This is a genomic window from Flavobacterium tyrosinilyticum, assembly GCF_023656565.1.
In the GTDB taxonomy this organism is placed as follows: Bacteria; Bacteroidota; Bacteroidia; order Flavobacteriales; family Flavobacteriaceae; genus Flavobacterium; species Flavobacterium tyrosinilyticum.
This window is the reverse complement of the sequence record NZ_JAMOKG010000002.1, coordinates 1,375,506-1,490,848: the sequence shown is the minus strand read 5'-3', so window position 1 is coordinate 1,490,848 and position 115,343 is coordinate 1,375,506. Positions and strand designations below refer to the sequence as shown.

At 32.7% G+C, this 115,343-nt stretch carries 108 protein-coding genes and 2 tRNA genes (2 of these 110 cut by a window edge); 37 read left to right on the top strand and 73 right to left on the bottom strand.

The window, feature by feature from the left end:
* Both NCC77_RS14330 and msrA read right to left on the bottom strand, forming a co-directional pair.
* A protein-coding gene (locus NCC77_RS14330) for a protein adenylyltransferase SelO (protein WP_250836175.1) crosses the window boundary here: on the bottom strand, positions 1-1,273 show its 5' portion. Its footprint begins 296 nt before the window's first position; 1,273 of the gene's 1,569 nt are visible here — the first part of the coding sequence; its start codon is at positions 1,271-1,273; its stop codon lies beyond the left edge, outside the window.
* A 185-nt stretch (positions 1,274-1,458) separates the two neighbouring features.
* Complete coding sequence (gene msrA / locus NCC77_RS14325) at positions 1,459-1,992, bottom strand: peptide-methionine (S)-S-oxide reductase MsrA (protein WP_250836174.1); 534 nt, start codon at positions 1,990-1,992, stop codon at positions 1,459-1,461.
* Between the two features lie 181 nt (positions 1,993-2,173).
* On the opposite strand from msrA, the gene NCC77_RS14320 reads away from it, so the two are divergent.
* Positions 2,174-3,661, top strand: coding sequence for an aminotransferase class V-fold PLP-dependent enzyme (locus NCC77_RS14320; RefSeq protein WP_250836173.1), 1,488 nt, complete (start codon positions 2,174-2,176; stop codon positions 3,659-3,661).
* A 190-nt stretch (positions 3,662-3,851) separates the two neighbouring features.
* Here the strand turns inward: NCC77_RS14320 and NCC77_RS14315 are convergent, their stop codons facing one another.
* The 6 genes from NCC77_RS14315 to NCC77_RS14290 all read right to left on the bottom strand — a co-directional run bounded on the left by NCC77_RS14315 (position 3,852) and on the right by NCC77_RS14290 (position 8,575).
* On the bottom strand, positions 3,852-5,594 hold the full coding sequence (locus tag NCC77_RS14315; RefSeq protein ID WP_250836172.1) for an APC family permease: 1,743 nt from the start codon (positions 5,592-5,594) through the stop codon (positions 3,852-3,854).
* 97 nt (positions 5,595-5,691) lie between these two features.
* Complete coding sequence (locus NCC77_RS14310; RefSeq protein WP_250836171.1) at positions 5,692-6,162, bottom strand: nuclear transport factor 2 family protein; 471 nt, start codon at positions 6,160-6,162, stop codon at positions 5,692-5,694.
* A 46-nt stretch (positions 6,163-6,208) separates the two neighbouring features.
* Positions 6,209-6,733, bottom strand: a complete 525-nt coding sequence (locus NCC77_RS14305; protein ID WP_250836170.1) for a hypothetical protein — start codon at positions 6,731-6,733, stop codon at positions 6,209-6,211.
* Positions 6,734-6,744: 11 nt separating this feature from the next.
* Complete coding sequence (locus NCC77_RS14300) at positions 6,745-7,221, bottom strand: hypothetical protein (protein ID WP_095931193.1); 477 nt, start codon at positions 7,219-7,221, stop codon at positions 6,745-6,747.
* 6 nt (positions 7,222-7,227) lie between these two features.
* Positions 7,228-7,905 (bottom strand): peptidoglycan DD-metalloendopeptidase family protein, encoded by a 678-nt coding sequence (locus tag NCC77_RS14295; RefSeq protein WP_250836169.1) that lies wholly within the window; start codon positions 7,903-7,905, stop codon positions 7,228-7,230.
* Positions 7,906-7,909: 4 nt separating this feature from the next.
* Positions 7,910-8,575, bottom strand: a complete 666-nt coding sequence (locus NCC77_RS14290; protein ID WP_250836168.1) for a spermidine synthase — start codon at positions 8,573-8,575, stop codon at positions 7,910-7,912.
* 64 nt (positions 8,576-8,639) lie between these two features.
* On the opposite strand from NCC77_RS14290, the gene NCC77_RS14285 reads away from it, so the two are divergent.
* Complete coding sequence (locus tag NCC77_RS14285) at positions 8,640-9,191, top strand: 1-acyl-sn-glycerol-3-phosphate acyltransferase (RefSeq protein WP_250836167.1); 552 nt, start codon at positions 8,640-8,642, stop codon at positions 9,189-9,191.
* An 84-nt stretch (positions 9,192-9,275) separates the two neighbouring features.
* Here the strand turns inward: NCC77_RS14285 and NCC77_RS14280 are convergent, their stop codons facing one another.
* Positions 9,276-9,725 (bottom strand): helix-turn-helix domain-containing protein, encoded by a 450-nt coding sequence (locus tag NCC77_RS14280; protein ID WP_250836166.1) that lies wholly within the window; start codon positions 9,723-9,725, stop codon positions 9,276-9,278.
* 311 nt (positions 9,726-10,036) lie between these two features.
* Between NCC77_RS14280 and NCC77_RS14275 the strand changes: the two genes are divergently transcribed.
* The 4 genes from NCC77_RS14275 (at position 10,037) to NCC77_RS14260 (ending at position 14,953) form a co-directional block, all read left to right on the top strand.
* A complete protein-coding gene (locus NCC77_RS14275) occupies positions 10,037-11,191 on the top strand; it encodes a M14 family metallopeptidase (protein ID WP_250836165.1) in 1,155 nt (384 codons plus the stop codon).
* A gap of 77 nt (positions 11,192-11,268) precedes the next feature.
* Positions 11,269-11,748 (top strand): Lrp/AsnC family transcriptional regulator, encoded by a 480-nt coding sequence (locus NCC77_RS14270; protein WP_008468989.1) that lies wholly within the window; start codon positions 11,269-11,271, stop codon positions 11,746-11,748.
* Between the two features lie 92 nt (positions 11,749-11,840).
* Entirely contained in the window at positions 11,841-14,426 is a 2,586-nt protein-coding gene (locus NCC77_RS14265) for a phosphoenolpyruvate carboxylase (RefSeq protein ID WP_250836164.1), read from the top strand.
* A gap of 11 nt (positions 14,427-14,437) precedes the next feature.
* The gene (locus NCC77_RS14260; RefSeq protein ID WP_250836163.1) at positions 14,438-14,953 is read left to right on the top strand and encodes a DinB family protein; all 516 of its coding nucleotides are present in this window, start codon (positions 14,438-14,440) and stop codon (positions 14,951-14,953) included.
* A gap of 136 nt (positions 14,954-15,089) precedes the next feature.
* Here NCC77_RS14260 and recQ read toward each other — a convergent pair whose 3' ends face one another.
* The 6 genes from recQ to NCC77_RS14230 all read right to left on the bottom strand — a co-directional run bounded on the left by recQ (position 15,090) and on the right by NCC77_RS14230 (position 24,450).
* The gene (gene recQ / locus NCC77_RS14255) at positions 15,090-17,204 is read right to left on the bottom strand and encodes a DNA helicase RecQ (RefSeq protein WP_250836162.1); all 2,115 of its coding nucleotides are present in this window, start codon (positions 17,202-17,204) and stop codon (positions 15,090-15,092) included.
* A gap of 145 nt (positions 17,205-17,349) precedes the next feature.
* Complete coding sequence (locus NCC77_RS14250; protein WP_250836161.1) at positions 17,350-17,763, bottom strand: DNA primase; 414 nt, start codon at positions 17,761-17,763, stop codon at positions 17,350-17,352.
* Between the two features lie 8 nt (positions 17,764-17,771).
* Positions 17,772-18,740 carry a deoxyhypusine synthase family protein gene (locus tag NCC77_RS14245; RefSeq protein WP_095931202.1) on the bottom strand — a complete coding sequence of 323 codons (969 nt, stop codon included), beginning with the start codon at positions 18,738-18,740 and terminating at the stop codon, positions 17,772-17,774.
* Positions 18,741-18,844: 104 nt separating this feature from the next.
* The gene (locus tag NCC77_RS14240) at positions 18,845-20,248 is read right to left on the bottom strand and encodes a type III PLP-dependent enzyme domain-containing protein (protein ID WP_095931203.1); all 1,404 of its coding nucleotides are present in this window, start codon (positions 20,246-20,248) and stop codon (positions 18,845-18,847) included.
* A gap of 303 nt (positions 20,249-20,551) precedes the next feature.
* Positions 20,552-21,619 carry a 3-dehydroquinate synthase gene (gene aroB / locus NCC77_RS14235; RefSeq protein ID WP_250836160.1) on the bottom strand — a complete coding sequence of 356 codons (1,068 nt, stop codon included), beginning with the start codon at positions 21,617-21,619 and terminating at the stop codon, positions 20,552-20,554.
* Positions 21,620-21,750: 131 nt separating this feature from the next.
* Positions 21,751-24,450, bottom strand: coding sequence for an O-antigen ligase family protein (locus NCC77_RS14230; RefSeq protein ID WP_250836159.1), 2,700 nt, complete (start codon positions 24,448-24,450; stop codon positions 21,751-21,753).
* A 189-nt stretch (positions 24,451-24,639) separates the two neighbouring features.
* Here NCC77_RS14230 and NCC77_RS14225 point away from each other — a divergent pair, with 189 nt between their 5' ends.
* Positions 24,640-25,809, top strand: coding sequence for a proline dehydrogenase family protein (locus tag NCC77_RS14225; protein WP_250836158.1), 1,170 nt, complete (start codon positions 24,640-24,642; stop codon positions 25,807-25,809).
* Positions 25,810-25,924: 115 nt separating this feature from the next.
* Here NCC77_RS14225 and NCC77_RS14220 read toward each other — a convergent pair whose 3' ends face one another.
* Positions 25,925-27,715 (bottom strand): ABC transporter ATP-binding protein, encoded by a 1,791-nt coding sequence (locus NCC77_RS14220; protein WP_250836157.1) that lies wholly within the window; start codon positions 27,713-27,715, stop codon positions 25,925-25,927.
* Between the two features lie 263 nt (positions 27,716-27,978).
* Here NCC77_RS14220 and NCC77_RS14215 point away from each other — a divergent pair.
* The 4 genes from NCC77_RS14215 (at position 27,979) to lepB (ending at position 30,869) form a co-directional block, all read left to right on the top strand.
* Positions 27,979-28,053 (top strand) — tRNA-Val (locus tag NCC77_RS14215).
* A gap of 78 nt (positions 28,054-28,131) precedes the next feature.
* A tRNA-Tyr gene (locus NCC77_RS14210) sits at positions 28,132-28,212 on the top strand.
* 284 nt (positions 28,213-28,496) lie between these two features.
* Positions 28,497-29,078, top strand: a complete 582-nt coding sequence (locus NCC77_RS14205) for an RNA polymerase sigma factor (RefSeq protein WP_250836156.1) — start codon at positions 28,497-28,499, stop codon at positions 29,076-29,078.
* A 186-nt stretch (positions 29,079-29,264) separates the two neighbouring features.
* Positions 29,265-30,869: a signal peptidase I gene (lepB, locus tag NCC77_RS14200; RefSeq protein WP_250836155.1), complete on the top strand. Its 1,605-nt coding sequence runs from the start codon at positions 29,265-29,267 to the stop codon at positions 30,867-30,869.
* 64 nt (positions 30,870-30,933) lie between these two features.
* On the opposite strand, the gene NCC77_RS14195 is transcribed toward lepB, so the two are convergent.
* Positions 30,934-31,464, bottom strand: coding sequence for a hypothetical protein (locus NCC77_RS14195; RefSeq protein WP_250836154.1), 531 nt, complete (start codon positions 31,462-31,464; stop codon positions 30,934-30,936).
* A gap of 151 nt (positions 31,465-31,615) precedes the next feature.
* Here NCC77_RS14195 and NCC77_RS14190 point away from each other — a divergent pair, with 151 nt between their 5' ends.
* Both NCC77_RS14190 and NCC77_RS14185 read left to right on the top strand, forming a co-directional pair.
* Positions 31,616-32,173 (top strand): hypothetical protein, encoded by a 558-nt coding sequence (locus NCC77_RS14190; protein WP_250836153.1) that lies wholly within the window; start codon positions 31,616-31,618, stop codon positions 32,171-32,173.
* Between the two features lie 82 nt (positions 32,174-32,255).
* A complete protein-coding gene (locus tag NCC77_RS14185; RefSeq protein ID WP_250836152.1) occupies positions 32,256-32,837 on the top strand; it encodes an HD domain-containing protein in 582 nt (193 codons plus the stop codon).
* Positions 32,838-32,873: 36 nt separating this feature from the next.
* Here NCC77_RS14185 and NCC77_RS14180 read toward each other — a convergent pair whose 3' ends face one another.
* Positions 32,874-33,374: an endonuclease V gene (locus NCC77_RS14180; RefSeq protein WP_250836151.1), complete on the bottom strand. Its 501-nt coding sequence runs from the start codon at positions 33,372-33,374 to the stop codon at positions 32,874-32,876.
* A gap of 268 nt (positions 33,375-33,642) precedes the next feature.
* Here NCC77_RS14180 and NCC77_RS14175 point away from each other — a divergent pair, with 268 nt between their 5' ends.
* The 8 genes from NCC77_RS14175 to map all read left to right on the top strand — a co-directional run bounded on the left by NCC77_RS14175 (position 33,643) and on the right by map (position 38,348).
* Positions 33,643-34,485 (top strand): chromate resistance protein ChrB domain-containing protein, encoded by an 843-nt coding sequence (locus NCC77_RS14175; RefSeq protein WP_250836150.1) that lies wholly within the window; start codon positions 33,643-33,645, stop codon positions 34,483-34,485.
* Positions 34,486-34,568: 83 nt separating this feature from the next.
* Complete coding sequence (locus NCC77_RS14170) at positions 34,569-35,066, top strand: hypothetical protein (RefSeq protein ID WP_250836149.1); 498 nt, start codon at positions 34,569-34,571, stop codon at positions 35,064-35,066.
* Positions 35,067-35,141: 75 nt separating this feature from the next.
* Entirely contained in the window at positions 35,142-35,537 is a 396-nt protein-coding gene (locus NCC77_RS14165; RefSeq protein WP_250836148.1) for a VOC family protein, read from the top strand.
* 32 nt (positions 35,538-35,569) lie between these two features.
* On the top strand, positions 35,570-35,803 hold the full coding sequence (locus NCC77_RS14160) for a hypothetical protein (protein WP_250836147.1): 234 nt from the start codon (positions 35,570-35,572) through the stop codon (positions 35,801-35,803).
* A complete protein-coding gene (locus NCC77_RS14155) occupies positions 35,722-36,027 on the top strand; it encodes a GNAT family N-acetyltransferase (protein WP_349306053.1) in 306 nt (101 codons plus the stop codon). The genes NCC77_RS14160 and NCC77_RS14155 overlap by 82 nt, the downstream gene beginning before the upstream one ends.
* A 54-nt stretch (positions 36,028-36,081) precedes the next feature.
* On the top strand, positions 36,082-36,651 hold the full coding sequence (locus tag NCC77_RS14150; RefSeq protein WP_250836146.1) for a Crp/Fnr family transcriptional regulator: 570 nt from the start codon (positions 36,082-36,084) through the stop codon (positions 36,649-36,651).
* Between the two features lie 79 nt (positions 36,652-36,730).
* On the top strand, positions 36,731-37,468 hold the full coding sequence (locus tag NCC77_RS14145; protein WP_250836145.1) for an SDR family oxidoreductase: 738 nt from the start codon (positions 36,731-36,733) through the stop codon (positions 37,466-37,468).
* A 115-nt stretch (positions 37,469-37,583) separates the two neighbouring features.
* Positions 37,584-38,348 carry a type I methionyl aminopeptidase gene (map, locus tag NCC77_RS14140; RefSeq protein ID WP_250836144.1) on the top strand — a complete coding sequence of 255 codons (765 nt, stop codon included), beginning with the start codon at positions 37,584-37,586 and terminating at the stop codon, positions 38,346-38,348.
* Between the two features lie 51 nt (positions 38,349-38,399).
* Here the strand turns inward: map and NCC77_RS22975 are convergent, their stop codons facing one another.
* Complete coding sequence (locus NCC77_RS22975; protein WP_284705090.1) at positions 38,400-38,819, bottom strand: serine O-acetyltransferase; 420 nt, start codon at positions 38,817-38,819, stop codon at positions 38,400-38,402.
* A gap of 168 nt (positions 38,820-38,987) precedes the next feature.
* Positions 38,988-39,386 (bottom strand): VOC family protein, encoded by a 399-nt coding sequence (locus NCC77_RS14130; RefSeq protein WP_250836143.1) that lies wholly within the window; start codon positions 39,384-39,386, stop codon positions 38,988-38,990.
* A 134-nt stretch (positions 39,387-39,520) separates the two neighbouring features.
* Between NCC77_RS14130 and NCC77_RS14125 the strand changes: the two genes are divergently transcribed.
* Positions 39,521-39,871 carry a DUF2200 domain-containing protein gene (locus tag NCC77_RS14125; protein ID WP_250836142.1) on the top strand — a complete coding sequence of 117 codons (351 nt, stop codon included), beginning with the start codon at positions 39,521-39,523 and terminating at the stop codon, positions 39,869-39,871.
* A gap of 39 nt (positions 39,872-39,910) precedes the next feature.
* Here the strand turns inward: NCC77_RS14125 and NCC77_RS14120 are convergent, their stop codons facing one another.
* The 15 genes from NCC77_RS14120 to NCC77_RS14050 form a co-directional block, all read right to left on the bottom strand.
* Positions 39,911-40,468, bottom strand: coding sequence for a DUF4256 domain-containing protein (locus NCC77_RS14120; protein ID WP_250836141.1), 558 nt, complete (start codon positions 40,466-40,468; stop codon positions 39,911-39,913).
* 14 nt (positions 40,469-40,482) lie between these two features.
* Positions 40,483-40,860, bottom strand: coding sequence for a DoxX family protein (locus NCC77_RS14115; protein WP_250836140.1), 378 nt, complete (start codon positions 40,858-40,860; stop codon positions 40,483-40,485).
* Between the two features lie 2 nt (positions 40,861-40,862).
* The gene (locus NCC77_RS14110) at positions 40,863-41,330 is read right to left on the bottom strand and encodes an SRPBCC domain-containing protein (protein ID WP_250836139.1); all 468 of its coding nucleotides are present in this window, start codon (positions 41,328-41,330) and stop codon (positions 40,863-40,865) included.
* A gap of 4 nt (positions 41,331-41,334) precedes the next feature.
* The gene (locus tag NCC77_RS14105; protein WP_008464153.1) at positions 41,335-41,652 is read right to left on the bottom strand and encodes an ArsR/SmtB family transcription factor; all 318 of its coding nucleotides are present in this window, start codon (positions 41,650-41,652) and stop codon (positions 41,335-41,337) included.
* 128 nt (positions 41,653-41,780) lie between these two features.
* Positions 41,781-42,833, bottom strand: a complete 1,053-nt coding sequence (locus NCC77_RS14100; RefSeq protein ID WP_250836138.1) for a linear amide C-N hydrolase — start codon at positions 42,831-42,833, stop codon at positions 41,781-41,783.
* Between the two features lie 146 nt (positions 42,834-42,979).
* Entirely contained in the window at positions 42,980-44,566 is a 1,587-nt protein-coding gene (gene abc-f / locus NCC77_RS14095) for a ribosomal protection-like ABC-F family protein (protein ID WP_250836137.1), read from the bottom strand.
* A gap of 206 nt (positions 44,567-44,772) precedes the next feature.
* Complete coding sequence (locus NCC77_RS14090; protein ID WP_250836136.1) at positions 44,773-45,144, bottom strand: hypothetical protein; 372 nt, start codon at positions 45,142-45,144, stop codon at positions 44,773-44,775.
* Positions 45,145-45,359: 215 nt separating this feature from the next.
* The gene (locus NCC77_RS14085) at positions 45,360-46,292 is read right to left on the bottom strand and encodes a transglutaminase-like domain-containing protein (RefSeq protein WP_250836135.1); all 933 of its coding nucleotides are present in this window, start codon (positions 46,290-46,292) and stop codon (positions 45,360-45,362) included.
* 19 nt (positions 46,293-46,311) lie between these two features.
* On the bottom strand, positions 46,312-47,163 hold the full coding sequence (locus NCC77_RS14080; RefSeq protein ID WP_250836134.1) for a substrate-binding domain-containing protein: 852 nt from the start codon (positions 47,161-47,163) through the stop codon (positions 46,312-46,314).
* A gap of 173 nt (positions 47,164-47,336) precedes the next feature.
* Complete coding sequence (locus tag NCC77_RS14075; RefSeq protein ID WP_250836133.1) at positions 47,337-47,813, bottom strand: DUF4265 domain-containing protein; 477 nt, start codon at positions 47,811-47,813, stop codon at positions 47,337-47,339.
* Complete coding sequence (locus tag NCC77_RS14070) at positions 47,813-48,205, bottom strand: VOC family protein (protein ID WP_250836132.1); 393 nt, start codon at positions 48,203-48,205, stop codon at positions 47,813-47,815. The genes NCC77_RS14075 and NCC77_RS14070 overlap by 1 nt, the downstream gene beginning before the upstream one ends.
* Positions 48,206-48,210: 5 nt before the next feature.
* Complete coding sequence (locus NCC77_RS14065) at positions 48,211-48,651, bottom strand: DinB family protein (protein WP_250836131.1); 441 nt, start codon at positions 48,649-48,651, stop codon at positions 48,211-48,213.
* Positions 48,652-48,665: 14 nt separating this feature from the next.
* Positions 48,666-49,535, bottom strand: a complete 870-nt coding sequence (locus NCC77_RS14060) for a nucleoside phosphorylase (protein WP_250836130.1) — start codon at positions 49,533-49,535, stop codon at positions 48,666-48,668.
* A 109-nt stretch (positions 49,536-49,644) separates the two neighbouring features.
* Complete coding sequence (locus NCC77_RS14055; protein WP_057117964.1) at positions 49,645-49,977, bottom strand: translation initiation factor; 333 nt, start codon at positions 49,975-49,977, stop codon at positions 49,645-49,647.
* 110 nt (positions 49,978-50,087) lie between these two features.
* Positions 50,088-51,038, bottom strand: a complete 951-nt coding sequence (locus NCC77_RS14050; RefSeq protein ID WP_250836129.1) for an isopenicillin N synthase family dioxygenase — start codon at positions 51,036-51,038, stop codon at positions 50,088-50,090.
* A 190-nt stretch (positions 51,039-51,228) separates the two neighbouring features.
* On the opposite strand from NCC77_RS14050, the gene NCC77_RS14045 reads away from it, so the two are divergent.
* On the top strand, positions 51,229-53,205 hold the full coding sequence (locus tag NCC77_RS14045; RefSeq protein WP_250836128.1) for an alpha-ketoacid dehydrogenase subunit alpha/beta: 1,977 nt from the start codon (positions 51,229-51,231) through the stop codon (positions 53,203-53,205).
* 162 nt (positions 53,206-53,367) lie between these two features.
* Here the strand turns inward: NCC77_RS14045 and NCC77_RS14040 are convergent, their stop codons facing one another.
* The 4 genes from NCC77_RS14040 to NCC77_RS14025 form a co-directional block, all read right to left on the bottom strand.
* The gene (locus NCC77_RS14040) at positions 53,368-54,339 is read right to left on the bottom strand and encodes a quinone oxidoreductase family protein (protein WP_250836127.1); all 972 of its coding nucleotides are present in this window, start codon (positions 54,337-54,339) and stop codon (positions 53,368-53,370) included.
* A 77-nt stretch (positions 54,340-54,416) separates the two neighbouring features.
* Positions 54,417-54,992 carry a Crp/Fnr family transcriptional regulator gene (locus tag NCC77_RS14035; RefSeq protein ID WP_250836126.1) on the bottom strand — a complete coding sequence of 192 codons (576 nt, stop codon included), beginning with the start codon at positions 54,990-54,992 and terminating at the stop codon, positions 54,417-54,419.
* A gap of 29 nt (positions 54,993-55,021) precedes the next feature.
* Positions 55,022-55,489 carry a hypothetical protein gene (locus NCC77_RS14030; RefSeq protein ID WP_250836125.1) on the bottom strand — a complete coding sequence of 156 codons (468 nt, stop codon included), beginning with the start codon at positions 55,487-55,489 and terminating at the stop codon, positions 55,022-55,024.
* A 7-nt stretch (positions 55,490-55,496) separates the two neighbouring features.
* Positions 55,497-55,904, bottom strand: a complete 408-nt coding sequence (locus NCC77_RS14025; protein ID WP_250836124.1) for a glyoxalase — start codon at positions 55,902-55,904, stop codon at positions 55,497-55,499.
* 81 nt (positions 55,905-55,985) lie between these two features.
* Between NCC77_RS14025 and NCC77_RS14020 the strand changes: the two genes are divergently transcribed.
* Positions 55,986-56,405 carry a hypothetical protein gene (locus NCC77_RS14020; protein WP_250836123.1) on the top strand — a complete coding sequence of 140 codons (420 nt, stop codon included), beginning with the start codon at positions 55,986-55,988 and terminating at the stop codon, positions 56,403-56,405.
* 216 nt (positions 56,406-56,621) lie between these two features.
* Here NCC77_RS14020 and NCC77_RS14015 read toward each other — a convergent pair whose 3' ends face one another.
* Positions 56,622-57,869 carry a mechanosensitive ion channel family protein gene (locus NCC77_RS14015; protein ID WP_095929319.1) on the bottom strand — a complete coding sequence of 416 codons (1,248 nt, stop codon included), beginning with the start codon at positions 57,867-57,869 and terminating at the stop codon, positions 56,622-56,624.
* Positions 57,862-58,155 carry a DUF3817 domain-containing protein gene (locus tag NCC77_RS14010; protein ID WP_095929318.1) on the bottom strand — a complete coding sequence of 98 codons (294 nt, stop codon included), beginning with the start codon at positions 58,153-58,155 and terminating at the stop codon, positions 57,862-57,864. Before NCC77_RS14010 ends, NCC77_RS14015 begins: the two co-directional genes overlap by 8 nt.
* A gap of 141 nt (positions 58,156-58,296) precedes the next feature.
* Here NCC77_RS14010 and NCC77_RS14005 point away from each other — a divergent pair, with 141 nt between their 5' ends.
* From NCC77_RS14005 to NCC77_RS13990, 4 genes are all read left to right on the top strand, one after another.
* Complete coding sequence (locus tag NCC77_RS14005) at positions 58,297-58,830, top strand: DUF6155 family protein (protein ID WP_250836122.1); 534 nt, start codon at positions 58,297-58,299, stop codon at positions 58,828-58,830.
* A 109-nt stretch (positions 58,831-58,939) separates the two neighbouring features.
* Positions 58,940-60,478: a DEAD/DEAH box helicase gene (locus tag NCC77_RS14000; RefSeq protein WP_095929316.1), complete on the top strand. Its 1,539-nt coding sequence runs from the start codon at positions 58,940-58,942 to the stop codon at positions 60,476-60,478.
* A 179-nt stretch (positions 60,479-60,657) separates the two neighbouring features.
* A complete protein-coding gene (locus NCC77_RS13995; RefSeq protein WP_250836121.1) occupies positions 60,658-61,992 on the top strand; it encodes a DEAD/DEAH box helicase in 1,335 nt (444 codons plus the stop codon).
* A gap of 80 nt (positions 61,993-62,072) precedes the next feature.
* Positions 62,073-63,338, top strand: a complete 1,266-nt coding sequence (locus tag NCC77_RS13990) for an NAD(P)/FAD-dependent oxidoreductase (protein ID WP_250836120.1) — start codon at positions 62,073-62,075, stop codon at positions 63,336-63,338.
* 149 nt (positions 63,339-63,487) lie between these two features.
* Here NCC77_RS13990 and NCC77_RS13985 read toward each other — a convergent pair whose 3' ends face one another.
* On the bottom strand, positions 63,488-64,717 hold the full coding sequence (locus NCC77_RS13985; protein ID WP_250836119.1) for a multidrug effflux MFS transporter: 1,230 nt from the start codon (positions 64,715-64,717) through the stop codon (positions 63,488-63,490).
* A 145-nt stretch (positions 64,718-64,862) separates the two neighbouring features.
* Here NCC77_RS13985 and NCC77_RS13980 point away from each other — a divergent pair, with 145 nt between their 5' ends.
* The 5 genes from NCC77_RS13980 (at position 64,863) to NCC77_RS13960 (ending at position 69,632) form a co-directional block, all read left to right on the top strand.
* On the top strand, positions 64,863-65,279 hold the full coding sequence (locus tag NCC77_RS13980; RefSeq protein WP_250836118.1) for a hypothetical protein: 417 nt from the start codon (positions 64,863-64,865) through the stop codon (positions 65,277-65,279).
* Positions 65,280-65,365: 86 nt separating this feature from the next.
* The gene (locus NCC77_RS13975; protein ID WP_095929341.1) at positions 65,366-65,749 is read left to right on the top strand and encodes a hypothetical protein; all 384 of its coding nucleotides are present in this window, start codon (positions 65,366-65,368) and stop codon (positions 65,747-65,749) included.
* A gap of 866 nt (positions 65,750-66,615) precedes the next feature.
* The gene (locus tag NCC77_RS13970) at positions 66,616-68,532 is read left to right on the top strand and encodes a DUF294 nucleotidyltransferase-like domain-containing protein (protein ID WP_095929312.1); all 1,917 of its coding nucleotides are present in this window, start codon (positions 66,616-66,618) and stop codon (positions 68,530-68,532) included.
* A gap of 3 nt (positions 68,533-68,535) precedes the next feature.
* Positions 68,536-69,132: a 3'-5' exonuclease gene (locus NCC77_RS13965; RefSeq protein ID WP_250836117.1), complete on the top strand. Its 597-nt coding sequence runs from the start codon at positions 68,536-68,538 to the stop codon at positions 69,130-69,132.
* Between the two features lie 107 nt (positions 69,133-69,239).
* Positions 69,240-69,632: a hypothetical protein gene (locus NCC77_RS13960; protein ID WP_250836116.1), complete on the top strand. Its 393-nt coding sequence runs from the start codon at positions 69,240-69,242 to the stop codon at positions 69,630-69,632.
* 92 nt (positions 69,633-69,724) lie between these two features.
* Here NCC77_RS13960 and acs read toward each other — a convergent pair whose 3' ends face one another.
* The 7 genes from acs to NCC77_RS13925 form a co-directional block, all read right to left on the bottom strand.
* A complete protein-coding gene (gene acs, locus NCC77_RS13955) occupies positions 69,725-71,635 on the bottom strand; it encodes an acetate--CoA ligase (protein ID WP_250836115.1) in 1,911 nt (636 codons plus the stop codon).
* A 487-nt stretch (positions 71,636-72,122) separates the two neighbouring features.
* A complete protein-coding gene (gene ilvC, locus NCC77_RS13950; protein ID WP_250836114.1) occupies positions 72,123-73,592 on the bottom strand; it encodes a ketol-acid reductoisomerase in 1,470 nt (489 codons plus the stop codon).
* Between the two features lie 61 nt (positions 73,593-73,653).
* Positions 73,654-74,175: an acetolactate synthase small subunit gene (gene ilvN, locus NCC77_RS13945; RefSeq protein WP_144212769.1), complete on the bottom strand. Its 522-nt coding sequence runs from the start codon at positions 74,173-74,175 to the stop codon at positions 73,654-73,656.
* A gap of 89 nt (positions 74,176-74,264) precedes the next feature.
* Positions 74,265-75,953, bottom strand: coding sequence for a biosynthetic-type acetolactate synthase large subunit (ilvB, locus tag NCC77_RS13940; RefSeq protein WP_250836113.1), 1,689 nt, complete (start codon positions 75,951-75,953; stop codon positions 74,265-74,267).
* 165 nt (positions 75,954-76,118) lie between these two features.
* Positions 76,119-77,792 (bottom strand): dihydroxy-acid dehydratase, encoded by a 1,674-nt coding sequence (gene ilvD / locus NCC77_RS13935; RefSeq protein ID WP_250836112.1) that lies wholly within the window; start codon positions 77,790-77,792, stop codon positions 76,119-76,121.
* 271 nt (positions 77,793-78,063) lie between these two features.
* A complete protein-coding gene (gene leuB, locus NCC77_RS13930; protein ID WP_250836111.1) occupies positions 78,064-79,182 on the bottom strand; it encodes a 3-isopropylmalate dehydrogenase in 1,119 nt (372 codons plus the stop codon).
* Positions 79,183-79,242: 60 nt separating this feature from the next.
* Complete coding sequence (locus tag NCC77_RS13925) at positions 79,243-80,418, bottom strand: 2-isopropylmalate synthase (RefSeq protein ID WP_095929340.1); 1,176 nt, start codon at positions 80,416-80,418, stop codon at positions 79,243-79,245.
* 155 nt (positions 80,419-80,573) lie between these two features.
* Between NCC77_RS13925 and NCC77_RS13920 the strand changes: the two genes are divergently transcribed.
* Positions 80,574-82,118: a hypothetical protein gene (locus NCC77_RS13920; RefSeq protein ID WP_250836110.1), complete on the top strand. Its 1,545-nt coding sequence runs from the start codon at positions 80,574-80,576 to the stop codon at positions 82,116-82,118.
* A 300-nt stretch (positions 82,119-82,418) separates the two neighbouring features.
* On the opposite strand, the gene NCC77_RS13915 is transcribed toward NCC77_RS13920, so the two are convergent.
* Complete coding sequence (locus NCC77_RS13915; protein WP_250836109.1) at positions 82,419-84,074, bottom strand: M1 family metallopeptidase; 1,656 nt, start codon at positions 84,072-84,074, stop codon at positions 82,419-82,421.
* A 166-nt stretch (positions 84,075-84,240) separates the two neighbouring features.
* Here NCC77_RS13915 and NCC77_RS13910 point away from each other — a divergent pair, with 166 nt between their 5' ends.
* Positions 84,241-84,939 carry a carbohydrate-binding family 9-like protein gene (locus tag NCC77_RS13910; RefSeq protein ID WP_250836108.1) on the top strand — a complete coding sequence of 233 codons (699 nt, stop codon included), beginning with the start codon at positions 84,241-84,243 and terminating at the stop codon, positions 84,937-84,939.
* Here the strand turns inward: NCC77_RS13910 and NCC77_RS13905 are convergent, their stop codons facing one another.
* The 11 genes from NCC77_RS13905 to NCC77_RS13855 all read right to left on the bottom strand — a co-directional run bounded on the left by NCC77_RS13905 (position 84,940) and on the right by NCC77_RS13855 (position 95,841).
* Positions 84,940-85,539 (bottom strand): hypothetical protein, encoded by a 600-nt coding sequence (locus tag NCC77_RS13905; RefSeq protein WP_250836107.1) that lies wholly within the window; start codon positions 85,537-85,539, stop codon positions 84,940-84,942. It abuts the gene before it with no gap.
* Between the two features lie 162 nt (positions 85,540-85,701).
* Entirely contained in the window at positions 85,702-86,301 is a 600-nt protein-coding gene (gene hisIE / locus NCC77_RS13900; RefSeq protein ID WP_349306052.1) for a bifunctional phosphoribosyl-AMP cyclohydrolase/phosphoribosyl-ATP diphosphatase HisIE, read from the bottom strand.
* An 81-nt stretch (positions 86,302-86,382) separates the two neighbouring features.
* Positions 86,383-87,138 carry an imidazole glycerol phosphate synthase subunit HisF gene (gene hisF / locus NCC77_RS13895; RefSeq protein ID WP_250836105.1) on the bottom strand — a complete coding sequence of 252 codons (756 nt, stop codon included), beginning with the start codon at positions 87,136-87,138 and terminating at the stop codon, positions 86,383-86,385.
* 104 nt (positions 87,139-87,242) lie between these two features.
* Entirely contained in the window at positions 87,243-87,968 is a 726-nt protein-coding gene (gene hisA, locus NCC77_RS13890) for a 1-(5-phosphoribosyl)-5-[(5-phosphoribosylamino)methylideneamino]imidazole-4-carboxamide isomerase (RefSeq protein ID WP_250836104.1), read from the bottom strand.
* 128 nt (positions 87,969-88,096) lie between these two features.
* Positions 88,097-88,678: an imidazole glycerol phosphate synthase subunit HisH gene (gene hisH, locus NCC77_RS13885; protein WP_250836103.1), complete on the bottom strand. Its 582-nt coding sequence runs from the start codon at positions 88,676-88,678 to the stop codon at positions 88,097-88,099.
* 96 nt (positions 88,679-88,774) lie between these two features.
* Positions 88,775-89,911 carry a bifunctional histidinol-phosphatase/imidazoleglycerol-phosphate dehydratase HisB gene (gene hisB, locus NCC77_RS13880; protein ID WP_250836102.1) on the bottom strand — a complete coding sequence of 379 codons (1,137 nt, stop codon included), beginning with the start codon at positions 89,909-89,911 and terminating at the stop codon, positions 88,775-88,777.
* 151 nt (positions 89,912-90,062) lie between these two features.
* A complete protein-coding gene (gene hisC / locus NCC77_RS13875; protein ID WP_250836101.1) occupies positions 90,063-91,112 on the bottom strand; it encodes a histidinol-phosphate transaminase in 1,050 nt (349 codons plus the stop codon).
* A gap of 84 nt (positions 91,113-91,196) precedes the next feature.
* A complete protein-coding gene (hisD, locus tag NCC77_RS13870; RefSeq protein ID WP_250836100.1) occupies positions 91,197-92,495 on the bottom strand; it encodes a histidinol dehydrogenase in 1,299 nt (432 codons plus the stop codon).
* A 109-nt stretch (positions 92,496-92,604) separates the two neighbouring features.
* Positions 92,605-93,462, bottom strand: coding sequence for an ATP phosphoribosyltransferase (gene hisG, locus NCC77_RS13865; RefSeq protein WP_095929293.1), 858 nt, complete (start codon positions 93,460-93,462; stop codon positions 92,605-92,607).
* Between the two features lie 311 nt (positions 93,463-93,773).
* Positions 93,774-95,174, bottom strand: a complete 1,401-nt coding sequence (locus NCC77_RS13860) for a sensor histidine kinase (RefSeq protein WP_250836099.1) — start codon at positions 95,172-95,174, stop codon at positions 93,774-93,776.
* Positions 95,175-95,178: 4 nt separating this feature from the next.
* A complete protein-coding gene (locus tag NCC77_RS13855; RefSeq protein ID WP_250836098.1) occupies positions 95,179-95,841 on the bottom strand; it encodes a response regulator transcription factor in 663 nt (220 codons plus the stop codon).
* Positions 95,842-96,041: 200 nt separating this feature from the next.
* Here NCC77_RS13855 and NCC77_RS13850 point away from each other — a divergent pair, with 200 nt between their 5' ends.
* Entirely contained in the window at positions 96,042-98,177 is a 2,136-nt protein-coding gene (locus NCC77_RS13850) for an LTA synthase family protein (protein ID WP_250836097.1), read from the top strand.
* A 77-nt stretch (positions 98,178-98,254) separates the two neighbouring features.
* On the opposite strand, the gene NCC77_RS13845 is transcribed toward NCC77_RS13850, so the two are convergent.
* On the bottom strand, positions 98,255-99,253 hold the full coding sequence (locus NCC77_RS13845; RefSeq protein WP_250836096.1) for a zinc dependent phospholipase C family protein: 999 nt from the start codon (positions 99,251-99,253) through the stop codon (positions 98,255-98,257).
* Between the two features lie 325 nt (positions 99,254-99,578).
* Here NCC77_RS13845 and NCC77_RS13840 point away from each other — a divergent pair, with 325 nt between their 5' ends.
* Positions 99,579-100,379: a hypothetical protein gene (locus NCC77_RS13840; protein WP_250836095.1), complete on the top strand. Its 801-nt coding sequence runs from the start codon at positions 99,579-99,581 to the stop codon at positions 100,377-100,379.
* 154 nt (positions 100,380-100,533) lie between these two features.
* Here the strand turns inward: NCC77_RS13840 and NCC77_RS13835 are convergent, their stop codons facing one another.
* The 11 genes from NCC77_RS13835 to NCC77_RS13785 all read right to left on the bottom strand — a co-directional run.
* Positions 100,534-101,499, bottom strand: coding sequence for a YeiH family protein (locus tag NCC77_RS13835; protein ID WP_250836094.1), 966 nt, complete (start codon positions 101,497-101,499; stop codon positions 100,534-100,536).
* Between the two features lie 75 nt (positions 101,500-101,574).
* Positions 101,575-102,471, bottom strand: coding sequence for a LysR family transcriptional regulator (locus NCC77_RS13830; protein WP_250836093.1), 897 nt, complete (start codon positions 102,469-102,471; stop codon positions 101,575-101,577).
* Between the two features lie 2 nt (positions 102,472-102,473).
* A complete protein-coding gene (locus NCC77_RS13825) occupies positions 102,474-103,325 on the bottom strand; it encodes a BRO-N domain-containing protein (protein ID WP_432442323.1) in 852 nt (283 codons plus the stop codon).
* A 101-nt stretch (positions 103,326-103,426) separates the two neighbouring features.
* Positions 103,427-105,454 (bottom strand): hypothetical protein, encoded by a 2,028-nt coding sequence (locus NCC77_RS13820; RefSeq protein WP_250836092.1) that lies wholly within the window; start codon positions 105,452-105,454, stop codon positions 103,427-103,429.
* A gap of 79 nt (positions 105,455-105,533) precedes the next feature.
* Entirely contained in the window at positions 105,534-106,280 is a 747-nt protein-coding gene (fabG, locus tag NCC77_RS13815; RefSeq protein WP_095929284.1) for a 3-oxoacyl-[acyl-carrier-protein] reductase, read from the bottom strand.
* A gap of 245 nt (positions 106,281-106,525) precedes the next feature.
* Positions 106,526-106,714 (bottom strand): hypothetical protein, encoded by a 189-nt coding sequence (locus tag NCC77_RS13810; RefSeq protein WP_250836091.1) that lies wholly within the window; start codon positions 106,712-106,714, stop codon positions 106,526-106,528.
* Between the two features lie 542 nt (positions 106,715-107,256).
* Positions 107,257-108,597 (bottom strand): DUF4302 domain-containing protein, encoded by a 1,341-nt coding sequence (locus NCC77_RS13805; RefSeq protein WP_349306049.1) that lies wholly within the window; start codon positions 108,595-108,597, stop codon positions 107,257-107,259.
* 16 nt (positions 108,598-108,613) lie between these two features.
* Positions 108,614-109,471, bottom strand: a complete 858-nt coding sequence (locus NCC77_RS13800; RefSeq protein WP_250836089.1) for a substrate import-associated zinc metallohydrolase lipoprotein — start codon at positions 109,469-109,471, stop codon at positions 108,614-108,616.
* Positions 109,472-109,488: 17 nt separating this feature from the next.
* Positions 109,489-110,964, bottom strand: a complete 1,476-nt coding sequence (locus tag NCC77_RS13795; RefSeq protein ID WP_250836088.1) for a RagB/SusD family nutrient uptake outer membrane protein — start codon at positions 110,962-110,964, stop codon at positions 109,489-109,491.
* Positions 110,965-110,975: 11 nt separating this feature from the next.
* On the bottom strand, positions 110,976-114,701 hold the full coding sequence (locus NCC77_RS13790) for a SusC/RagA family TonB-linked outer membrane protein (RefSeq protein ID WP_250836087.1): 3,726 nt from the start codon (positions 114,699-114,701) through the stop codon (positions 110,976-110,978).
* Positions 114,702-114,930: 229 nt separating this feature from the next.
* Positions 114,931-115,343 carry the 3' portion of a FecR family protein gene (locus tag NCC77_RS13785; RefSeq protein WP_250836086.1) on the bottom strand. 703 nt of this gene lie beyond the right edge of the window, so 413 of the gene's 1,116 nt are visible here — the last part of the coding sequence; the start codon falls outside the window, past its right edge; its stop codon occupies positions 114,931-114,933.

Below are 115,343 nucleotides of genomic sequence, written 5' to 3'. Positions count from 1 at the left end.
CAAGAATATTTTCTCTTATTTCTTCTGGAGTATAAAATGCATATTCAATTTTTTCGAATGCTTGTTCTACAGAATCCTCTTTTTTAATTTTGCTAAGATTTCTAAAAAAGATAGTCATATCGGTTTCTGACAACTGCAAAATTTCCTCTAAACCTTTAATGATTTTATCATCAGTTTCACTTGAAGTAAATATTCCTAATTTGCTTAAAAACATTATTTTGTAATCATTCTCAAACTGTGTCATAAATGAATCTAAGATCTTTTCTAAAGGCGCAGCTTCATTAACCAAAGGATAAAGCGCATTGGCTAATTGAAACAAATTCCATTGTGCAACCTGAGGCTGATTTCCGAAACGATATCTTCTGTTTTGACTGTCGGTTGTATTTGGCGTCCAATCTGGATCATAATTTTCAAGCCAGCCGTATGGCCCATAATCAATTGTGATTCCATGAATAGACATATTATCTGTATTCATTACACCGTGTACAAATCCGACACGTTGCCAATGCAGAATCATTTCACGAGTTGTATCGGCAACTTTTTGAAAGAACTGTAAATATTGTTCTTTTGGTTCTCCTTTTATTTCAGGAAAATAGTGGTGAATTGTATATTCTACAAACTTTTTCAGATTTTTCAACTCATTTCGAGCCGTTAGCATCTCAAAGCTTCCGAAACGAATAAATGAGGGAGCGACACGACAAACAATTGCACCTTTTTCATAAGCAGGATTTCCGTTATACAAAATATCCCTTAAAACTTGATCTCCAGAAAGAGCAAGAGAAAGCGATCGGGTAGTAGGAACACCCAAATAGTGCATTGCTTCGGCGCATAAATACTCTCTTATAGAAGAACGTAAAACAGCCAATCCATCTGCAGTTCTTGAATAGGGAGTTTTTCCAGCTCCTTTTAATTGCAGAGTATAAAACTGATTGTTGTTTTCTACTTCCATCAAATTGATTGCACGACCATCTCCTAATTGCCCTGCCCAATTTCCAAATTGATGTCCTGCATAGCACATTGCATAAGGACGTGATTCTGGAAGAATTTCTTTTCCAGAAAAAACATTTAAAAATTCTTCTGATTGAATTTCATCTTTAGTAATACCAACCAATTCAGCAACTTCTTGAGAAGCATGAATCAATTTTGGATTGGAAGGTTTTACTGGATTTACGTACGAAAACACCGTGTCTTTAACTTGACGAATTTCATTTGTCAAATCTGGATCTGCTGGCAATTCTGCAGTAAAACGATTTTTTATTTTTAGATTTTTCATTTTGTTGATTTTCTTTTTACCACAGATTATACAGAATAGAAGCATTTTATCCCTGTCTTTGTCAGGCTGAGCGAAGTCGAAGCTCAAGTCCAATTGGAACGCCCTTCGACTTCGCTCAGGGTGACAAATCTAATTCATATATAATTCTAGTCTTTCATCTGTGCAATCTGTGGCTAAAACTAAATTTAGCTGATTAACCTATCAGCGTACATTTTTTTAAGTTTTTGAATTTTAGGATCAATTACAACTTGGCAATATCCAGCCTCTTGATTTTCATTATAATAGTTTTGATGATAATCTTCAGCTTCGTAAAAAACTTCAAAAGGTTTTAATTGCGTTACAATTGGATCTGGATATGCAGGCTGAACTTCTTCAAATACTTTTTCTGCAATTTCTTTTTGTTCGTCATTATGATACAGAACGATAGAACGATATTGCGTTCCGCTATCGCCACCTTGACGATTTAAAGTTGTTGGATCATGACTTGTCATGAATATGAAAATTAAGTCATGATATGAAATTATGTCAGGATTGAAAGTTACTTGAATCACTTCAGCATGTCCTGTTCTACCCGTGCATACTTCGCGATAAGCAGGATTCTTTATAAATCCGTCTGAATAACCTGATTTTATAGATTCTACACCTTTTATACGCTGAATTACAGCCTCAATACACCAAAAACATCCGCCACCAAAGGTAGCAACTGATAAATTTCCCATAAATAATGCTTTCTTTAAATTTAATGCCTATTAATTCGATAGGATATTATGATAATTTATTAAAAAAAAGTTCTTTTAACTAAAAATACCAAACGGTAACGTAGTGTTTGAAGTTTAGTATTGATAAATTCGCAATTTTATAAAAAAACTATATATTTGCAGTCAAACACAGGCACAACTAATGAATAGCAAAAATAGTACCATGACCCTGGAAACGTATTTTCAGGAATTTAGACAAAATATTGTCGGTATAAACCAAGAATTTACGTCACCTTATGGCAGAAAATCAATAATTTACACCGATTGGACTGCCAGCGGAAGATTATATCGCCCCATTGAAGAAAAATTATTGAATCAATTTGGGCCATTTGTTGCCAATACACATACAGAAACGACTGTTTCTGGTACTGCAATGACAAAAGCGTATCATCATGCTAGACATATTATTAAGCGTCATGCTAATGCGAACCATGATGATGTACTGATTACGGATGGAACTGGAATGACGGGAGTTATTAATAAGTTTCAACGTATTTTAGGATTAAAAATTCCTGAAAACTTGAAAGGTTTTACCAATGTTCCTGCTGAGAAAAAGCCAATTGTTTTTATTTCGCATATGGAGCATCATTCTAATCAGACTTCTTGGTTGGAGACTATTGCAGATGTAGAAATTATTCCTTCTTGCGAGAAAGGGCTTTTCAATTTAGAAAATCTTGAAGTTTTATTAGAAAAATATAAAGATAGAACGATAAAAATCGCTTCTATTACAGCTTGTTCAAATGTTACGGGATTAAGAACTCCTTTTCACGAAGCAGCAAAATTGATGCATCAGTACAATGGTGTTTGTTTTGTTGATTTTGCTTGTTCTGGACCTTATGTAGAAATTGATATGCATCCTGCTGATCCAGAAGCCTATTTAGATGCTGTTTTTATGTCTCCACATAAATTCTTAGGAGGGCCAGGAACTTCTGGAGTTTTAATTTTCAATAAGAAATTATATAATAATATGATTCCTGATTGCCCTGGAGGAGGAACGGTAAGTTGGACAAATCCTTGGGGCGAACATAAATATATTGATAATATTGAAGATCGTGAAGATGGTGGAACACCAGGATTTCTGCAGGTTATTAAAATTGCGCTTGCCATTGAATTGAAAGAAGAAATGGGGATTGAAAATATTATGGAGCGTGAGCACGAAATTGTGGATTATGTTTTCTCTCAATTGGATTCTGTTGAGAATATTAAAATTCTTGCAGGGCAACACAAAGAACGTCTTGGTGTCATTTCATTCTTTATTGATGATCTTCATTTTAATTTAGGGGTCAAAATTTTGAATGATCGTTTTGGAATTCAGACTAGAGGAGGATGCAGCTGTGCGGGAACTTACGGTCATTATTTATTACACGTTGATCAAGAAACTTCTAATAAGCTGGTTAATGAAATTACAATTGGTGATTTAATTAAAAAACCGGGATGGATTAGAATGTCGATTCACCCAACGACTACAGATGAAGAAATTGCTTTTGTTTGTAAGAGTATAAAAGAGTTGTCAGCAAATCATAAAACTTGGGCATTGGATTATTCTTACGATAAAATGCGTAATGAGTTTATTCATAAAGACGCAACTTCTTTTGAAGATGAATTGGTTGAGAGCTGGTTTAAATCTTAGATTTATAACTTCAAATAGCTAAAGCTAAAGATTTTTTAGCCACAGATTACACGGATTAACACTGATTTTTTAAATCTTTTCAATTCCTCTAATCTGTGGCTATTTTTTTAAATCAGAGATTGCAAAGATTATTAATGATTTTGTTTGATGCTTTGTGTTTACTAAGGTCGCAAAGAAGAAAACCCAATAACTACATAATCAATCGTACACCACCAAGATCGGCCACACGATAAGAGAATTTGTTTCCTGGAGATCCGATAAACATAAAGTTTTTTGGGATTTTCCATTTTTCAGAAAGCTCATCGATTATTTCAGGACCAAATGTGCCTTCAATTTCTATGTATTCTATATCTAATCCGCCGTAAGCGCGATCTAGAACTTCTAGATCTTTTTTGAGTGCTTCGTTGTCTACAGGATCTTTTTTGACATGAACAATTTTTAGCTTCTTCGTGGTTTCGTTGTCTTCAACGTATTGTAAGACTTTGTTCAAGATTGTAATGTCATCTCCTTTTGTAAAGAAGACAAATTCTTGAGAGTTAATTTCGGAACTTAATTTTTCCAGATATCGATTACTGAGAATAACCATTTTGCGCAATGGCTGATAGAAATATTCTAAAGCTTCTATTAATAGACGAATTAAAATAACACGATTGAGCATAATTCCAATGAAGAGCAAGGCTGGAATCATATATTGCAAAAAGGTGTAAAACGAATTGATATTGAGGAGCATATTTCCAAAAAAAGCCGCAATTACAAAAGCTACGGCAATTACGACCGAAATGCCTCGTGCACGTTCTGGTCTTGGCAGTTTTCTGCGTTTGTATTTTAAAAGCAAATTTCCTATTCCGAAAAGAGCCATAACGGCTAAAAATGAAAAAGTATAAACTCCAGCAAGAGATTCTAAATGTCCACTTGTTGCAAAAAGAACTGAAATGCAAAGAATTAGAAAACTTAAAACAATTCTGTAATGAGAACCTCTTTTGTTTTGTTTTAAAAAATAATTAGGGAGAATTCGGTCTAATGTCATTCGGTTTAAAAGCCCTGAAACCCCCACAAATGAGGTTAAAACGGCTCCACAGAGCACCATAACAGCATCTATAGAGATCAGCCACGCCAACCAAGATCCGCCTGTTGTTTCTCCTAAATGTGCTAATAGGGATTCTTTGTTTTCTCCAACTTCTGTTAGTGGAATTACGCTGATTAACAAAATAGCAATTACGGGATTGAAGAAACTTACAATTCCCCACATGTTTCGGAGCGTTTTAGAAAAAACACCATGTTCTTGTTCTTCAACAAAATTGGCTGAACTCTCAAAACCTGATATCCCTAACATGGCTGCCGAAAAGCCGAGAAAAAGAGCAGTTTGTATGCTTCCTGACGAAATTGGTGTTTGCCAATTGATGTGAAAAGTATCTAATCCGTGAGTTAAGACAAACCAAGCTGATGCTAAAACGAGCAAAGCCAAGGTGCCTATATGGGTCATAAAAATAATGACGGCCACAAATGCCGATTCTCCAATTCCTAAAATAGCTAATCCGGTAAACAGAATTAAAACGACTACTGTTGCAATGGTTACATTTAGACCTTCAAAGATTCCGTGCAAATAATGCATTCCTTCAGAAGCAGAAATAACAGCAGTTGCCATATAAGATAAAACCGTTAAAGTCGCTGCTAAAGAGGCCAGACGTTTGGTTGAAGTGTTTAATAAAACATTGTAAGCGCCACCATTTAATGGAATTGCTCCAACAACTTCGGCGTAAATTTTTCGGAAAAGAAATAATACAACAGCAACAATTAGAAGTGAAATCCAAGCATATTGACCTGCGTATAAAATGGTTAACGCTGAAACATATAAGCAAGAAGAGCTAATGTCGTTTCCGCAAATTGCAGTTGCCTGTAATTCATTTAATTTTTTGTGTACGATTTCTTTCATTAGTATCTAAAATTTACACTTTTAATAAAATTAAGTAACAAAAAAATTAGAATCGAGCGTCAGGCAAATATTGATATATTAATTGTAACGTACTGTTTTATTTGGTCTTCTGAAATTGTTTGAGTGCTGATAAGGCTTGCGATTGAACTTTCTTCTGAAAAAATCCTGTCCAACCTAATAAATAGCCCGTAATGCCAAAAGCTTGTTTTGACCATTTCCACACATCAAAACTATCGGTGTGTTTGATAATTAATCCGTCTTGAAAAACAAAATGGGCAGAGATTTTATTGACAACTTTTCTATTTGTTTTGCTAAAATTATAGGTAGCGGTCCAATTTGCTGAACCAGTCGAATCATCGGCAGTTACGTTTGAAAATTCGATTTTTAAATTGCCTTTACTTTTTAGAAGCAGCATTTCCCACATTTTAGAAACCTGTTCTTCTTTTAATAATCCAAAAGCTGGATCTATAAAATGAACTTTCGGATGATAGCATTCACTCATCGTTTTAGCATCTGCATGTGCGAAAGCAGTATAGAATTTTGCAATTAAAGCCTCATTTGCATTCATAAAATATATTTATGTTAAATATAAGGTTTATTAAATTAAAAAATCATTACAAAACACTAATTTCTTTTGCTGTATCAAATGTTTTTTTAGTTTTATCAAATGCTGTTGAGAAATACTTCACTTTACTGTAAGCGGTAAAATGTCCCGTTAGATTTCCTGAAATATCTGGACCTCCTGCAATTATAAATCTTATCGCATAAATGTCGGTCTTTTTAAGTTTCAGCCATTCAGCAGGCGTAAAATAATAGTATGCAGTAGTTTTTCCGTCTGAAGATTCTTTAACGTTTTTATCTGTACAGGCAATAACATCTGCATTGGTCAAATCGACATAAACACCGCCAGCAATTTTTGCTTTATCGCTTGCCGTTGAAACAGTTAGTTTTAAAATGCCTCCTTTTTCCGTCTTAGCTATTTGAACATTAATTTCGCCAGAGTAAGCATATTTTTCGCAGATAAAAGTGTATTCTTGTGTTGCTGGATAGGGAGCTGAACCTTTTACACTCATTGTTTGCTGTGCTGAAGCAAAAGTAGAAATAAAAAATAATAGGAGTAGTGGCAGTTTAAAATTCATATATATGGTATTTATTGTTCGGCTAATTTAGCATCAAATTTCTCATCCCAATCCATAGATTTTATGGCAGAAATAAGATTATCTTCATTTACAAAAATGCGTAATTCTTTATTGGCCACTTTTTTAGTGTACAAAGCATGATAGCGGTAAATGACTTCTTGTTTGGTTTTGTAAACTCCATCTAATTTTAAATCTATAAAACTTCCGTAATATTGTCTAAATCTTTGGCAGGTCTTAGTCAAACGCTCTTCTGTAGTGTTTTCCATTACCGATTTAGTTACTTCAGTTTCATTAAAAGGTTTAAATTTTGAAGTATTACAAGTTTCTAAAACTCTCTTTCCTAAATCATACGCTTTTCGCTGCTGATTTGCATTTACTTCTTCTCCAGAAACTTTTTTAATTTTTAGATCTTCTGTATCTCTACTTACTGTTTTCGATTTACATCCAATTAACAATAACAAACATATAATCAATCCTGCTTTCTTCATAACTATTTAAGTAATTTTTAATAATAAGTTAGGATCGGGACAATTTTCGATATAAAAGTTTAGGTCATTTGTATTGCAGACGCCTGGATAGTCTCCCCAATAATCGCCAATATTATGGATAATCTGAAAATGTAAATGAGGGGCGTAATCTCCATTTACTGAGGCATTTCCTAAAGTCGCAATCTTGTCGCCTTTCTTAAATTGGTCTCCGATATTTAAATTTTCTATACTTTCTAACGATAAATGTCCGTATAAAGTATAAAATTTCTCATTTTCTACTTCATGTTCTAAAATAATGGTTGGTCCATAATCGCCCAGACCAATATTGTTTTTAAAACTATGAACAATTCCGTCAAGGGCAGCAAGCACGGCTGTTCCAGCTTCGGCCCATAAATCTAATCCGATGTGAATATTACGTTCGGGTTTGGATACATCTAAAAAAATAGGACTTCTTTGATATAAAAATCTTCCTTCTATATAACCGCCAAATGCAACTTTAGCGTTGTTTTCTTTTAAAAATTTTGAAATGTATTTTTCAAAATCTTCTGAGGTATCCAATTTTTGACTTACTAATTCCTCATTCGAAACCGATAAATTTAACGGCGTATATTCTGAAATATTAATTGAGGCATCAATAATTTTAGTAGGTGGCTGGGCATTTAAGATTGAGGTTAGGGGCTTCATAAAACTAGGCAACTTTATTTATAATTATTAATTCATTATGTACTTCGATTCGGGGCAGCATTTTGGTTTGAAAAAATTTCGGATTAACTTCAGTCACATACTTTCTATTTCGAACATTGTGGGCTTCGTCTAATATCATGGTGTTGAATAAAACAAAACCAGCATCTTTTAAAATCGTGCAGATTCTATCTACAAAAAACTTCTCAAACAAAAAGTTAGGCATATGTGTATCTTCAAAAATATCAATTATTATAAGATCGTATTTTTCTTTTGTTTTTAAAACAAATTCAAATGCATCATCAATAACTACTTCCAACTGCTTAATTTGATTAAGGTTAAAATACTGATTTGCAATCTCAATCATATCAGGATCGATTTCTACGCCAGTAATCTTTTCCTTGTATTCGATCTCGTCTACTAATGTTTTAACTACGCTTCCGCCCGCTACACCCAATAATAAGATGTGCTCCATTTCTACAATTTTATCGTAACCAATATTTCGAAGTCCGTATCGTAATATACGCTGCAGGCTTCCGTACGAATAATTTGTGTTTTCAGTGTCCAATACTAACTCCCCATTTGCCCAAGTAACTTCGATCATTTTACTTCGGGTTGATTTTTTCTTAAATATTTTTATAGGAATTAAGTAACTGAAAAATTTTCGAATCATTTTTTATGCTTTTACTCAAATTTACCATTAAATCTTTTATTTTGCACGAAATATTAAATCTTTAATGAAAAAACTATTCTATAAATTCATCTTTTTTAAGCTAATGAGCTGGAAAATAGTAGGAATCGAAAATGCAGAAATTAAAAAATGTATTCTCATGGTAATGCCTCATACGAGTAATCATGATTTTTATATCGGACTTTTTACTCGAGGCATCTCTGGACTACAGATGAATTGGGTGGGAAAGAAAGAATTGTTTCGTTTTCCGTTTGGTTATTATTTTAGAAATGTTGGAGGAGAGCCTTTAGATCGTTCCGGCGGATTAAATAAAGTAGATTCTATTGCTGCAATTTTTGATAGAAAAGAGATCTTTCGTTTGGCTGTTGCTCCAGAAGGAACTAGGAAAAAAGTAAAAGAAATTAAAACAGGATTTTATTTTATCGCGCTTAAAGCGAATGTTCCAATTGTTCCCGTAGCTTTTGATTGGGGTAAAAAAGAAGTGAATCTGGGCAAGCCATTTTATCCAACTGGAAATTATGAAGCCGATTTTGAAATCTTAAAAAAACACTACGAAGGAGTTTTGGGGAAAATTCCTGAAAATGGAGTCAAATTGTAATTTCTGAGAATTTTTTCAAACGCGTGAGAATTGCATATTTGAAAATTTTCTGTACTAGGAATCAAATACGCGCTAATTTTTGCATCACGGAGAATAGGCTTTAAAAGTTCCATTTTTGTAGAATAAGACTATTTTTTCAATTTCATCATCTTCAAAATTAATAGTTGCATTTTTTGAAGGTGATACTTTTTTTATTTCGCTCTTTTCTTGTTCATTTTTTTCAATGGAAGAAAATAAATCTGTACCCATATTTTCATGAGATGAAATTGGAGTAGGAGATTCTTGAATTTCTAAATTTTCGTCATGGTTTTTAGGAAAACTTCCTTTCCCAACTAAAATCCAATATAGATCAACATCAGGGAAAACCTCTAGAATTTTCATTACAAAATCTAAACTTGGCTTGTTTCTGCCAGATAAAAGATGAGACATACTAGAACGTTGCACACCAATTTTATCTGCAAAGCTAGATGCATTTAAACCATAATAATCTAATATGGTTTCGAGTCTTTTTACAAAATCATCTATGTTTACCATTGTGAATTTATGTTTTAAATTATTTTATTTACAAATGTAAACAAAAAAGAAAAGCGTTTCTGTCTTGTTGTTGCATTTTTAATAGGAGTTTAGTTTTATGTTAAATATAAAATTTATATAAAGCTTTATAATTAACTGAAATTAATATATTTATAAAGCTTAAACGAATTAAATAGCTCTATTAAAACAAGTTAAAGCTTAAACAAATAAATAATTTACAAAACTGTTTACAAATCTAAATTAATAAATTTTTCTTTTGTTTACAATTGTAAAAATAAAGATATTTACTTTTGTAAACTAATCAAAATATAATGAATTTAGAACAGCTTTTTACACAATACAAGGAACAGTCGATATCTGGAAGGTATCTTACTTTAGACCATATAAAACCTCTTTTAGATACGTTAAATACAAATGGTCAAGTGGAGATTATTGGTACATCTGTTTTGGGCGAACCTATATATAGTTATCAAATCGGAACAGGAAAGACACGTGTTTATTTATGGTCTCAAATGCATGGTAACGAAAGCACAACAACAAAAGCTTTATTTGATTTCATTAATTTATTAAATGACGATACTGATTTTGCTAAGCAAATGCTAGAGACTTTTACTTTCTACTGTATTCCAATGCTTAATCCTGATGGAGCTAGACTATACACACGAGCAAATGCAAACGAAGTAGATTTAAATCGTGATTCTCAAGACCTGACACAGCCAGAAAGCAAAGTTCTACGTGAAGTATTTGAAAAATTTAAACCTGATTTCTGTTTTAACCTTCACGACCAGCGTACTATATTTGGCGCAGGAACAACTGGAAAACCAGCAACAGTTTCTTTTCTAGCTCCTTCTTATAATGAGGAGAGAGAAGTGAACGATAACAGATTGAAAGCGATAAATATTATTGCAGGAATCAATGAAGAACTTCAAAAATACATTCCTGGACAGGTCGGCCGCTTTGATGATTCGTTCAATATTAATTGTATAGGAGACACTTTTCAATTTTTAGGTGTTCCTACTATCTTGTTTGAGGCTGGCCACTTTCCAGAAGATTACGAGCGAGAAATTACAAGGAAATTCATATTTTTCTCGTTAATTTTAAGCTTCAAACTAATATTCGAAAACGATTTAGTTGACAATAGATTTTCCGAATATTTGAATATTTCACAAAATAACGTGGTTTTTTATGATTTTATGTATAAAAATGTCAAAATAAATTATGATGGTATCGAAATTATTACGAATTTTGTCGCACAATACAAAGAAGAATTAATCGAAAATAAGATTCATTTTAATGCTTACATAGTAGAAGTAGGTGAGCTGGAAAATTATTTTGGTCATTACGAATACGACGCAAAAGGCGCAGAATATTCGGACGATTTCCAAAATTTTCCAAAAACGGGTCAGAAAGCAAATTTTTATTTAAATAAAAATGTTAAATTTGTTAACGGATTAATAAAAAGTTAATTTTTATGTGAATTTGTTGTTTTTTATATATAATTTTATACTTTGTAATAGCAATTAGTAATATTAATTAAACAATTATGAGTAAATTTCGTTTAGATGAAGTAGATCACCAGATTTTAGATATGTTAATAGACAATACGAGAGTTCCGTTTACTGACATTGCAAAAAAACTATTGATATCTGCTGGTACAGTACACGTTAGAGTTAAAAAGATGGAAGATGCCGGTATCATCATGGGGTCTTCATTAGCCTTGGATTACGATAAATTAGGTTATTCATTTATTGCTTATGTAGGGGTTTTTCTTAATAATACATCTCAAACTAAATTTGTATTAGAGAGAATCAATCAAATTCCATTCGTAACTGTAGCTTCTGTAACTACAGGAAAATTTAACATCTTTTGTAAAATTAGAGCAAAAGATACTAAACATGCGAAAGAAGTTATCTTTATGATTGACGATATTGATGGTGTTTACAGAACAGAAACAATGATTTCATTAGAGGAAAGTATAAACGATAAGAAGCGTTTGATGCATACTATTTTCAAAAATATGTAAGAACTTTTCTTGAATGCTATATTAAAATATAACCTCAAGTTTATTCTTGGGGTTTTTTTATGACTAATTAACCAACCAACTATAACACGATTATGTATACGTTGCCAAAAATTGAACGCTTTAATCAAGACGTTCTCTCAAAATATCACATTTATAATAGTGTTTTCATAACATTACCTTTTGACTCTATAGATAATACAGGAGTTTTACTTCCTTTATTTACAGAGACTTGCGAAACGGGCTTTAAAAAACAAGAAACACCAAAAGAGATCGTAGATTTCTTTTCTAATAAATTCTTAAACAATACTTCTGAAGATGAAAAAATCGATCTTATGTTTCGATTTATTCAGTATATAGAACGTCAAATTGTATTGTTTGATGCTATTGAAGATGCTGCTTTTCCAGAAGTTAACAACATGGAAGGGCGTGGATCTCTTCGTGATATTAAGGAGAAATCTGATGCTAAAGAGAAAGATGACGAATTGGTAGAGTTTCTAGAAAACTTTAACGTTCGTACAGTTTTAACAGCGCATCCTACTCAGTTTTATCCTGGACCCGTTTTAGGAATTATAAATGACTTGACGGAAGCTATTCGTCAGAACGATTTACTTCAAATTAAACAATTACTAGCTCAATTAGGAAAAACGCCTTTCATTCAGAAAGAAAAACCAAATCCTTATGATGAAGCAGTAAGCTTGATCTGGTACCTAGAAAATGTATTTTATGCTACAGCAGGAGAAATTGTGCATTATTTGCAGAAGAACATTTTAAATGGAAATCCAATTCATAATCAATTAGTAAAATTGGGTTTCTGGCCAGGAGGTGATCGTGATGGAAATCCTTTTGTTACTACCGATATTACACTTAAAGTTGCAGATCGTTTACGTACCTCAATTTTGAAGTGCTATTATGTAGAAATGAGAAATTTAAAACGTAAGCTAACTTTCTCAGGTGTAGATGATTTAGTAGCAGAACTTGAACATAAACTTTACCGTTCTGTGTTCTATTCTAAAGGAGATATTTTTATTACTTTAGAAGAATTATTGACTCAACTAAACAAAATTAGAGATATAATTATTGAGAAACATCAATCTTTATATTTGGATGAATTAGATGCGCTTTTAGTAAAAATTAATTTGTTCGGATTCCATTTTGCAACTTTAGATATTCGTCAGAATAGTAAAATTCATAATGCCGTTTTCAAAGATGTAGTAGATTACTATTTGAACTCTGGTTCAGATGTTTTCCCAAAGAATTATTTCGAATTGACAGAAGATCAAAAAATTGATGTTTTATCGAAAGTTAAAGGAAATCTAAATCCAGTCGATTTCGAAAATGAAATCACCAGATATACTTTAGAATCTGTTCAAGCTATTAAAACCATTCAGCAGAATAATGGTGAAGAAGGAGCGAACCGTTATATTATCAGTAATAACGAAAGCGCGCTGAATGTGATGGAAACATTTGCGATGATTCGTTTGAATAATTGGGAAAAACCAACAGTTGATATTATTCCGCTTTTTGAATCTGTAGACGATTTACAAAATGCACATGCCATTATGGAGCAATTGTATACCAATCCAGAATATGCTAAGCATTTAAAATCAAGAGGAAATAAGCAAACTATAATGCTTGGATTTTCTGACGGAACTAAAGATGGTGGCTATTTAATGGCAAACTGGAGTATTTATCAAGCTAAAATTTCATTGACTAAAATTTCTAGAGAATACGGAATTAAAGCTATTTTCTTTGACGGACGTGGTGGGCCTCCAGCTCGTGGCGGTGGAAAAACACATAAATTCTATGCTTCTTTAGGTCCAAAAATTGAAAACAACGAGATTCAGATTACAGTTCAAGGTCAGACTATTAGCTCTAATTTTGGAACTTTAGATTCTTGCCGTTACAATATCGAAAACTTATTGAGTGCTGGTGTTACCAATCAAGTATTTAGTAAAGAGAAAAATGAACTGACAGCTGATGAAACTCAAATTTTAACGGATTTGGCTAATTTAGGTTATGAGAAATATTTAAGTTTCAAAAACCATCCAAAGTTTATTCCGTATTTAGAAAAAATGAGTACGCTGAAATATTACTCAAAAACCAACATTGGAAGCCGTCCTTCAAAAAGAAGTAAATCTGAATCTTTAGATTTTGCTGATTTAAGAGCAATTCCGTTCGTAGGTTCATGGAGTCAATTAAAGCAAAACGTTCCAGGATTTTTTGGAGTAGGTTCGGCTTTAAAACATTTTGAAGAATCTGGTCAATGGAATAAAGTAAGCGATTTATATCACAATTCATTGTTTTTCAAAACTTTGCTTGAAAACAGTATGATGTCATTAGCAAAATCATTCTTGCCTTTGACAGCTTACATGAAAAATGATCCTGAGTTTGGCGAATTCTGGCAGATTATTTACGATGAGTTCTCAGAAACAAAACGTCTTTTGTTGAAAATTGCTGATCATAAAACATTGATGGAAAATTATCCTGATGGTATTGCTTCTATTCAAATAAGAGAGCGTATTGTTTTACCTTTATTGACAATTCAGCAATATGCTTTATTGAGAATCAATGAGCTAAACAAAGAACAAACTCCTGATGAAGAATTGATTAAAGTTTATGAGAAAATCGTAACGAGATCACTATTCGGAAATACGAATGCAAGTAGAAACTCAGCTTAAAAAAATAAAAAATGAGAGCATCAGAATTATTGGAAAATGAATATTCAGGTCATTTTGGAACTTACATTAAAGCAGCTGGAGATGGTATTTTAATTGAAGAATTGGAAATTTCTCTTCATGAGTTCATTCGATTTGTTCAAAATATTCCAATGGATAAATTTGATTATCGCTACGCAGAAGGGAAGTGGACAATCAAAGATATTATTCAGCACGTAATAGATACGGAGAGAATTTTTGCTTATCGTGCTTTGCGTTTTTCAAGAAACGACAAAACGCCTTTACCAAGCTTTGAAGAAAATGATTATGCAGATAATACAAATTCAAACAGCAGAAGTATTCAAGATCTGCTTACTGAATTTTCAGCGGTAAGACATTCGACTTTATTGTTTTACAAAAGTTTATCTGAAGAACAGTTGAAGAGAATTGGTACTGCATCTAATAATCCGATTTCTGTTCGTGCTTTAGGTTTTGTCATTATTGGACATCAAAAACACCATCAGAAAGTTTTTGAGGAACGATATTTGTAAAATATACTTTATAACAAAAAAAACTGTACTTTTTTAAGTACAGTTTTTTTGCTTTTAGAAATAGGGCTTCGACTTCGCTCAGCCTGACAATATAATTTATGAATGATCTGTCGGGCTGAGCGAAGTCGAAGCCTTTTTATTCTGTTTGATGCTTTCTCTCCAGGAACGCCAATCCAAATCTAATCTTGTCATAAGACATTTTTTCTTCAAAGTAATCGAAGTAAGGTCTTAATGCATTAGGACTTTCTAATTCAATCTGAGCTTTTTCAATTTGAAGAATTTCCTCTTCCGAAACAAATTGACTTAAATCTATATCATTTCCGTCAACGTATAATTTAGCCAAATGAGAAATAATTGTAGTTTCGCCCAGATTTCGTTGCTCAGCAATTTCCTTAACAGAAAGTCCGCTTTGAAATAATTCTAGCGTTTTTTTATAAGTATTCTCTTTTTTCTCCTTTTTGACAACCGATTTGTTTCGTTGAAATTCGATGATAGCATTTATAAAATCCGCGCCGTATTTTTCTAGCTTGGCTTTACCGACACCTTCAACTGCCAAGAAGTCTTCATCTGACATTGGTCTTAAAACTTCCATTTGCCTCAATGAAGCATCGCTAAAAATAACATAAGCAGGAACTTCTTCTTCTTGAGCAATTTCGTAGCGTAGTTTTCTAAGCATTTCAAAAAGAGAATTTTTAGCTGCTTTTGGTTTTGCTTCCTTAGCTTCGTTTTTGTCAATTACTTTTTTGACAACTGTTGTCAATTTCACTTTTTCTCCTTCAAATAAAACTTTCTTAGCAAAAGGAGTAAGCAAAATTTTATTATGCTGATGAAAAGCAATTTCGCAATATCCTAAATTGATAAGTTGAATAAGATATTGATTCCAATCATACCAAGAAACATCAGCGCCAATTCCGTACGTTTTTAGCTCTTGATAATTTTTTTCGTAGATATATGCGTTTCTCGAGCCTCTCAAAAAATCGACAATTACAGCTAGAGGTTCAGATTCTTTTAATCGTACAATTGCAGATAAGGCTTTTTGCGCTAGAATCGTCCCATCGAAAAAAGTTGGCGGATTTTTGCAAATATCGCAGTTTCCGCAATTTTCAGTTACCAGTTCGCCAAAATAAGACAGCAGAATTTTTCTGCGACAGCTTACAGCATCGGCATATTGCTTCATGCGATCTAATTTTGCAAGCTGAATATCCGAGTTCAATCCTTCAGATGCAAATTTCTGCAATTGAATTACATCGGCGTAGCTTTCAAACAAAACGGTTTCAGCTGGTAAACCGTCACGTCCAGCACGTCCAATTTCTTGGTAATAGCCTTCTATATTTTTTGGAAGATTGTAATGAATAACCCAGCGAACATTCGATTTGTCAATTCCCATTCCGAAAGCAATAGTAGCACAAACTACTTGACAATCGTCATTAATAAATTGATCCTGAGTTTTCGCACGCGTTTCATTATCTAAGCCTGCATGATATGCTTTAGCTTCAATTCCGTTCTTTTTGAGTTTTTCAGCAAGTTCTTCTGTAGTTTTACGACTCAAGCAATAAATTATTCCAGATTCATTGGGTTTGTTTTCGATAAAATCAATGATTTGCTTAACGCGATCCAAAGCAGGACGAACTTCCAGACTCAAATTTGCTCTATCAAAAGAAGCGATAAACGTTTTTGGATTCTTAAGATTTAATTGCTTGGTTATATCTGTTCGTGTTGCTTTGTCAGCAGTCGCAGTTAAGGCTAAAATTGGAGTAGAAGGGAAACGACTTTTCAAATAACCCAAATTAGTATAAGCAGGTCTAAAGTCATGACCCCAAGACGAAATACAATGTGCTTCATCAATTGCTATTAAGCTAATGTTCAACTCATTGAAAGCCATATCCAAATAAGAAAGACTTTCAGGGGCGATATAAACTAACTTAAAATGATTTGTTTTTAAATTATCAATATAATATTGCTGCTCTTGAGAAGATTGGCTGCTATTAATAAAACAAGCAGAAATTCCGTTTGTCTTTAAACTATCAACCTGATCTTTCATTAATGCAATCAAAGGTGATATAACAACTGTTATTCCTGGTAGAATTAAAGCTGGTAGTTGAAAACATATTGATTTTCCACCTCCAGTGGGCATAATTGCCAAGGTATCTTGTCCAGATAATATGGTATTAATTATGGTTTCTTGATTGGGTCTGAATCTTTCGAAACCAAAATTTTCTTTTAGTGTCGTATGTAGAATTTCTGAAGTCATAGGCATATATTTTTTATTCAAGATTTAAATGTAAAAATAATCCTATAAAAATAAAAATATAAATTGGTTTTGTTGATTTCTTGTGTGTCATAAAAAAAAGGAACTCCCAATAGAGTTCCTTTTTTTTTATTAAAAAGAAAATGAATTAATCTTCATCGTCTTCGTCTTCTTCTTCATAATCAGTATCTGCTTTGTCATCATCATCGTCATCATCGTCACCACCGTCAGTATCTGGCTTGTCAAGATTATCATCATCTTCGTCATCGTCATTGCTAATATCATCATCAAGATCAATACCTTTAACTGGCGCAATTGCATCTACATCAACATCTAAATCATCATCTTCATCGTAGTTTTCAATTCTGTCAGCAAGTTTAGTACTAATTTTTACCAAGTAAATTGTATCTTCAGTACGAACCTCTACAGCTTCAACCAATTCGTTTTTAGCATTTCTAAAACGGATAACATCCGAATCATCATAACCGTCAGGAAATTTTTCAACCAAAAGGTTTAAAATTTCGTTGGTAAGTTTGGCGTAGTCTACTATAACTCTTTTCATAAATTATCTTATAAATCTAATAAGTATGCAAAAATTAACGGCGCAACGATTGTAGCATCCGATTCAATAATAAATTTTGGGGTTTTGATGTCTAATTTACCCCAAGTGATTTTTTCATTTGGAACTGCTCCAGAATAAGATCCATAACTAGTTGTTGAATCTGAAATTTGGCAGAAATAACTCCAAAATGGAACATCGTGCATTTCCATATCTTGGTATAGCATTGGCACTACACAGATAGGGAAGTCACCCGCGATACCACCACCGATTTGGAAGAATCCAATTCCGTTTGAACTGTTTTTAGAATACCAATCCGCAAGGAAAGTCATGTATTCAATTCCAGATTTCATAGTAGACGCTTTTAATTCTCCTTTAATTACGTATGAAGCAAAGATGTTCCCCATTGTACTATCTTCCCATCCTGGAACGATAATCGGTAAGTTTTTCTCTGCAGCTGCATACATCCAGCTATCTTTTAGATCAATTTCATAATATTCTTCTAAAACGCCAGACAACAACATTTTATACATAAATTCATGTGGGAAGTAACGCTCACCTTTGTCATCAGCGTCTTTCCAAATTTTGTAAATATGTTTTTGTAAACGACGGAAAGCTTCATGCTCAGGAATACAAGTGTCTGTAACACGGTTTAATCCTCTTTCTAATAAAGCCCACTCATCTTCTGGTGTTAGATCACGATAGTTAGGAACTCTCTCGTAGTGAGAGTGAGCTACTAAATTCATGATGTCTTCTTCTAAGTTTGCTCCAGTACATGAAATAATATGCACTTTGTCTTGTCTGATTACTTCGGCAAAAATTTTACCAATTTCTGCTGTACTCATTGCGCCAGCCATACTTACCAGCATTTTAGCACCATCAGCTAATTGCTGCTCATAAGCTTTTGCAGCATCTACTAATGAAGCAGAGTTAAAATGCAAATAATGTTTTTCAATAAACTGACTGATTGGTCCTTTCATTTTTTTTGTTTTTTTTTTTTGAATTAAAAAGTTTTAACCTTTTTGGATGTTAATGCAAATTAAGAATTTTTTAAGAAAAATTATTACTTAATCTGCCCTTTTTTTTACACCTTTTTTTTGTATCCTAAAATCTTTAAAACGTCGTCTGAAGTTTGTTGTTCTGAGAACACTTCGGTTGCCAGAATTCCATTTTCATCACGATCAATTAAAATATGTTTAGGCTGCGGAATCAAACAGTGGTGCAGACCTCCGTATCCTCCAATTGTTTCTTGATAAGCGCCAGTATTAAAGAATCCAATATACAAAGGTTTCTCTTTGTTGTATTTAGGCAAATAAATGGCGTTCATATTTTGCTCAGAATTGTAATAATCGTCACTATCACAAGTCAGACCTCCTAACAGAACCCGTTCGTAAGTATCATTCCAGCGATTTACTGCCAGCATAATAAAACGTTTGTTTATAGCCCAAGTATCTGGTAAAGTGGTAATAAAAGATGAATCGATCATATTCCATTTTTCTCTATCATTTTGTTGTTTTTGATACAAAATCTGATAGATTGCACCACCGCTTTCACCTACAGTAAACGATCCAAATTCCGTAAAAATATTCGGAACATCAACTTCGGCTTCATCACAAGCAATTTTAATCTGATTGATAATTTCATCAATCATATATTGATAATCATATTCAAAGGCAAGTGAGTTTTTAATTGGAAAACCACCACCAATGTTTAAACCGTCTAGAGTAGGGCACTCTTTTTTAAGAGCAATGTATACTTTAATACATTTTACAAGCTCATTCCAGTAATATGAAGTATCGTTTATACCAGTATTAATGAAAAAGTGAAGCATTTTTAGCTCTAATTTATCATTTTCCTGTATTTGTTTTTTATAGAAAGAAACTATGTTTTTGTAACCAATACCTAATCTAGAAGTATAAAACTCAAATTTAGGTTCTTCTTCGGCAGCAATACGGATTCCGATTTTGAATTTTCCTTTAATTTCTGCCTGAAGCAAATCTAACTCTTCATAATTATCAATAATCGGAATAGTGTTCTTATGTCCGTTGTTGATTAATCTTGCAATGTTAGCAATATATTCATCTCTTTTAAAACCATTGCAAATTACATAAGTACTTTTATTGATTTTTCCATTTTCTAATAAATTCTCCACAATATTCACGTCAAATGCAGATGAAGTCTCGATGTGAATGTTATTCTTGAAAGCTTCATTCATAATGTATTCAAAATGAGAGCTTTTTGTACAATAACAATAGTAATATTTTGCTTCGTATTTATTCTTTTCCATTGATTTTCTGAACCAAGCTTTTGCTTTGTTAATATTTTCAGAAATCTGAGGCAGATAAGTAAACTTTAATGGTGTTCCATATTGTTCAACCAATTTCATCAAATCGATGTTGTGAAACAATAGGTTGTCTTTGTTTAGTTTGAATTCCTCTTGTGGAAAGTAGTATGTTTGATTTATTAGATCAGAATATTTTGTATTCATTTATTTGTCAATGTTTAGAGATTGTAATTTTACTTAATGTTAGGCTTTCTGGGGCTTAATCTTAAATTCAAACTCTAATATTGGCAAATATAATTGGCAGTTTTTCATGCTCAGCTTTAGTACATTGGAAAACATCAAAACAAAACGGGCTTTTACTATTATAGAAACGGTTCAACATTCTTAATAAAGAACTATTGAGTCTGTTTCTGTAAGAGCTAAAGTGCCTTTGCTGATTCTTTGTTTTCATGGGGCAAATGTAAAAAATAATATATACCAAATGCAATGCTTTTGATTAAAAAAAGTTTAAGATTTATAATCCTCAAACGCTTCTAGAATCAATTTATTTTCAACGGATTGGTTAATTTTTATTTTTCCGATTCCTTCAATCAATGCAAATTGAATTAAACCGTATTCATTTTTTTTGTCGTGAATTAGCAATTCTAAGATCGGATCGATATCTTTTTCTTCAAAAATTACATCGTCATAAATGTCTTTAATCACTGCTTTAATCTCTCTATATTCTTCTGCAGAAATTAATCCTTTTTGAAGAGAAATATAACTTTCCAAAATCATTCCAACCGCTATGGCTTCTCCATGTAGTAAAGTTGTTTTTTCTTCACTTTCTAGAAAATATCCTTCAATGGCATGTCCTAAGGTATGTCCGAAGTTTAAAGCTTTACGGATGTTTTTCTCAGTTGGATCCTGAATAACGATTTCATTCTTGATTTCAACAGAACGATAAATCAATTGATCTAATTCATCAAAAACAATCGATTTTAAATCTGAAAATTGTCTCCAGTATGGCGCATCATATATTAACCCGTGTTTTAGCATTTCTGCCAAACCAGAACGCATTTCACTTTGCGGTAGAGTTTCCAAATATTGTGTGTCAATTAAAACCATTTGAGGTACGTTGATAACGCCAATCTGATTTTTAAGATTTCCTAAGTCAACACCAGTTTTTCCCCCAACAGAAGCATCAACCATAGATAATAATGTAGTAGGGATATTAATGAAATTTACACCTCTTTTAAAAGTAGAAGCGACAAAACCTCCTAAATCTGTAACAACACCACCTCCTAAATTAATAACTAGCGATTTTCTATCTGCACCAAGTTCTGTCAATATATTCCAGATTTCAATACAAGTCTCAATATTTTTATTTGCTTCTCCAGCTTCAAATTCAATAATTTCGATCGCTAAATCTGTCTCTAATATAGGAATAAATTTAGGCAAACAATGTTCATTGGTCTGATCATCTACGATTATAAATATATTAGAATATTTATTCTCTCTCAAATGTTTATTTAAAGCTTCGTAAGCATTCTGGTTAAAATGAACGAGATAATTATTGGCTTGAATAGATTCCATAATTCTTTAGTTAATTAAAACCGCAAAATAAGGCATTTTAAAACAAATAATATTCATACTTTAATTCTAATTTGTTTAAAAACGAATCATTCTAAATTAATAAAACATTTTAGATCGCTAGTATTTACATTTTATTTCATGCAGTTTTCATTAATCGCTTGTTGCGACGTAGCATAGTTTTTATTTTTGGCTATATTAAAATATTTGCATGCGTTGGATTTATCGTTTTCATTTAGATAGCAAATTGCTAAAAAATATTCTGTTTTTCCGTCATTTAAGCCTGGATATTTTAATGCATCCAATAAAAAACTTATTCCTTTCTTATATTCTCCTATTTTCAAATAGTGGAAACCAATATTCTGAGCTGCATATATACTTTTTGAATCAATTTTTAGAGCTTTTTTAAATGATAAAAGAGCTTGATCCATTTTTTTTCGTTCTTCAAATTTTTGCCCTTCTGTAATGTAATATGCTATCAAAAGATCATTCTTTCGTTTTTCAAATACAGCCTGTTCATTACCATTTAACGCAATAGAGTTAGATTGTTTGGCTGAAACGTAATTTTTATTTTTTGATAATTGAAAATACTTATCTGCATTTACTTTATCATTTAGGTTTAGGTAACAAATTCCGATATAATATTCTATCCTTCCATTATCTGACCCAGGATATTCTAGTGTTTTTTTGAAAAACTTAATAGCTAAATCATTTTTTCCTGTATTATAATAACAGAAACCTATATTCTGCAGTACATATATATTTTGAGAATCGATTTTTAAAGCTTTTTGATATAATTCAAGTTCTTTATCTCTTTTTCCTTGCTCTCCAAAAACCTGACCTTCAACAATATAATTTGTAACTAAGGAACTGTTTTTTTGTTTTAAAAGAGTACTGTCATTTGGTAGAACTTTTAATCCTTGATCTATAAAATTGATCACTCTTTTATAATTTGCACCTGAATTTTGTAAGCCACGAGCAGAGAGTGCCCAAGCATCAGGCTCATTTCTATACTTAGTATATAGGTTATGCTGTTTTATAATCTCAATAGTATCTCTTTTTAATATTGCGAAGTTCATTGCGGCCTTAAATAAAGCATAATTTCTTGGCCTTAAATAAAAAGCTCTTTTAGAATAAATGTAAGCACTATCTATATTTCCTTTCTGCGAAGAAATTAGTTGTTTATAAAAATCTATCCTTCCTGAATAAGGATTGATTTTACTTGCTTTGGCGAAACATTTAAAAGCTTTTTCGTAATTTTTCTCACGAACATAATAGATTCCTGCGTATTCATAAAATGCTTCAGAGCTACTAAATGTATTTGGATACTTTGGCATTCGATTTATTACTTCGTCTCCAGTAAGAACCCCTTTTTCATTCATGTTAATATTATCAGTAGCAATTAAATACTCCAAATTTGAAGCTTTATATATTAAATATGCCGAATAACTTGTTGCTAATGATACTGAAATTAAAATTGCTGATATAATTTTAACAGTTTTAATTCTTCCTAAATTAGTATTATTACAATTAATCAAAACAGTGAAAGCAAGGAATAAGGCGAAAAATATTGCCATTGTAGGCCTGTACATAGGGAAGTTGAAAATGGAATCGACACCATATACGACAACCAGCATTAAAGTCAAAAGTGCAAATAACTTAATTGTGGAATCCTTTGTTTTTATGACATTATTTAAATTAATTATGAAAAGCAAAACAAATAGGGAAAAATAAATAAGACCGTTTAAAATTCCTGTTTCTGCTAATATTTCTAAGAAATCATTGTGGGCATGAAGCGAAACGTTAGAATCGTTAGAAGTAGTTCTTTCATAAGGAATAGATTCAACTTGATAATTACCTAATCCAATTCCCAAAATAGGGCTTTTTTTACCCATTTTTATGACATTTCCCCAAAAAGTTAACCTAGCTTGTGATGAAGCATCCTTTGTATTAATCTGAGAAACTCTATTTTCCAATGATACATATCGTCCTATATCTTTAGATTTTTCAAAAATTGAATTTGCAAATAGAATGGCTATTAAAACAGGAATTATTAAATATATAATTTTTACAAAACTCAATCTGCTAAATGAATCTTTTAGTAAATAAATGATATAAATAAAATAGATTAAAAAAAGATTGATTAAAGGTGTCCTTGCACCAGTTAGAAAAATTACTGCGGTTACAGAAAATAATGCGGCGAGAAGAAACCATTTTTTATATCCTTTATAATGTGTAATTCCAAGCAGTAAAAATGGAACCTTTATTGTAAGACTTGCCGCAAGGATATTTATATTCCCAGTGTTACCTTTCATTGCATTTAAAAGATCAATTATTGAAGCATGTCTTGGTATTACGATAAAGTGGGCTAGTTGCTCCCAAGCCTGAAAAAAACTACTAATTCCTACAATTAAAATAATCTTATAAAGTAGATCTAATTTATCCTTAAGTAGAATTGTAAGGTTTATAAATAAACAAAAAACAATTACAATTTCAGTAAATTTTGTATAGACCAATGAAGTGTTCTTCGCTGTAAAAATTGATATTCCGCAAAGAACTATAAAAGCTAAATAAAGTTTAAAAATATAGCTTCGTTTTAATATGGGAAAAACTGTAGCAGATGTTATATCTGAGTTAAAGTAAAAATAAAAGCCTAAAATAAGGTTTATAACTGATAAATAAAGAAATTGCGGATTTATGATTTCCAAACTTTTAAAATAAGGGAAAAAATCAATTGCAAGCAGTGAAATTATAACTGCAAGAACTGTGAAATTTGATGTTGTTTCTTTTCTCTTTGTTTCATTAATTATTCGATCAATTGCATTTGCATTCATACCTGTATTTTTTTTGCAAAAATAACAAAAAAACAAAGTATATTCTTACTTTTTTAATTTAGATTTTATTTTAGTTACATTTCAGTTAAAAAAAATCTTATTTTAGGTATTGAGAAAATTGAAAAATATGATACCATTTACTAAATAATATTCAAAACACTCTATATCTTTGCACAAAAACTAAACTTAATGGAAAAAATATTCGATAACACTCAAGTTGCTTTTTCACTTAAAAGTGATACAGAACTTGACAGGGCTTATTTTCTTTTTAAAATGATAGACAGTGAGCCTTTAGTTCGTATTGGAACTGCTGTTACTAATTTCGCAATCAAAGCACATCTTCCAGTTGAAGGATTAATTCGTGCAACTGTTTTTGATCACTTTTGTGGTGGTGTAAACGAAAACGACTGTCTTACTGTTGTAGATAAAATGTTTACAAAAGGCGTTTCGTCTGTTTTGGATTATTCTGTTGAAGGAAAAGAAGAAGAGGAGCAATTCGATGCTGCATTAGAAATGACTTTAAGAACTATTGATTTTGCTAAAGAACGTTTAGCAATTCCGTTTGCAGTTTTTAAACCAACAGGTTTAGGTCGTTTTGAATTGTATGAAAAACTAGGAGAAAAACAAACTCTTAATCCCGCAGAACAAGCAGAATGGGATAGAGTAGTGGCTCGTTTTGATAAAGTTTGCGGTGAAGCTCATAAAAAAGATGTTGCGTTGTTAATTGATGGTGAAGAAAGCTGGATGCAAGATGCTGCTGATGATTTGGTAACCGATATGATGCGTAAATACAATAAAGAAAAAGCGATTGTATTTAATACTTTGCAAATGTACCGTTGGGATCGTTTAGATTATTTGAAAAAACTTCATGAGGTTGCGAAATCCGAAGGTTTTTATATAGGAATGAAACTGGTTCGTGGTGCTTACATGGAAAAGGAAAACAAAAGAGCCGAAGAAAAAGGTTATGTTTCTCCAATCTGCGTTTCTAAAGAAGCTACCGATATCAATTACGATAATGCTGTACAATATATGTTAGAGCATATTGAAAAAATGGCCATTTTTGCAGGAACTCACAACGAATTGAGCTCTTATAAATTAATGGAAATGATGGTTCAAAAAGGAATCGCCAAAAATGATTCTAGAATTTGGTTCGGACAATTATACGGAATGAGTGATAATATTAGCTACAACTTAGCAGAAAATGGCTATAACGTTGCTAAGTACTTACCATTCGGACCTGTAAAAGATGTTATGCCATACTTGATTCGTCGTGCAGAAGAGAATACTTCTGTTGCGGGTCAAACTAGCCGCGAATTATCTATGATTAAAGCAGAACGTAAACGTAGAAAAGGGAAATAAGTTTACTAGTTATTCAGTTCTCAGTTTACAGTATTCAGTTATATAGAAAAAGCTTCAATGAAAATTGAAGCTTTTTTGTTTGGAATTTGGATTTTATAAAATTGGAATTTCCTTTTTAAGAGTTACTAAACTGTAAGTTGCTTAAATTCTTATAAATTCCGTTTTCTAAGTTTATTAATTCCTGATGTGTTCCTTCTTCAGAAATTCTTCCGTTATCTAAAACTAAGATTTTGTCTGCATTTCTAATGGTAGAAAGCCTGTGCGCAATAATAATGCTTGTTCTTCCTTCCATTAAAACTTCTAAAGCTTCTTGAACTAGTTTTTCGCTTTCACTATCTAAAGAAGAAGTGGCTTCGTCTAATATCAAAATGCTTGGATTTTTAAGCAAAGCTCTCGCAATTGCGATACGCTGACGCTGACCTCCAGAAAGTTTAACTCCTCGTTCTCCAACCAAAGTTTCAAATTTCTCAGGGAAGCCATCTACAAAATTAAAAGCATTAGCTTGTTTAGCGGCAGCTATAATTTCTTCTTCTGAAGCGTTTGGATTTCCATAAGCGATATTTTCTCTAATTGTTCCACCAAACAAAATAACATCTTGAGGAACGATACTCATATTGCCGCGAAGATTTTCTAAATCATAATCGTAAATATTTTTTCCATCAACTAAAATTTCTCCCGAAGTAATGTCGTAAAAACGCAATAAAAGCGAAGAAATAGTAGATTTTCCTGCTCCACTTTGTCCAACGATTGCTATTTTCTGGCCGAATTCGGCATTGAAATTCACATCTTTTAAAACCTGAACTTCCTTTCTTGAAGGATAACTAAAAGCAACGTTATTGAAAGCTACATTTCCTTTTATTTTTTCAACTGCCGAAAGTCTTGGCTTAGCATTGATTTCTTCTGGAGTTTCTTCTAATAATTCAAAAACACGCTCTGTTGCGCCAACTGCTTTTTGAATTTGCGCGTACATTTCTGCAATTCCACCAAAAGAAGCACCAATAAATGTAGTATATAATACAAACGAGATTAAATCACCAACACCTTCAACTTCTCCTTTAATCGTTAATGTGATTCCGTACCAAACAACAGCTACGACACATCCGAAAAGGCAAAGAATAATAAATGAAGCAAAATAACCTCTGTATTGACCACCTTTAATAGCGATTTTTACAATTTCTCTAATCTTGTTTTTATAACGCTGAATTTCGTACCATTCGTTAGCAAATGCCTTTACATTGCTAATTCCTTGCAGCGTTTCTTCAACTATAACCTGGCTTTCGGCAACTTTATCTTGTGTCTTTTTTCCGTATTTACGAATAAATCTTCCAAAGATGACAGCAGCAACTGCTACAATAGGCACAATTGCCAGCATCATTAAGGTTAATTTAGGACTAATGCTTCCTAAGATTACAAAACCTCCAATAATTAAAATAAACTGACGCAGAAACTCTGCAATAGTGGTGCTGAAAGTATCTTGCAATTGCGAAATATCGGCACTGATTCTACTATTAAGTTCTCCAACACGTTTTTGAGAATAAAACGACATGGGTAATTTTATCAGATTCTCATATAATGCAAAACGAATATTAGAAAGAGAGTTTTCGGTAAAATTTACAAACAATGAAATTCTGAAAAACGAGAAAATTGCCTGAAGTCCGAGAATTACCATTAAACCAAGAGCAATTTCGTTTGCTTTAGAAAGGTCTTTATTCGTAACGCAATCAACCAGCATTCCCATCAATTTAGGAAAGGCTAGGGCAGTGGCGCTTGTTAAAAATAAGAAAATCAAACCTAGGAAAAATTTCCATTTGTGGTTTTTAGCGTATTTAAAAATTCGGAGAGCTTTTTGAAGGGAGTTAGAGTTTAATTTAGCTTTAGGTAAATCATTTTCTTGAAATCTTGCCATTTGAATATACAATTAAGGTACGCAAAGGTATGACTATAGCAAATGAATACAAAAAGAATATTCTGAATTAGCTTTCGAGCATTGAATTTTTAACTTAAATTTAGAAATTGCAGATTTTTTTGCTTTTTTAATTCGCTGAAAAATAGTTTTCTAGATATTTTTATTGATGTTTTTTTTACTTTTTTCAAAAAAAGGCTTGGAAATATAAAATCTAGCTGTATATTTGCACTCGCAATCACAAACGATAGCAACCTAGTAAAATAGGGCGATTAGCTCAGCTGGTTCAGAGCACCTCGTTTACACCGAGGGGGTCGGGGGTTCGAACCCCTCATCGCCCACAAAAATATCCTTAAGAAATTAAGGATTTTTTTTTGAATTTCCTGAATGCAATAAATTGTAATTAGCAATCAGATTTTGGGGAGATACTCAAGCGGCCAACGAGGGCAGACTGTAAATCTGCTGTGTGAACTTCGCAGGTTCGAATCCTGCTCTCCCCACAAAGAAACGAAAATCCTGTAAGTCTTTTGATTTACAGGATTTTTCTTTTTAGCAGCTTATTTTATTTCTATACTTCCGCACAAAATTTCTTTACCGCTTATTTTATAAAAAAGATTTTGTCCCTTTAAACTAAGTTCTGTCAAATGTTAGATTATATTTTTTGGAGGAAACTGGAATTATATAAAAAAAGACCCTATTTTGATACTTTAAAGTCTTAATAGGCAAAAATATAGATTCAATTCATCTTTAATTTTGCAACTCCAAAAATTAAAAATTTGATGTTATGACTGAATTGACTATACCTGATTCTTTATTGATAAAAAAGTACGTAGCAGGTAACGAAGAAGCGCTCTCAAAATTAATTAATAGACATAAATCTAGAATATATGGTTTTATATACTCTAAGATAAAGGATACAGATATTGCAAATGATATTTTTCAAGATACGTTTGTTAAAGTAATTAAGACACTTAAAAGCAACTCTTACAAGGAAGAAGATAAATTCGTTTCTTGGGTTATGAGAATTTCTCACAATTTGATTATGGATCATTTCCGTAAAATAAAACGAATGCCAATACATAGAGATACTGATGAATTTTCCATTTTTTCTATTTTATCTGATAATTCTCCAAATATTGAAAATAGAATAATTACAAACCAGATTCAAATTGATTTAAAAAAACTCATAGAAGAACTCAATGACGATCAAAAAGAAATAGTTGAAATGCGATTATATCGTAATATGAGTTTTAAAGAAATATCTGAAGAAAAAGAAATTAGCATAAATACAGCGTTGGGAAGAATGCGTTACGCAATAAACAATCTAAGAGCAATTATTAAGAAAAATAAAATTACACTAACATAAAAAACTTATTCTATATTAGGGTAAATGGCATTGCACTAAGATTATCGAATTAACTGAGAAAGGCAATTAAAATCTAAATTTTAATTGTTTGTGTTTTAGTATTTGTAACAAATTATGCAAAATACTACTTATACTAAATCAATATATTTTTAGTATAAAAAGACAACCAATTAAACCCTCAAAAACATGAATTTATCGCAATGGCTTATTTTTATCTTAATCGTTCAAATTATCCATGGATTATCTACTTGGAAACTTTACATAAAAGCTGGCAGAAAACCGATAGAGTCATTTATTCCTTTTTACAATTTAGTTGTAATGATGAAAATTATAAAACGTCCTCTTTGGTGGGTGTTATTACTTTTCATTCCGATAATTAATCTTTTGATGATTCCTGTTGTTTGGATCGAATTTATTAGAAGCTTTGGTAAAAACTCCACAAAGGATACGCTATTGGTTTTGATAACATTTGGCTTCTATATTGCATTTTTAAACTACGATTCAAAAGATGTATCCTATATCGAAAATAGAGATTTACGCCCAAAATCCAAAACGGAAGACACCATAGGATCTCTAGTATTTGCTATTATTGTTGCGACATTGGTTCATACCTATATTATTCAGCCCTTTACAATTCCGTCTTCATCTCTAGAAAAAACATTGTATACGGGTGATTTTTTGTTTGTTAGTAAAATTAATTTTGGCGCACGAGCACCGATGACTTCGGTTGCATTACCTATGGTTCATGATTCGATTCCTGTTTTAGGTTTGAAATCTTATTTATTTAATGATGACTTTACCAAAAAGGAAAACTCAGTATTGAATAAGTTTCAGTTGCCCTATTTTAGATTTCCAGCATTAGAAGAAATCAAACGTAATGAAATTGTCGTTTTTAATCAACCCGCAGATACTTTGCGAAATATGGATAATTTTAATCCAGATCGAAACTATTACAAACCAATTGACAAGAAAACAAATTTAGTTAAACGATGTGTCGGAATAGCTGGTGATACTCTAGAAATTCGTGACGGAGATATTTATATTAATAGCAAAATATCAGTATTGCCAAAAAGCGCAAAACCTCAATATAATTTTCTAATTGATACAAAAGGACAGGCTATAAGTCAGGATGAGCTTAAGTCTTACGGAGCAAGAGAAGGTTTAAGATACGACAATGGCTATTTTGCACTAACCAATACTGGAGCTTATTTTTTGACTCTAACAGATGATGAAGCTAAGCTAATGGCAAGCAATCCTGTTGTAAAAAGCGTTAAAAAACAATTGACGCCCAAAGGCGAAGACGGAAATGTATTTCCTCATATCCGTTCATTGGGTTGGAATATCGATAATTATGGCCCGATTTATATTCCGAAGAAAGGAAAAACCGTAAAATTAAATAAAGAAACGTTGCCTTTTTACAAACGAATAATCAAAGAGTATGAACATAATAGTTTAAAAGTTAAAGGCAACCAAATTGTAATAAACGGAAAACCAAGCGACACTTATACTTTTAAACAAGATTACTATTGGATGATGGGAGATAATCGCCAAAATTCTCTAGATGCAAGATTCTGGGGATTTGTTCCTTTTGATCACGTAATTGGAAAACCCGTATTTATCTGGTTTAGCTGGGAGAAAAATGCCTCTGGTATAAACAAAATAAGATGGAATCGTGTTTTTTCTGTAACAAATGGAAACGATGAACCTAAATCATATTTAATTCATTTTTTAGTCGTTCTTGGTCTTTTTATGATAGGAAACAAATTGATAAAAAGTAGAAAAAAACAATAGGTTTTAAACACATAAAAAACTTCTTAATTTCTTAAGGAGTTTTTTTATGCTATATTTTTAAGCTTTATACTTCTATTTGTTTTGAAAAGAAATTATCCATTGATACTTTATATTTTGGCAAAGCATAATCAATTATTTCTTCTCTCATCTTGTTATATTTTTCAATATGATTTTTCAATATTGCCTCGTCATCATACATTTTTGAATACTTCTGTTTTGCCATTTGAGTAATTTTAGAAATATCGTTTAGCTTTAAATAAATGATTTCAGAAAGTGTATAGTTATTAATCTCTAGGCATTCTTCAAATTCTTTAAATTGATTAACATCTCCTATTCCTGCTGTAAAAACATTCATTTTTCCCTTATAAATCATAGATAACCAAAATGATTGCCATAATGCTGTCGGAATCAATTCTCCGTTATCTATATAGCTATTAATTTTAGTTGCAATAGCATGATCACTCTTTAAGAAATCATTTTTAATTCGGTCTTCTGAAATAATATTTAACTCTTTTTCAGAATGTAGGATTTTGTCAACTGGAGGACATACAACTTCAGATATATTAAAACGAAAAATTATTTTTACTTCAGTCATTTTACTTTTGCTTTCATTTTAGCGAAAATAGGAATTAAAACGTTGATTTTTACAAATCGTCAATTATAGAGTTCCTATATTAGCAACAAAATGATTTACATTTATCTCACTTTTCAACTTAAATCTCAGATATAAATTTTAAACTTAAAAATTGGCGAAAAAATCAAACCGAAATTGGTATTTTATATTTATAGGAATTCTGATGTTGTATTTTGGGTTATCTAATAATGTGACATCCAAAAGAACAGAATTGCAAAAAATTACGGTAGAACTGGAAAACGACATCGCCAGTGCAAAGGGTAGAAGCACTGCCGATTATAAATTTTGGACAAAAACCTTTAAGAATCGATTTAATATTTTGAATGCAAGTGTTTCCAAAGGTAAACAGGATGCTGTGGCAAATTTAAAAAAGGGACAAAAAGTCGATTTATTAATCAAATCATCAGATTTTGAAAATCTTTCTGAAGGCAAGAATGAAATTACGGTAATCGGCCTTAGTTTAAACGGAAATTCTTTAATGACACCAGATGAATTTTACCATAATCGAGAGTGGTATAAAATTCGACAAGGCCTATTTGCGCTCTTTTTAGGCTTTATGCTACTATTAAATGGCTTGGCAAAAATTCCGCAGAAGATTAATTATATTCTTATTGGAATTTTTATTGCAGCCATAGCCATTATGCGATTTTTTGAGATAGGTATATACTAATTTTTAAACTTTAAAACGATTGCAGATCTTTAGAAAAAGCAATACATTACAACAATATAAAAAACTACAATACACAAGACAAATGAAAGAGCACAAAGACTGGTCAATAGATGAAATTCAGAATGTTTGGAAGCTGGTTTCAAAACTTCATAACGGACAAAAGTATGGCGGATTTAATGAGGACGAACAAGTTGAATATCTCAATCATATCGGAGGTGTTGTTTTTGAGATTATAAATGCTGCTCGATTTACTGAAAACATGAATGTTGATCTGGCAATCAAATGCGCTATGCTTCATGATACAATAGAAGATACTGAAATGAAATATGAAAAAGTGGTTGACTTATTTGGCGGTCAGGTAGCATCTGGAGTTCTTGCTTTAACTAAAGATGATAGAATCAAAGATTCTTCAGAAAAAATGATGGATAGCTTAAGAAGAATCAAACAACAACCCATAGAAGTTTGGGCGGTTAAAATGGCCGACAGAATTTCAAATCTATACGAACCACCTTTTTATTGGAATGATGATAAAAAACTAAAATACATTGCCGAAGCCGAAATTTTACACAATGAACTGAAAGACGGAAACGAATATTTGGCAAACCGATTGAAACTTAAAATAAATGAATATCATCGGTTTCTGAGTTCAAATCAATTCGTATAATAAAAAAAACTCCTCAATTTCTTGAGGAGTTTTTTATTATTCCTTAGTCAATCTATCCAATTCTTTCAGCAAAGTTGGAAATCTAAACTCGCCGGCCATGCTCTCCACTTTTTTGTAGGCTTCATCCAAATCAATTCCGATAGAAGTTATGTATAAAGGTTTCTTGCTTTCGCCTCTATATAGTGCTTTTTTATTCTTTTCTATAGAAGCAAAATTCGTTTTGGCAACACCAATAATCGGAATTTGTTTATTCAGTTTCTCGTATAAATAACCGCCTAGACCGTATTTGTTTTCATCGTTTAAATAAACAAAACCATCAACTACTATAACCTCTATAGTCGACAAATGTATTTGTTTTAATAAGCTCAGGATACAAGGCAATTCTCTTTTGTAGAATTCTCCGGGTATATATTCTTCTACGTTATCTATTATTTCTGAATGAACTTTGAAGTTCTTATCTTCATTCCATTCCGCAAATTCAAGGCAGATTGTTTTTGCTTTTTGATCAAAATAATAGGTGTCAAAGGCTAAGATCATATGGGTATTGTATGTTTATTTTGAATTAATTTTCTGCAATTCGGCATACATAATTTTCTTTATTTAAAGACCAATCAGCAGTGTTTTTTTATTGTAATTGATAGAATTCTTTTGAAGCTAATATAGGAAAAATCATTACTTAGGCAGTGAAAAAAATTAATTAACTTAAATAAACGATTTATTAAATTCAAAATCAAGTTTTTGAAAGATCCTAAAATAATGTAGTTTAGCTAAATTTTAGAAAACATTCTTCAAATAGTATTTCAAAATGAAATGGATTACCAGAGAGAGACCTAAAATAGATCGAATTGCCTGTCCATGGCTGATTCGAAAATTTGTCGATTCTGAATCTGAATTTATTTATGTTCCTTTTAATGACGTTATAACCAAGGCAAAGGAACTTGGCGCCATTCCGTTTGATATTCCAGATGTTGAGTTTACTCATTATAATGAAGAAAGCACTTTTGATTATATAGTCAAAAAATATGAAATTAAAGATCCAGCAATTAAGATTATTGCAGGAATTGTACGCGGCGCTGATACTGATAGGCACGAAATTGCTAAAGAATCGGCGGGACTTTGGGCCATTTCTGCTGGATTGGCTTATAATATTACCAATGATTACGAATTATTAGAAAAAGGAATGCTTTTGTATGATGCCTTATACAGTTGGGCAACACATTTATATCAGCAAAATCATTTGCAGAATAGTCCGTTTGAAAAACTATTGCATGAAGTTTATAATAAGTTTTTAAATGACAAAAAAACATCAGGCAAGACGCCGTCTTGGGTAAAGGATTTAAAGAATATAATTCAAGATCAGATTGATACTCAGTTTACTTTTGATTTAAAGAAAATTTCGAGCGAATTAGATTTGAATCCTTCATATTTGTCACGAGAATTTTCAAAACATTTTGAAGATTTGAATTTTGGCGAATACGTTAGAAAACTTCGTATTGAAAAAGCAATTCATCTCATCGAAAATTCCTCGAGTACTTTAACAGAAATTGCTTATATAACGGGCTTTTCAGATCAAAGTCATTTTACGAGAATTTTCAAACTTCATACAGGAAAAAATCCTTCTTCCTATAGAAAAAAAACAAAAAAGTAAACCAGATACAAAAGGTAAATTGGGTTCTATTTTTTGAAAACGAATGCTTATAGCTTTGTTTATCCAATCAAAAATTAGAAACAATGTCATTTAAAAGGATTTTATTTTTTACAGCACTACTTATTGGTTTTACGTCTTTTTCTCAAACTACATATCCTAAAATAGTGGGATATTTTGGTATTATGCATCCAATAGTTACTATTAACAAAGATGAAACTACTGTAAATTTTAGAGATTATTATGCTGTTGGTTTTCCAACCGGAATCAATATCTGGAAGAACGAAAAAATCGGATTCTCATTTGAAGTCGTTCCCAACATAAAAGAGGATCAAGGAACGAGCAAAGTAACCAATTTGTTATTCCATCCAGGTGTTTTGGTCGCTTTAGGAAAAGGTTACACATTTGCCGGAAGAGCCGCTTTTGAAAGTGGTGGCAGATATGGTTTTACTCCAGTTTTTAATAAAACAATTATAAAAAATACAAGCTGCAGTTACTACGTTGCTGTGCCATTGCCCGTTCGTTTTGGAAATGATCATCCTGCTAGTTTTACGGTAGGTTTTCAGTTTGGAATTGCTTTTTAATGTTCTTAAACACAATTAAACCAAGTGTTTGCCAAATTAATTGATTAATTTAGTTATCAATAAAAACTTAAGTTTATGAAAACTAAAATGATATGGGCCAACTTGGTTTCGAGCGATATACAGAAAACAATTCAATTTTATACTGCTCTTGGTTTTAAGCAAAACGGAGAAGAGACAAAGGAATTAGTTAGTTTTGTATTTGGAGAAAATGATTTTGTAATTAATTTTTTCGCGCCAAAAAGACTAGAAAATGCTATAAAAGGAAAACTATCCAACACGGCGGTAGATAACGAAATTATATTTTCTTTGTCTGCAAATAGTGTAGAAGAAGTGGATCTTTGGCACCAGAAAATAAAAGAAATAAACGGCACTATTTTCTCTGAGCCTGAAAATTTTGAGGTCGGTTATACTTTTGGTTTTTCAGATCCAGACGGACATAAATTTAATTTTTTATATTGGCCAGGAATGTAAATTTTAATTAAAGAACATCTTAATTCTAAATAATGCAAATAGTAGAATACACATTTGGAGAATTTCTTATTACAACAGACAAATCTAAACTCGACATTACTGCAATACATGATTTTTTATCTAAAGATTCTGGATGGAGCGATAATATTCCGTTAGAAAAAGTAAAAGTTTCAATTGATAATTCATTGAATTTTGGGCTTTTTCATGGAGAAAACAAATTGGTTTTGCTAGAATTATATCCGATTTTTCTACTATTGCCTATTTAGGAGATGTTTATGTTTTGGATGATTATCGCGGAAAAGGACTTTCTAAAGAAATGATGGACTGCATTATGTCGCATCCTAATTTACAAGGCTTGAGACGATGGATTTTACTGACTTCTACTGCAGAATGGCTTTATAAAAAATATGGTTTCCAGAATGTTCCTAACCCAGAAGTTTACATGGAACTTTACAATCCTAATGTTTATAAGGGCACTCAAAAAGTTTAATTCTTTTTGCCATATGGCAAATTCTCAATAAAAACTTATACTTAACTTTCGTGCATGAAAGAATTAGTTAATTATATATTGCAGTTTGGCAATTTGAATCAGCAGCAGATGGATCTGATTTTAACGAAAGCCAAAGAAAAAGAAATCAAAAAAGAGGAATATTTTTCTGAAGCTGGAAAAATAGCCGCAGAAGTTGGTTTTATCATAGACGGAATAATGCGTGTTTGTTACTACAACAACAAAGGTGAGGAGATTACTAAATATTTCATCGATGAGAATAATCTGGTTGTAGACTTAGAAAGTTTTGACAATAATATTTGCTCGTCTGCTTATGTCCAAGCGGTTACAGACTGTAAAGTTATTGTATTTTCTAAAGCCGATTGGCAGGAATTGCTTGATACAATAGTAGGCTGGGACACGATTGTGCATAAAATCATTTCGAAGGCATTAATTCAAAAAGTGGCTCGAAGAAGTCCGCTGGTTTCAGAAGATGCTACAACTCGTTATTTGTCATTTATGGAAATGTTTCCAAAAGTAATTAATAGAGTTCCGCTTTCGTATCTCGCTTCTTATCTCGGAATAACACAATCTTCCTTGAGCAGGATTAGAAAAAATATCCCTTAAAATCGTTTTTTGCCATATGGCAAATGTTTTTACTTTTTATCCATGCAACTTTGCTTCAGATAATTTTAAAACATAAAAAATGAAAATAGTATTAATTACAGGCGCAAATAGAAGCATTGGTTTAGAAACTGCTAAACAGCTCTCCAAGAAAGGATTATTTGTTTATTTAGGAACGCGTGATCTCGCAAAAGGAGAAGAAGTAGTAAAAGAACTGAATGAAAATGGATTTCAAAACATTAAAGCGATTCAAATTGATGTTACAAATGCAGCAAGTGTTTTAGCAGCAAAAAACGGCATTGAAAAAGAAAAAGGCAAATTGGACATTCTGATAAATAATGCTGGAATTCTAGGCGATATTCCGCAAGATCCTTCTACGACTTCTATCGAAAGTATTCAGAAGGTTTTTGATACGAATTTCTTCGGAGTAATAACCGTTACACAGGCTTTTCTTGAATTATTGAAAAAATCAGACAGTCCGAGAATCAGTAACATAACCTCCGGACTTGGTTCTCTTACTTTGCATAGCGATCCAACTTGGAAATATTATGCAATAAAAGCCATTTCGTACGTTTCTTCCAAAACTGCTTTAAATGCCTTTACCGTTACTTTGGCTCATGAATTAAAAGAACTGCCATTCAAAGTAAACTCAATTGATCCAGGCTACACCGCAACCGATTTTAACCATCATAGCGGACCAGGAAGCGTAGAAAGCGCTGCAAGTTTTATAATAAAACACACTTTACTAGATGAAAATGGACCAACAGGAAAATTCTTCAGTAATGATATTGAAGACGAAAGCGAAGAAAGTCCTTGGTAAAAGAAGAAAACCTTCCAAAGTCATCGATTTTGGAAGGTTTTAGCATTATAATAACGATTCGTTCTAGAGAAAAGTAGTAAATTTAACCCGTTATTAATTTTTAAGAAGCAAAACAATGTCCATTACAACTGAAGCAGAATTAGCAGGAATGAAAAAAATAAGTGAAGCTGTAGCTTTTACTTTAAAAGAAATGAAAAAATTTGCCAGACCTGGAATATCTACAAAAGAATTAGACGATTATGGCGGACAAATTTTAAATGATTTAGGAGCGAAATCTGCGCCTTATCTAACGTATGGATTTCCTGGTTGGACTTGCATTAGTGTTGATAATGAATTTTGCCATGGAATTCCGTCTGAAAAAAGAATTTTACAAGAAGGCGATTTAATCAATATCGATGTTTCTGCAGAATTAGACGGATTTTGGTCAGATAATGGAGGTTCTTTTGTAATTGGTTCAGATGTAAACGAGCATCAAAAGCTTGTCGATGCTTCTAAAGATATTTTACATAAAGCGATTCACAATATAAAAGGCGGTGTTCGTATTTCTGATATTGGTTTTTTAATTGAAACGGAAGCAAAAAAACGCGGTTACAAAGTAATTAAAAACCTAACGGGACATGGGGTAGGCAGAAGTCTTCATGAAGCGCCACATGAAATTGCGAATTATAGAGATCGTTTTAATCAAACAAGATTTAAGAAAAATTCTGTAGTAGCAATTGAAACGTTCATTTCTACTGCTTCTACATATGCTGAAACCCTAAAAGACGGTTGGACAATGGTGGGAAATAAAGGCGGATTTATGGCCCAGCACGAACATACCATTGTTGTAACAGAAGGAAAACCCATTATCTTGACAGAAATGAATGAGATTTGGAATTAAGAAAAAACATAAAATAAAAGCTCCTTTAGAAATAATGGAGCTTTTGTGTTTTTAAACAGATTTATTCTGTTTATTAAATTCGTTAACTAAATTTTTATTCGCTTCAATTATCTTACTTGGATGTATCATATTTGGGTTGAATATAAAATCATAATTCATGTCTTTTGGCTTAAACTTATTTACTCCAAAAGCTACACTATTGGGCGGAATGTCTTTTGTGATAATAGAACCAGCACCAATAATAGAATTTTCTCCAATTACTATTGGGCCCAAAATTTTAGCTCCATCGGCTATTACAACATTTTTGGCAACAATAGGATTTCCAACATTTTCCCATTCTTTACTAATTTTATTATACTTCAAATTGGCTCCGATAGAAACGTTTTGAAAAATTACTACATTTTCGCAAATTTTAGAAGCAACAATTGTACACCCGCGTCCGTGATGCGCAAACAAAACACTTTTGTCCATTTCAGCGCAATTGATTTCACAGCAATATAATTTCTCTAATAAATTGCCAGCAATCAGTTTTAAAAACCTATTTTTTGAATGACAGTTTATTTTAACTAATGTATTAAACATATTATTTTCCAGCTTTGGGAATAACTTCTAACTCATAATTCATAACTCACAACTCAATTAAGGTTCCCAAAGTTCAATTTTATTGCCTTCTGTATCCATTATATGAACAAATTTTCCGTAATCGTACGTTTCAATGTCATCAAGAACAGTAACGCCGTTTGCTTTTAATTGCGTTACAAGTCCTTCGATATTTTGAACACGGTAATTGACCATAAAATCTTTCTTAGATGGAGAAAAATAGGCATCACCTTTCTTAAAAGGGCACCATTGCGTTGATTCGATCTGCTCTGGATTTTCAAGATTTCGAGATTCAAAACTTGCAGAACCCCAATCGTTTATTTCCAATCCTAAATTTTTAGCATACCAATCTTTTGTTTCTTTCGGATTGTCAAGAAAAAAGAAAATTCCGCCAATACCTGTGACTTTTGGCATAATTTCATTTGAATTATTTTCCATATAATTAGTTATTTAAGATTGTTTAAGCAATGTAATTTTTAAGTCTAAGGTATTAAAAATATTCATTGCGTTTTCCTTTTTTATTCTTTTGATTTATCTTTACATCAAAGCTTTTGTATTAAAACATAGCATTTATGAAAACAGAAAGAATTTACAAAATACTATTTTCTAGCGTATATCCTTTATACATTCAAAAAGTCGAAAAAAAGGGGAGAACGAAAGAAGAATTAGATATCGTAATTAAATGGCTTACAGGATATAGTGACGAGCAAATTAAAGCACAAATTGAAAAGAAAGTAGATTTTCAAACCTTCTTTGCTGAAGCTCCAGAAATCAATCCGAATGCATCCAAAATTACTGGAGTCATCTGCGGATATCGAGTAGAGGAGATTGAAGATCCTTTAATCCAAAAGATGCGATATCTGGACAAATTGATTGATGAAATCGCCAAAGGCAAAAAAATGGAAAAGATTTTAAGAGAATAAAAAAAAAGACCTTCAAGTACTTTTGAAGGTCTTTAATTTTTAAACTCTCAACAAACCACGAAAACCTCTCGCGGCATAATAAGAATCGGCTCCATTATGATATACAAAAACAGTATTATATCTGAAATCGGAGAATATTGCTCCTCCCAGTTTTCGTATCTCTGGCGGAGTTAAAATCCAGCTCGAAGTTTTAGCATCAAATTTTCCTAGCTTTTGCAATTCTTTATATTGTTCTTCTGTTAGAATTTCAATTCCCATTTCTTGCGCCATATTAATAGCGCTGTCGGCGGGTTTGTGTTCTTTTCTTTTTTCTAGCGCCTCATGATCGTAACAAATGCTTCTGCGACCTTTAGGACTCTCAGCTGAGCAGTCTACAAAAAGATATTCATCTGTTTTTTCATCATAACCCACAACATCTGGCTCACCTTCAGTCCTTTCCATTTCGTCAAGAGACCACAATTTTAATGGATTTGCTTTTAATTTTGCTTCTATTTTTGCCCAATCCAGATTTTCATGTCGGCTTTTATTCTTCTCAAAACGTTTTTCAAGAATGCTTAAAAGTTCTTCTTGCTCGTTTGCTGTCAATTGTTTTTTCATGATTTGATTTTTTTTTAGTTAGAACTGCATTTTCTGTTTTCTGGTCTGAAATACCAAGAAACTACAGTTAAAACAATTAATAATACAGGTCCAAAAAGGGTTGAAGCCTCATCTTTTATAGCCAAATGCGACACTACAGCTCCAGACATTGCAAAAAAGAAGCCTGCATAGGCCCATTCTTTTAATAAACCAAATTTAGGAATCAAAATTGCGATAACGCCCAGAAGTTTCCAAACTCCTAAAAGTGTTAAAAAGTATAGAGGATAGCCTAAACGCTGTATCATTTCTGCCTCTTCTTTCATTGGTATAAGTTGTACAATACCGGTAGCCGTCATTCCTAAAGCCAGCCAAAGTGTAGCAATCCAATAAATAATTCTATTACGTTTTGTCATGATTACTTTATTTTAGTTACAATTTCTTCTAGTCTATTATGTGCCATGTTCAAACCTTGAGCAAAAGGCAGTTTCAATTGCGTCGTTCTATGTTCGATTGATCTGTAAATAATCTGCATCGTTAATTTACTACTATCATCCGTTAGTTTTTCAAACTCTAAGAATTCCAACTGAGGCGCAAAATCGATGTTTTCCATTTCAAAAGTGCGCACTATTTTTTGATTGGGAACAAAATCATGAATCACACCATTGGCTTTAAAAACTACATTTCCGTTAGCATCGCTTGTCTCAAACTCCCAGCCTCCATATTTTTTATTTTCGAGTCGCAAAACTTTTGTTCCCATCCATTGCGCTACAATTTCAGGATCTTCATAAGCTTTAAATAATAATTCTACTGGCAAATCAAATTCTCTTGTAATGACAAGATCGTGCCTGTCGTCTTCAGCATGAATTTTGGTTTTCTTTTCCATGGTTTTATTTTTTATAGTTTTTCATAATTGATTCTAACTTATTAAAACGATCATCCCACATTTTTCTAAAAGGTTCGATGAATTTGTCAATTTCTTTCATTTTTTCAGGATTTAAATGATAATAAATTTCTCTTCCGTTTTGTGTCTGATGCAATAATTCGCATTCGTTTAGAATTTGAATATGTTTTGAAATCGTCTGTCTTGACGAATTAAAATTCTCGGCAATTGCCCCAGGAGTCATAGCCTGAATGGCAACTAAACTTAAAATAGCTCTTCGAGTAGGATCGGCTATTGCTTGAAAAACGTCTCTTCTTATTTCCATTACGCAGTTATTTGACTGCAAATATAATGAAGTCATTTGACTGCGCAATATTTTTTTAGCATTTTTTTCAAAAAGAAAACCTTCAAACGTTTCAATTTGAAGGTTTTATGTATAGCTTTTTATTAAGATTAATCTAGACCAGCAAACTGAAAAGGTTTTGATTCTTTGAAATTTAAAAGAGAATCGCCTGCATAATTTTCGTTATTAGCAAGACTTAATTTCTTGATTTTCCCTTTTTCGCTAAAATCAATTTTACTGAATTCAACCCAAATCACATTCGGATTTAAAACATTGTCAAAATAATAAACCAAGTTTTTCTGGTCGGCTACCGTTCTCCAACGAGTAGAGGAAATATTAGGCTCCGTTTCTGACGAAATCCCAAGAGGAACAGAACAATTTCGAATTACACCAAAAACACTAGCCAACGCCGTTCTTGTATTATCTGTTTTCGGAATGGCATCAATATAATAGGAAGCTCGTACAAAGCGATCTGCTGCACGATTCGTTCCAGGAAGCATAATTGTACCGGGAATTCCTTTCCAATACGCATTTATTGCCAATTGCTGATCAAAAATCGGAGAATTGGTCATTGTAACATACTTTCTATCATGATGAATAACCAGTTTGCCATTTATAAATTCAAAAATGGCATTGTCTCCAGTAGAATCAGAAATAGATAAATGGACCGTAGCAAAAATATTGGTTCCTGGAATATGTGAAGAGGCAATTACAAAATCTTTTTTTTCTAATGCTGACACCGTTTCTGCAACAGTCGAAAAATTATCCAAAACATATTGAAGCCATAAAGAAACCGCCAGACTTTTTACTTTTCCATTTTTCTCAAATGCGGGATATTGCGATTCTACCAGCCATAAAAGATTGCCTACAAGTCCTTTTTCGTTCATTCCATCAGAAGAAGCAATATCCCAAGAACTCGTAATAACGCTTCCGTATTTGGATTTCCATTTAATAGAACTAGTTCCGGCTTCTCCAGCTCTTTCAATTCCGCGAGGGAAAATCCATAAATTGGCAGGAATTTCTCCACGCCAATCCATTGAACGTGCTGTAATAATTGTTCCGTTCAAACCTTCGTAAACAACTCTTGTACAAGGAAGAACGGTTTCGGTTATTAATAAGGTAAATGCAAGTAGGACGGGAAAAATTCTGTTTTTTGGCTTCATAAAATTTTTAATTTTAATTAAACGTTCAATTTGAATTTCATCAGTTTTTACTGCAATTTACGGAAATTTTAATTTAATATTTTGAATATCAAATTAATACTAAAAGAAAAGCGCCAAGAGAATTCTTAGCGCTAATTATTTTCATTTTAAAGCGAAATACTTTTTCCGACATTAATCTGTTCCAAAAATGAATAATCGTGCGAAATCACAATTAAAGTGCCTTGATATTCATTGATCGCCGCTGTAAGGATTTCGATATTCTGAATATCCAAATTGTTTGTTGGCTCATCTAGAATTATAATTTCTGGCGCTTCGTTACTAATCGTTAGACAACACAGCATTAAACGCATTCTTTCACCACCACTCAGCGCATTACAAGATTTGTCCCAATCATTTCTCGAAAATAAAAAACGATTTAATCTCATTTTTATATCATGTTCTTCTAAACCAGAATCGTTAAAAATCTGAGCTTGCTCATAAATTTTCAAGTTTTGATTTAATAAAGAATAATCCTGATCGATGTAAATTGCTTTTTTGGCTAAAGAAGTAATTTGTCCTTTTGTTGGATTCAACTCGCCCAGAATAATTTTAATTAAAGTAGTTTTTCCCGAACCATTTAATCCCTTTATTACCAAGCGATCACCAGACAGAATTTCAAAACTTAGATTTTCATTCCAAAGATCTTTCTCATCATAACTATAATTGATTTCTGAAGCTTTAAAAAGCGTTTTTCCCTTAAGAAAAGAAGTATTATTAAAACCAAATTTCATTTGATCTATAGCGGGAAGCGACGAACGCAGGTTCCTTAAATCTTCAGAAATACCACTTATTTTTTCAGCATGGACATCCTTGATTTTCGAACTGCTGTTTTCGGCTTTATTTCGGAGCGTATTCATCATAATTCTAGCAACACCCGATTTTTCCTGTTTCTTTTTTCCTCTCGAATCTAATTTGTTTTGGCGTTCGATACTTTCTCGTTCTTTTTCTTTGGCTTTTTTCAATGCCTTTTCTTTGCTCTGAACGTCTTGTTCTAAAGCATTATTTTCTACTTTTTTCTGTTCGCTGTAAAAGTCATAACCGCCACCATAGACCGAAATTTCATTTTTTGTCATTTCTAAAGTCTTATTCAGAATATTAAGCAAAGTTCTGTCATGGCTGACAATTAAAAGCGTGATTGAGGTCGATTTGATAAAATCGTACAATAATGTCCTTCCCGCAAAATCTAAATGATTACTAGGTTCGTCCAATAAAACCAAATCGGGTTCATGAATCATGATTCCGGCTAGAAATACTTTTGTCTTTTGTCCGCCACTTAAAGTTTCCATTTTCTGGTTTAAATCCAGATTATGCAATTGCCAATAGGAGAGAGCTTCATTACAGCGTTCTTCAATTGTCCAATCATCATCCAATAATTGAAGATTTTCTTCGGTTACTACACCTTCAAGTATTTCTTTAAGTGAGGCTATTTTTTCCTTTATTTGCAAAGCTTCAGCAATCGTCAAGTCATTAAACTGACCGAATAATTGCGGAACAAAATAAGGTTTAGAATCCTGAATGATTTGCCCTGAAAAGGGTTGCAATTCGCCAGCAATAATTTTTAATAAGGTTGATTTTCCGACACCATTATTTCCGACCAAAGCGGTTTTGTCGTGATTATTTAGCGTAAAGCCAATGTTTTGAAACAGCATGTCTTTATTCTCATGCTGATAAGAGATATTTTGAAGAATAAGCATAATTCCTTTCTTTTATAGATAAATATTCTAGCCATCACAAAATCGTGATCGCTTACTCAATTTTCCTGAAAGAAATTATTTTTCACATATAGCAATGCTTATTTAAGTAGTGCAAAGATATTTATTTTAGTTTTAAAAATCAAAAAACCATTCTTTACAATTGTAGCGAATGGTTTTTTGTATCAAATTACAATGTAATTTGTATTCTAAATTTTATCAAATGTTAGTTTGGCTTCTTTGGTATCTAAAATTAATTTATCATCTGTGATCGTGCTTTCACAAACATATGGTGTTCCAACTTCGTCTTTAATAACAAGTTTTTTACCTTTTTGGCTTAGCGCGTAAGTTCCGTCTGTGATTTCACGAAGCAAATATCCAGTAACATGCCCATCTTCAGTAAAAGTAAGCATCCCATTGGTTAAAATTGCATTTTTTGTAGAATCAGAAACGGTTTCTTTTGGTTCTACGGCACTAACTTTCCATGAATTCACAAGCTTGTCTCTTTTACGATGACATGAAACAATTAATACAACGACAGCAATGGCAATTACGAGGGTAAATAATTTTGAGTTTTTCATGATTTTGTGATTAAAAGTTAAACAGGAAAAAGTTACAAAAAAAAATAACATTAAAATATTCGTAATCAAATATTTATAAAGATTTTTTTTACTTCTAAAAATGAATTCCTTTTAATACAGAAAGTCTCTGTTTTCGGGACTTTTACTGATAACCAGTCTTTTACAAATTAACTATTAAAATCGTCTTAATTGGACAAACTGACTTCTAGAGACCATCAATTAAGAGTCAAAGCTCCTAAAATTTCTTCATACATAAACGGACCTCCAGGATAAGTTGCGGTATAATCCAGATTCATCCAGACTTGTCCGCGCTCGTCTATATGGTAGTGTAGTTTTTTGCCGTAGCTTTCTTTCACAAAAAGAACATTTTTGATGAGATAATTGACTTTTTCCAGATCGATCATCGAACCAATTAAAATTTCAGGATAAATGTGTCCTTTGGTATGAATAAGGCGAGGAGTTCCGCCAATAGAACGCACAGCAGCCGCCATCAAAATAGAGTGATCATCGCAATCGCCTGAGAAATACTCAAGTGATTCGCTGGCGGTTGCGATATAATCACCGTCTTTGGGATCGTTTACATAATTCCATCTGCCGTTTATTTCTTTAAAAACAGCAAAACACTGAATTATGGTACGATAATCTGAATAGCCTCTAATGCCTTTAAAATGCTTTGAAGTTGCCATAATAGCAAAGTTTCGCACTTTCGGGTTTTGATATTCAATAGCATTTAAAATCTTTGATTTATTAGGAAATGGAAGCAGTTTTGCCACAATAATATCCTGCGGATATGGATTGTCTGACATGGTGTAAATCATAGAATTGTAATCTTCTGAGATTTCGTTAAAACCATAATTTCCAATTACTGATCCGTAAAATAGAATCAACAAATAAACTGCAACACACAGAATAATAATTGTTCTGAGATACATCAGAAGAAAAAACACAGTTGCAAAAACAAAAATAAAGATAAATATACGATCTAGATTGAATGCCCATTCTAAATCGATCAAATTTTGATGCAGTATGATGAAAATCGGTATGGTGATCAAAAGACTCAACAGCGAAATAATAATCCTATCCCACGGCGATTTCACCTGTAGTTTGGATTTTAAATGCGGTAAGTCAATTTTAGGGAATTTCATCATACGAATCAAAAAGCAGTATTTACAAAGCTTTTACTGTTTCTACAAAAATACTTTTTTTATCAATAATTCCCAGATCAAATAATTGATTTTGAATTTTATTAAAAGATTTTTCTGTCAAATTTTTCTGTGACCACTGAGTCAGTTTCAACCATTCTTTAATATCTTCTGCTTTTTGATTAAACAGTTCAGATAATTTTTTGTCAATTTCTGGGATTTCTTTAAAATCAACCGTTGTTTTGTTGATTATTTTAAGAATTGTCTCTACCGTTTTGGCATTCTTTTTTAAGAACTCATCGCGTCCAACAATAATAAATGAAGGCCAAGGAGTAGGGCAGTCATCAATTCTTCTAAAAACGCCTTTATCTACAAGCGGTTTAGTCATAAAACGTTCCCACATAAAATAATCGGCTTTTTTATTGGTCAAAGCGTCGACAGCACCATCTATTGTATTTACAATTTCAAATTCGAGATCATCCATTTCCCAGCCTTGCTCATTTGCATTTACATAAGCCATTAATTGTGATCCCGATCCTAATCTGGAAATAGCTGCTTTTTTGTTTTTAAGATCTTTCAACGTCTGAAAATCAGATTTTGCATCAACGTGAATTCCCCAAATTAAAGGAGATTGTACGTAAACCTGAACAATTTTGCTCGGATTTCCAGCTGCAATATCTTTTAGAATTCCTTCGGTTAAAATAACAGCAAGATCTGTTTCTCCGTCTCGAAGCATTTGACACATTTTCCCGGTTCCCTCGGGTACATTTGTCCATTGTAAATCGATGTTCTCTTCTTCAAATTCGCCGTTTTCGATACATAGATGCCACGGCAAATTGAAGTGTTCCGGAACACCCGCAATTTTGACAGTTTTCATTTGTTTTAAGTTTAAGTTAAGTTGCTTGGTATGCGTATGCGTAATCTTATGGTTAGTATTTTATTCGTCAAAATTGTTTTGAGACATAAAAACACAGCTACTTTATAGTGTTTACTTTTCCTACAAAATTAAAAGGATATAATAAAAAGCAATGTTTTTATGTATTCAAATTTTTAATTTTTTAATAAATCTGCTCGGTGTTTTTCTGAAAGACAAGGCTCTGCATATTCGATAATGTCTTGCGATTCGTATTCGTTCAAAAGGCTTCTTACCAAAGAATAATCAATATCTTTGGTTATTTCTGTCGCAAAAAAAGTTTCATTTAATCCTTCAGACAAACAATTTAGCGCTTTTAATTTCTCCCGAATGATTTCTTTGTCAAAACCTTTTTCTAAAACCGCAACCTGAACAATCGAGTTTCCAGAATTCTGAATCGTTTTTCTATGCATAAAACGTTCTTCTGTTTCGTCATATTCTGCATAAAAAATGTCATCAGTAGCAATTAAAGGTCCGAAGAACGGAATATTATCCAATCTAAAAAGCCCTTTTTCTAGATCTACAATTTCTGCCCACATGGTTTCAGACACTACTTCATCTAGATAATCACTATAATATTTAAATAATATTTTTTTATGAGTTTCCTGTTCCATTATTCAATTTCGCTAATTACAGCTTTTAAAGGTGATATTACAATTCTATAACCATCTGGATCCTGAATCATTTTTCCGTTTTCATTCCAAAACGGATTCAGCGAAGGTATAACTGCAATATTCTGTTGCGTTAATTTATTTACTAATTTATCATAATCTGCAATAGTTTTAGGATATAATACCATTGCGTCATCTTCATCAAAAGTATGTTTGGCTGCGACTTTAGATTGAGTAAACTCAAAATGCCAGTCTAAACCCGGTTTCCCAATAAAGACGCCATCATAATTATTATGATTTTCAAATCCGCCCAATCGTTCAAACCCGAGTATATCAACATAAAAATTCTCTATTTTCTCCAAATCATTTGTATGTCGTGCCACTCGTAAAAACATAAATTCTATGATTTTATTTGATTAATATGATGTTCTAAATGCTCTACATAATCGGTCATCAAAAACCTTAAATCAATTACAGATTCATCGCTTAAAATGATTTTATAATCTAAAGCATTTTCATCGACAGATTTCATGATTCTAACAATCTGTTTGTTTATTGAAAACCACAACTGAGTTAGCTCTTTAATATCTGTTTTCTGATACTGATTTAAATTTACTAAATCGATCTGATTATACGGCCTGTGACGATATGGTTTTTCCGAATAATTAATCTCTGTAAAACGAACCAGATTATGAATTGCAGAATCTATCAAATGGCCTAAAATCTCTTTCTTAGACCATTTACCAGGTTTTTTTGCGTCTAAAATTTCATTCTGTATTGTTGGAATATAATTTACATTCTCATTCAATAACTGCTCAAATTTCAGAAGAACACTTTCCATCAAATTCTAATTAATTAGTTTCCTGCTAATTTATTTAATGTATATGCAATAAGCTCATCTACTGCTTTATACGGATCTTCACTAAAAGTTCCGCTAGCACGATTTGCAATAATAGCATTCAGCGATAAAGCATTATGACCTAACAGAGCTGAAAGCCCGTAGATTGCCGCTGTTTCCATTTCTAAATTAGTGATTTTAGTTCCATTAAAACTAAAATTATCCATTTTGTTATTCAATTCTTCATCTTGAATATTCAAACGTAAAACTCTTCCTTGCGGGCCATAAAATCCTCCAGCAGTTGCCGTAATTCCTTTAAAAATTTTATCTGATTCTATTAGTTTTTCTAACTTTTCAGAACACTGCGTTACGTAAGGCTTTCCTTTTTTGGGATCCCAGTTTGTATGTGCTACAAATTCATCTTCAATTTCTGTAATCGAAACGCCGTCAATTAAGTAGGAGCGAAGCATATTGTCTAATCCCAATCCGAATTTGGACATCACAAAGCTATCAACTGGAATATCTTCCTGCAAAGAACCCGAAGTTCCAATTCTGATAATATTTAAAGAAGTCAATTTCTCTTTTGGCTGACGCGTTTTTAAATCAATATTTACTAAAGCATCCAATTCGTTTAGTACAATATCAATATTATCAGGGCCAATTCCTGTAGAAACCACCGAAATTCTTTTGCCTTTGTAAATACCGGTTTGGGTTTTAAATTCTCTTTTTTGAGCAGAATGTTCGATTGAATCGAAAAATTGAGTAATTTTTTCTACTCTATTTTGGTCACCAACAAAAATAATGTCGTGTGCTATATGTTCAGGACGAAGGTTTAAGTGGTAAACGCTTCCGTCAGGATTTAGTATTAATTCTGATGATTGAATCATGTTTTTTTAGTTTCTAAGTTTCTAAGATTTTGTTTTTTGTTTCATGTTTCACGTTTCAAGTTATTTATAGTAACCTGAAACCTTAAACTTGAAACTTTTAAACAATTAATTATCCTCCTACACGTTTGGTTTTGAATCCTTTTTCTTTTAGGATTGCCATAATTTTATCTCTATAATCGCCTTGAATTATAATCGAATCGTCTTTAAAAGTTCCTCCAACGCTCAGTTTGGTTTTAATTTCTTTGGCTAAGATTTTAAAATCTTCATCAGAGCCTTCATAACCTTCAATTATAGTAGTTGGTTTTCCCTTTCTTTTTTCAAATTTACAAATCATTGGTTCTTTCTGAACATAAAGAACGTGTTCTTGTTCTTCAACTTGCTCAGGTTCATTCGATTCTACGTGATCTGGAAATAAGTTTTTTAATTGATCTTTAAAGTCCATATTTTTTTATTCTAAAAATAAATTTCAAGCATAAAGATATTTAAAAATTAAATTCCAAACCCCAAGAAAAACTTGGAATTTGGAATTTTTAATTTAAAATTTATGTAAGTTTATTTTTTAATTAAACCTAATTCTACTAAACGTTCGTATAAGAACTCTCCAGCAGTAATATCTTCATATTTCTTCGGATTTTCTGCATCAATACAATTTTCAAGACAATCCAAACGCATATCGCTTACTGGATGCATGAAAAATGGAATTGAATAACGTGAAGTTCCCCACAATTCTCTTGGCGGATTTACAACTTGATGAATTGTGGATTTTAATTTGTTGTTGGTGTGTCTAGAAAGCATATCACCAACATTGATCACTAATTCGTCATCTTGAGCAATAGCATCGATCCAATCGCCATTGTGGTTCTGAACTTGTAATCCTTTACCTTGAGCTCCCATTAATAAGGTAATCAAGTTGATATCACCGTGAGCAGCAGCACGAATTGCGTTTTCTGGCTCAGAAGTAATAGGTGGGTAATGGATTGGTCTTAAGATTGAGTTTCCTTCTTTTGCATAATTGTCAAAATAAAACTCATCTAAACCTAAATGTAAAGCCAAAGCTCTTAAAACATAAACCCCAGTTTTTTCTAGTTTCTGGTACGCTTCTTTACCCACTACATTAAAACGTGGTAATTCGGTAACCTCCACATTGTCTGGGTATTCTGAAGCCCATCTTGAATCTTTGTCAACGTATTGACCAAAATGCCAAAACTCTTTTAAATCTCCTTCTTTGCGTCCTTTAGCATGTTCTTTTCCAAAAGAAACATAACCTCTTTGTCCGCCGATTCCAGGAATTTCATATTTATGCTTAGTCTCTATTGGCAAGGCGAAAAAATTTCTAATTTCACCATAAAGTTCGTTTACCAACTGATCATCAAGGAAATGACCTTTTAAGGCAACGAAGCCAATGTTTTCAAATGCACTGCCGATTTCATTTACAAATTTTTGTTTACGTTTCGGGTCGTCCGAAAGGAAATCACGTAAGTCTACACTAGGAATGTTTTGCATACTTTACATTTTTTATTTTAAAAGATAAAAGGTGTCATAAGCACCTTTCGCTAACAAAGGTAGATAATATTTTAGAAAATAATCTTAAGCTCAGGCATTAAAAGCAGATTTCTTATTAAAATTTTACAGCATAATCCAATAAAATTGGCGCAAATTGTTATATTTGAAACACTAAAAAACAAAAATTTTCATGATTTTTTACCGACAAAACCTTACTAACACCGAGTTATTAGATTTATATAAAAAGATATTAAAGCCAAGATTGATCGAGGAGAAGATGCTGATCCTGATACGACAAGGAAAAGTCTCTAAATGGTTTTCTGGAATAGGACAAGAAGCCATTGCGGTTGGAGTAACTGCCGTTTTAGATCAGTCCGAATACATTCTTCCAATGCACCGAAATCTTGGTGTTTTTACAACAAGAGAGATTCCACTTCATCGTTTATTCTCGCAATGGCAAGGAAAAGCAAATGGTTTTACCAAAGGACGAGACAGAAGTTTTCACTTTGGAACGCAAGAATACAATATTATTGGAATGATTTCGCATTTGGGTCCGCAGTTAGGAATTGCTGACGGAATCGCGCTTGCGAACAGACTTCAAGACAATAAAAAAATTACAGCAGTTTTTACTGGAGAAGGCGCTACAAGCGAAGGAGATTTTCACGAGGCTTTAAATATTGCTGCGGTTTGGAAACTTCCTGTAATGTTTATTATTGAAAATAATGGTTATGGACTTTCAACGCCAACCAACGAACAATATGCTTGCGAAAACCTTGCTGATAAGGGAATTGGTTACGGAATTGAAAGCTGGATTATTGACGGAAATAATATTGTTGAAGTTTATAATAAATTGTCTCAGCTAAAAAAGGAAATGCAGGAAAATCCGCGTCCTATTTTATTAGAATTTAAAACATTTAGAATGCGCGGGCACGAAGAGGCGAGTGGCACAAAATACGTTCCTCAGGAATTAATGGATCAATGGGAACTGAGAGATCCTGTTACCAATTACAGAAAATATCTAACGGAAAACGGAATTTTAACTGCAGAACAAGACGAACAATTTCACGCTGAAATAAAAAAAGAAATTGATGAAAATTGGGCGATGGCAAATGCTGAACCTGAAATCGAACCAACTTACAGTGGGGAATTAGATGATGTCTATAAACCATTTCAATATGAAGAATATACACATAATTCTGATTCAACAAATATTCGTTTTATAGATGCCATACGAAACAGTTTGGAGCAATCTATGTGGCGTCATAAAAACTTAGTTATTATGGGGCAGGATATCGCCGAATATGGTGGAGCCTTTAAAATTACAGATGGTTTTGTTGATGCTTTTGGGAAAGATAGAATACGAAATACGCCAATTTGCGAAAGTGCCATTGTTTCGACAGGAATGGGATTATCAATCAACGGATATAAAGCAATTGTAGAAATGCAGTTTGCAGATTTTGTTTCAACTGGATTTAATCCAATTGTAAATTTATTGGCCAAATCTCATTATCGTTGGGGCGAAAATGCCGATGTTGTTGTTCGTATGCCTTGCGGCGGAGGAACTCAGGCAGGACCATTTCATTCGCAGACCAATGAAGCTTGGTTTACCAAAACTCCAGGTTTAAAAGTTGTTTATCCTGCATTTCCTTATGATGCAAAAGGACTTCTAAACACCTCTATTAATGACCCGAATCCCGTTTTATTCTTTGAACATAAATTATTATACAGAAGTATTTATCAAGATGTTCCAACAGACTATTACACTATTCCTTTAGGTAAAGCGGCGTTGGTTAAAGAAGGGAATTCGGTTACCATTATTTCGTTTGGAGCACCTGTTCATTGGGCTTTAGACACTTTAGCAAAACATCCAGAAATTGATGCCGATTTAATTGATTTAAGAACTTTACAGCCTTTAGACACTGAAACCATTTTTGCTTCGGTAAAAAAGACAGGAAAAGCTATAATCTACCAAGAAGACACTATGTTTGGCGGAATCGCAAGTGATATTTCGGCTTTAATTATGGAAAATTGCTTCGAATATCTTGACGCCCCTGTAAAACGTGTAGCAAGTTTAGACTCTCCAATTCCGTTTACAAAAGCACTTGAAGATCAGTTTTTACCAAGAAACAGATTTGAGGAAGCTTTGAAAGAGTTGTTAGAATACTAAACCATAAAAAAATAAACACATAGAAACATAGCCTCTTGGAATCTATAAAAGGCGTTTCACTAATTTAAATACACATAGCTATGCCTCTGTGTTAGAAACTAGTTTCTTTCTGGTTCTCTTTTTAAAAAATAAGAATCCTATGTTTCTATGTGTTCAAAAATATTAAATTACCACAACCAAGCGTTTTCCATCACTAACTTCTGCATTCCACATTTTTTCAATATCCGATAAATGAACGGTTTCAATATTTACTTTTAGTATATTTTTTGAAGCCAAAAGAAACATTTCGGGAAGTATTTCAGAAAACAGCAATTTGACTTCTTCTTTTGTCCAGCTTCCTAATCCGGAACCGGATAACTGAAGATCAACGCTGCGTAAAATCTGTGCAGATAATTGAATAGTATCTCCAGACATTGAGCCTACAGAAACATATCTCGTTTTATGTGTAAAGTTTCCATTTCCTTTTAAAACGGAAAGAATAAGTTCTGCCGAATGTCCCCATAAATAGTCAATTACAATATCAATTGGAGTATTTTTATGGATTTCTTTTAACTGAGAAACAAAAGATTCGTCCTCTTGTTTTAGGGAAACAATTTCATCGGCACCTAATTCTAAAAGGCTTTCAAGCGTTTTTTCATTTCTTCCTGTAACGATTATCCTTTTGGCTCCATAATGTTTTGCAATTTGAACTGCCATTTGTCCTGTAAAACCAGTCGCTCCATTTATCAAAACAGTTTCTCCAGGTTTTATTGCTGCTCTAAAACGAAGTGCCATTGCCGAACCTGCAACTGCATTTGGCATCGCTGCGGCCGTGGCATCATTAATTCCGTCTGGTAAAACCACCATTCGGTTTTTCTCTACTAAAGCTTTTTCGGCGATTGTTCCTGAGATTCCGCGGGCATAAACTCTTGTTCCGTTTTCTAGAACTCCAATTCCGTCACTTCCGACTATAAATCCGTTTTGATTTTCTTTTTCCGAAGAATAATGATCTCCGCTTGCAATGCCTTTATCCAGATTTGTAATGGCTACGGCTTTTATCGAAACCAAAGTTTCATTTTCATTTGATGCAATTGGCTCCAGAAACTCTGCACATTTTGGCAATTCGCCTTTTGTATAAACTACTGCTGCTTTCATAATTATTAAATTTTATGAAGCAAAATTAGAAAGCCGTTTATGGGTAGACGATAACATTTGTTATCAAATGAAAAAGGCTATTTATTTTGAAGCAATTTACTTTTAATTCTACTTAAATGAACCGTACTAATACCTAAATAAGATGCAATATAATGTTGCGGAACTCTTTGAACAATTTGAGGTTTTTCTTGAATTAAACTAAGATAACGCTGAGCAGGAGAATCTTTTATGAAAGAAAAAAAGTGTTTCATATAGTCGAAAGTTCTTTGAAAAAGCATATCAATCAAACGATCTCTCAACTCTGGATTTTCTTTGATTTCTTCAATTATAATATCAAGATTTTCTTTGTGAATCCACCATAAAACAGAAGGTTCAATTGTTTCAACTACAACTGGACTTGGAAACTTCTTCATAAAACTTTCGATCGAAGCCACGCTTTGATTTTCAAAAAAGAACTGTGAAGTCAGATCTTTTCCGTTATTATTAAACCAAACTCTTATACAGCCTTTCTCAATTATAAAAAGCTTTTTTGAGATTTCACCTTCTTCTAAAAGCGTTGTTTTAGCAGAAACTTCAATTCGATTAAAATAACCGACGTATTCGTTCCATTTTTCTTCTGTTAAAGGGAACTTGTTTCGGAATTGGTTGAACATCGTAAATAAATATTTTAATTATAAAGTATTTAATCAACCGAATACCCAGTCTTAATTGATAAAAGATGAAAAATTATTTGATCCAAAAGCTCTAAATTTTCATCATTTACATTTAATAAATATTTGGTTTGAATACTGAATATATTTTGCTTTACCTGAGCAATTATTTTTCCTTCAAAAAAGTAATTAAAATTATGACTTAGAGAGAAAAAATGTGCTGATTTAGTAAGTAAGCGTTTATTGTTATCAAAAATCAAAATTTTGCTATCTATATCTGATATTAACTTTGTCATGAACTTATTCTGATGAAGAATTAAATAAGTTGATTTCTGAAAAAAAGAACCATATTTTAACTCTAAAGCTAATACATCATAAGGATTGTATATTTTTATAATTCTACTAATCCAATTAAATTTTACTGTGGAATAAAACAATAATCCACCTTCTTTATAAACAAATAGGCTTTGATTCTGCTTTTCAATAATTTCTATTTCCATCTAAAAATTACTTCAAATCAGATTCCACTTCAAAAAGTTGCACTTGACTTTTCAATCTTTCAATCAATAAATTCATCATTCGTTTATTTAAATTAGATGAATTTTGAATATAAGTATCATATTCGTCAAGCGTAAAAAGTCCCATTACAATTCCTTTTAGAGAATTTCGGAACTTAATATCTTTCTGAATTGAATTTTCAATAGTTTGTAGTTTCTTCTCAACCGAATAAGAATAAAAATCACGCTTGTTCTTATTTATATAATTAATAAAAACTGCGATAAACAAATCGTTTTGGAGTTTTAAAATCGGCCTGATTGTTTGGTTTTGAAATAACTCATCTGGTGAAGATTGAGCACTAACGGTTCCTAAAGTTTCGCCTCTGAATTCTTTTAAAAAAGTGTCTCTATCTTCCATGGTATTTGCTTAAAGTTTTTCTTAAAGTTAAAGAAATAATCCCATAGTAAAAACCTATTTTTGTTTTTATAAAAATAAATTATGCGATTCTTTCTGTTTCTCTGCTTATTACTAGCTTCTTGCAATTCTAAAGAAGATAAAGAAAAATACAATCATCAATTATATCGTGCTGTAAACAATAAAGACACCGCTATTTTGGATATTCATATAAATGATAAACGTTTTTACGGACGCTATGAAATTAGTCATTATGGAACCGGAAAAGATTCTGGCGATGTACGAGGAGATTTAAGAGGCGATACGCTTCGAGGAGATTATCATTACATTTCGTTTGGCGGTGCCTGGAAAAGAGTCCCATTAGCCCTTTTAAAGAAAGATGAAAAGCTTTATCTAGGAAAAGGGGTAATAGGAACTTATTTTAATCTTCCGTGTTACGTCCCAGAAGTTCCAATTGAGTATCATAATCCTGAGTTTCTGTTTGAAAGGATAGAGGAGAAGTAGTTTTTTTGTTTCAAGTTTCAAGTTTCAGGTTGATATAGCATGTGTATATTTAACCGCAAAGTTCGCAACGGTTTACGCAAGGTTCGCAAAGTTTTAACACAAAGCTTTGCGAACTTCGCGTTTTTATTAAGTCTAATATTAAAAAAAAACTTGCGTGCTTTGCGTTTAAATATACACAATCCACTTCAACCTGAAACTTGAAACTTGAAACAAAAACTAACTTAAAGTAGAAGGCAATTCAAAAATTTCAAGATCAAAATATCTTACCGAAGCCATAACATGATCGAAAATATCAGCCATGATGTATTCGTAATTTGCCCAACGTTTATCGCTAGAAAACACATAAATTTCTAAAGGAACTCCATGTGCTGTTGACTGTAATTGTCGGCACATGATATGCATATTTTTGTTCAATCCTGGATGATCATTTAAATATTGCATGATGTATTTTCTAAACAAACCTAAATTGGTCATATTTCGGCCATTTAGCGAAAGCGTTTTATCAATTCCTCTAAGATCATTGTATTTGTCAATTTCCGCTTGACGGCTATCTATATAAGAGGTTATCAGTTGTACTTTTTTTAGCTGATGCAAATCTTCATCATTCAAAAAACGGATCGTACTGCTTTTTATTAAAACATGTCTTTTGATACGCCTTCCATCAGATTTCTGCATTCCGCGCCAGTTCTGAAACGAATCTGAACTTAATGCATACGTTGGAATTGTGGTGATGGTATTGTCGAAATTTCGAACTTTTACCGTTGTCAAATTGATTTCGATTACGTCTCCGTCGGCACCAAATTTATCCATTGTAATCCAGTCACCAATACGAACCATGTCGTTTATCGCAACCTGAACACTCGAAACAAATCCTAGAATTGTATCTCTAAAAATTAAGATGATAATGGCCGAAAGTGTTCCTAAAATGGTTAATAATTCGCCTTTCTTAATTCCGAATAAAGTCGAAATGATCATGGCAACCCCAAAAATCCAAAGCACAATCATAATAACCTGAACAAAGCTGTCGATTGGTTTATCGCTATATTCAGGTTTTTGTTTTAAGTAATCGCGTAACGAATTAAAAACAGTTCGAACAATCCATAATCCGAGCAATACAATATAGATTCCGACAATTTTTCCGAAAATCGATTCCCAATATTCATATTTATCTAAAATAACAGGAACGGCTTTATAGATAAAGAAAAACGGAATTAAATAAGCGGTATATCTTGTTGTTTTGTTTTGAATTAAATAATCGTCAAACTTGGTTTTGGTACGTTGTGCAAAAACAGCAGTCAAAGTGACCAAAAGAAATTTGGCCGCGTAATAAATTACGTAAGCCAGTGCTATTAAAATAGCGATGTTAAAGATCAGACTGGTATAAGACGCCACATTGCGACTCATTCCCCAATCTCTAAAAACAGGATATAAAAAATTAAATATTTTCTCCAAAAGCTTATGCATTTGCTTTAGTTTCTAAATATTTTTTCTCGATGTAAAAAGTTCCAAACGGAATAAGAGAAGCAACTAGAATGATTGCAAATGTTTTTAAGTCCCAATTCATTGATTTTTTCAATAAAAAGGCTAAAAGAATGTATCCTATAAATAGAACACCGTGTGTCATTCCTAACGGACGTAATAATGTATGGTAAAGTTCAGGATTATTATTTTTGATAATCAACATATTAGCAAATAATACTAAATAAGAGATTCCCTCTAAAATGGCAGTAATTTTGAAAATCTTGAGCATGTATATATTTTTTAAGTTTTATGCCAGCAAAATTAAGGATTCTGGATTGATTTTAGGATTTAAAAAACTCAAAATTTAATAAGTTCAATTGCCTTAAAATTCGAATTTGGAATTTAAGAATTTGGAAATTATCTTTACTGTATGAGTAAAAGAGATTTAAAAAAATATTTAGGCGAATTAACGAAAGAACAACTCGAAGAACAATTGATAGAATTGTACGAGAAATTTGCTCCTGTAAAAGTGTATTATGACTTTGTTTTCAACCCAAAAGAAGACAAATTGCTTCAGGATGCAAAAGTCAAAATCTCGCACGAATATTTCCCTATTAAAAAGCCTGGAGCAAAATGGCGCCCAAAAGCCAAAATGCGAAGATCGGTTGCTCAAAAATTAATTAAGCATTTTATGATGCTTGGAGTAGATTCTTATATTGTTGCAGATATCATGCTTTACAATATCGAAATTGCGCAAACGTTTTCTTCGCAAAACTTGATTAAGCAGGAATTATTTTACAAAAGCATTCTTAATTCTTTTGAGCAAGCAGTAAATTTTATTGTTTCAAACGGAATTTTTAACGATTTTAAATTGCGAATTAATGCAATTCAGCATGAAACTTCCGAGCAAAAATGGAAAAATAAGTACGATTTTGAGGCAATTTTGGAAAAAATCGACTATTAAAACCCTTTCTCATAAAAAATCTTTATTTAAAAAAAACATTTATTTTAAGTTAAAAGAAGATGAATAACTGTTTTTTCGGTGTATTTTTGCAAAAATCCAAAAATAAACAATGTCTCAAAACACTTTAGAAATACAAAGAGAAGAGAAGAAAGAACTGTATGCATACCAAAAAGGCGATATTGATGCCATTTTTGACCGTTTAGACAATGCTCCTCCAAAACACCACTTATTGTATCAGCTTCCAACAGGAGGAGGAAAAACAGTAATATTTTCTGAAATCGTTCGCCGCTATTTATCTCATAATGATAAAAAAGTGGTGGTTTTAACGCACCGTATCGAACTTTGTAAACAAACTTCAAAAATGTTAACTGGTTTTGGTGTAACAAACAAAATAATCAATAGTAAAGTAAAAGAATTGCCTGATCAGAATGATTTTTCTTGTTTCGTGGCAATGGTTGAAACTTTAAAAAACCGTATTAATGATGAAAAACTTCATCTAGACAATATCGGTTTGGTTATTATTGATGAGGCACACTACAACTCATTTAGAAAACTATTAAATTCATTTAAAAACGCTTTTATTCTTGGAGTAACAGCAACTCCTTTGAGTTCAAACATAAAATTGCCAATGCACCAAAGTTATAACGAACTTATTGTTGGTGATACTATTGGTTCTTTGATTGAAAAAGGTTTCTTGGCAAAAGCTACAACTTACAGCTATGATGTTGGTTTGACTTCGTTAAAAGTGGGTATCAATGGAGATTATACTGTAAAATCTTCAGATGATTTATATACCAATACTTTGATGCAGGAAAAACTGCTTCATGCCTATACAGAACGTTCTTTAGGAAAGAAAACATTAATTTTTAATAACGGTATTCATACTTCATTATATGTATATGAAACGTTTAGAGAAGCAGGTTACGATATTCGCCACTTAGACAACACAAGTAGCTCTGAAGAGCGTAAAGACATTCTGCAATGGTTTAAAAAGACTCCAGATGCCATTTTGACTTCTGTCGGAATTTTGACAACTGGTTTTGACGAACCAACTGTAGAAACTATTATTTTGAATAGAGCAACAAAATCATTGACGCTATATTTCCAAATGATTGGTCGTGGTTCTCGTAAATTGCCTGGAAAAGATGAATTTACAGTTATCGATTTAGGAAACAATGCCGCTCGTTTTGGTTTATGGAGCGATCCTGTAAATTGGCAGCATATTTTTAAATCGCCAGAGTTTTACTTAGAAAATCTTCGTGATGATCATGAAATCGAGATGTTCTTTAAATACAGCATGCCACCAGAATTGCGTGCCAAATTTAGCAAAACGGCAGACGTTAGTTTTGATGTTGATGAAGAGCACAAACTAATCATTAAACAAAATCTTCGTTCAAAAGTAGTTTTAGACAAATCTCTAGATCAGCATGCCGGAATGTGTGTAGACAATACAGAAACGCTTCAGGAAGCAAAAATGCTAGCTAAAGAATTAGAAGATGATATCGAAGACCGTATCAAGCGTTATTCGAAATGTTTGAGCCAATGTAGTAAAAACTACCGTGAATGGCTGGTTGACGATTACAAACAAAGATTGACTTTATTGATTGGAAAAAAATATCGTGAGAAAATCATGAACGAACCGGATTGATTTTTGAGTTAAAAAAGTTTAAAGTTTCAGGTTTCATGTTTCAAGTTATTGGAATCTAAAACATTATCATAATTTATAAAGGAGAAATAGCATTTCAAAGCAAATGTGATTTCTCCTTTCAACTTATTAAGTTTTTGGTGTAACTTGAAACCTGAAACTTGAAACAAAATTAAAAAATCATGTCTAAACCATTCTCAACATTAGGAATTTCAGCTCCAATTTTAAAAGCTTTAAGCGAATTAAATATTGTTGAACCAACAGAAATTCAACAAAAAACAATTCCGTTATTTTTGAGCGAAACCCATGATATTGTTGGTTTAGCAAAAACAGGAACCGGAAAAACCGCTGCTTTTGGATTTCCTTTATTACAATTGGTAAATGCAGAATCAACAATAGTTCAGGCTGTAATTTTAGTTCCAACGAGAGAACTGGGACAGCAGATTTTTAGAAACTTAGAAAGTTTTTCAAAATATATCCCTAATATATCTATTGCTTCAATTTGCGGAGGAACTCCAATAAAACCACAAATCGAAAGATTAAAAGAAGGTGCTCAAATCGTTGTGGCAACTCCAGGGCGTTTAATTGATTTGATTCAGCGTAAAGCAATCGATTTAAAACAAACGGAATATCTGGTTTTGGATGAAGCCGATGAAATGGTTGCCATTCTTAAAGAAAGCTTAGACGAAATTGTTGCGGAACTGCCTAAAAAGCACCGTACTTTATTATTTTCTGCCACACTTCCTGGAACCATAAAACAGCTGATTCAGAATTATTTGAACAAAAATGTAATTCAGATAAGCGCCAATATGGAAACTGTTGGAAATGAAGGAATCGACCACGAATATATTGTGGTAGATCCAATTGAAAAACTGGAAGTTTTAATGCATTTCTTGAACTCTAGAGATGGTGAAAGAGGAATTATTTTCTGTAAAACGAAAGCTGCCGTTAATAAATTAGCCAAAAATCTGGCGATCAATAAATTTTCTTCAGGAGCACTTCACGGTAGTTTGACACAGGGAATTCGTGATCGAATTATGGAACAGTTTCGTGAAGGACATATCAATATCTTAGTGGCAACCGATTTGGCTGCGAGAGGAATTGATGTAAAAGAAATCTCGTATGTAATTAATTATCACTTACCTGATACTTACGAAAATTACGTTCACCGAAGCGGAAGGACAGCAAGGGCAGGAGCAAAAGGACTTTCCTTGACGGTTTTACAGCAAGAAGAGGTTTTTGAAATTGCTGATTTTGAAAGAGAATTAGGAATTAAATTCTCTGAATTTAAAAAACCTTCAGCAGCAAGTCTTGAAGAAAACAATATGCTTTTGTGGGCAAAACAAATCTTCAAAACAAAACCCAATCATGAGCTTTCGCAAGATTTGAAAACGAGAGTAAAAACCGTATTCCATCATTTGACAAAAGACGAACTAATCGAGAAATTAATAGCAAGTTATGTCTTACAGAACAAAATCGATGTAGTTGAAAAAACAGTTAAAAAATTCAAAAAGTAATAAATATGACAATTGTCATTGCATATTAAAGTTGTATATTTATAAGGAATTATTTTATAATCCTACTTAATACAACATATATGAGAATAGTCATTATTGGAGGGGGATTTGCAGGAATTAACCTAGCAAAAGAACTTGTAAATCAGCCTCAAATACAAGTAACACTTGTAGACAAGAATAATTATAACTTTTTCCCACCACTTATATATCAAGTTGCTACGGCGTTTTTAGAACCTTCGAGCATTAGTTATCCTTTTAGAAAATTTTTTGCAGGTAAAAAAAATCTAAGTTTTCGTCTTGGCGAATTATTATCTGTTTCTCCTGCCGAAAAGAAAATCACTTTAAGCAACGGAGAACTTGAATATGATTATCTTGTTTTTGCCACTGGTGCAGAAACGAGTTATTTTGGCATGGAAAACGTAATGAAAAATGCCATTCCGATGAAAACCTTAAATGATGCCATCGTAATGCGTAACACATTGCTTAAAAACCTTGAAAAAGCAGCCATTTGTAAGGATATGCGAAAAAGACGTAAATTACTTACAATTGTAGTAGCAGGAGGGGGGCCAACAGGAGTGGAGGTTTCTGGAATGTTTGCTGAAATGAGAAAAAGTATTCTCCTTAAAGAATATCCAGAATTGGATACTTCTGCAAGCAATGTTTATTTGGTTGATGGTGGAGACGCACTTTTGGCGCCAATGAGCAAAGATTCACAAAAAGATACTCTGGAGGCATTGACAAAACTTGGAGTTGTTGTAAAACTGAACACTAAAGTTGTTGATTATGTTGATGATACGGTAGTTTTTGAAAATGGAGAAACCATTAAAACCAAAAACTTAATCTGGGCTGCTGGTGTTTCTGCAAAAATCTTTGAAGGAATTCCGAAAGAAAGTTACGGACGCGGCCGACGCATGGCAACTGACGAATACAATAAAGTAAACGGTGTAGATAATATCTATGCCATTGGTGATACAGCAATTGCAGCAGGAGATAAAAATTTCCCTGATGGACATCCACAAGTTGCTCAGGTTGCAATTCAGCAAGGTTTAAATCTGGCTAAAAATTTCAAAGCCATGGTTCTCAATAAGCCTCTTAAACCATTTGCCTACAAAGACAAAGGATCTATGGCCATCATAGGAAAAGCAAAAGCTGTTGTAGATTTACCTAGTCCAAAATGGCATTTTAAAGGTTTCTTTGCTTGGATTATCTGGCTGTTTATACACTTAATTTCTTTGATCACTTACAGAAACAGATTAAACACATTCTGGAATTGGATGGTTGCTTATTTTGCAAAAGATCAATCGCTTAGAATGATTATTAGACCAGATAAAAAGACACAAAATTAGGTTTTGTAAAATTCCAATAAATTTTAAAAATTCCAATTTTTTGAAATTCCAAAATCCAAAAAATACAAAGCCGAAATCATTAGATTTCGGCTTTATTGTATATAATCCAATTGGAATTTGGATTTAAAAAAAATTGGAATTTAATTCTTTTAATGTCCTATCATAATATCGTCGCTATCTGACAATTCAACTTTTTCTTTTATAAATCGCTTTCCAATATTTAAAATAATAAATGCTGTAATAGTTGTAGTGGTCATAATGGCAACCATAGGTATTACAGAACTTTTTACAAAAACACCAACTGCAAATGAAGCTAAAGCTCCGATTCCTAGCTGAATTGCGCCCATTAATGCCGAAGCACTTCCGGTATTTTTAGCAAAAGGAGCAAGCGTTAACCCGGCAGTATTTGGATTTGAGATTCCTAAACAGGCTAGAAACAAGAACAACATTCCGATCGTTTGGTATAATCCAAGAAGATCATTTAAAGCCAAAATCAAGAATACGATACTAATAACAGATTGTGAAATTAAAGCTCCAAAAATCATTTGTTCGCTAGAAAATCGCTTCAGCAACATAGAATTTAACTGACTAGAACCAATAAAACTAACGGACATTAGCGCAAAAATCCATCCATATGTTTTTGCGTCAACCTTATAAATATCCATAAAAACTAGAGGTGAAGCCGCTACATAAGAAAACAATCCCGAAAATGCGACTGCTCCCGTAAAGGCATAAGTATAAAATTGAGGCTCTTTTAAAACTAACAGAAAATTAGATATAATTGGTTTCGGTTTCAAAGAAATTGAAGTGTCTGGTTTATAAGTATCTGGAAGTCCGAATTGTGAAGCTGCTAAAATCAAAATTCCCATGCACATTAAAATAAAAAATACAGCATGCCAGCCTAAATCTTCTGTAACATAACCGCCAACAGTTGGTGCCAGCATCGGAGAAAGTCCCACAACCAACATTAAAAGCGAAAACACTTTTGGAATATCTTTTACAGGAAATAAATCTCGAACCATTGCTACAGAAGCAACTGTGGCAGCGCAGCTTCCAATAGCCTGAATAAAGCGCAGCAATATAAATGAATCTATATCAGCAACATAAATGCATCCTAAAGAAGCGAGAATATAAACCAAAAGTCCAATAAATAGCGGTTTTTTACGTCCGAAACGATCCAATAAAGGTCCGTAAAGTAATTGTCCAGCCGAAATTCCGATGAAATAACTGGATAAACTCATAGAAACTTTAGCGACAGTAGTATTTAAATCTTTCGCAATTCCTGAGAAACCAGGCAGATACATATCTATTGAAAAAGGACCTAGAGCGGTTAAAGAACCTAATATGAGGATGAGCTGAATATATTTTTTTGTTGTCATTATATTAAAAAAGGGCTTATAATTTTTTGCAAAGGTAAAGATTTCATACCTTGTTATAGAACTTGAAGAAGTTTATAATATTAAATTAAAGTAATCGCGAAAATTATTGAGCGTAACTATCTATTAATCTTTAAATTAAGAAAGTATGAAAAAGTACCTTTTGTTATTAGCAGTTTTATTTACATCAATTTCATTTGCTCAAACTATTACGTCAAAACAAGAAGAAGCCAGCGTTGAGCAGTACGAGCTTCTTAAAAAAGTAAATCAATATTATCCAGACATTACATTAAGTAAATCGGTTACCAATTTTTACGCTGACGGAAAAATTATCGATTCGCAGCAAGATTTCGATTTAAGAGGAACAAAATTTTCTAGTTACAAATTAGGTATTGAACCAGGAAACAAAAAAGTAAAATTTGATTATACTTCTAGTGAAGCGGGTCATGTGTATGGCGACGTTACTATTTTTAACGGAAATGCTTTACGAACAACTTTTAACGAAAAAAACAATCAAATTGATGTTTCGTTAAACGGAAAATCGGTTTATTTGAAAAAATTGTAAATTTTAAAAGATTTAGAAAAAGCATCGCAAATTTGTGATGCTTTTTTGATTTATATTTGGTTCAGATTCTAATAAAACAAATTACAATGAAAAAATTTCTTTTCCTGGCATTTTTAATTTCCTTGCAAGCATTCTCACAGCAAAATAAATTCTCAGGAACTTGGGGAAACCAAAAATGTAAAGACTGCAAGAAAGAGTATATTTTTACAATCACGATTGCACAATCTAATTATAAGATTTTTGGAACCGCCGAAGTTACAAGTGATCATAAAGAATTAAACTCAGGAATTTTGGAAGTTTCCGGACATGTATATCCGCATGGCGATAAAGCTCAAATAAAATTGAAAGATAAAAACGGAGTTACATCTAGCGCAGTTTTATTTGTAAAAGATGAAGTGTTACAGTTTAATAAAAATGGCGGAGGCGATATTGTGCCAAAAGATATGATTTTGAATAAATTATACGAATAAGCTCCTTCTCGGAGTTATTCTATTTTGACCTATAATTTATATTATGTAAAATAGAATATTTTAAAAACTGCCCTACAAATACGCTGTACAACTTTTTAGTTTAAAATGTTTTCATTTAGCGAAAATTTATCATCCTTGCTTCTAGAGTTATATTTTGCTTGAAAGTTTTACTTTTTATTTCTAAAACTAAAATCTCTGAGAATGCGTTATATGATTTTATTTTCCAAAAATTCTCAAATATTGAAAATTTGAATTGCTAGATTATACAGTTTGTATTCTAAATTCAAATCGCTCATAAATACGCTGTATGATTTTTATTTTCAAAAGTTCTCAAATATTGAAATTTTACCGTGCTTGACTATGTACTTAATTTTTTCAATTCAAACATTTTCTTTAAATTCAAATCGCTTATAAATACATTGTACAGTTTTCATTTTAAAAAATTTTCAAATATTAAAAATTTAACCTGATACATTATCCGTTCGTTTTTCAATTCAAATATTTTACTTGAATTAAAATCGCTCATAAATACGCTGTATGATTTTTATTTTCAAAAATTCTTAAATATTAAAAATTTAGCGCGCTGGATTACCAGTGTTCATAAATTCGCTATATGATTTTGGATGTAAAATAATTTCAAATATCGCAGTATTATCAATCCGGTTAATTACTGTTGCTCAGAATAAATCATCTTTTTGCCAATCCTAAATATTCAAAATTTCAAAACATAAAAGTTTTTGCAAGTCTTATTGTCATTATCTTTTAACATTTCTTTAAAATAATTAGTTTCTACTAAAGAACTTTCATTGTAAGAGTTTATTTTACTATTTTTACATTCGATACTTTAAAAATAAATTATCACATATATGAATACAGTTGCTGAACATATTGCAGATTTTTTAAAAGAATACAAACCGTTTGATAATTTAACTTTTCAGGAATTATCAGATATTGCTACGAATATTCGTGTCATTAATTTAGAAAAGCATGCGGTATTATTTCAAAATAACGATCCGCTTCATGAGAACTTTTATGTTGTAGCTTCTGGTGTCATTAATCTTACGACTATTGCTGATGCCGAAGAAACTATCATAAATAAGTGTCATGAAGGCGATATTTTTGGTTTGCGTCCGTTTTTTGCCAAAAATAACTACATGATGACTGCTAAAGCGCGTGAAGAAAGTATTGTATATGCTATTCCAATTGCTGTTTTTAGACCTTTTGTAGCCAATAATTCTGATGTATTAAACTTTCTGCTGGAGAGTTTCGCTGTTAATTCACGCCACACCAAAGACAGCATGAGTTCTAACGGCAAGTTAGTTTCAGATTCTGATTATATAGATCAGCAGACAGAAATGCAATACATTCAGTCGCTTAACTACAATAATTCGCCATTAACGACAAAAGCAGATTCTATAATTAAAGACGTTGCCATTTTAATGACAGATTCTATGTTGGATAACATCATAATCTGTGGCGAAAAAAATCACCCAATTGGTATTGTGACCAATGCCGATTTATCGTCAAAAATTGCAACAGGACGCTTTCCTATTACTGAAACTATCGATAAAATTATGTCGTCGCCAGTTGTTACAGTTTTAGAAAATGTTTCTTTGGCAGAAGCACAATTATTAATGCTGAAGCACAATGTAACGCATTTGTGTGTTACTAAAGATGGCACAAGTAAATCTGTCGTTAAGGGAATTATTTCTGAACACGATCTTATTGTAGCACAAGCTAGTAACCCAGGCGTGTTAATTAAAGAGATTAAACGTTCTCAGCTTCCAAAAGATTTAAAACAAATACGTGATCGTCTATCAGATTTGATTCAGAATTCGATTCAAAAAAATATTCCAATTTCGCACGTTAGCAATATTGCAAGCGAGATTAACCTAGCTATCATTAAGAGAGCAGTCGAATTATCTATTTTAGATTTAGGCTCCCCTCCTGCACGTTTCGCTTGGTTAAGTATTGGTAGTCAGGGGCGTAAGGAGCAATTATTGCTCACAGATCAAGATAGTATCTTAATTTTTGAAGATGTTACGCCAGAAAAATACAGAGAAGTAAAAGATTATTTCTTAAGATTGGCAAAACGCACTACTTCTATATTAGAAAAAGTGGGCTACGATTATTGTCCAAACGGACATATGGGAAGCAACATGCTTTGGTGTAAATCATTGAGCGACTGGACAAAACAATACAATAGCTGGATGAATACTCCAGGAGAAAACAGTAATGATTTGAGTAGTATTTTCTTTGATTATGAAATTGTTTTTGGAGAGCCAAAAATTGAAGAGGCTATTGAAAACGTTATTTTTAAGAATGCCGTTAACAACACTTTATTCTTTGACTTTTTAGGAAATGATGCTTTGAAGAGAAATTCTCCTTTAAGCTTTTTCAAGAAATTCATTGTCGAAGAAGATGGTCCTAACAAAGATAAATTTGATATTAAGACAAGAGCTTTGATGCCATTAATTGATGGAGCACGTTTATTGATATTAAATGCCAATATTAAAGGAATCCAAAATACGTACTTAAGGTTCAAGCAATTGGCAATTACAGATTCTAAAAATGCTGAAATTTATTTAAGCTGTGCAGAAGCTTTCTTAACGCTTTCTAAATTTAGAACTGTTGAAGGATTAAAAAATGACGACTCGGGCCAATATATTAATTTAAGAGAAATGTCAAAAACTGACAAAGAGAAATTAAAAAATGCACTGTCCCCAATGAAAGACCTGGAGGAACTGATTAAGAGTAAATTTCAATTGACACAATTCTCATAAAATATGCTAGACTGGCTAAAAAACATTAACAAAGACTATCCAGACTTCTGGAAAGACTATTTGACTAAATTCGAAACCAAACCTAATAAGTTTGTGGTTTTGTCTACTGAAACTTCTGGCTTAAATCCGGATAAAGATGTTGTTTTGTCTCTTGGAGCCTTCTCAGTTATTGACGACAGCATTGTTATTAAGGAAAGTTTCGAAACAGTCTTATTACAATATAAATATCTTCAGGATAACGGACTTTCTAATGAATTTATCATTGAAAGCAAAATGATGAAAATGCCTGAACCTGATGCTCTTGAAGCTTTTGTAAAATTTATCGGAAATTCAATTTTAGTTGGGCATCATATCAATTTCGATATTGAAATGCTGAATGCAGCCCTAGAACGCTTGAATTGTGGCCGATTAAAAAATGAAGCACTAGACGTCGATGTGATGTACAGAAAATTGACCGATATAAACGACAAACAGTTTTCGCTTGACGATTTATGCGAAATTTATAAAATTCCAAAAAGTGATCGCAATTCTTCTTCTGAAGATGCGTACCGAATTGGACTCCTGTTCTTAAAACTAAAATCTAGATTGGGAATCAAATAAATTTAAAAAAAAACATCAATTACTAAAACTACAAAAAAGCCCCTCGTAACTTTGGTATAAATTATCTCAGCACTACAAACAGAAAATCTACTTTAAATTTAAATTCTATGAAAAAACTATTATTTATTTTACCCATGCTATTTTTTGCAACAACAATTTTTGCACAAAAACAAGATCCCTCATCTAAGCGTATCTTAGGAAGCTGGTATTCTAAAACAAATGTGAATACTAAATGGGTTTTTAATCAAGATGGAAATGTTTACAATTATGACAACAATCAAATGAAAGTGATGTACAAATATACTGTGTCACGCAGCTGTCAGAATTATTCGGATAACAATACTGAATATGTAACTTTACGAGATAAAGATGGTAATGAATTTTGTTTTAAAATAAATGGAGTTAATGAGAAAAAAAATGGAATTTTATCTCTTACTAACTTAAGTAATTCGGAAACTCTTGTTTTTGTAAATGATGTAAACATAAAAATTGCAGAATAATAAAAAAACCTACATTCTTAAATTAACAAATTAGAATCGATTTATAAAAAAAATGCCTCTTAAATTTAAGAGGCATTTTTTTTATATTTTACTTAAGAAATTCTTTCTTTCATAATTTGCTCAACTACTTCAGGGTTTAATAAAGTTGAAGTATCTCCGAAATTAGAAAAATCTCCTTCGGCGATTTTACGTAAAATTCTACGCATAATTTTTCCAGAACGCGTTTTAGGCAAACCAGAAACGAACTGGATTTTATCTAATTTAGCGATCGGCCCAATGTGGTCTGCAATATATTGGTTGATCTCTTTAGAAAGGTTTTCTTTATTTCTAACTTCTCCTGTTTCTTTCAAGATTACATAACCGTATAAAGCATTTCCTTTAATATCATGAGGGAATCCAACAATAGCAGATTCTGCAACAGCTGGGTGCTCGTTGATCGCATCTTCAATTGGCGCAGTTCCTAAATTATGACCAGAAACAATTACTACGTCATCTACTCTACCCGTGATTCTGTAGTATCCAACTTCGTCTCTCAAAGCGCCGTCTCCTGTAAAATATTTTCCAGGGAAAGCAGAGAAATAAGTTTCTTTATAACGATCGTGATCTCCCCAAATAGTTCTAGCAATTCCTGGCCATGGGAATTTAATACATAAACTTCCAACTACTTGATTTCCTTCAATTTCATTACGTTTTTCATCCATTAAAACAGGCTGAATCCCTGGTAATGGCAATGTTGCATAAGTTGGTTTTGTTGGTGTTACAAAAGCAATTGGCGAAAGCATGATTCCTCCAGTTTCTGTCTGCCACCAAGTATCTACAACCGGACATCTCTTATCTCCAACGTGGTCATTAAACCAGTGCCAAGCCTCTTCGTTGATTGGCTCTCCAACAGATCCAATAACTTTAAGAGATTTTAGAGGATATTTTTGAATATAATCTAAACTTTCTTTTGCCAATGAACGAATTGCGGTTGGTGCCGTATAGAATTGTGTAATTTTATGTTTTTCGATAATATCCCAAAAACGGCTAAAATCTGGATAAGAAGGAACTCCTTCAAAAATTACAGTTGTAGCTCCGTTTAATAATGGACCATACAATATATAAGAATGACCAGTAATCCATCCGATATCTGCTGTACACCAGAAAATATCATTGTCTTCGTAATTGAAAACGTTTTTGAAAGTATACGCAGTGTAAACCATATAACCAGCAGTAGTATGAACCATACCTTTTGGTTTTCCTGTTGATCCTGAAGTATATAAAATAAATAACGGATCTTCAGCATCCATAATTTCTGCAACGCTGTTGTCTAAAGCTGCGTCTAATAATGGCTGCAACCAAACATCACGGCCCTCTTTCATTTTCACATCCGTATTAGTTCTTTTTGCAACCAACACTTTTGTAACAGAAGGACAAGTATCTAAAGCTTCATCTACAATTCCTTTTAAGTCAATTGTTTTGTTTCCTCTATAACCTCCGTCTGATGTAATTACCATTTTACACTCACAATCGTTGATTCTAGCAGAAACTGCAGAAGCAGAAAATCCAGCGAAAACAACAGAGTGAATAGCTCCAATTCTAGCACAAGCCAAAACAGAAACTGCCAATTCTGGAATCATTGGCAAATAAATGCAAACTCTATCTCCTTTACGAACACCTTGCTCGCGAAGAACGTTTGCCATTTTTGAAACTCTTTCGTATAATTCATTATACGTTATATGTAAAGCTTCTTCAGAAGGATCGTTCGGTTCAAAAATAATTGCCGTCTTCTCTCCTCTTTTGCTTAAATGTCTATCAATACAGTTTTTGGTAATGTTAACTTTAGCGTCTGTAAACCATTTTACTTCTGCTTCAGCCATATTAAAATCAACAACCTTTTCCCATTGCTGGTACCATGTGAAATTCTCCTCAGCTATTTTTCCCCAAAACTTTCTTGGCTCTCTTATTGATTTATTGTAATGTTTAAAGTATTGTTCTAAATTTTCAATTTTGTAATAGCTCATCGTTTGTTGAATTTTTTTATAAATGTATTAAATCTGAACGTATCCGTGAAATAATTTAATTCATAAATTTTATTAAAAAAAAACATTTCTTTAATAAAATATGATAATTATCTGAAATTATTTTAAATCCTTTATTTTTTATACGTACTTAAGGCAAAAAAGGCATAATAAATAGATATTATGCCTTTTTTAATTTAACAAATTTCAATAACAATTAATTTTTTGCAAACCGCACTGCGAGACTTTTCTCTATTTTGAAAATAGCAGCATCATTATTAATTAAAACAGAAATTTCAACAAGTATATTTTATAAATATACCCCATTATTAGGGATCAGCTTCACTTAACTCTCACTGAAGTTAAGTGAATGCAATATGCATCTATATCTTTTATCTTAATAAGTGCTTACTAATTCAAAATATTACAAATCATTGATACAGTGCAAATCCCGCAAAATCGAATTCTGCGGGAATTCCCTTTTTTTTTATTATCCAATTTTTTTCATTGCTGTCATAGACTCTCTCAACCAAGCACCTACTTCTTCGATAGGGTGTTGACGAATTTCTTTGTTTACAGCGATAAGTACCGCATTATCAACTCCGTTTGAAGTTGAAAATGGTTTACCAATAATATTAGTTTCTACTTTTTTCATGAATTCAGTCAATAATGGCTTACATGCATGATCAAATAAGTAACATCCGTACTCAGCAGTATCAGAAATTACACGGTTCATTTCAAACAATTTCTTTCTTGCTATTGTGTTTGCAATTAATGGCAATTCGTGTAATGACTCGTAGTAAGCAGATTCTTCGATGATTCCAGCCTCAGTCATTGTTTCAAAAGCTAATTCAACACCAGCTTTTACCATCGCAATCATTAATACTCCATTATCAAAATATTCTTGCTCTGAAATTGCAGCCTCTTGTGGAGCTGTTTTTTCGAAGTTAGTTTCTCCTGTTGCAGCTCTCCATTTCAATAAGTTAACATCATCATTAGCCCAGTCAGCCATCATCGTTCTAGAGAATTCTCCAGAAATGATATCGTCTTGGTGTTTTTGGAATAATGGACGCATGATATCTTTTAATTCTTCTGCCAATTCGTAAGCTTCAATTTTAGAAGGATTATTTAAACGATCCATCATATTGGTGATACCACCATGTTTTAAAGCCTCAGTAATAGTTTCCCATCCGTATTGGATTAATTTAGAAGCATAAGCAGCATCGATTCCTTTTTCAACCATTTTGTCGAAACATAAAATAGATCCAGTTTGCAATAAACCGCAAAGAATAGTTTGCTCACCCATTAAATCTGATTTTACTTCAGCTACGAAAGATGATCTTAAAACTCCTGCTCTGTGTCCTCCAGTTGCTACAGCGTAAGCTTTTGCTTGATCTAAACCAAATCCGTTTGGATCGTTTTCTGGGTGAACAGCGATAAGAGTTGGAACTCCAAATCCTCTTTTGTACTCTTCACGTACCTCAGAACCTGGACATTTAGGAGCACACATGATAACAGTGATGTCTTTACGAATCTGCATTCCTTCTTCTACAATGTTGAATCCGTGAGAGTAAGACAAAGTAGATCCCTGTTTCATTAATGGCATAATAGCAGTTACCACAGCAGTGTGCTGTTTGTCTGGTGTAAGGTTACAAACTAAATCTGCAGTTGGAATCAATTCTTCATAAGTTCCTACCGTAAAACCATTTTCAGTTGCATTTTTATAAGAAGCTCTCTTTTCTGCAATTGCATCTGCACGCAATGCATAAGAAATGTCTAAACCAGAATCTCTCATGTTTAAACCTTGATTCAAACCTTGTGCTCCACAACCAACAATTACAACTTTTTTTCCAGCCAATGCTGCAATTCCGTCTGCAAATTCAGATTGCTCCATAAATTCGCAAACTCCTAATTGTTCTAATTGTAATCTAAGTGGTAATGTATTGAAATAATTTGCCATTTTTGTTTTAATATTTAATGAAATGAAATTTTAATATTGATTATATATAACTAAGATTTTATTATTTAAAGGTTTCTAATAAAGCAGAAATCTCCATTTTTTGTTTAGAAACTGATATTCTTCCCGAACGCACAAACTGCATAATTCCGTATGGTTTGAACTTTTCGTATAATTCTTCAATTTCAGAACGTCTTCCTGATTTTGAAATCACGAAGAAATCACGAGAAACCGTTACAATTGTAGACTGGCTTTCTTTGATGATATTCTGAATTTGTTTCTCGTCAAACAACAAACTTGAAGCGATTTTGAACAAAGCATTTTCTAAGAAAATCGTTTCTTCATCTGTATGATAAAATGCTTTTATAACTTCAATTTGTTTTTCAATCTGGCCTACAATATTCTGAACCCATTTTTCTGTCGTATTTACTACGATGATAAATCTTGAAACATTCTCTATTTCTGATTCTGAAACATTTAGGCTTAATATATTAATGTGGCGCTTTAAGAATATTCCAGATATTCTATTTAACAAACCTACATTATTTTCTGAGTATACCGATATGGTAAATGTTTTATCTTCCATGTTGTTTTTTAGTTTTTTTTTGTTTCAGGTTTCAAGTTTCAAGCTCTGTTGAGAACGTGAAACTTGAAACATCAAACTTGAAACTTTTCTTAACTTAATCTAATTTCTGATACACAAGCTCCTGTTGGAATCATTGGGAAAACGTTGTTTTCTTTTTCGACTACAACTTCTAAGAAGTATGAATCTTTTGAAGCCAGCATCTCTGCGACCGCTGCATCTAGATCTTCACGCTGTGTAACTTTTTTAGATTTGATATGATATCCTTCAGCAATTGCAACAAAATTTGGATTAATCATTTTTGTTGAAGCATATCTGTTATCAAAGAATAATTCCTGCCATTGGCGAACCATTCCTAAGAATTCATTATTTAAAATAACAATCTTTACCGGAACTTGAGTTTGGAAAATAGTTCCAAGTTCTTGAATTGTCATTTGGAAGCCTCCATCACCAATAACCGCCACTACTTCACGCTCTGGTTTTCCCATTTTTGCTCCAATTGCAGCAGGTAATGCGAATCCCATAGTTCCTAAACCTCCAGAAGTAATGTTACTTTTAGTTGAATTGAATTTAGCATAACGGCAAGCAAACATTTGGTGCTGACCCACATCTGAAACGATAATGGCATCTCCTTTTGAGTGTTTGTTGATCATTTCGATAGTTTCTCCCATCGAAATTCCTTTACCATTTGTTGGATTTAATTCTTCTTTTATTACTGAATCGTACTCAATTTTATTCAATTCTTTGAATTCATTATGCCATAAATCATGAGACTTTGCATCAAGAAGAGGCAGTAAAGCAGCTAAAGATTCTTTTACATCTCCTAAAACTGCGATTTCTGTTTTCACATTTTTATCAACCTCTGCAGGATCGATTTCGAAGTGAATTACTTTTGCTTGTTTTGCATAAGTGCTTAATTTACCTGTAACACGGTCGTCAAAACGCATTCCGAAAGCAATTAAAACATCACATTCGTTTGTTAATAAATTTGGCGCATAGTTTCCGTGCATTCCTAACATACCAACATTTAAAGGATGATCTGTAGGTAAAGCTGATAATCCTAAAATTGTCCAAGCTGCTGGAATCCCAGCTTTTTCAACCACTGCTTTAAACTCAGCTTCTGCCTGACCCAAAATAATTCCTTGTCCAAAAACAATAAAAGGTTTTTTGGCACTATTGATTAAAGCTGCTGCTTCAGCAACTTTATCTAAATTTAATTTTGGAACTGGAACATAACTTCTAATTCCTGTACATTTTTCATAACTAAATTCGAACTCATCAAACTGAGCGTTTTTAGTAATATCTACCAATACAGGCCCTGGACGACCAGAACGAGCAATGTAAAATGCTTTTGCAATAATTTCAGGAATTTGAGAAGCTTCAGTTACCTGAAAATTCCATTTTGTAACCGGAGTCGAAATTCCGATAATATCTGTTTCCTGAAATGCATCAGATCCTAATAAATGTCTTCCAACCTGACCTGTAATACATACTAATGGAGTGGAATCGATTTGAGCATCTGCAATACCAGTCACTAAATTTGTAGCACCTGGTCCAGAAGTAGCAATTGCCACCCCTACTTTTCCTGTAGCTCTAGCATAACCTTGAGCTGCATGCGTTGCACCTTGTTCGTGGCGTACTAAAACGTGGTGTAACTGATCTTGAAATTTATATAATTCGTCGTAAACTGGCATTATAGCTCCACCTGGATAACCATAAATTAAATCTACTCCTTCTGCTAATAAACATCTTATAACGGCTTCTGCCCCTGATATTTTCATAGTATATTGTTTTTTCAATGTCAATTTCAATATCAAAATTCAATGGCAATGGCAAAAATCAATTTTAATGATAAATTTTAAATTAATCTTTTTATATTTTTTATTGTAATTGCTATTGACTTTTGATATTGTAATTGTTATTGCTTTTTGAAATTGTTATTGTAATTAATTATCGGTTACGCATCCTGTTGATGCACTTGAAACCGATCTAGCGTATTTAAGTAAAACCCCTCTGTCAACTTTTAATTTCGGCTGAACCCAAGCCGCTTTTCTAGCTGCAAATTCTTCGTCAGATATCTTCAGGTCGATTGTATTTTTCACAGCATCGATAGCGATTAAATCTCCATCTTTTACTAGCGCAATACCACCACCATCATATGCTTCTGGTGTAACGTGACCTACCACGAAACCGTGCGAACCGCCCGAGAATCTACCGTCTGTGATTAGAGCACAACTGCTTCCTAATCCAGCTCCAATAATCGCAGATGTAGGTTTCAGCATTTCAGGCATTCCCGGACCACCTTTTGGCCCACAACCTCTGATGACGACTACATTACCTGGTTTAATTTTTCCGGCTTGAAGACCTGGAATTACTTCAAATTCACCTTCAAATACAACAGCTGGTCCTTCAAAATATTCCCCTTCTTTACCACTGATTTTTGCTACAGCACCTTCAGAAGCAAGATTTCCGTACAATACTTGAATGTTTCCTGTTGGTTTTAATGCTTTTTGAATTTCATGAATAACTTCTTGTCCGTCTTGTAAATCTGGAGTCGAAGCTAAGTTCTCAGCAACTGTTTTCCCTGTTACAGTCAAACAATCTCCGTGAATAAGTCCTACTTTCAGTAAGTATTTCATAACTGCAGGAATACCTCCAACTTCGTGAATATCTTCCATCATATACTTACCGCTTGGCTTCATATCTGCCAATACTGGTGTTCTATCATTAATCGCTTGGAAATCATCTAATGTGATTGTAATTCCAACTGAATGAGCCATTGCGATTAAGTGCATAACAGCGTTTGTAGAACCTCCTAAAACGGCTACAATTGTAATAGCATTTTCAAAAGCCTTACGAGTCATAATGTCTCTTGGCTTGATATCTTTTTCTAATAATATTTTGATTGCTTTTCCGGCTTCCAAACATTCATCTCTTTTCTCTTGACTTAAAGCAGGGTTAGAAGAACTGTATGGTAAACTCATTCCTAATGCTTCAATAGCAGAAGACATTGTATTTGCTGTATACATACCACCGCAAGCACCAGCTCCTGGGCAAGCATTTTGAATAACACCTTTAAAATCTTCTGGAGTGATTTCGCCTTTTACTTTTTTTCCTAAAGCTTCAAAAGCAGAAACGATATTTAGAGATTCTCCTTTCCATTTTCCAGAGTGAATAGAACCACCATAAATCATCATAGATGGACGGTTCAATCTTCCCATTGCAATTAATGCTCCAGGCATATTTTTATCGCAACCAGGAATAGCTATAATACTATCATACCATTGCGCTCCGGCAACTGTTTCGATAGAATCTGCGATTACATCACGTGAAACTAGTGAGTAACGCATACCTTCAGTTCCGTTAGAAATACCGTCACTGACACCAATGGTATTAAAAATAAGTCCGACAAGATCTGCATCCCAAACACCTTTTTTAACATCTTTTGCTAAATCGTTCAAGTGCATGTTGCAAGTGTTACCATCGTAACCCATGCTCACAATACCAACTTGTGCTTTCTTTAAATCTTCTTCAGTTAAACCAATTCCGTACAACATAGCTTGTGCCGCAGGCTGTGTTTGATCTTGTGTGATGGTCTTGCTGTACTTATTTAATTCCATTATTGCTTTTTATTAATTTTAATTTTTTATTCAAAAAAAAACCTTCCAGTATTTGGAAGGTTTGTAATATAGTTTTTCAATTATATTTATAACATTCCCGATGCAGATGTGTGAATCACATTGACAACAACGACAGAAGTAATAATAATTGAGATTTGCATCATTTAATTTTTTAGTGTCACAAAAGTAAACAAACTTCCGGAAGTAAAAAAATAAAATCTCAACATTTCAAAGACTTCTTGTTATTATCTTCACATTTTAACAAAAAATATTAAACAATTGTAGATTGTCCAATACTTACATTATCATTATTGAAATACAGCAAATCATCTTTGCTGAAAATAAAATTAGAAACGAACTCTCCTACTTCGTTTGTTCCAAATTTTGAATCTGGTTTCAAATCAACAGTAACCACTTTGTATTCAATTGCTTTTTCTACAGCTTTGTAGATTACATGGGCTTCTTTAGTTAATCCAAAATGTTCTAACAAAAGCGCTGCCGCTAAAATCGAAGCAATAGGATTGGCGATGTTTTTTCCTTTTGCCTGCGGATATGATCCGTGAATTGGCTCAAACAAGGCATTTTTTTCTCCTAGAGATACTGATGGTAATAAACCGATAGATCCTGTAATTACACTAGCTTCATCCGACAAAATATCTCCGAACAAGTTCTCAGTCAAAATCACATCAAATTGTTTCGGATTTAAAATCAGCTGCATCGCTGCATTATCCACAAACAAGAAATCAAGTTTAACATCTGGATAATCTTCGCTCACTTTCTGAACTACTTTTCTCCACAATCTTGAAGTCTCCAAAACATTTGCCTTATCTACCATTGTTAGCTTTTTGCGTCGTTTTTGTGCCGACTTAAAAGCTAAATGTGCAATTCTAGTAATTTCTTCTTCTGAATATTCACATAAATCTGAAGCGTGTGTTCCTTCTTCATTTAGCGTTTTTGTACCAAAATAAGCTCCACCTGTCAATTCTCTAAAAATGGTAAAATCAGCTCCTTCAATAATTTCTCTCTTTAAAGGAGAAGCTTCAATTAAGGCTTTATAAGGTTTTATAGGACGAATATTAGCAAACAATCCTAATTCTTTTCGCAGTTTTAATAATCCTTGCTCCGGACGAACCTTTGCATTTGGGTTGTTATCGTATTTCGGATCTCCAATCGCACCAAGCAAAACTGCATCTGTATTTAAACAGAGATTCAGCGTTTGTTCCGGCAAAGGACTTCCCGTTTTATCAATAGCAACCGCTCCCATCAGCGCTTCCTCAAAAACAAATTCATGATTATACACTTCGCCAATGGCGTACAAAGCTTTCTTAGCTTGTAAAATTACTTCAGGTCCAATTCCATCTCCTGGTAAAACTGCTATTTTTAAATTCATAATCTCTCGCTCTTTATGTCTTTAAATCCTTATTGTTCCTTAAATTCTTATTTTGAAATATTAACTTCTGATTAATTCTCCTTCTATTTTAGAAGCTTCGATAATCTGATGAATATCTGCGTCTACGACTTCTTTTTTAATGTCAGCGAATTTCAAAAATTCGATATAAACGATATCTAATTGTGTTTTTGTCAATTCGTAACCTACTTTTTTAGCACGGTAAGCCAAAGCAGCTCTTCCGCTTCTTGCTGTTAAAATGATTGAAGATTCATTAACACCCACATCTAGCGGATCCATAATCTCGTAAGTTGCTCTATTTTTGATAACACCATCTTGGTGAATTCCAGAACTGTGTGCAAAAGCATTTGCTCCAACAATCGCTTTATTTGGCTGTACAATCATTCCCATACTTTCAGAAACCAAACGACTCATTTCGTTCAATTCTCTTGTATTGATGTTTGTATCTAAATTTAAGTAAGGATGCTGTTTGAAAATCATTACCACTTCTTCAAGTGCCGTATTTCCTGCTCTTTCACCAATACCATTAATAGTACATTCTATTTGTCTCGCTCCATTGATAGCTCCTGCAATTGAGTTTGCAGTTGCCATTCCTAAATCATTATGACAGTGACATGAAAGGATTACGTTTTCGATTCCTTTTACGTTTTCTTTTAAGTATTTAATTTTTGCTCCGTATTCTTCTGGAAGACAGTATCCAGTAGTATCAGGAATATTCAATACAGTTGCTCCGGATTTAATAACTTCTTCACAAACCTTAGCTAAGAACGCATTATCTGTTCTACCTGCATCTTCTGCGTAGAATTCTACATCTTCTACATAAGATTTAGCATGCGCTACAGCAAATTTTGCTCTTGCAATAATATCTTCAGGCGTAGTTTGTAGTTTGTGGAGTATATGAGATTCTGAAGTTCCGATTCCAGTATGGATTCTTGGTTTCTTAGCGTGCTTTAAAGCAGCTGCTGCAACATCAATGTCGTTTTTTACGGCTCTTGTAAGTCCGCAGACGGTTGCATTTTCTACAATTTTACAAATCTCAGAGACCGATAAAAAATCGCCTGGACTTGACACAGGAAAGCCTGCTTCGATAATGTCAACTCCCATTTTGTCTAGTCGTTCTGCGATAACTAATTTTTGCTTAGTATCTAACTTACATCCTGGAACTTGTTCACCATCTCGCAATGTGGTGTCAAAAATTTGAACTTTCTCTCTATTCATATTCATTAATTTAATGTAATTTCACATCTTGATAACAAATATATATTGTACTATTACAGTATGAAATTCATTTTAATGAAATTATACTGTTCATAAAACGTTTTATCTCATACTAAACAACTCATAACCAATAAGTTATATTATTATTTTTTACAATGGCTAACCATCAAAAAGATTTCTTATTTGTTCTAATCAAATCACTTTCGAAATCAGAAAAAAGGCAGTTTAAAATTTTTGCAAGCCGATTAGAAACGAGTTCAAACACAAAATTTATCGAATTATTCAATATTTTAGATAAATCTGAAGTTTACGATGAAAAACTCATTCTTAAAAGTGGTATTATCCAAAAAGTACAGTTATCTAATTTAAAATCATACTTATACAAACAGATTCTAGTCAGTATAAGGTTAAATATTCCTAGCCAGAACATTCGTTATCAGCTTCGAGAGCAAATGGATTTTGCCGTTATTCTATATAATAAAGGATTATACAAGCAGAGTTTAAAAATTCTAGACAAGACCAAACAGCAAGCTTTAGAAAATGACGAAAAATATATGGCGTATGAAATTGTTGAATTCGAAAAACTAATCGAATCGCAATATATTACCCGAAGTATTCAAGGGCGCGCTGACGAATTGGTTGTTCAGGCGAAAGAATTGAACTACCGAAATACGATTTCAAGTAAATTATCCAACTTATCGCTTCAGCTATACGGCATCATGCTAAAAACGGGTTACGTAAAGAGTGATGAGGAATATAAATATATAGACGATTATTTTAACAGACATATAGCAAAACTAGACGAAAGCAAGTTTGGTTTCCGCGAAAAATACTGGTTTTATAATGCTAATCTTTGGCGAAGCTTTCTGGTACAGGATTTCTTGGCGAGTTATAAATTTGCCTATAAATGGGTTCAGCTTTTTTATGATAATCCAAATATGATTTATCTGAATCCTGTGTTTTTCTTAAAAGGAAACCACTATTTTCTGGAATCGCTTTATATGCTGAAATATACCTCGAATTTCAAGAGATATTTGAATCTTTTAGAAGAAACCATTGCAGACCCTAAGTTTCCTTCAAATGATAATCTTGCTTCCTTGTCTTTCTTATATGTATACAACAATAAATTAAATCTGCATATTTTAGAAGGTACTTTCGCGGAAAGCGAATATTTAATTCCTGAGATTTTAAATAAACTGAAAGTACACAGCGAGCATCTTGACGAGCATCACGAAATGTTGTTTTTTTATAAAATTGCTTCTATTTATTTTGGTAACGAAAAATACAATGAATGCATTAATTACTTAGATAAAATCATCAACAACAAAAACTTGACCATGCGCGAAGATTTAATGTGCTTTGCAAGATTATTGTCTCTGATTGCACATTATGAGCTTGGAAAAGATTATTATTTAGAAAATCATTTGAAAAGCACGTATAAGTTCTTATTGAAAATGAACGACTTGCACGAAGTTCAAAAAGAGATTATCAAGTTTTTAAGAAACCTAAACAACTTCTACCCTGCTGATATAAAAAAGGAATTCAAAAAAATGCATACTCGTTTCGTAGAACTTGAAAAGAACACTTACGAAAAAAGAGCTTTCTTATATCTGGATATTATTTCTTGGCTAGAAAGTAAAATCGAAAACAGAAAAATTGCCGATATTATAAAGGAGAAAGCGAAATTGAACAACAGATAAATGTTTTAAATTCCAATAAAGAAATTCCAAATTCCAATCAAAAGGGTTGAAAAACAAAGTTTTTCAACCCTTTTTGTCATCCTGAGAAACGAAGGATCGCACTCGTAAATCAACAAAGATTGGAGAATTACCTTTCGATAGTTTCTAGTGTGATCCTTCGTTCCTCAGGATGACATACTAAATGCTAAAAACAACAAACCCGACAGTTTTTTAAAATCTGTCGGGTTAATAACCATAAAAAAAATCCCAAACTCCGATAATTGGAATTTGGGATTTTATATATTGAAAATTTTAAAAAAACTATTCGACTATATTAGAAGTTGTTACATAGAAATCTTTATCTACTTCTACTTTTCTGTCTTCGCTTGTTGTTTTTACTGATTGCCATTCTGTGGTTGGTTTCAGCCAAGTTTCAACACCGTTTAATTTTACTCTTACTGGCATATCAAATTTAGAAACACAGTTTGTCCAGTGGTAACCGAAAGTTCCGTTTTTAAACATATATTCAAAAACTGGAATTTGAGTTGTAGTTAAATATTGTGCAAAAACCCTGTTGAAGTTAATTCCAGATTGCTCATTAATATAATCCTGAATCTGTTTCCCAGTAACCGTTTGATGATAGAAAGTCTTATTCATACCTCTTAAAATCGATTTCCATTTTGCATCATCATTGATTACCTGACGAATCATATGCAGCATCGAAGCTCCTTTTGGATACATATCGCCAGAACCTTCATTATTTACATCATAATGTCCGATAATTGGAATATCATTTTGAATGTTTTTTCTACAGCCAATTACATATTCTGCTCCAGCTTCTTTTCCGTAATAGTATTCAACAAATAAACTTTCAGAATAGTTTGTAAAACTTTCATGAACCCACATATCAGCGATATCTTTGTAGGTAATATTATTAGCGTACCATTCGTGCCCAGATTCGTGAATAATAATAAAATCAAACTTTAATCCCCATCCTGTTCCACTCAAATCACGACCTAAATAACCATTTTTATATTGATTTCCGTATGTTACAGAACTTTGGTGCTCCATTCCTAAATAAGGAACTTCAACCAATTTGTAGCTGTCTTCGTAGAACGGATATGGTCCGAACCAGCTTTCAAAAGCTTTCAGCATTTTTGGAGCATCTTTAAACTGCTCTTTTGCTAAAGCTAGATTATCTTTTAAAACATAATAATTGCAGTCTAAGTTTCCTTTTTCGCCTTTAAAAACCTCAGAAAAATTAACATAATCACCAATATTGATGTTTACACCATAATTATTAATCGGATTTGCAACATACCAATTAAACGTTTTTGTTCCGTCTTTTTCTTTTTTAACGCTCTGTAACCTTCCGTTTGAAACCTCTGTTAAGTCTCCTGGAACATTTACGCTAATCAACATATTCTCCACTTCATCGTACATATGATCTTTACATGGCCACCAAACGCTCGCGCCTAAACCTTGACAAGATGTCGCAATAAAATCTTTTCCGTTTTTATCTTTTTTCCAAGAGAAACCACCATCCCAAGGAGCTCTAACAGCTTCTTTAGGTTTTCCTTCAAAGAAAACTACGATTTCTTTTACTGCACCAACTTTTTGCTTTTCTATTAAAGTAATAAAGAAAGCATTTCCATTTCTTTCAAATTTTAAATCTTTACCATTCTGAGTCACTTTAGTAATATTCATTGGCTCCTGTAAATCGATCTGCATACGATTGTTCTCTGTTAAAACAGTATAACGAACAGTATTTGAACCCGAAATAAATTTTTCTGAAGGCTTAACCTTTACGTCAAGATGATAATATTTTAAATCCCACCAAGCTCTTTCTTTTGTGATGCTTCCGCGTAAAGTATCCTGATGTGTAAAAACGGTTTCTGACTTATTTAAAAGTCCCTGAGCATTGGCAGTAAAACCAACCAAAAAGGCGATAAAAATGCCACTAAAGTATTTTTTCATTATTTATAAATTTGTACGAAATAAAGGATTTAAATCAGTTTATTTTCAACAAATGTAAACATTCATATCTAGTATTTTAAAATTTTATGATTTCCGGCAGAAAAAAAAATCACTTACTTCAATTAATCTTCTCTATTTTAGTGGTTTTAAAATACTAGAATCATATATGAGATTTGGCACAATACTTTCGTCTTTACTGGCAATAATTGCAACTACTGTTAATTCACAAAATATCCTCATTCATAAAACGAATAAAAAAATAAAAATCGACGGTGATTTAACCGATTGGAAAACGCCTTTTCTTGGCCCTTTTGTAATTCATAATACAGGAGAAAGCGCCACTCAAAAAACCTTCGTCTCACTTTCTTGGAATAATAAAAACCTTTACATCGCTTACAACTGCACTGATTCTAAAATTGTTGGAACGCTACAAGCAAAAGATTCGCAGATTTTTCAAACAGACGATTTAGCTGAAATTTTTCTTGATCCAGACGGAGACAGCCAAAACTATATTGAAATTGGAGTAAACGCATTTTCTACAAAATATGATTTACTTTTAAAATGCATTTCAGATGAATGTGGCGGATGGAATACCTCAATGGATTTTGACATTAAAGGTTTAGAAACTGTCGGTAAAATCGATAAAGAAGGATATACTGTAGAAATAAAAATTCCTTTTTCTAGTCTTAGAAAAATTAAAAATGGCGGTTTCTCAAAACCTAAAGTCGGAACTAAATGGAAAGGAAATGCTTTTAGAATTGATTACGGTAACACAACCGAATATCTTGCTTTACAGGCTTATAATAGTTTAAAGTTTGGATTTCATCAACCGCAAGAATTTGCTGTTTTTGAGTTTGTGAAGTAATTATATAACGGGAAAAAATTGTACTTCTGTTGGCTTAAAATATTCTGCATCCTCAACTAAAAACTTAAAAGCCGTATTAGTTTTTGTCATTTTATAAACTTCAAAAATAGACTTGTTGCGTACAAAATGAGCATTTTGATAAAATCTATCATTAAAATTTCCATAAAATGCATACGTTTCCAAAAACATAGAAATCCCTTTCTTTAGAATTGTAGGATTTACAAAAGCTTTGGGTAAGAATATATCGAGAAAAGCATTATTATCTACATACAGCTCTCCAGTACTTTCATTAATTGGATAAAAATTTCCATATGGAGATCTTTCCAAAAATAAAATCATTCTCTGTCCTTTTTTTAATTCTTTATTTCTTGGATCACATAACCATTCTTTCCAGATTGCTATATTAATTTTTGAGCTCGATTTCCCTTTTATGAACTCACTTATCGTGAACTCATATTCATTTTTAGAAACTTTAGAAATAGTTCCGTCAACAATCAAAACAGCTTTAGAAATAACCAACGAATATGGCATTACATTTTTCTTAAAGCCATAATTTAAACTCGGAACCAAAAGCAAAAACAAGTATAGAACTAATCGCATAAATATATTATTTAATACTAAAATACTATATTTTTTTGTTATAAAAGATAATACAAACATAGCCCGCGGTTTCAACCGCGGGAGGACATACAATATAGCAATACGTTTCCCGCGGTTGAAACCGCGGGCTATATCATATAGATGCTACGGAATTATTTTAAACTATTTTTGACGTTTCTTCAAAACTTCCACAACATCATTCAATTGATATCCTTTTGCTTGAAGCAGAATCAAATAATGAAACAATAAATCAGCGCTTTCGCTAAGGAACAAATCATCATTATCATCTTTAGCTTCAATAACGACTTCTACAGCTTCCTCGCCAACTTTTTGAGCAATTTTATTGATTCCTTTTTCAAATAGAGAAGCGACATAACTTTTCTCAGAATCAGCATTTTCTCTTCTGGTTTTGATTGTGTTTTCTAACTGAGAAATAAAACCGTAATTAGCATCATTTGGCTCTTGCCAACAAGTATCTGCTCCTGTGTGACAAGTAGGTCCAACTGGTTTCGCCTGAATTAAAAGCGTATCGCCATCACAGTCATTTTTAATGCTTACTAAGTTTAAAAAGTTACCACTTTCCTCGCCTTTCGTCCAAAGTCTTTGTTTTGAACGGCTAAAAAAAGTTACTTTTTGTGTTTCTATTGTTTTTTGAAGCGATTCTTCATTCATATAACCTAGCATCAAAACATTTTTTGTTTCTGCATCCTGAATAATCGCCGGAATCAATCCGTGTGCGCTTTTGATATCGATGTCCATAATTATTTTAGATTTTTGATTTCAGATTTTAGATTCTCAAAACTGAAATTGATTTTTTTATTTATTGATTGAAATTTGGATTTTTTATAACCTTACTTCAATACCATTATTCTTAAGTTCTTGTTTCAAAGCTTTGATTTCGATTTCCTTAAAGTGAAAAACGCTTGCCGCTAAAGCTGCATCAGCTTTTCCTTCTTTGAAAGAATCAACAAAATGCTGTATATTTCCAGCACCTCCCGAAGCAATAATCGGAATATTTACTAGTTCTGAAAGTTTAGCCAAAGCTTCATTTGCAAATCCGTTTTTAGTTCCGTCATTATCCATCGATGTGAACAAAATTTCTCCAGCACCACGTTCTGCAACTTCCACAGCCCAATCGAATAAATTTAATTCAGTTGGAACTTTTCCGCCAACCAAATGTACAATCCATTGTCCGTCAATTTGTTTGGCATCGATTGCCACAACAACGCACTGGCTTCCAAATTTCTGAGCCAAATCATTAATCAATTGCGGATTTTTTACCGCCGATGAATTAATTGAAACTTTATCTGCTCCGTTATTCAACAGAATATCAACATCTTCTACAGATGAAATTCCGCCGCCAACTGTAAACGGAATATTGATTTTCTCCGCAACGCTTCGCACCATATACACAAGTGTCTTGCGTCTCTCTTCTGTTGCCGAAATATCTAAGAAGACCAACTCATCTGCTCCTTCTCTTGAATAAATTTCAGCTAATTCAACAGGATCTCCAGCATCGCGCAAATCGACGAAATTAACGCCTTTTACGGTTCTTCCGTTTTTTATATCTAAGCAAGGTATTATTCTTTTTGCAAGCATTTTTTTTTGTTGTTTCACAGAGATTCACAAAGATTTCACAGAGATTCGCAAAGATTTTTTTTGTGAATCTTTGTGTTTTACTTTGTGCATCTTTGCGAAATAATCTATTTATTTAAAATATAATTTTCTAACTGTTTCAAGCTAATTCTCCCTTCGTAAATCGCTTTTCCAATTATGGTTCCTTCGCAGCCTAATTCAGCTAATTTAGGCAATTCGTCAAAAGTTGAAATTCCGCCAGAAGCGATTAGTTTCACTCCTTTAGCTTCTGCTAAAATTTTACTGTATAAATCAAAACTTGGACCTTGAAGCATTCCGTCTTTGGCAATATCGGTACAAATAACATACTGAATTCCTTTTGATTGATAATCTTGAATAAATGGCACTAAATCTTCATTAGATTCTTCTAACCAGCCAGAAACTGCTATTTTTTCATCTTTTGCATCAGCTCCTAAAATAATTTTATCAGAACCGTATTCTGAAATCCATTTTTCGAAAATAGCTCTATTTTTTACCGCGATACTTCCGCCCGTAATTTGATTTGCACCGCTTTCAAAAGCAATTCTTAAATCGTCATCCGATTTTAATCCACCTCCGAAATCAATTTTTAAACTCGTTTGATTGGCAATTTGTTCCAATATCTTATAATTGACAATTTTGCTCGATTTTGCACCGTCAAGATCAACTAAATGCAAATATTCAATTCCGTGTGCTTCAAATGATTTCGCTACTTCAAGCGGATTTTCATTGTAAATTATTTTAGTATCATAATCACCTTTGGATAAACGAACGCATTTTCCTTCAATGATATCTATGGCTGGTATTATTCTCATGTTTTGATATTTTAGATTTTAGAGTTCAGATTTTAGATTCTCTAAAAATTGATATTTTGATTGAAATTGATTTTTGATATTGATTTTCAATTGGAATTTGGAATTTAAGAGATTGGAATTTCAAAATTTTACATTTTTAAAAAATTTCCTAGAATCTTTTCGCCAACATCACCGCTTTTTTCTGGGTGAAATTGAGTTCCGTAAAAATTATCTTTCTGCAAAGCCGATGCATATTCAACGTCGTAATTTGTTGTAGCAATAGCTTCATCACAATTTGGCGCATAAAAACTGTGAACCAAATACATGAATTCATTTTCAGAAATACCTTTAAACAAATCGGTTTTTAAATCATAAATCTGATTCCATCCCATTTGTGGTACTTTTACGTTGTTTGAAAATTTCAAAACATCAACATCAAAAATCCCTAAACCTTCTGTATTTCCTTCTTCTGTTTTGTTGCACATCAATTGCATTCCAAGACAAATTCCTAAAACAGGCTGTTTCAATTCTGGAATCAAACCATCCAAACCACTTTCACGAAGTTTTGCCATCGCTGAACTCGCTTCGCCCACGCCCGGGAAAATCACTTTATCGGCCGATTTAATTTCGTCCGGATCATTACTCAAAACTGCCTTAAATCCCAATCTTTCAATAGCAAACATAATGCTCTGAATATTTCCTGCTCCGTAATTTATAATTACTATTTTCATTTTGTTTTTTTGTTTGTTTTGTTTCAAGTTTAAAGTTTCAGGTTTCACGTTCTGTTGAGCAACTTGAAACTTTAAACCTGAAACTTGAAACAAATTTTAAAGCATTCCTTTCGTTGAAGGCAAAATCATCTTTTCGGTATCTCTTTTTACGGCTACTTTTATTGCTTTCGCGAAAGCTTTAAAGATCGCTTCGATTTTATGATGTTCATTGATTCCTTCTGCTTTGATATTTAAGTTGGCTTTTGCACCGTCTGTAAACGATTTAAAGAAGTGATAGAACATTTCTGTTGGCATTTTACCTACCATTTCGCGTTTAAACTCAGTTTCCCAGATTAACCAATTTCTTCCTCCAAAGTCAATTGCTGCTTGTGCTAGACAATCATCCATAGGAAGACAGAATCCGTAACGCTCAATTCCTAATTTATTTCCTAACGCTTTGGCGAAAACTTCTCCTAATGCAATTGCAGTATCTTCGATAGTATGGTGTTCATCAACTTCTAAATCTCCTTTTACAGTAATTTCTAAGTCCATTTGACCGTGACGTGAGATTTGATCTAACATGTGATCAAAAAAGGCAATTCCAGTATCGATTTTGCTTTTTCCTGTTCCGTCAAGATTCAGATTTATGTAAATATCCGTTTCGTTTGTTTTACGCGTAATAGAAGCAGAACGCGCTTCTAATTTCAGGAATTCATAAATCTTCTTCCAATCCATTGATTGCAAAACGATTGTATCATTTAATTCTTCTCGTTTAGATGAAATTTCATTACTTCCAGCTCCATCTGTATCATTCATGAAAATGGCTTTTGCGCCAAGGTTTTTAGCCAATTCCACATCCGTTAAACGATCTCCTAAAACAAAAGAATTAGCCAAATCATATTCGGGATTGTTCAAATATTTAGTCAGCATTCCAGTTCTTGGTTTGCGGGTTGGCGCGTTCTCTTCTGGAAAAGTTCTGTCTACGAAGATTTCATCAAAAATAACTCCCTCGTTTTCAAAAGCTTTTAGAATAAAATTCTGCGTTGGCCAAAAAGTATCTTCAGGAAAACTATCCGTTCCTAAACCGTCTTGATTGGTTACCATTGCCAATTCGTAATCTAATTCATTAGCAATTTTAGCCAGATATTGAAACGCTTTCGGATAAAACTCTAGTTTATCTAAGCTATCTAATTGTAAATTTTCAGGTTCTAAAACAATCGTTCCATCACGATCGATAAAAAGTACTTTTTTCATAATATTTTTGTTCTGCCACAGATTTTACAGATTAATATGATTTTTTAGTCACGAATTCACGAATTTCTCTAATTTAATTTGTGTAATTCGTAGCTAAAAATCACGCACAGAAAGAAATCATTTTAATCATTATAATCTGTGGCTAATATTTTTATTTCAATAGTTTCAATTCTCTAATTACAACAGCATTTTCTTCTTTCGTTCCAATTGTAAAACGAAGACAATTTTCGCATAAAGGCTGTGTTGTTCTGTTTCTGATAACGATTCCTTTTTCAATTAATTGATCGTACCTTTTGTTAGCATCATCTACTTTTGCTAAAATAAAATTAGCTTCCGTTGGATATACTTTTTCAAAAAAACTTACTTCAAGTAAAACTTTAAGCAATTCTTCTCTTTGTTCAATAATAGAAGCTATTTCTTGTTTTATTTTATCAGAATCTTTCAAACGTTCTTTCGCTCTTTGCTGCGTCAATTCGTTTACATTGTAAGGCGGTTTAATTTTATTTAAAACCGAAATCACAGCTTCAGATGCATAACAGATTCCCAAACGAATTCCAGCCAAACCATACGCTTTTGAAAGCGTTTGTGTAATCACTAAATTTGGATATTCGTCAATTTCCGTTAGCCAGCTTTCTTTGTCTGAGAAGTCAATGTAAGCTTCGTCAATAATAACTAGACCTTTAAAGTTTTGCAACAATTTCACGACACTTTCATCTGAAAATGAATTCCCTGTCGGATTGTTTGGCGAACATAAAAAGATAATTTTGGTATTCTCATCAACCGCTTCTAGAATCTTTTCAACTTGAGGCTGAAAATCTTCCGATAGAAGAACTTCTCTGTTTTCAACAGCATTAATATTCGCTAAAACGCCATACATTCCGTATGTTGGAGGAAGAGATATAATATTGTCTTTACTAGGTTCGCAGAAAGCTCTAAAAAGCAAGTCTAAAACTTCGTCACTACCATTTCCTAATAAAATCTGATTTTGTTTTACTAAATTATTCTTAGCCAAAATAGCTTTAACTGAATTCTGCTGTGGATCCGGATAACGGTTTACGCCATTTTGAAACGGATTTTCATTGGCATCCAAAAAAATCATTTCGGCTGTATCAAAATCTTCAAACTCATCTCTTGCAGACGAATATGGTTTTAAAGATTTTACGTTTTCACGTGTTATTGTATTTATATCGAACGTATTCATTTTCTAAGTTTTGTTCCTGCAAGGTTTCAAAAACCTTGTAGGTATTATTTATTGGTAGTTATAAATTCTAAAATCTATTTAAACCTACGAGGTTTTGGAAACCTCGCAGGACTGCAGACGCAAGGTCACAGCATTTTTATGCGCCTGTAACCCTTCGGCTTCAGCCATAACTTCAATTGCTTTCCCGATATTTAGAATTCCTTCTTTGGTAATTTTCTGAAAAGTCATCGATTTCATAAAACTATCCAGATTTACACCGCTGTAATTCTTTGCATAACCATTGGTTGGCAAAGTATGATTCGTTCCTGAAGCATAGTCTCCGGCACTTTCAGGCGTGTAATTTCCAATAAAAACAGAACCTGCATTTACGATACCGTTACAGTAGAAATCATCATATTCAGAACAGATTATAAAGTGCTCTGGCCCATATTCGTTAATTAAATCTAAAGCGATTTGGTCGTTTTCCACATAAATCAATTTCGAATTTTCGATCGCTTTCTCTGCAATAGTTTTTCTTGGAAGCGCTTCTAACTGAGATTGCACTTCTTTCTCTACTTCTACAATTAGTTTTTTTGAAGTCGAAACTAAAATCACTTGGCTATCCGTTCCGTGCTCTGCTTGAGATAACAAATCTGAAGCTACAAAAGCAGGAACCGCTGTATCATCAGCAACAATCAATAATTCTGAAGGCCCTGCCGGCATGTCAATTGCAACTCCAAATTGCGTTGCCAATTGTTTTGCTACCGTTACAAATTGATTTCCTGGTCCAAAAATTTTGTATACTTTAGGGATTGACTGGGTTCCCAAAGTCATTCCTGCAATCGCCTGAATTCCTCCAACTTTTAGAATTTTAGTTACTCCGCATAAATTCGCTGCATATAAAATTGCTGGATTAATTTTGCCTCTTTTATCTGGTGGAGAACACAATACAATTTCTTTACAACCCGCAATTTCAGCAGGAACCGCCAACATTAAAACAGTAGAAAACAAAGGCGCTGTTCCTCCAGGAATGTATAAACCAATTTTTTGGATTGGTCTTTTCTCTTGCCAGCAATTTACTCCTTCAATTGTTTCAACTTCAACTCTTTCTGTTTTCTGAGCGTTGTGGAATTTATAGATATTTTCTTTTGCTAATTCAATAGCTTCTTTCAATTCATTCGGAATCAAACTAATTGCTTCAGTTATTTCTTCTTCTGAAACTTCATAATTGTCTTGTGAAATTCCATCAAAAATCGAAGTGTATTTTGCTACAGCTTCATCTCCTTTTCTTTGTACTTCTTTGAAGATTTCTTTTACTGTAATTTCAATATCATCAACGGTTTTGGTTGGCCTTTTTAATATTTCTGACCAGATTTCTGGTTTTGGATTATCTATTTTATTCATAATATTTTCAATATTAAATTCCAAATTTCTAAAATCCCAAATTCCAATTCTTTATTTTAAAAATCAACGCTAAGCTTGGAATTTGGAATTTAAAAATTGAAATTTCTTTTTATAGTACCATTTTCTCAATTGGACAAACTAAAATTCCTTCTGCTCCAACTTCTTTTAGCTGGTCGATCACATCCCAGAAAGTGTCTTTATCGATTACAGAGTGAACACTACTCCAACCTTCTTGAGCCAAAGGAAGAACCGTTAAACTTCTCAAAACGGGAAGGATTTTTCCAACCGCTTCGATTTTATCGTTTGGAACGTTCATTAGGATATATTTCGAATTTCTAGCTCTTAAAACCGCTTGAATTCTAAATTTTAAAGTATCAATGTGTTTTTGAATTTCCGGAGAAACTTTTGGAGAAACTGCCAAAACCGCTTCGCTTTTTAAGATTACTTCAACTTCTTTTAAATTGTTTTTAAAAAGTGTGCTTCCGCTTGAAACGATATCTACAATTGCATCTGCAAGTCCAATATTTGGCGCAATTTCCACCGAACCAGAAATTTGGTGAATATCTACCTTTATACCAAATTTACTGAAATATTCGTTAACTGTGTTTGGATAAGAAGTTGCAATACGAAGATTGGCTAAATCTTGAACCGAATTGTATTCGAAAGTTTTAGGCACTGCAACCGAAACTTTGCATTTTGAGAAGCCAAGTTTCTGAACCACTTCGATTCCTTTTCCTTTTTCTACCAAAAGATTGTCGCCAACGATTGCTAAATCTACCACTCCATCAATTAAATACTGTGGAATGTCTGAATTTCTAAGGTATAAAACTTCAAGAGGAAAGTTTGAAGCTTCTGCTTTTAACTGATCGATTCCGTTGTTGATTGAAATACCGCAGTCTTTTAGAATTTGGATACTGTCTTCGTTTAAACGACCCGATTTTTGAATTGCAATTTTTAAAGTACTCATTTTTTTAGTTGTTTGTTGAATTAATAGTTTGAGTACAAAGAGAGTTAGAATTAAAAAACCCGTTTGATGTACTCAAACGGGTTTTAAAATATGAAGATTTACACGCATATCATTAACACATCGCTTGAGAGCAATAATGTAAATGATGATGATGTAATTGAATTGAAATCATGATTGGTTTGTTTTTTACTTCTTTGATTCGGTTGCAAATATACTAGATAAAATAATTAAAAAGCAATTTTTATTTTAACTTAACGCCAGTTTATTGTTAAAAATCGTTTTCTACAGCATTTTGCTTGATGAATTTAAAATTACTTTAACGAATTATCATATTCTTCAAAAACCAATAATACCTTGGTTCCTTTTCCGATTTCGCTTTCAATTTTAAATTTAATCTGAAGCAGATCGGTCATTCGTTTTACAATAAACAAACCAAGCCCTGTTCCTTTTATTTCAGAATGATTTAAGGAATCTGATCTAAAAAATGGATTTAAAATAGATTCTAGATCTTTCTTTGCAATTCCAATTCCTTGATCTGAAATAGTGCACGAAATTTTTTGATTTTCTCTTGATAATGAAATTCTAATTTCACTATTCGGTTTAGAATACTTAACAGCATTTGAAATGATATTTCGAAGAATAGTTACTATTAAATAATTATCAGAATAAATATAAAATTCTTCTTGAGCATCCAAAATCACATTTATTTGTCCGGACTTTATTTTCTCTGTATTTAATGTCAGCACGTCCAAAACTACCGCGTTCAGATAAACATTTTCTTTTAAAATGTTCTGTTTTTGATTCTCAAAACGAGCCATCATAAGCAACTGATCTACAAGAGAATTTAAATGGTCAACCTCATTAATACAATAATTTATTTTTTCTTCATATTCCTTGTTGTCACGAGGTTTACGAATAAGCACTTCAAGTGTTCCTTTAATTACAGTTAAAGGCGTTCTTAATTCATGCGAAGCATCAGATGTGAACTGTTTTTCTCGTTCGATCGCGTCTTCAATTCGGTTCAACAAATTATTAATTGTTTTCGAAAGCGTGAACAATTCATCCCTTGTTTTTGGCAACGGAATTCTTGCTTTCAGATTGTCTTTCGTAATAATCTTTGAAGTTTGAATAATATTATTTATTGGCTTAATACTTCGCCCTGCATAAAATCTTGCTAGAAAAAATAAAATCAAAAGAATGATGGGAAAGGCAATCAATAAAGTATCCATCAGATTATCCAAAACTTTTGAAGAATCAGAAAGTGACATCGCAATAATCAAATAACCCACTTTTTTAGATTGCACATGGAGCGGAACTTGTATCTGGCGAATTTTATTGCCTAATAATTTCGTATCAAAAGGATGAAAAAGCTCTTTCTTAATATGAAAAAAAAGTTTCTCATTTTTTAAATTAGGTGATTTTTCGATAATTTTTTTGTTCAAATCCAAAAACTGAACAAAAATAGGGTTTACATCTACTGAATTATGTTCTCTTTCCTCCCATTCTTCAGTATCCATAAAAATTACAGTCCCTTTTTCTATTCGTAATTCTTTAAAATGGTCCTGAACTTCTATGTTTAAATTCTCGTCGATATGATTGTAAACGGTGAGTCTTACAATAAAATAAATAGCAGAAAAGACTACCAAAACTAGCAATCCTGTTCCTACTATATAATTTAATGCAATTCTATTTCTAAAGGATAATGAAGTCATTTTATTAATCATTGGCGATATATCCAATGCCACGGATAGTTTTTATATAATCTTCTTCAATTTTAAGATTGAGTTTTTTTCTAATTGCATTCATAAAAACATCAATAACACCCGTGTCGTATTCAAAGTTGATTTCCCAAACATCTCTCAAAATCTGATTTCTTGTGCAGACTTTTCCTTTATGCTGAATTAAATAGGCCAATAATTCGAACTCTCGTTGTGTAAGCGATATTTCTTCGTTGCCTTTTAAAACAATATGTCTGGCCAAATCCATCGTAATGTTTCCCAGAGTCAAGGTTTCAGTTTGCTGTTTATTTCTAAAGTGGACTTTAACTCGCTCAACCAATTCTTCGAAGCTAAATGGTTTTTTGATATAATCGTTTGCTCCAGCTTTTAATCCTTCTATAGTTTCCTGAACCGTATCTTTTGCAGTCAAAAAAATAATTGGAGTAGTATGATCTTTAATCCTGATTGCCTTACAAAGATCTAAACCATTGATTTTTGGCAACATCCAATCTAAAAGAATCAAGTCAAATTTTTGTTCCTGAACCAGTTCAAAACCTTTAGAACCATCGGCTGCGGTTGTAATTTGATAACCTTCTTCCTGCAAACCTTGTTTTAGAAATTGGACAATTCCTACTTCGTCTTCAACTATTAAAATATGCATTTACCGTATCTGATTAAAATTTGAATTTCATTTTTTCAATTCAAAGATAGAAAATTTAGCACTGAGAAATAATTGAATATCCCAATAAATGAAGAAAACCAGTATCTTAAGCAAACTTTAAGTTAACGTTAAGTAAGGTAAAAGTGGAACTTAATCTGGCATTAATCAATCGAAAGTAATTTTGTAAAAAAATAAATCTGATGATTTTTTCAAAAAAGCTTTCTCCTTTTTACAATCTTTCTTTACTGTATTTCATTGTAAGTTTTACATTAAGAATTATACTATTATTTCATCCCATCACCCAAAGTTCGTTTACCTTTTCTGAGAGTTTAAAAATCTTCTCATTGGGCTTAGTATCAGACTTTTTCGTCTTTTCTATAGCTCTGGCTTTCTTGTGGTTGTATCTTATTTTTATTTCAAATTCAAAATATAATAAACCGTACGGATATATTATACTAGTCGCTTTTTTGGCACTATTACTATATATCGCTTCCGGAAAAAGTATTTTTGACGAATATGGAGGCGCTTTGCCTAGAATCGTTTTGATTTTCGTTTCGATAAAAACACTTCTTTTTGCGCTTTTTCTTTTCTTGCCAAAACACAGAGATAAGATAAGATTCTGGCTTTTTTCTTTTGTAGTTTTTCTTTATGTTTTGCTTATTCTACAAAACGCAATAAGTGAATTTTTCTTCTGGAATGAGTTTGGTGTAAAATACAATTTCATCGCTGTCAATTACCTGATTTACACCAATGAAGTAATTGGAAACATTATGCAGTCTTATCCTGTAGTTCCTATTTTCTCTGCTTTATTTATTATCACTGGAATTATTACGTTTTTTATCATAAAAAAATCAAGAAACTATATTGACAAGATTCCTAGCTTCAATGAAAAATTAAAAATTACAGCCATTTACGGCATTTTATTTGTTTTTTCTTTATTGGCGATTCCTAGTTTAGCTAAAACAGAAAACTCTAAAAACATATTTGTTAATGAGCTGCAATCGAATGGTATTTATAAGTTCTATTTGGCTTTTCAGAACAATAAATTAGATTATTTTAAATTTTACAAAACGATTCCAAACGAAAAAGCTTTTGCAATTCTAAAGCAAGAAATGCCCACTATTTCAGGGAAAAATACTTTACATGAAATAAAAGAGGATTCGCTCGAACAACGTAAAAATGTAGTTTTAATTACGATTGAAAGTTTAAGTGCCGATTTCATGAAAATGTACGGAAACGAGCAAAATATTACGCCATTTTTGGACAGTCTTGCTCAAAAAAGCCTGCTGTTTACAAATGTGTATGCGGCCGGAAACAGAACTGTACGTGGTTTAGAAGCCGTGACTTTATGTCTTCCTCCAACAGCTGGAGAAAGCGTTGTAAAAAGAGAGGACAATAAAAACAAATTTTCGACTGGATCTGTCTTTCTTCAAAAAGGTTACAATGTGAAATTTATGTACGGCGGAGATGCGTTTTTTGATAATATGCAGGATTTCTATACTGGAAATGGTTATCAAATTATTGACAAATCTAGTTTTGCCGAAAATGAAGTTACTTTTTCTAATGTTTGGGGAGTTTGTGATGAAGATATGTACAACAAAGCGATTAAAGTTATGAATGCTGAAGCGAAGGAGAATAAGCCTTTTTTCAATCATATTATGACAGTAAGCAATCACAGGCCTTTTACTTATCCAAATAATAAAATCGACATTCCTGGAAATATTAAATCGCGTGATGGCGGCGTAAAATATACCGATTATGCTTTAAACCAATTCTTTAAGCAAGCTCAAAAACAGCCTTGGTTTAAAAATACGGTTTTTGTAATTGTTGCCGATCACTGTGCTTCGAGCGCTGGAAAAACAGAACTTCCGTTAGATAAATACAGAATTCCAGCTTTAATATATACCCCAGATATGAAGCCTGAAAAATATACTAAATTGATGTCTCAAATAGATGTTATGCCAACATTATTCGGATTGCTGAATTTTGATTATGAAAGCAAATTCTTTGGATGTGATGTTTTCAAACCAGATTATCAGCCAAGAGCTTTTATTGCTACCTATCAGGATTTAGGATTAATAAAAGACAATGTTTTGACTATTTTATCTCCAAAACAACAGATAAAACAGTTTCAATTAAAACTTAATAGCAAAGCTGGCATTTCTACCGAATTCCAAATTCATTATGATGAAATACCATTAAAAATTGAAAACAAGAATCTGGTCAACGAAACTATTTCTTATTACCAATCAGCTTCTTATGTACTGAAAGAGAAAGAATATCAGTTTAAAGATTTAGCCAATAAGAATAAAAAATTATACGCAAACATTCGTTAATGTAAGCAATCAAAAAAGCCGCAAATTCTATAATTTGCGGCTTTTTTTCTATTTCAATAGGAACTTGAAACAAAAACTTAATCGTTTTGATTTTTCATTCCAAACAAATCTCCTTTTTGGAACATTTTCAAATCATCCTGTAAAAATTGATAGTTTCTTTGAGTCACAGCTGGCGCATCTAAATCGCTCAAATCTGGTTTTCCAGCATTTATCCAAGCCGTATACCAGAAACTTGCAGTTGCTGCAATAGCTTTCTTCATTTGGCTTTCAACCATTCCGTTCAATTGTTCGTGCAGTTTTTTAGCATAGTCATCAGAGAAAACAGCTGTATTGTATTTCGTTTTCAATACATTTCCTTCAGCATCCATTTTAAACACTTTGTCTTGCGGAGTTGCCACTCTTAGTTTTTTATCGATATCCAATAAAGGCTGTGCTAAACTGTGCGTATCGTTAATCAAGTCCCAAATTGCTTTGTGAACATCTGGATAATATTGTGCTTCAGGAACATTTAATTTGTAATTTTTAACAAACAACTCTGGCAATCTGCTTTCCCATAGTGAATGAATTCCTTTTTGGTCTGTCAATTGTCCATCGTGATTTGCAGAAGTATGCAATGGCATGTGTGCATCACCCACATAATGACCTAAATCTGCCGCTAGGAATAAAATTTCAGCTTTGTTTTTTTCTTTAAAAGCTTTAGTCAGTTTTGCCATCATTTCTTCCAAATACCATGGCAAGATTCCGTTATCCGATAAGAATTTAGCATCGTATTTTTGTTTCGCTTCTTCTAATGTTTTTGGATAAGTGTCAGCAGGACCAAAGTTCTCCATATCAAAATAGTGTCTTTGACCTTCTTCTTTATAATTTAAAGCATATTTACGGATATCTGGAACCGAAGCTTCTTGTGTAATAAAATCAATGTGATTGTAGAAAAATATCTGTAATTGTTTTGGTAAAGCCATTACAGCAGCTTTGTTAATACGCTCATGGCCAACATTTCCCCATGACAGCATAATAAAGCCAATAATTAATGCGCCGAAAGCGATTAATTTTGGTCTCATTTGGATTTTTTTCATTTGTTTTTTTTATTAGAGGGAGCAAATTTAGCTTTAATTAAAGAATACGCAAAATATACTATCAATAAGATTCTACAATTTTTATTTTTTGATATTTTAAGCTTTAAAAACAGCATAAGCTTATATTAACACTAATTTTCTTTATACATTTGCTTTACTAACAAAATTCAATTTTATGCGCCATATTACCCTAAATTTATTTCTACTAATATCTACTTTTTGCTTTGCACAAGAAACTGATTTACAGCTAAAAAATGTTAGCGATACCCTATTAAACCCAAAAAGAATCCTTAAAGTTTCCGATCCGCTAAACGGTGAGAAAACAATGCAAAAACTATTTCCTGGCAATTTATATCATCTTTCTGATAAAAATAACTTTATAAGTTGGAAATGTAAATCTTGTACTCCTTCGCCTTTTCTTGATGTAAATGGCGTAGAAGGCGATCAAATGTTTCCTTATACAGAAGGCGTTGCCACAAGACTTATAGCGAATATTGATTATAGCGACTCAAAAGGAAATCAGTTTAAAATTTTAGCTTTTAATCATTCTGTTCATGACGAAGACGGACTTCAAACGGGACGTTTTTCTGGCGGATTGTTAGGCTTGGCTAAGTTTGCAAAGAATGATAATGTTTGGGAAATGAGATCTTTTCAGCCTGCAGTAGCTGCGTTTGGGGCTTTTGCGCGATGTCCGACTCCTAAATTGGTTGAAATTGGAGAAGATCAATATGCTTTCACTTTAATTCATGCAAATGGTGGTGCTGGCGGCGCTTATGAAGGCTATCTTTATCTGATTGCTGGTTTTGGCGGAAAATATCAGCCTATTCTGGAAGTCAATAATTATCAGTTAACTAACTCTTCTTTTATAGCTTGGAGAGGATCTTACAAAGTAGTCAATGACAATTCTAAGAAACATTTTAGAGATATTATCATTACCACAAAAGGAACTTATAATATAAAAGCAAGAAGCGAAGATGAATTTGACGTTACATTTCCCGAAGAAATTGCATCAATGGCCAAAACCAAAAAAGCATTTGATTTTGAGATTGAAAGACGCTATTCATTCAAAGGAAAATTTTACAAAATGATGGACAAACCAATTGTAAAATTCTCCAATGTAAAATAATAGTTTGAAAACAACTTTGAGTATAGTTTTACCGCAAAGAGCGCAAAGTTTATTTACCTAAAATTTTGAATAAAACGCAAAGTTCGCAAAGCTTTGCACAAAAAACTTTGCGAACTTTGCGTAATTCTTTGCGGTCTTTGCGGTTAAAAAAATATTAGTTCAAATAAAGAATTGATACTAAAGCGAAAACAGCAATAAAAATCCAAAGAAAAACCCCTTGAAGCAATGGCTTTACTCCTACTGCTTTTAAAGTGGCAAAGTTTAAAGTCGCTCCAATTAGGAACAAAGTTATGGTTAGACCAATTTTTGCAATGCCTACAAGATGTCCTGTAAAAATGGCTGTAGACGGAACATACGTATTCACTAGCATTGCTATAACAAACAAACCGATAAAATAAGGAATTTTAATTCTTGAATTCTTGCTTTTAAAAAGAAAAGCGGTCAAGATTGAAATTGGAATAATCCATAAAGCTCTGGCTAGTTTTACTGTCGTAGCAACTTGCAATGCTTCTGCGCCATATTTATTGGCAGCACCAACTACAGAACTTGTATCGTGAATGGCAATAGCGCACCAAAGACCGAAATCTTTTTGTGACAAATCTAATTGATGTCCGATAAACGGAAAAACGAATAAAGCAATTGAATTCAGTATAAAAATAACTCCCAAAGCAATTGAAGTCTGATTTTCGTTTGATTTGATAACGGGCGAAATAGCTGCGATTGCACTTCCTCCGCAGATTGCCGTTCCGCAAGAAATCAAGTGAGACGTTTTTTTCTCTGTTTTAAGCCATTTGCCTAACAATAATCCGAAAAGTAAGGTACTGAAGATGGAAAAAACCGTTAGAACAAATCCTTCTTTACCCGCTGAAACTGCACTATTAGCATTCATTCCAAATCCTAAACCCACTACCGAAAACTGCAGCAAAAATGTAATGGCTTTGTGATTAAATTCTACAAATGGATTTCCGAAAAGATTCACAATTAAAACGCCTAATAAAAGAGCCATTGGCGGAGAAATAATCGAAAATAAACATAAAAGAATTACGGCAAGAAAAAGGACTTGCTGTAAGGACTGATTAATTTCAAATAATTGTGCTGTAGTTTGTTCTTTTGTTTTCAAAATAAATGGGTATTGATATTATGTAGCAAAGTTCCGCCGTTTATATTGAAAACACCAATCGTAAATTGCAATTGGCTATAATTTCAAGTTATAGTGAGATGCTAAATTTTGAATAAACAGTTCAGATAATGAATCTGATTTTCCTTGTAAAGTAGCCACATAAAAATATCTTTCTATTGCTAACTTTTCTACATCCAAAACAATCAATTCATTATTTTTCAGCTCTTTGCTCACAGCATGTATAGACATAAAAGCAAAACAATCTGAGTTTAGCAAATATGATTTTATGCTTTCTGTACTTCCAAGCTGCATCTCTATTTGTAAATCTGAAAATTTCAAACCCGCTTTTTTCAATGCAAATTCTATAACTTCAAGTGTTCCAGATCCGCGTTCACGAGTTATAAATTTCATTGATTTTAAATCGTTTACCGAAATTTCATTTTGTTTTACAAAAGGATTATGGCTGTTACAAACCAAAACCAATTCGTCTTTTAAAAACGGAATGTATTTTATCGATTGATTTTTAGATTGTCCTTCTACAATTCCGATTTCGATTTCTTTATTGATTAAGGCATTTTCTATTTGTTCTGTATTTCCATTCAGCAAATTGACTTTTATATCCTTTTGCTTTTGATGAAAACTGGCTAAAACTGGAGAAATAATATATTGTGAAATTGTTGTGCTCGCTCCTAATCGCAATAAACCTTGTCGTTCTTTATTGAAAGAACTCATTTCGAAGTCTATTTCGCGATAGATATCAAAAATACTTTTAGTATATTTTAAAAGGATTTTTCCAGCTGGAGTTAAAGCGATTTTAGATCCGTTTCGCTCAAAAAGTTTGGTTTTATACGTTTCTTCTAATTCCTGAATATGCTTTGAAACCGCTGGCTGTGTAATATATAACTCTGTTGCCGCTTTAGTAAAATTAAGGCGGAGCGCAACGGTATAGAAAACTTTTAGCCTGAAGTCCATTTTTACTTTTTTCTATCTAGATCTTCTTCAATATTCTTTTGTTGTATAACATCTTTTGCATTTAACGATGTAACAACTTTTTTTCCTGTTTTTGATTCTAATTCCTTCAAAGCTACTTTTGCCACGTTACCACCTTGTCCTGCAACTACTATATTGTCTTCAAAACTTTCAGGATTAGTTGCTTTAGAAATATCTGTAGTTGATGCTTCTGCTAACATGTTTAAAATTAACTCTGTATTAGTCATGTTATCACGAAGATTTTCTTTCTTAAGCCCTTTAAGTATTTTATATTCTTTAGTTGTCTTCCCTGACCAAGCTTTAGAAATAACATCAGTTAAAGTAGCAAACTGAATTCCTTCTCTAACACCTCTATTTTTCCATTCGTTAGTCAATTCTTTTCTAACTTCTATACTTTTTAATCGTTGATTAATCCAATTTTCAGAATAACCTAAAATTAGATACTGTTCTAATGCTCTATCAATTGAAAGTTCAGGATCTTGCATTTCATCTAAACGCTCTGATGCAATTTGAGCAAGCCATAATTTAAATGGCTCTGCATTTGCTGATGGAATAGATTGGATTAAACGAAAAAGTTGTTCAGTATCTGCAACATCTGTTATTCGCATTTTTCCATCAGCAGCCTTCATTTTCAAACCGTGACAATTCGTCACAGTTTCATTTCCTTCTGCTTTTAGTCGTTGTTTCAGCTTACGCCAATAGGCAGATGGATCAACACTATCAGTTAATACAGCAACAACATCAATAATTGAAAAATACCATTTTTCTTCTTCTTGATTCCAAACGGTTCTAACTTTTTTCTCCTCAAATAACTGTATTCCTTCCATATGTTTCATACTTTATTTATATAAAACTCATTCTCGATTTATCTTCATTTCGTCTTTAAATGCGATTTCAAAACGACATAATTCTTTGCTGCTTTGAACCTTTGCGACTTTTAAAGCAACCCATTATACTTTCTAACAAACCATTCAATTGTCAGTAAAGTAGCAATCAAAATCAATAACCAAACCCAGTCAATAATTGGAGTTTTACTTGAGATATTTTTCTCGATTGATTTGTATTCTTTGTTTTCTAAAAGTGTGTTAATCAATTGATCGGCTTGATCTTCGAAGAAAGCTTTCCCTCCTGTTTGCTGAGCCAATTGCTGTAATTTAAGTACGTCTGGATTTACGAATTGCTTTTCGATATCAAAATCTAAAATTTCAAAATGACTTGCGTATGAAGTATTCGAGTTTAATTCTTTTACTGTAAAGTTATATTTTCCTGCTGGAAGTCCTTCTAAATTAGCAGAGAAAGAATTGCTCCCTTTCAATAAATCATAATTTTTAGTTTGTTTCGTCGCAGCATTTACAACAGTAATGGTAAGTCTGGCTTTTTCATCAAACTCATAATTTTTATTGAAATATTGCGCGTTAATAATGATTTCTTCGCCAGAATTATAAAAACTTTCGTGAGATACTACTAGCGATTTCTTTGAAGTCGATGATGCTAAATATTGAATAATTTTATCCATAAAAACATCATACTTTTCAAATGACTGATTATCGACATGACTTTGCAAACGCCATTTCCAGCTGTTTTCTCCTAAAAGAAAAGCGGTTCTTTTTCCTTGATTTTCGGCGAAAGCCAATAAAGGTGCATTGGTAGAAACGTTTCTAATTTTTGACGAAAGCAAAACAGACACATTCCCATTAGTGCTAATATTTCCAAACAGATTTTGCAAAGGCGGGAAATTTTCAAAACCAATATTATCAATTGCAAACAGGTTGAAAGCTGATTGGAATTCACATAAAAAATCTTCTCGCTGATTACTCATTTTAAAAACCAGATTGTTCTGCTGCTGATTTAGAAAATTGAAATCGGTATTGTTTCCTGTGATAATAAAGGTATTTATTCCTTTTAATTTATTGTTGTCAAAAATAGCTTTGAAAGCTGTCGTTGGTTGATATAAAACCAAAACAGAAACATCATCTAAATCGCTAATTTGATTTGGTTTAACTAAAATTACCTTACGTTGCGCATTAACTTCAATTGAACGTTTTAAAGCGGCAATATCTGGATGATTTATAGCAGAAACAATCGCAACAGTTGATTTTTGATCTATGATTTCTACTGCAAAATTTTTGACATTATTGTAACTATTTTTTTCTTTTGCAGATGATTGAATAGTCGCTTTATAAATCTGCAATCCTACCTTGTCTGCTGGAAGAAGCAAATTTAGCGAAGCTGTTTTCTTTGATGGCGAGAAAGAAAGTTTTTCTTTTGCTACAACCGTACTTCCTTGCGTAATGGTAAATTCTGCATTTGTGGTTTTATCTCCTGCATATTGCAGAAAAACTTCAACCGGAAATTTATTTTTGTGAAAAGCGTATTTATTTACGTTTAACTGATTGATTTTTAAATCAAAAAAAGTAGTTGTATCTCCCACAACCAAAGGATAAACTTTATTGACAGGGTCAAAACGATATACATAATCGTTTCCTGTAGTTTGATTTCCGTCAGTAATAATGACTGTTGGGAAAATCAGATTTTTGTGGATGCTTTTTAGATTTTTGGCAACTTCGTCTAAATTGGTCTGATTTCCTTTGAAATCAAACTGGTCTGAAGTTTTAAAATCATTATCAAACTGATAGGTTTGAATATCGAATTTTTCTTTTAAAGCTGGATTCGAAACCAGTTTTTGATATAATTCAACCGCTTTCTGGTCTGATTTTAAAACAGCAATAGAACTCGAATTATCTACAACCACTGCCAAAGGTGTTTTGGTAATTTCGAGAGAATTTTTAGAAATAATCGGATTAATCAATAAAACCAACAATCCGAAAATGGCCAGAAAACGTAAAAAAGCCAAAAGTATAATCACATTGGATTTACTTTTGGCTTTGAAAAAATATTGAAAATACGACAACCCACCAGCAATTACTAAAGAAAGCAATAATAAAAGAATCGTGTTTGTAGTCATAATTTATTCAGTAATTGGAAGATTAATAATTCAAAGATTTCAAAACCTTTGAACCTTTGCAACTTAGCACCTCAGTACCTTATGTTAGCATTCCTCCGCAAACATTAAGAACTTGTCCTGTAATGTAAGCACTCATGTCTGAAGCTAAGAAAAGACAAGCATTTGCAACGTCTTCTGTAGTTCCTCCGCGTTTCAACGGAATACCTTCTCTCCATCCTTTTACTACATCTTCGCTTAATTTTGCCGTCATTTCAGTTTCGATAAAACCTGGAGCAATTGCATTGCAACGAATGTTACGAGAACCTAACTCAAGAGCTACAGATTTAGTAAATCCGATTGCACCTGCTTTAGAAGCTGCATAATTTGTTTGACCTGCGTTTCCAGAAACTCCAACAACAGAGCTAATATTGATGATAGATCCTGCTCTTTGTTTCAAGAAAGTTTTCTGAATCGCTTTTGTCATATTAAAAACCGATTTCAAATTCACATCTATTACTTGGTCAAAATCTGCCTCAGACATACGCATTAACAAATTGTCTTTTGTAATTCCAGCGTTGTTGATTAAGATGTCAACAGTTCCAAAATCTGCTAAAACAGCATCAACAAAAGTCTGCGCTTCGTTAAAATCTGCTGCATTAGATTGGTATCCTTTAGCTTTTACTCCTAAAGCATTCAATTCTGCTTCTAAAGCTTCTGCAGATGCTGCAGATGAGCTGTATGTAAAAGCAACATTTGCTCCATGTTTAGCAAAAACTTCAGCAATTCCTTTTCCAATTCCACGGCTTGCACCAGTAATAATTGCAACTTTTCCTTCTAGTAATTTCATATTCAAAATTAATGTTAATATTTCTTTACAGCTTGTGCCATTACTTATTTGCATTTTCTGCTAAAAAAGAAAGTTCCATAAGTTTTACCTACGCTATAAATGACTTGTCAAATATATAATATTTCCCTTTTTAAAAAAAATAGCATTAGTGTAATTTATAAATAAGAGCTTTTCTTTAGCATAAAACAAAAAACCGTTTCAATTTGAAACGGCTTTATTACTTAAAAGTTTACCTGACACTATGATTAAGGCAGATCAAATTCTGGAGCTGGAATAATCTCAACTGGCTGATCAATACATGGATGAATGTATTGCCCCATTACGGCTCCATCTCCTGTTTGACAATCCCAAGTTAAATCACCAGCTTTAATACTTCTTTGCTCTTCGCGGTTCAAAATCTCAACCCCTTGAAAATTTAAAATTGATTTTAACATAATTATTTGTTCTTTGGTTTTTTGGTAAACTCAATCCGTTAATGTCTGTTGAGTTTTCAGACATGAAAAATTAATTTCAGCTTTAAATATAAGAAAAAAAGTATAATATTTTTACATAAAGAAAGATTAAACTTAAAAAACAAAAACAGCTCATAAAATGAGCTGTTTCCCCCAAAATAAAAAAACAAAACTAAAAATCTTCAATGTGATTGTGCAGCATTTTTAAAGATGCAGTTGGTACCACTATTATATTTTTGCAGCCTTAAGACTTATTGGCAATATTTATTCGTCTTTATCTTCATTAATCTTATCCATGACTACACACGCAATTGCAATTATTATGGATAGATATAAATAAGGTCTTAAATATGGATAATAGTACTCATTTACAATAAGCAACCCTATTAGCCAAAAGAATATTGCTATAGTTGCTGGTGTAATTATCTTTTTAATCATAATATCTATAAATTAAGAAGTTATATACTTGATTCAGAAATTATGTTGGATAAAAGCAGCTCAAGAAATGAGCTGCTTTTTTTAAATTAATTAAGTTTCCAAGTTGTCATTCTAAATGGACTTGATGCACTTGTAAATGTATAAACAGGATCTGAGTAGAATAATCTGAAGCTTTCTGCTTTTACATAAATTCCTTGCGGATCCATGAAGTATTTATCTATACTTGCCAAGAAGAATGGTGTCGCTACGGTAGTATTTCCGTTCCATGATTTATGTTTCAGAATCATTTTCTTACCTGCTACGTCTTCTTCAATAGTAACATGATGCTGTAAAGGAGATCTACCAACAAAAGTGTAATAGATAAAAGTTCCGATAGCATGGTTGCTATAAATTTCAATAGATGCGATGCTTTGTCCTGCCGGCAACGATGCGTTTACTTTTGCTAGTTCAGCGTAAAATAACGGTGAGTTTGCAGGAGAATCGATTGTGTAATCGTCTACAAAGAATCCAAACCAAGCTAATGGCTTACCTGGAAGCAATAGTTTATAATCATCTGTAAGAACTAGCGGTTTGTCAGTATACTTTATAACTGCAGACACACCACCCGTTCCAGTAGCAGTAAAGCTTCCATCGGTATCGTTATAAACAAAGTTTGATAGTTTTTGCCCGCCTACTTCAACTGCTGGACTTACAACAATTCCTGTTGGAGAATATCCTATTCCCATGTCGTAGCTTACAGAATAACCGTTTTCAATCGAATTTGAGTTTGCAAAACGCGTTACTGCTGTAAATGAAAAATCAAATTTATGCGTAGTCGTGCCATCATTTGTTTCTAATAGTCTAAAAAGTGGTCTTTCTTCTCCTCCAATAACATTTTTTTCCATCAGAAGATTTTTAGGCAATTCTGTCCAATCTTCTGCAGTTGCTTTTACAAAACGTAATTCTTGATTACTTCTGTTGGTTCTAAAAATGATTTCTCCATTTTCTTGTCCATAGTACAAAAATTGAAAATCTCCTAAATAACCTTTTGCTCGCAATGCTGGAATGGGATAATTGTCTGAATCTGACAAAAGATGAATTCTATTTTTTGTCGTAAAAGTTAAACTCACCGTGCTTCCTACTTGGATCGCGTATTCACTTTTATAAGTAGCTGTATCAGCATCAAAATCTGATGCCATTTGCACAGTTCCATCGTCAGCAAATCTAAATAAATGAGTATATCCTCCTAAAACGGTATTATCTGTAAAATAAACCGCTTTCCACCCGTATTGAGATGAAAGCAATGCTTCGCTTAACTCTGTTTTTTGCTTATTTAATCGAGCGGTAGGCATATCATTAAAAAGTTGTTCTGCATCTGTATTATTATTACAGGCGATCAATTGCAGTATTAAAACAGCTGCAAATAAGTACTTATATAGTTGTTTCATTTTCATAATGCTTGTTTTAATTTATTACAGATGTTGTATTCTTTTCTGCTTCGTCTCTTAAAGCATAAAAATCCATATTGAATGCTTCTTTGAAATACTTTACTACAATAGCTTCTTTTGATTTTAAAGCCTGAAGAGCAAAAGGATTTTCTATACCTTCCAAAAATGCCGCGTATTCTGCTTTTGTATAAATTAGAATCATTGCCGCAGTTTCTGCAAAATCTTCGTTAATATTTGATCTCGCATAACTTGTAATAAATCCAAGCTCATTTGATTCTTCAATTTCAAAATTGTACCAATCTGCGGTATAACCTCCTGGTGTTAGCGTTTTCCAAGTTTTTTCGTCAAAAGGTTTGTTCTGATTTAAAATATGGATGTATTCGTGCTGAATTGTATGTATAAATTGTGCTACGTTTTCGCGATCCGATTTATCGATATAATCTGTTTCAAACAAAGTAACTCTCTGTCCTCCTTCAGCCAACCCTAAGGTTTTGGTTCCAACACTATTTAAATTAACTCCTCCAACCAAAACAATTTCTCTTGGAGCAATTTTCTTTACAAAATCTGGACCTCCAATTGCGGCATAACTTTTTAGCCAAATGGTTTCAACTATTTCAAGAGCAGGTTTTACCTTATTAACGTCTGGCGGGAATAAATAACGGCTGTTGTCTACCGTGTTTTGGTTCCATTTATACTGAACATTAATGTTGTATGAATTTAAATAAGTAGCGTCAATCCAATTATCTAAACTTGTCTTTTCTGGTTGGGTAAAATCTAATTGGCTTTCTCCAGGCAAGTCATCGCTTCCACATGAAAATAGAGTTATCGAAACTAGAGCTAAAACCGCAATTTTATTATATTTTAATAATTTCATAATTTTCATTTTTAAGATTATCTAGGATTTAGTTCGATACCAGTACTTGAAGCGTGCAACGGAATTTGCAATGCTCTTCTGTTATCGTCTTTTACTAAAATATTAGCTGGCTTGTTTGATGTCTCATGTCTAACTACTAGATTAAAACGTTTAATATCAAACCATCTAAGTCCTTCGTGTATAAAATCTCTTCTTCTTGTTTCTGCAATTGCTTTTACATAAGAGGTCTGTACTGGAGTCATTGCGTAGAATGGCGTATATTCATCTGCAATTACAGGGAATTTAGCCACTACTCTTGCCTCAGTCAATTTATCTGTTGTTGGATTGTATGTTGGAGTTCTTGTTGCTAAGAAATATTCTAATTCTCCAGTAGCCGTAGCGATATCTCCTTTCATAACATGTGCTTCGATTCTGTTTAAGAAAAACTCATCGTTGCTTAATAATACTTCAGCAACATAAGGATCTCCAATTCCAGCTGTTACGTTAGAATATTTAAAGTATTCGTAAAACTTAGGCAAGAACAATGTGATACTTCCATTTGAAGAATAGAAATTATAATAATACGCTTTTCCGAAAAGATTTGTGCTTGTTCCAAAGATTTCTGGACGGCGTAAACCTGATAAATTAAAACGATTTAAATGGTATACTCTACTTACGATCGTATTTGCAGAAACGATTAAAAGATTGGTTCCAACATCACTCGCTCCGTATTTTAACTGCTGATCTTCCACACTTAAAGGTTCGTAAACTGAAAAATCTCTTATTGCTGAAGGTCTAGAACCTAAGTCATTAGACAATTCAATTACTTTATCCCAATTTCCTTTTACCAAATAAAATCTGCTGGCAAAAGCTTTTGAAGCCGCTACATTAAAGTGAAATTTTGGCTCTTTATAATCGTTTGTCACATATTTTAATCCCTCTTCAATATCTTTTTCAAGAAAAGCATACACTTCAGCAAGTGTGTTTCTTTTGTATTTTGTTATCAATTCCGTTTCTGGTTTTGTTACATAAGGAACCCCTAAATCTGTATCGGCAGTTGCTGGATTGTAACGTTTTGACCATAATGAAACCAGCATAAAGTGCGAATACGCTCTCGCCATCAAAGCCTCACCTTTTTGCGGATTTAAGCTTGCCGGACTTCCCAACTCTTCTATTGCTTCCAATGCTTTGTTTGCGTGTGCAATTGCTCTATAACAAGCATCCCAGTAATACGCTTGAGTATCAATATCAGTCGCTTCTGTATTAATTTCCCAATTGTAGTTTTGCTCGTTTCTTACTAATGTTGTAGCTAATCCACTATCAAAAACATTATCAGACATAGTTTCAGCAATCTCGAAATAACTCATTTGAGGATAAGCTTCTACTAATAATTCTTTTATTTTTTCTGGCGTATCAATTTCGGTTCTATTATCTGGTTTCTCCGACAAGAAATCATCGCAGCTAGTAATACAAATAAGTATTAATAGGGATAATGCTATTTTTAAGTTTTTCATGATTTTGACTATTATAATGAAAGGTTTAAAGTAAATGTGTATTGAGTTGTTACAGGAAAAGCAACTCCTCCAGAATTACGAAACTCAGGATCTTGTCCATTTAATCTTTTATCAGAATAAACTAACCAAGGATTTACCGCTGAGCCTTTCAATGTAAAAGTGCTCACACCGATTTTCTTTTTAAAATCAGCAGGAAACTCCCAGCTCAACGATATATTTTTTAATCGGACAAAATCTCCATCTGCAATACGAACATCAGAATAGTTGTATGTATTATAAGCTCTTGCCAAAGTACGGTCTCCGCCATAATTAGCATTTAAACGTCTGTCTGCAATAACTGGCACATTGGTATAATTTTCATCACCAGGATTAATCCAACGGTTTGTAAAGTCTTTTGTAAATACCGTTAAATCATCATAAGTACTATCATATACAGGGTTTAAGCGAACTTTATTTCCTCCTGAACCTACAAAGAATATATACAGAGACAAGTTCTTGTATGTAAATGTATTAGCAAAACCAAATGATTTATTAGGCTCGATTGAACCTTCATATTTCAAATATTTAGTAACATTTAAATTATCCTGAAAATTAGCATCTGTAATATTATTCTCTGCTCCGTCTTGCAATATAAACGTAGGAAGACCTTGGTTGTTTAAACCTGTAAATTGGTAGGAGTACAATGAATTTCTTGGATGTCCAACCGTATTTCCTCCGTTTGAATCAACTAAATCGAATGCCGTTGGCGTGTTCTGCAATTTTGTAATCTCTTGATAATAAACAGAAAAATTAAGATTTGTCGACCATTTAAAATCCTTACCATTAATATTTTTAGTCGTAATACCAACCTCCAAACCTTTAGTCTCCATATCGGCATTATTACCTTGTCTAATTCTTTGGCCGCCAATACCAGATGTAATTACATAATCTACAAGATCAAAAGCTTTACGACGGTAAACGTCTGTTGTTAGCTGCACTCTGTTATTAAACATTCCAAGATCAAGTCCGATATTAGTTTCAAACTGTTTTTCCCAAGTTAAATTTCCGTTTTGAAGCTCTTCGATTCTAATTCCTGATTCTCTATCATCAAGTCCGAAACGATCTGTAATGGCACTTTTGTAAATCGCCAAAGAGTTTGTTGCTGGCCCTGCAGTAGCTGTTAAACCATATGATGCTCTTACTGCTAACGTATTTACTGATTGCACATCTTTCATGAAGCCTTCTTCAGCCACATTCCATTTTCCACTAAAAGTATAAGTTGGCAGCCATCTTGAAGAATCGCTATCACCTTGTCTATTAGAACCATCATAACGTCCTGTAACAGAAGCTGTATAACGTCTATCATAAGTATAACCTACTTTACCAAAGAAACCAACTGTTCTTTCTTTTTCTTCATTAAAACCGTAGTATGAATCTCCAGCATTAATTATTTTTTCAATAATTCTCGGATCTGTAAAAGCAGTTAAACCTCTATCATATTGCAAACCCGCAGCAGTAAATTGATCACTAGTTCTATCGACAACTCTCATTTCAGTTCCAAACAAGCCTTCTACTTCGTGCTTGTCACTAAATATATTTCTGTAGCTAACACTATTTCTTAAATTGTAAGACGTCATGTCGTTTGTAAACTTTCTTAAGAATCCTCCATTTGGCAAAACCGACTCTTTTGGAGCTGTTAAATCGTTTGGATCTTGGTATAAAAAGATATTCTGATCTCTAACCAATGTGTTTACCCCATCTTCTCCAATTGCTGTTCCTGCTCTGTATGCACCCACAACGTTTGAACCTTCTAAAATTTTATGCTCACGGCTTGTATTAGCATAACGAGCTGAACCCGTTAAATTATAAGTTAAATGCGGATTAATTTTATAATCTAAATCCAATTGAAAACGAATGTCTTTTACCTCAATTTCCATGAAGTTGTTAGCTAATTCGTTTACAATGTTCATTTTTGCCCAGTTATTTCGGTAGTATTCCAAATTTCCATTATCGTCGTACGGACGTAAAGTTCTACTTGTATTCAACACATAATTAAAAGGGTTGATATCAAAATCACGAGTTACTTTACCAAAAACAACATCTTTTTCACTTTCATAACTTCCTGGAGCACCTTGATCTCTAATAGATGCCAATGTAGATAAAGTTATATTTAATTTATCGTTTACATAAAAAGTACCTTTAATGTTGCTAGAAATCTGTTTTACATCATCGGCAATAGTCCATCCTGGATCTGTATAATAGCCCAATGAAGCATAAAATGTATTGTTTTTACCTCCACCAGAAAAACTTAAAGAGTGATTTTGCGTAATAGACGGTCTAAACAAAACGCTGAACCAATCTGTATTGGCTTGTTCGTATTTCTTCAAAAAATTATTACGGCTAACAGGATCATTATTAACTAAATAAGTTCCAGTTTCAGGATTATAAGTATTTATAGCTCTTCCTAAAATATTGTAAGCGCCTCCATATCTTCCGTTTACAGTAGTTGGCAAGTCCAAATAACCTTTAGCTTCCATTTCTTTGAAAATACTCATAGATTCCTGAGAATTTAAAATATCAAATTGGCTATAATTTGGAACTGTTCTTACGGTCTGCTCCAATCCGTAGCTAATTTTTAACGGAGAATCTCTACGCCCTTGCTTTGTTGTTACAACGACAACTCCATTTAACGATCTTGAACCATAAATTGACGTAGCCGATGCATCTTTAAGAATTTCAATACTTTGAATATCGTTTGCACTTAAGCCTGCAACAGATGAACTTAATAATGTCTCTGAATTTCCAGATGCCAAATCAGCAAAAGACATATTGATAATATCTTCTTGAACAACACCATCAATAACCCATAATGGCTTTGTATCTCCAAAAATTGAAGACGATCCACGAACGGTAATTTTAGGAGCTGTACCAAAAGTTCCTGTAACATTCTGTACGGTAACCCCAGCCGCTTTACCTTCGATCATTCGGCTTACGTCAACTACACCATCTATTTTTAATTCGGTGCCCGAAATTTTACTAATAGCACCGGTAAACGTTCTTTTTGAAGTTTTTTCGTATCCAGTAGTAACCACAACCTCTTTTAGATTCTGACCCGCTTCAGTTAAAACAACTGTTGGAGAAGTATTGTCAATACCAATTTCTTTGGTCTCCATACCCACATAAGAAATAAGCAAACGGTCTACATTTGCAGGCATTTCAATCGTGAAATTTCCATCAAAATCTGTCAAGACAGCTGTTTTTGTGCCTTTTGCCATTACAGTAGCGCCAGGTAGCGGACTTCCTGATTGGTCTGTAACTTTTCCTTTAATAATAGGTCCAAAAGTCAAAATCTCAAACAAAGAATCATGATTGTTTCCATAAGAGAAAGTATTAATCGTATTCTTTTGAAGGACAATCTGATTGCTTACTTCTGAAAAAGTAATATTAAAAGGAACCAATATTCTGCTAAGCACACTCGACAGAGTTTCTTGGTTTGCCTCTATACTAACCTTCTCTCCTAGTTGGGGAAGTCTTGAGTTATAGGAAAATTTTACATGAGCAGACTTTTCGATTTTTGATAAAGCATTGTCTAAAGTTAAATTATCAACTGTAATAGTAACTTTAGTATCTAATTTTTTCTGCCCATTTACATTATTTGCGAGAGTAACACTTGAAAACACAAGCGCTAACACAAACTGAAACAGCGTTATTTTCATGATTTGGTGAAGTAATCGTTGCTTGACAACAGGTTTTTTCATAATTTTGGTTTGTTTTGATTAATACTATTCGCGTGTATTTTAAGAAACATCATAAATTACCCTTTACAGAGAGTGATTTATTCAGATTTAAGTGTCGATAATGTTACAGCATTCTCGGCACTTTTTTATGCATTCATTTTTTACATAGGCAATTACAAATTATTTTTTAGTTTTTGAATTAGTTAAAATTTTGGATGTTTTTCTTTTTATTCTAATTGAATCAAGAATTCTAGTTACAGCCAGAAGTCGTAATTACAATCTGATTTCCATTCATTTCATAATTGGTATCATTGCCGATGCTTTTGCAGATTATTTTCAGCTTTTCGGCCAACGGCTGATCGCTTAATGAAGTGGTTAATCGGCAGTCTTTCAATTTATCGTCAGGAAAATCAATATCTACTAAATAAGCCTGCTCTATAGTTTCAAGAATTTGTGCCACAGGAATATCTGTAAACTCAAAGCTTAATTGCTCGATATTTCGAACACTACTTACTAAAATCGGGTCTTGCGTAATATTGGTTATTTTATTAAAAACCAATTCTTTACGAGCAAATCGAAGCGCCTGATTTGGAAGCAGTACAATTTCTTTATTTTCGTTACTTCGAACTAAATCATTCGATTTTACCTTAACTTTACCGGTGC

What these genes read in the sequence shown, in the direction of transcription:
- msrA (WP_250836174.1), bottom strand. Translation starts at nt 1,992, where the DNA reads ATGGGAAATTTATCAGTTGCTACCTTTGGTGGCGGATGTTTTTGGTGT.
- NCC77_RS14320 (WP_250836173.1), top strand. Translation starts at nt 2,174, where the DNA reads ATGAATAGCAAAAATAGTACCATGACCCTGGAAACGTATTTTCAGGAA.
- NCC77_RS14315 (WP_250836172.1), bottom strand. Translation starts at nt 5,594, where the DNA reads ATGAAAGAAATCGTACACAAAAAATTAAATGAATTACAGGCAACTGCA.
- NCC77_RS14310 (WP_250836171.1), bottom strand. Translation starts at nt 6,162, where the DNA reads ATGAATGCAAATGAGGCTTTAATTGCAAAATTCTATACTGCTTTCGCA.
- NCC77_RS14305 (WP_250836170.1), bottom strand. Translation starts at nt 6,733, where the DNA reads ATGAATTTTAAACTGCCACTACTCCTATTATTTTTTATTTCTACTTTT.
- NCC77_RS14300 (WP_095931193.1), bottom strand. Translation starts at nt 7,221, where the DNA reads ATGAAGAAAGCAGGATTGATTATATGTTTGTTATTGTTAATTGGATGT.
- NCC77_RS14295 (WP_250836169.1), bottom strand. Translation starts at nt 7,905, where the DNA reads ATGAAGCCCCTAACCTCAATCTTAAATGCCCAGCCACCTACTAAAATT.
- NCC77_RS14290 (WP_250836168.1), bottom strand. Translation starts at nt 8,575, where the DNA reads ATGATTCGAAAATTTTTCAGTTACTTAATTCCTATAAAAATATTTAAG.
- NCC77_RS14285 (WP_250836167.1), top strand. Translation starts at nt 8,640, where the DNA reads ATGAAAAAACTATTCTATAAATTCATCTTTTTTAAGCTAATGAGCTGG.
- NCC77_RS14280 (WP_250836166.1), bottom strand. Translation starts at nt 9,725, where the DNA reads ATGGTAAACATAGATGATTTTGTAAAAAGACTCGAAACCATATTAGAT.
- NCC77_RS14275 (WP_250836165.1), top strand. Translation starts at nt 10,037, where the DNA reads ATGAATTTAGAACAGCTTTTTACACAATACAAGGAACAGTCGATATCT.
- NCC77_RS14270 (WP_008468989.1), top strand. Translation starts at nt 11,269, where the DNA reads ATGAGTAAATTTCGTTTAGATGAAGTAGATCACCAGATTTTAGATATG.
- NCC77_RS14265 (WP_250836164.1), top strand. Translation starts at nt 11,841, where the DNA reads ATGTATACGTTGCCAAAAATTGAACGCTTTAATCAAGACGTTCTCTCA.
- NCC77_RS14260 (WP_250836163.1), top strand. Translation starts at nt 14,438, where the DNA reads ATGAGAGCATCAGAATTATTGGAAAATGAATATTCAGGTCATTTTGGA.
- recQ (WP_250836162.1), bottom strand. Translation starts at nt 17,204, where the DNA reads ATGACTTCAGAAATTCTACATACGACACTAAAAGAAAATTTTGGTTTC.
- NCC77_RS14250 (WP_250836161.1), bottom strand. Translation starts at nt 17,763, where the DNA reads ATGAAAAGAGTTATAGTAGACTACGCCAAACTTACCAACGAAATTTTA.
- NCC77_RS14245 (WP_095931202.1), bottom strand. Translation starts at nt 18,740, where the DNA reads ATGAAAGGACCAATCAGTCAGTTTATTGAAAAACATTATTTGCATTTT.
- NCC77_RS14240 (WP_095931203.1), bottom strand. Translation starts at nt 20,248, where the DNA reads ATGAATACAAAATATTCTGATCTAATAAATCAAACATACTACTTTCCA.
- aroB (WP_250836160.1), bottom strand. Translation starts at nt 21,619, where the DNA reads ATGGAATCTATTCAAGCCAATAATTATCTCGTTCATTTTAACCAGAAT.
- NCC77_RS14230 (WP_250836159.1), bottom strand. Translation starts at nt 24,450, where the DNA reads ATGAATGCAAATGCAATTGATCGAATAATTAATGAAACAAAGAGAAAA.
- NCC77_RS14225 (WP_250836158.1), top strand. Translation starts at nt 24,640, where the DNA reads ATGGAAAAAATATTCGATAACACTCAAGTTGCTTTTTCACTTAAAAGT.
- NCC77_RS14220 (WP_250836157.1), bottom strand. Translation starts at nt 27,715, where the DNA reads ATGGCAAGATTTCAAGAAAATGATTTACCTAAAGCTAAATTAAACTCT.
- NCC77_RS14205 (WP_250836156.1), top strand. Translation starts at nt 28,497, where the DNA reads ATGACTGAATTGACTATACCTGATTCTTTATTGATAAAAAAGTACGTA.
- lepB (WP_250836155.1), top strand. Translation starts at nt 29,265, where the DNA reads ATGAATTTATCGCAATGGCTTATTTTTATCTTAATCGTTCAAATTATC.
- NCC77_RS14195 (WP_250836154.1), bottom strand. Translation starts at nt 31,464, where the DNA reads ATGACTGAAGTAAAAATAATTTTTCGTTTTAATATATCTGAAGTTGTA.
- NCC77_RS14185 (WP_250836152.1), top strand. Translation starts at nt 32,256, where the DNA reads ATGAAAGAGCACAAAGACTGGTCAATAGATGAAATTCAGAATGTTTGG.
- NCC77_RS14180 (WP_250836151.1), bottom strand. Translation starts at nt 33,374, where the DNA reads ATGATCTTAGCCTTTGACACCTATTATTTTGATCAAAAAGCAAAAACA.
- NCC77_RS14175 (WP_250836150.1), top strand. Translation starts at nt 33,643, where the DNA reads ATGAAATGGATTACCAGAGAGAGACCTAAAATAGATCGAATTGCCTGT.
- NCC77_RS14170 (WP_250836149.1), top strand. Translation starts at nt 34,569, where the DNA reads ATGTCATTTAAAAGGATTTTATTTTTTACAGCACTACTTATTGGTTTT.
- NCC77_RS14165 (WP_250836148.1), top strand. Translation starts at nt 35,142, where the DNA reads ATGAAAACTAAAATGATATGGGCCAACTTGGTTTCGAGCGATATACAG.
- NCC77_RS14160 (WP_250836147.1), top strand. Translation starts at nt 35,570, where the DNA reads ATGCAAATAGTAGAATACACATTTGGAGAATTTCTTATTACAACAGAC.
- NCC77_RS14150 (WP_250836146.1), top strand. Translation starts at nt 36,082, where the DNA reads ATGAAAGAATTAGTTAATTATATATTGCAGTTTGGCAATTTGAATCAG.
- NCC77_RS14145 (WP_250836145.1), top strand. Translation starts at nt 36,731, where the DNA reads ATGAAAATAGTATTAATTACAGGCGCAAATAGAAGCATTGGTTTAGAA.
- map (WP_250836144.1), top strand. Translation starts at nt 37,584, where the DNA reads ATGTCCATTACAACTGAAGCAGAATTAGCAGGAATGAAAAAAATAAGT.
- NCC77_RS22975 (WP_284705090.1), bottom strand. Translation starts at nt 38,819, where the DNA reads ATGGACAAAAGTGTTTTGTTTGCGCATCACGGACGCGGGTGTACAATT.
- NCC77_RS14130 (WP_250836143.1), bottom strand. Translation starts at nt 39,386, where the DNA reads ATGGAAAATAATTCAAATGAAATTATGCCAAAAGTCACAGGTATTGGC.
- NCC77_RS14125 (WP_250836142.1), top strand. Translation starts at nt 39,521, where the DNA reads ATGAAAACAGAAAGAATTTACAAAATACTATTTTCTAGCGTATATCCT.
- NCC77_RS14120 (WP_250836141.1), bottom strand. Translation starts at nt 40,468, where the DNA reads ATGAAAAAACAATTGACAGCAAACGAGCAAGAAGAACTTTTAAGCATT.
- NCC77_RS14115 (WP_250836140.1), bottom strand. Translation starts at nt 40,860, where the DNA reads ATGACAAAACGTAATAGAATTATTTATTGGATTGCTACACTTTGGCTG.
- NCC77_RS14110 (WP_250836139.1), bottom strand. Translation starts at nt 41,330, where the DNA reads ATGGAAAAGAAAACCAAAATTCATGCTGAAGACGACAGGCACGATCTT.
- NCC77_RS14105 (WP_008464153.1), bottom strand. Translation starts at nt 41,652, where the DNA reads ATGGAAATAAGAAGAGACGTTTTTCAAGCAATAGCCGATCCTACTCGA.
- NCC77_RS14100 (WP_250836138.1), bottom strand. Translation starts at nt 42,833, where the DNA reads ATGAAGCCAAAAAACAGAATTTTTCCCGTCCTACTTGCATTTACCTTA.
- abc-f (WP_250836137.1), bottom strand. Translation starts at nt 44,566, where the DNA reads ATGCTTATTCTTCAAAATATCTCTTATCAGCATGAGAATAAAGACATG.
- NCC77_RS14090 (WP_250836136.1), bottom strand. Translation starts at nt 45,144, where the DNA reads ATGAAAAACTCAAAATTATTTACCCTCGTAATTGCCATTGCTGTCGTT.
- NCC77_RS14085 (WP_250836135.1), bottom strand. Translation starts at nt 46,292, where the DNA reads ATGATGAAATTCCCTAAAATTGACTTACCGCATTTAAAATCCAAACTA.
- NCC77_RS14080 (WP_250836134.1), bottom strand. Translation starts at nt 47,163, where the DNA reads ATGAAAACTGTCAAAATTGCGGGTGTTCCGGAACACTTCAATTTGCCG.
- NCC77_RS14075 (WP_250836133.1), bottom strand. Translation starts at nt 47,813, where the DNA reads ATGGAACAGGAAACTCATAAAAAAATATTATTTAAATATTATAGTGAT.
- NCC77_RS14070 (WP_250836132.1), bottom strand. Translation starts at nt 48,205, where the DNA reads ATGTTTTTACGAGTGGCACGACATACAAATGATTTGGAGAAAATAGAG.
- NCC77_RS14065 (WP_250836131.1), bottom strand. Translation starts at nt 48,651, where the DNA reads ATGGAAAGTGTTCTTCTGAAATTTGAGCAGTTATTGAATGAGAATGTA.
- NCC77_RS14060 (WP_250836130.1), bottom strand. Translation starts at nt 49,535, where the DNA reads ATGATTCAATCATCAGAATTAATACTAAATCCTGACGGAAGCGTTTAC.
- NCC77_RS14055 (WP_057117964.1), bottom strand. Translation starts at nt 49,977, where the DNA reads ATGGACTTTAAAGATCAATTAAAAAACTTATTTCCAGATCACGTAGAA.
- NCC77_RS14050 (WP_250836129.1), bottom strand. Translation starts at nt 51,038, where the DNA reads ATGCAAAACATTCCTAGTGTAGACTTACGTGATTTCCTTTCGGACGAC.
- NCC77_RS14045 (WP_250836128.1), top strand. Translation starts at nt 51,229, where the DNA reads ATGATTTTTTACCGACAAAACCTTACTAACACCGAGTTATTAGATTTA.
- NCC77_RS14040 (WP_250836127.1), bottom strand. Translation starts at nt 54,339, where the DNA reads ATGAAAGCAGCAGTAGTTTATACAAAAGGCGAATTGCCAAAATGTGCA.
- NCC77_RS14035 (WP_250836126.1), bottom strand. Translation starts at nt 54,992, where the DNA reads ATGTTCAACCAATTCCGAAACAAGTTCCCTTTAACAGAAGAAAAATGG.
- NCC77_RS14030 (WP_250836125.1), bottom strand. Translation starts at nt 55,489, where the DNA reads ATGGAAATAGAAATTATTGAAAAGCAGAATCAAAGCCTATTTGTTTAT.
- NCC77_RS14025 (WP_250836124.1), bottom strand. Translation starts at nt 55,904, where the DNA reads ATGGAAGATAGAGACACTTTTTTAAAAGAATTCAGAGGCGAAACTTTA.
- NCC77_RS14020 (WP_250836123.1), top strand. Translation starts at nt 55,986, where the DNA reads ATGCGATTCTTTCTGTTTCTCTGCTTATTACTAGCTTCTTGCAATTCT.
- NCC77_RS14015 (WP_095929319.1), bottom strand. Translation starts at nt 57,869, where the DNA reads ATGCATAAGCTTTTGGAGAAAATATTTAATTTTTTATATCCTGTTTTT.
- NCC77_RS14010 (WP_095929318.1), bottom strand. Translation starts at nt 58,155, where the DNA reads ATGCTCAAGATTTTCAAAATTACTGCCATTTTAGAGGGAATCTCTTAT.
- NCC77_RS14005 (WP_250836122.1), top strand. Translation starts at nt 58,297, where the DNA reads ATGAGTAAAAGAGATTTAAAAAAATATTTAGGCGAATTAACGAAAGAA.
- NCC77_RS14000 (WP_095929316.1), top strand. Translation starts at nt 58,940, where the DNA reads ATGTCTCAAAACACTTTAGAAATACAAAGAGAAGAGAAGAAAGAACTG.
- NCC77_RS13995 (WP_250836121.1), top strand. Translation starts at nt 60,658, where the DNA reads ATGTCTAAACCATTCTCAACATTAGGAATTTCAGCTCCAATTTTAAAA.
- NCC77_RS13990 (WP_250836120.1), top strand. Translation starts at nt 62,073, where the DNA reads ATGAGAATAGTCATTATTGGAGGGGGATTTGCAGGAATTAACCTAGCA.
- NCC77_RS13985 (WP_250836119.1), bottom strand. Translation starts at nt 64,717, where the DNA reads ATGACAACAAAAAAATATATTCAGCTCATCCTCATATTAGGTTCTTTA.
- NCC77_RS13980 (WP_250836118.1), top strand. Translation starts at nt 64,863, where the DNA reads ATGAAAAAGTACCTTTTGTTATTAGCAGTTTTATTTACATCAATTTCA.
- NCC77_RS13975 (WP_095929341.1), top strand. Translation starts at nt 65,366, where the DNA reads ATGAAAAAATTTCTTTTCCTGGCATTTTTAATTTCCTTGCAAGCATTC.
- NCC77_RS13970 (WP_095929312.1), top strand. Translation starts at nt 66,616, where the DNA reads ATGAATACAGTTGCTGAACATATTGCAGATTTTTTAAAAGAATACAAA.
- NCC77_RS13965 (WP_250836117.1), top strand. Translation starts at nt 68,536, where the DNA reads ATGCTAGACTGGCTAAAAAACATTAACAAAGACTATCCAGACTTCTGG.
- NCC77_RS13960 (WP_250836116.1), top strand. Translation starts at nt 69,240, where the DNA reads ATGAAAAAACTATTATTTATTTTACCCATGCTATTTTTTGCAACAACA.
- acs (WP_250836115.1), bottom strand. Translation starts at nt 71,635, where the DNA reads ATGAGCTATTACAAAATTGAAAATTTAGAACAATACTTTAAACATTAC.
- ilvC (WP_250836114.1), bottom strand. Translation starts at nt 73,592, where the DNA reads ATGGCAAATTATTTCAATACATTACCACTTAGATTACAATTAGAACAA.
- ilvN (WP_144212769.1), bottom strand. Translation starts at nt 74,175, where the DNA reads ATGGAAGATAAAACATTTACCATATCGGTATACTCAGAAAATAATGTA.
- ilvB (WP_250836113.1), bottom strand. Translation starts at nt 75,953, where the DNA reads ATGAAAATATCAGGGGCAGAAGCCGTTATAAGATGTTTATTAGCAGAA.
- ilvD (WP_250836112.1), bottom strand. Translation starts at nt 77,792, where the DNA reads ATGGAATTAAATAAGTACAGCAAGACCATCACACAAGATCAAACACAG.
- leuB (WP_250836111.1), bottom strand. Translation starts at nt 79,182, where the DNA reads ATGAATTTAAAAATAGCAGTTTTACCAGGAGATGGAATTGGACCTGAA.
- NCC77_RS13925 (WP_095929340.1), bottom strand. Translation starts at nt 80,418, where the DNA reads ATGAATAGAGAGAAAGTTCAAATTTTTGACACCACATTGCGAGATGGT.
- NCC77_RS13920 (WP_250836110.1), top strand. Translation starts at nt 80,574, where the DNA reads ATGGCTAACCATCAAAAAGATTTCTTATTTGTTCTAATCAAATCACTT.
- NCC77_RS13915 (WP_250836109.1), bottom strand. Translation starts at nt 84,074, where the DNA reads ATGAAAAAATACTTTAGTGGCATTTTTATCGCCTTTTTGGTTGGTTTT.
- NCC77_RS13910 (WP_250836108.1), top strand. Translation starts at nt 84,241, where the DNA reads ATGAGATTTGGCACAATACTTTCGTCTTTACTGGCAATAATTGCAACT.
- NCC77_RS13905 (WP_250836107.1), bottom strand. Translation starts at nt 85,539, where the DNA reads ATGCGATTAGTTCTATACTTGTTTTTGCTTTTGGTTCCGAGTTTAAAT.
- hisF (WP_250836105.1), bottom strand. Translation starts at nt 87,138, where the DNA reads ATGCTTGCAAAAAGAATAATACCTTGCTTAGATATAAAAAACGGAAGA.
- hisA (WP_250836104.1), bottom strand. Translation starts at nt 87,968, where the DNA reads ATGAGAATAATACCAGCCATAGATATCATTGAAGGAAAATGCGTTCGT.
- hisH (WP_250836103.1), bottom strand. Translation starts at nt 88,678, where the DNA reads ATGAAAATAGTAATTATAAATTACGGAGCAGGAAATATTCAGAGCATT.
- hisB (WP_250836102.1), bottom strand. Translation starts at nt 89,911, where the DNA reads ATGAAAAAAGTACTTTTTATCGATCGTGATGGAACGATTGTTTTAGAA.
- hisC (WP_250836101.1), bottom strand. Translation starts at nt 91,112, where the DNA reads ATGAATACGTTCGATATAAATACAATAACACGTGAAAACGTAAAATCT.
- hisD (WP_250836100.1), bottom strand. Translation starts at nt 92,495, where the DNA reads ATGAATAAAATAGATAATCCAAAACCAGAAATCTGGTCAGAAATATTA.
- hisG (WP_095929293.1), bottom strand. Translation starts at nt 93,462, where the DNA reads ATGAGTACTTTAAAAATTGCAATTCAAAAATCGGGTCGTTTAAACGAA.
- NCC77_RS13860 (WP_250836099.1), bottom strand. Translation starts at nt 95,174, where the DNA reads ATGACTTCATTATCCTTTAGAAATAGAATTGCATTAAATTATATAGTA.
- NCC77_RS13855 (WP_250836098.1), bottom strand. Translation starts at nt 95,841, where the DNA reads ATGCATATTTTAATAGTTGAAGACGAAGTAGGAATTGTCCAATTTCTA.
- NCC77_RS13850 (WP_250836097.1), top strand. Translation starts at nt 96,042, where the DNA reads ATGATTTTTTCAAAAAAGCTTTCTCCTTTTTACAATCTTTCTTTACTG.
- NCC77_RS13845 (WP_250836096.1), bottom strand. Translation starts at nt 99,253, where the DNA reads ATGAAAAAAATCCAAATGAGACCAAAATTAATCGCTTTCGGCGCATTA.
- NCC77_RS13840 (WP_250836095.1), top strand. Translation starts at nt 99,579, where the DNA reads ATGCAAAAACTATTTCCTGGCAATTTATATCATCTTTCTGATAAAAAT.
- NCC77_RS13830 (WP_250836093.1), bottom strand. Translation starts at nt 102,471, where the DNA reads ATGGACTTCAGGCTAAAAGTTTTCTATACCGTTGCGCTCCGCCTTAAT.
- NCC77_RS13825 (WP_432442323.1), bottom strand. Translation starts at nt 103,325, where the DNA reads ATGAAACATATGGAAGGAATACAGTTATTTGAGGAGAAAAAAGTTAGA.
- NCC77_RS13820 (WP_250836092.1), bottom strand. Translation starts at nt 105,454, where the DNA reads ATGACTACAAACACGATTCTTTTATTATTGCTTTCTTTAGTAATTGCT.
- fabG (WP_095929284.1), bottom strand. Translation starts at nt 106,280, where the DNA reads ATGAAATTACTAGAAGGAAAAGTTGCAATTATTACTGGTGCAAGCCGT.
- NCC77_RS13810 (WP_250836091.1), bottom strand. Translation starts at nt 106,714, where the DNA reads ATGTTAAAATCAATTTTAAATTTTCAAGGGGTTGAGATTTTGAACCGC.
- NCC77_RS13805 (WP_349306049.1), bottom strand. Translation starts at nt 108,597, where the DNA reads ATGAAACAACTATATAAGTACTTATTTGCAGCTGTTTTAATACTGCAA.
- NCC77_RS13800 (WP_250836089.1), bottom strand. Translation starts at nt 109,471, where the DNA reads ATGAAATTATTAAAATATAATAAAATTGCGGTTTTAGCTCTAGTTTCG.
- NCC77_RS13795 (WP_250836088.1), bottom strand. Translation starts at nt 110,964, where the DNA reads ATGAAAAACTTAAAAATAGCATTATCCCTATTAATACTTATTTGTATT.
- NCC77_RS13790 (WP_250836087.1), bottom strand. Translation starts at nt 114,701, where the DNA reads ATGAAAAAACCTGTTGTCAAGCAACGATTACTTCACCAAATCATGAAA.